Source organism: Paenibacillus sp. J22R160, assembly GCF_059692135.1.
The window spans coordinates 115,343-202,397 of sequence record NZ_JCAUAU010000009.1; the positions used below are offsets into that span (position 1 = coordinate 115,343).

71 protein-coding genes and 2 pseudogenes (1 of these 73 only partly in view) are annotated in these 87,055 nt (G+C 42.4%); 58 read left to right on the forward strand and 15 right to left on the reverse strand.

The genetic code is table 11. From position 1 onward, the window contains the following. The 11 genes from AC58UW_RS19445 to AC58UW_RS19495 form a co-directional block, all read left to right on the forward strand. A protein-coding gene (locus AC58UW_RS19445) for a helix-turn-helix domain-containing protein (protein ID WP_497422259.1) crosses the window boundary here: on the forward strand, positions 1-2,151 show its 3' portion. 111 nt of this gene lie to the left of the window's left edge; only the last 2,151 of its 2,262 coding nucleotides appear in the window; the start codon falls outside the window, past its left edge; the stop codon is at positions 2,149-2,151. Positions 2,152-2,375: 224 nt separating this feature from the next. After that, complete coding sequence (locus AC58UW_RS19450) at positions 2,376-3,893, forward strand: extracellular solute-binding protein (RefSeq protein WP_497422260.1); 1,518 nt, start codon at positions 2,376-2,378, stop codon at positions 3,891-3,893. Positions 3,894-4,046: 153 nt separating this feature from the next. Further along, entirely contained in the window at positions 4,047-5,003 is a 957-nt protein-coding gene (locus AC58UW_RS19455) for an ABC transporter permease (protein WP_497422261.1), read from the forward strand. A gap of 14 nt (positions 5,004-5,017) precedes the next feature. Next, entirely contained in the window at positions 5,018-5,893 is an 876-nt protein-coding gene (locus tag AC58UW_RS19460) for a carbohydrate ABC transporter permease (protein ID WP_497422262.1), read from the forward strand. A gap of 232 nt (positions 5,894-6,125) precedes the next feature. After that, positions 6,126-6,668, forward strand: coding sequence for a glycoside hydrolase family 130 protein (locus tag AC58UW_RS19465; protein WP_497422263.1), 543 nt, complete (start codon positions 6,126-6,128; stop codon positions 6,666-6,668). A gap of 219 nt (positions 6,669-6,887) precedes the next feature. Further along, the gene (locus AC58UW_RS19470; RefSeq protein ID WP_497422264.1) at positions 6,888-10,832 is read left to right on the forward strand and encodes a discoidin domain-containing protein; all 3,945 of its coding nucleotides are present in this window, start codon (positions 6,888-6,890) and stop codon (positions 10,830-10,832) included. Positions 10,833-10,943: 111 nt separating this feature from the next. After that, positions 10,944-11,315, forward strand: a complete 372-nt coding sequence (locus AC58UW_RS19475) for a GNAT family N-acetyltransferase (protein WP_497422265.1) — start codon at positions 10,944-10,946, stop codon at positions 11,313-11,315. 160 nt (positions 11,316-11,475) lie between these two features. Continuing rightward, on the forward strand, positions 11,476-11,781 hold the full coding sequence (locus tag AC58UW_RS19480; protein WP_497422266.1) for a class I SAM-dependent methyltransferase: 306 nt from the start codon (positions 11,476-11,478) through the stop codon (positions 11,779-11,781). Between the two features lie 150 nt (positions 11,782-11,931). After that, the gene (locus tag AC58UW_RS19485) at positions 11,932-12,435 is read left to right on the forward strand and encodes a GyrI-like domain-containing protein (RefSeq protein WP_497422267.1); all 504 of its coding nucleotides are present in this window, start codon (positions 11,932-11,934) and stop codon (positions 12,433-12,435) included. A 475-nt stretch (positions 12,436-12,910) separates the two neighbouring features. Beyond that, positions 12,911-13,834 (forward strand): helix-turn-helix transcriptional regulator, encoded by a 924-nt coding sequence (locus AC58UW_RS19490; RefSeq protein ID WP_497422268.1) that lies wholly within the window; start codon positions 12,911-12,913, stop codon positions 13,832-13,834. A gap of 193 nt (positions 13,835-14,027) precedes the next feature. Then, positions 14,028-14,780: an SDR family NAD(P)-dependent oxidoreductase gene (locus AC58UW_RS19495; protein WP_497422269.1), complete on the forward strand. Its 753-nt coding sequence runs from the start codon at positions 14,028-14,030 to the stop codon at positions 14,778-14,780. A gap of 429 nt (positions 14,781-15,209) precedes the next feature. Here the strand turns inward: AC58UW_RS19495 and AC58UW_RS19500 are convergent, their stop codons facing one another. The 3 genes from AC58UW_RS19500 to AC58UW_RS19510 are packed head-to-tail and all read right to left on the reverse strand — an operon-like array spanning position 15,210 to position 18,236. Continuing rightward, positions 15,210-16,778 (reverse strand): hypothetical protein, encoded by a 1,569-nt coding sequence (locus AC58UW_RS19500; RefSeq protein ID WP_497422270.1) that lies wholly within the window; start codon positions 16,776-16,778, stop codon positions 15,210-15,212. Between the two features lie 60 nt (positions 16,779-16,838). Beyond that, on the reverse strand, positions 16,839-17,540 hold the full coding sequence (locus tag AC58UW_RS19505) for a sulfite exporter TauE/SafE family protein (RefSeq protein ID WP_497422271.1): 702 nt from the start codon (positions 17,538-17,540) through the stop codon (positions 16,839-16,841). A gap of 18 nt (positions 17,541-17,558) precedes the next feature. After that, the gene (locus AC58UW_RS19510) at positions 17,559-18,236 is read right to left on the reverse strand and encodes a GntR family transcriptional regulator (RefSeq protein WP_497422272.1); all 678 of its coding nucleotides are present in this window, start codon (positions 18,234-18,236) and stop codon (positions 17,559-17,561) included. Positions 18,237-18,339: 103 nt separating this feature from the next. On the opposite strand from AC58UW_RS19510, the gene AC58UW_RS19515 reads away from it, so the two are divergent. The 5 genes from AC58UW_RS19515 (at position 18,340) to AC58UW_RS19535 (ending at position 23,932) form a co-directional block, all read left to right on the forward strand. Next, positions 18,340-19,557, forward strand: a complete 1,218-nt coding sequence (locus AC58UW_RS19515) for a mandelate racemase/muconate lactonizing enzyme family protein (protein ID WP_497422273.1) — start codon at positions 18,340-18,342, stop codon at positions 19,555-19,557. 22 nt (positions 19,558-19,579) lie between these two features. Continuing rightward, positions 19,580-20,344 (forward strand): SDR family NAD(P)-dependent oxidoreductase, encoded by a 765-nt coding sequence (locus tag AC58UW_RS19520; RefSeq protein WP_497422274.1) that lies wholly within the window; start codon positions 19,580-19,582, stop codon positions 20,342-20,344. Positions 20,345-20,443: 99 nt separating this feature from the next. After that, the gene (locus AC58UW_RS19525) at positions 20,444-21,382 is read left to right on the forward strand and encodes a dihydrodipicolinate synthase family protein (RefSeq protein ID WP_497422275.1); all 939 of its coding nucleotides are present in this window, start codon (positions 20,444-20,446) and stop codon (positions 21,380-21,382) included. Next, positions 21,375-22,409, forward strand: a complete 1,035-nt coding sequence (locus tag AC58UW_RS19530) for a zinc-dependent alcohol dehydrogenase (protein WP_497422276.1) — start codon at positions 21,375-21,377, stop codon at positions 22,407-22,409. The genes AC58UW_RS19525 and AC58UW_RS19530 overlap by 8 nt, the downstream gene beginning before the upstream one ends. A gap of 14 nt (positions 22,410-22,423) precedes the next feature. Beyond that, positions 22,424-23,932, forward strand: a complete 1,509-nt coding sequence (locus AC58UW_RS19535; RefSeq protein WP_497422277.1) for a sulfatase family protein — start codon at positions 22,424-22,426, stop codon at positions 23,930-23,932. Between the two features lie 70 nt (positions 23,933-24,002). Here the strand turns inward: AC58UW_RS19535 and AC58UW_RS19540 are convergent, their stop codons facing one another. Both AC58UW_RS19540 and AC58UW_RS19545 read right to left on the reverse strand, forming a co-directional pair. After that, positions 24,003-25,574 (reverse strand): response regulator, encoded by a 1,572-nt coding sequence (locus tag AC58UW_RS19540; protein ID WP_497422278.1) that lies wholly within the window; start codon positions 25,572-25,574, stop codon positions 24,003-24,005. Then, positions 25,552-27,390 carry a sensor histidine kinase gene (locus AC58UW_RS19545; RefSeq protein WP_497422279.1) on the reverse strand — a complete coding sequence of 613 codons (1,839 nt, stop codon included), beginning with the start codon at positions 27,388-27,390 and terminating at the stop codon, positions 25,552-25,554. The genes AC58UW_RS19540 and AC58UW_RS19545 overlap by 23 nt, the downstream gene beginning before the upstream one ends. A 244-nt stretch (positions 27,391-27,634) precedes the next feature. Between AC58UW_RS19545 and AC58UW_RS19550 the strand changes: the two genes are divergently transcribed. The 10 genes from AC58UW_RS19550 to AC58UW_RS19595 all read left to right on the forward strand — a co-directional run bounded on the left by AC58UW_RS19550 (position 27,635) and on the right by AC58UW_RS19595 (position 37,585). Then, on the forward strand, positions 27,635-28,936 hold the full coding sequence (locus AC58UW_RS19550; protein ID WP_497422280.1) for an ABC transporter substrate-binding protein: 1,302 nt from the start codon (positions 27,635-27,637) through the stop codon (positions 28,934-28,936). 61 nt (positions 28,937-28,997) lie between these two features. Further along, positions 28,998-29,870 carry a carbohydrate ABC transporter permease gene (locus AC58UW_RS19555; RefSeq protein ID WP_497422281.1) on the forward strand — a complete coding sequence of 291 codons (873 nt, stop codon included), beginning with the start codon at positions 28,998-29,000 and terminating at the stop codon, positions 29,868-29,870. Next, the gene (locus AC58UW_RS19560) at positions 29,870-30,694 is read left to right on the forward strand and encodes a carbohydrate ABC transporter permease (protein ID WP_497422282.1); all 825 of its coding nucleotides are present in this window, start codon (positions 29,870-29,872) and stop codon (positions 30,692-30,694) included. Before AC58UW_RS19555 ends, AC58UW_RS19560 begins: the two co-directional genes overlap by 1 nt. A gap of 22 nt (positions 30,695-30,716) precedes the next feature. Further along, positions 30,717-30,881: a sulfatase-like hydrolase/transferase gene (locus tag AC58UW_RS19565; protein ID WP_497422283.1), complete on the forward strand. Its 165-nt coding sequence runs from the start codon at positions 30,717-30,719 to the stop codon at positions 30,879-30,881. Between the two features lie 695 nt (positions 30,882-31,576). Next, the gene (locus AC58UW_RS19570) at positions 31,577-32,188 is read left to right on the forward strand and encodes a CAP domain-containing protein (protein WP_497422284.1); all 612 of its coding nucleotides are present in this window, start codon (positions 31,577-31,579) and stop codon (positions 32,186-32,188) included. Positions 32,189-32,344: 156 nt separating this feature from the next. Next, positions 32,345-32,476 (forward strand): response regulator, encoded by a 132-nt coding sequence (locus AC58UW_RS19575; protein ID WP_497422285.1) that lies wholly within the window; start codon positions 32,345-32,347, stop codon positions 32,474-32,476. 601 nt (positions 32,477-33,077) lie between these two features. Beyond that, positions 33,078-33,965 (forward strand): fructose bisphosphate aldolase, encoded by an 888-nt coding sequence (locus AC58UW_RS19580; RefSeq protein ID WP_497422286.1) that lies wholly within the window; start codon positions 33,078-33,080, stop codon positions 33,963-33,965. Positions 33,966-34,148: 183 nt separating this feature from the next. Beyond that, positions 34,149-36,080, forward strand: a complete 1,932-nt coding sequence (locus AC58UW_RS19585) for a fructose-1,6-bisphosphatase (RefSeq protein ID WP_497422287.1) — start codon at positions 34,149-34,151, stop codon at positions 36,078-36,080. Between the two features lie 345 nt (positions 36,081-36,425). Further along, the gene (locus AC58UW_RS19590) at positions 36,426-37,127 is read left to right on the forward strand and encodes a Crp/Fnr family transcriptional regulator (RefSeq protein ID WP_497422288.1); all 702 of its coding nucleotides are present in this window, start codon (positions 36,426-36,428) and stop codon (positions 37,125-37,127) included. A gap of 272 nt (positions 37,128-37,399) precedes the next feature. Continuing rightward, complete coding sequence (locus AC58UW_RS19595) at positions 37,400-37,585, forward strand: hypothetical protein (protein WP_497422289.1); 186 nt, start codon at positions 37,400-37,402, stop codon at positions 37,583-37,585. 130 nt (positions 37,586-37,715) lie between these two features. On the opposite strand, the pseudogene AC58UW_RS19600 reads toward AC58UW_RS19595, so the two are convergent. Together AC58UW_RS19600 and AC58UW_RS19605 are read right to left on the reverse strand one after the other, a co-directional pair. Then, a pseudogene (locus tag AC58UW_RS19600) lies at positions 37,716-37,881 on the reverse strand (transposase); the annotation flags it as partial. Positions 37,882-38,106: 225 nt separating this feature from the next. Next, positions 38,107-38,454 (reverse strand): winged helix-turn-helix transcriptional regulator, encoded by a 348-nt coding sequence (locus AC58UW_RS19605; RefSeq protein ID WP_497422290.1) that lies wholly within the window; start codon positions 38,452-38,454, stop codon positions 38,107-38,109. A gap of 907 nt (positions 38,455-39,361) precedes the next feature. Between AC58UW_RS19605 and AC58UW_RS19610 the strand changes: the two genes are divergently transcribed. The 3 genes from AC58UW_RS19610 to AC58UW_RS19620 all read left to right on the forward strand — a co-directional run bounded on the left by AC58UW_RS19610 (position 39,362) and on the right by AC58UW_RS19620 (position 42,577). Next, positions 39,362-39,559, forward strand: a complete 198-nt coding sequence (locus tag AC58UW_RS19610; RefSeq protein ID WP_497422291.1) for a hypothetical protein — start codon at positions 39,362-39,364, stop codon at positions 39,557-39,559. Between the two features lie 517 nt (positions 39,560-40,076). Then, positions 40,077-41,195 carry an oxidoreductase gene (locus AC58UW_RS19615; RefSeq protein WP_497422292.1) on the forward strand — a complete coding sequence of 373 codons (1,119 nt, stop codon included), beginning with the start codon at positions 40,077-40,079 and terminating at the stop codon, positions 41,193-41,195. Between the two features lie 518 nt (positions 41,196-41,713). Then, the gene (locus tag AC58UW_RS19620; protein ID WP_497422293.1) at positions 41,714-42,577 is read left to right on the forward strand and encodes an AraC family transcriptional regulator; all 864 of its coding nucleotides are present in this window, start codon (positions 41,714-41,716) and stop codon (positions 42,575-42,577) included. Between the two features lie 762 nt (positions 42,578-43,339). Here AC58UW_RS19620 and AC58UW_RS19625 read toward each other — a convergent pair. Then, entirely contained in the window at positions 43,340-44,293 is a 954-nt protein-coding gene (locus AC58UW_RS19625) for a LysR family transcriptional regulator (RefSeq protein WP_497422294.1), read from the reverse strand. 101 nt (positions 44,294-44,394) lie between these two features. On the opposite strand from AC58UW_RS19625, the gene AC58UW_RS19630 reads away from it, so the two are divergent. From AC58UW_RS19630 to AC58UW_RS19640, 3 genes are all read left to right on the forward strand, one after another. Beyond that, the gene (locus AC58UW_RS19630; protein ID WP_497422295.1) at positions 44,395-45,651 is read left to right on the forward strand and encodes an MFS transporter; all 1,257 of its coding nucleotides are present in this window, start codon (positions 44,395-44,397) and stop codon (positions 45,649-45,651) included. 139 nt (positions 45,652-45,790) lie between these two features. Further along, on the forward strand, positions 45,791-45,997 hold the full coding sequence (locus AC58UW_RS19635) for a hypothetical protein (protein ID WP_497422296.1): 207 nt from the start codon (positions 45,791-45,793) through the stop codon (positions 45,995-45,997). A gap of 24 nt (positions 45,998-46,021) precedes the next feature. Beyond that, the gene (locus tag AC58UW_RS19640) at positions 46,022-46,450 is read left to right on the forward strand and encodes a GerAB/ArcD/ProY family transporter (protein WP_497422297.1); all 429 of its coding nucleotides are present in this window, start codon (positions 46,022-46,024) and stop codon (positions 46,448-46,450) included. Here AC58UW_RS19640 and AC58UW_RS19645 read toward each other — a convergent pair. Next, positions 46,348-46,806 (reverse strand): chromate transporter, encoded by a 459-nt coding sequence (locus AC58UW_RS19645; protein WP_497422298.1) that lies wholly within the window; start codon positions 46,804-46,806, stop codon positions 46,348-46,350. The genes AC58UW_RS19640 and AC58UW_RS19645 overlap by 103 nt on opposite strands. A gap of 125 nt (positions 46,807-46,931) precedes the next feature. Here AC58UW_RS19645 and AC58UW_RS19650 point away from each other — a divergent pair, with 125 nt between their 5' ends. The 6 genes from AC58UW_RS19650 to AC58UW_RS19675 all read left to right on the forward strand — a co-directional run bounded on the left by AC58UW_RS19650 (position 46,932) and on the right by AC58UW_RS19675 (position 52,382). Further along, entirely contained in the window at positions 46,932-47,480 is a 549-nt protein-coding gene (locus AC58UW_RS19650; RefSeq protein ID WP_497422299.1) for a hypothetical protein, read from the forward strand. Positions 47,481-47,511: 31 nt separating this feature from the next. Beyond that, positions 47,512-48,198 (forward strand): response regulator transcription factor, encoded by a 687-nt coding sequence (locus tag AC58UW_RS19655; protein ID WP_497422300.1) that lies wholly within the window; start codon positions 47,512-47,514, stop codon positions 48,196-48,198. Next, positions 48,198-49,502, forward strand: a complete 1,305-nt coding sequence (locus AC58UW_RS19660) for a sensor histidine kinase (RefSeq protein ID WP_497422301.1) — start codon at positions 48,198-48,200, stop codon at positions 49,500-49,502. The genes AC58UW_RS19655 and AC58UW_RS19660 overlap by 1 nt, the downstream gene beginning before the upstream one ends. 481 nt (positions 49,503-49,983) lie before the next feature. Further along, a complete protein-coding gene (locus tag AC58UW_RS19665) occupies positions 49,984-50,235 on the forward strand; it encodes a hypothetical protein (protein WP_497422302.1) in 252 nt (83 codons plus the stop codon). Between the two features lie 460 nt (positions 50,236-50,695). Further along, positions 50,696-51,325: a GNAT family N-acetyltransferase gene (locus tag AC58UW_RS19670; protein WP_497422303.1), complete on the forward strand. Its 630-nt coding sequence runs from the start codon at positions 50,696-50,698 to the stop codon at positions 51,323-51,325. Positions 51,326-51,923: 598 nt separating this feature from the next. Continuing rightward, positions 51,924-52,382 (forward strand): hypothetical protein, encoded by a 459-nt coding sequence (locus AC58UW_RS19675; protein WP_497422304.1) that lies wholly within the window; start codon positions 51,924-51,926, stop codon positions 52,380-52,382. A 323-nt stretch (positions 52,383-52,705) separates the two neighbouring features. Here AC58UW_RS19675 and AC58UW_RS19680 read toward each other — a convergent pair whose 3' ends face one another. Continuing rightward, the gene (locus tag AC58UW_RS19680) at positions 52,706-54,772 is read right to left on the reverse strand and encodes a response regulator transcription factor (RefSeq protein WP_497422305.1); all 2,067 of its coding nucleotides are present in this window, start codon (positions 54,770-54,772) and stop codon (positions 52,706-52,708) included. Between the two features lie 198 nt (positions 54,773-54,970). Between AC58UW_RS19680 and AC58UW_RS19685 the strand changes: the two genes are divergently transcribed. The 15 genes from AC58UW_RS19685 to AC58UW_RS19755 all read left to right on the forward strand — a co-directional run bounded on the left by AC58UW_RS19685 (position 54,971) and on the right by AC58UW_RS19755 (position 75,537). Further along, complete coding sequence (locus AC58UW_RS19685) at positions 54,971-55,915, forward strand: GNAT family N-acetyltransferase (protein ID WP_497422306.1); 945 nt, start codon at positions 54,971-54,973, stop codon at positions 55,913-55,915. A 105-nt stretch (positions 55,916-56,020) separates the two neighbouring features. After that, positions 56,021-56,233 (forward strand): hypothetical protein, encoded by a 213-nt coding sequence (locus AC58UW_RS19690; protein ID WP_497422307.1) that lies wholly within the window; start codon positions 56,021-56,023, stop codon positions 56,231-56,233. 210 nt (positions 56,234-56,443) lie between these two features. Further along, on the forward strand, positions 56,444-56,818 hold the full coding sequence (locus tag AC58UW_RS19695; protein ID WP_497422308.1) for a VOC family protein: 375 nt from the start codon (positions 56,444-56,446) through the stop codon (positions 56,816-56,818). Positions 56,819-56,921: 103 nt separating this feature from the next. Continuing rightward, on the forward strand, positions 56,922-57,470 hold the full coding sequence (locus AC58UW_RS19700; protein WP_497422309.1) for a hypothetical protein: 549 nt from the start codon (positions 56,922-56,924) through the stop codon (positions 57,468-57,470). Positions 57,471-57,530: 60 nt separating this feature from the next. Further along, entirely contained in the window at positions 57,531-65,177 is a 7,647-nt protein-coding gene (locus tag AC58UW_RS19705; protein WP_497422310.1) for an S-layer homology domain-containing protein, read from the forward strand. 290 nt (positions 65,178-65,467) lie between these two features. Next, positions 65,468-65,734 carry a hypothetical protein gene (locus tag AC58UW_RS19710; RefSeq protein WP_497422311.1) on the forward strand — a complete coding sequence of 89 codons (267 nt, stop codon included), beginning with the start codon at positions 65,468-65,470 and terminating at the stop codon, positions 65,732-65,734. Positions 65,735-65,816: 82 nt separating this feature from the next. Continuing rightward, positions 65,817-66,557, forward strand: a complete 741-nt coding sequence (locus AC58UW_RS19715; RefSeq protein WP_497422312.1) for an alpha/beta hydrolase — start codon at positions 65,817-65,819, stop codon at positions 66,555-66,557. Positions 66,558-67,461: 904 nt separating this feature from the next. Continuing rightward, positions 67,462-68,259, forward strand: coding sequence for a class I SAM-dependent DNA methyltransferase (locus tag AC58UW_RS19720; protein ID WP_497422313.1), 798 nt, complete (start codon positions 67,462-67,464; stop codon positions 68,257-68,259). Positions 68,260-68,827: 568 nt separating this feature from the next. Continuing rightward, the gene (locus tag AC58UW_RS19725; RefSeq protein WP_497422314.1) at positions 68,828-69,661 is read left to right on the forward strand and encodes a class I SAM-dependent methyltransferase; all 834 of its coding nucleotides are present in this window, start codon (positions 68,828-68,830) and stop codon (positions 69,659-69,661) included. 295 nt (positions 69,662-69,956) lie between these two features. Further along, positions 69,957-70,430: an HIT family protein gene (locus AC58UW_RS19730; RefSeq protein WP_497422315.1), complete on the forward strand. Its 474-nt coding sequence runs from the start codon at positions 69,957-69,959 to the stop codon at positions 70,428-70,430. A 910-nt stretch (positions 70,431-71,340) separates the two neighbouring features. Further along, positions 71,341-72,309, forward strand: a complete 969-nt coding sequence (locus AC58UW_RS19735; protein ID WP_497422316.1) for an aldo/keto reductase — start codon at positions 71,341-71,343, stop codon at positions 72,307-72,309. A gap of 139 nt (positions 72,310-72,448) precedes the next feature. Next, positions 72,449-72,655 (forward strand): hypothetical protein, encoded by a 207-nt coding sequence (locus AC58UW_RS19740; RefSeq protein WP_497422317.1) that lies wholly within the window; start codon positions 72,449-72,451, stop codon positions 72,653-72,655. Between the two features lie 238 nt (positions 72,656-72,893). Further along, complete coding sequence (locus AC58UW_RS19745) at positions 72,894-73,904, forward strand: phosphotransferase enzyme family protein (protein WP_497422318.1); 1,011 nt, start codon at positions 72,894-72,896, stop codon at positions 73,902-73,904. Between the two features lie 251 nt (positions 73,905-74,155). Then, positions 74,156-74,344 carry a hypothetical protein gene (locus AC58UW_RS19750; protein ID WP_497422319.1) on the forward strand — a complete coding sequence of 63 codons (189 nt, stop codon included), beginning with the start codon at positions 74,156-74,158 and terminating at the stop codon, positions 74,342-74,344. Between the two features lie 71 nt (positions 74,345-74,415). Beyond that, positions 74,416-75,537 (forward strand): creatininase family protein, encoded by a 1,122-nt coding sequence (locus AC58UW_RS19755; protein ID WP_497422320.1) that lies wholly within the window; start codon positions 74,416-74,418, stop codon positions 75,535-75,537. Positions 75,538-75,708: 171 nt separating this feature from the next. On the opposite strand, the gene AC58UW_RS19760 is transcribed toward AC58UW_RS19755, so the two are convergent. Beyond that, positions 75,709-77,037, reverse strand: a complete 1,329-nt coding sequence (locus AC58UW_RS19760; RefSeq protein ID WP_497422321.1) for an FAD-binding oxidoreductase — start codon at positions 77,035-77,037, stop codon at positions 75,709-75,711. Positions 77,038-77,255: 218 nt separating this feature from the next. Between AC58UW_RS19760 and AC58UW_RS19765 the strand changes: the two genes are divergently transcribed. Beyond that, positions 77,256-77,543 carry a hypothetical protein gene (locus AC58UW_RS19765; protein WP_497422322.1) on the forward strand — a complete coding sequence of 96 codons (288 nt, stop codon included), beginning with the start codon at positions 77,256-77,258 and terminating at the stop codon, positions 77,541-77,543. Between the two features lie 103 nt (positions 77,544-77,646). Beyond that, positions 77,647-78,441 carry a hypothetical protein gene (locus AC58UW_RS19770; protein ID WP_497422323.1) on the forward strand — a complete coding sequence of 265 codons (795 nt, stop codon included), beginning with the start codon at positions 77,647-77,649 and terminating at the stop codon, positions 78,439-78,441. 103 nt (positions 78,442-78,544) lie between these two features. Here AC58UW_RS19770 and AC58UW_RS19775 read toward each other — a convergent pair whose 3' ends face one another. Together AC58UW_RS19775 and AC58UW_RS19780 are read right to left on the reverse strand one after the other, a co-directional pair. After that, entirely contained in the window at positions 78,545-78,955 is a 411-nt protein-coding gene (locus tag AC58UW_RS19775) for a hypothetical protein (RefSeq protein ID WP_497422324.1), read from the reverse strand. Between the two features lie 588 nt (positions 78,956-79,543). Beyond that, positions 79,544-80,011, reverse strand: a pseudogene (locus AC58UW_RS19780) (IS110 family transposase); the annotation flags it as partial. A gap of 157 nt (positions 80,012-80,168) precedes the next feature. Between AC58UW_RS19780 and AC58UW_RS19785 the strand changes: the two are divergent. Continuing rightward, complete coding sequence (locus AC58UW_RS19785) at positions 80,169-80,624, forward strand: GNAT family N-acetyltransferase (protein ID WP_497422325.1); 456 nt, start codon at positions 80,169-80,171, stop codon at positions 80,622-80,624. A gap of 211 nt (positions 80,625-80,835) precedes the next feature. On the opposite strand, the gene AC58UW_RS19790 is transcribed toward AC58UW_RS19785, so the two are convergent. Next, the gene (locus tag AC58UW_RS19790) at positions 80,836-81,171 is read right to left on the reverse strand and encodes a hypothetical protein (protein ID WP_497422326.1); all 336 of its coding nucleotides are present in this window, start codon (positions 81,169-81,171) and stop codon (positions 80,836-80,838) included. A gap of 428 nt (positions 81,172-81,599) precedes the next feature. Here AC58UW_RS19790 and AC58UW_RS19795 point away from each other — a divergent pair, with 428 nt between their 5' ends. After that, complete coding sequence (locus tag AC58UW_RS19795; protein WP_497422327.1) at positions 81,600-82,325, forward strand: metallophosphoesterase family protein; 726 nt, start codon at positions 81,600-81,602, stop codon at positions 82,323-82,325. Between the two features lie 1,284 nt (positions 82,326-83,609). Continuing rightward, positions 83,610-86,459, forward strand: a complete 2,850-nt coding sequence (locus AC58UW_RS19800; protein WP_497422328.1) for an Ig-like domain-containing protein — start codon at positions 83,610-83,612, stop codon at positions 86,457-86,459. A gap of 410 nt (positions 86,460-86,869) precedes the next feature. Here AC58UW_RS19800 and AC58UW_RS19805 read toward each other — a convergent pair. Beyond that, positions 86,870-87,055, reverse strand: a 186-nt coding sequence (locus AC58UW_RS19805; protein WP_497422329.1) for a hypothetical protein, incomplete at its 5' end; no start/stop codon positions are given.

An 87,055-nucleotide genomic window follows, 5' to 3' on the forward strand; every position in this document is an offset into this window, starting at 1 on the left:
GCTCGAAACGCAATTGATGAAATGGACAAATCTAATCAAGAGAAAATGAAGCAAGTTGTTAGAACCTCGGAATTTACCCTGCAGAAATTACGTCAGTTTGCTTTGAAAGTCTATTCAGATGAAAGTATCGCACTCTGGATGAATATGGAGAAAAACGATTATTCCCCATTGTTATTGAGTAAAGCCGCGACAAGTGTAAGGGAATTTATGAGCAGCGAACCCTTCATTCACGGTATTTATTTAATCAACTTCAATATTGACCAAATCTACACATCAGATTCAAGCATCTATACGACGCAGGACTTTTATGACCAAAGTATGTTGAACTACATTAAGGGTCAAAAAACACCGTATCTGCAGTATGTTAACCATGAGGTGGAAGGTGAAACGTATTTGGCTCTTGTTGTACCGGCAGCCGGGCCTAATCAGAACTATCAGGGATTTGTCGCGATTCTGTTCAGTAAACCATTGTTAAATGAGAACATGCTGCAGATCTCGCAGGAAGATCAGAACAAAATTTATATTGAAGGTAAGAATAAGGAGTTTATTCTAGGTAATTTGGAACCTGCGTTAACGCAAGAACTAATGGAAATGGATAAATCGGCAGCGGTACAAAACTGGAAATGGAAATCGGGTAATGAGACTTGGTCCATTCAGACAGAACGGCTGCCTATTGAAGGATGGAATGTTTATCACTTGTCGCCAATCTCTTTATGGCAAGCAAAGGTAACCAAGATCCGGATTGAAATCATCGGTTCTTCGATCTTACTGCTGTTAGCCTTGTTGTTATTCTTGTTCTGGCAATCGTATCGCAGCTTGAAGCCTCTTAGTGATTTGGCCCATCAAATAAAAAGCAAGCTAGGGATAGAGCATCCTATCATGCAGACAAAGAATGCCAATAATGAGATGGCTTGGATTCATTCCGGTTTCCATTCACTTGTTGAGAAAATCGAACAATTGGATATATCGATTAAAAGCAGCAAAGCTTTGGTGAAAGATGATTTCTTACGCCAATGGATTCTTAATTCGAAGTCTCTCAAACCGATTGAAGAGTTTATTAGAAGCCAAACCCGTATTCTCAGCACGGGATGGTTCCGCATGGTTATCATTCGTCTAGAATCGTATGGACGCTTCGAAGAGCAGTATGATTTCGCATCGCGAAAATTATTGCGCTTTGCCATGGGAAACATTATGGTTGAAGTCCTGGCGAACCACGGGTATGCATCGGAAACGGTCGATTTCGGATCCGATCACATCGTGGCGCTCATTTCCACACCTCTTTCAGAGGAAGAGTTGACACAAGCAGTCAGAGCTCTGGAGGACGTGCGGATTCAGATAAGGCAATGGCTTAAGCTAGAAGTGCAAACAGCTGTCAGCTCCGTACTCGATGTAGAGGAGAACCTGTCTATTATTTATACTCAGCTATACGAATTAACGTTAATGAGATTTATAAATAATGAGGACAGGGTGTTTACCTCCGAAGATCTAGAGCGGTATGAACGTGGTAAAGACAGTGATCTTGACGAAGCTTTGCTAAAGCAGGTTATTCACTCTATCCAACTCAAAAATGAAAAGGCGCTTGAAGGCTATTTCGACCAACTCACCTTTCATATGCAGGAGCTAAGCTATGAGGAATGCAAGCTCCAGCTTACCCATATCATTTATTCGATTATGAAGAGCTTCAAGAACCATACAACATTTCATGGGATGAAGAATATCCATCTCTTCCTGGAGCAATTTGGAACCCTCGAGGAAGTAAAATCGTGGATGTACAAGGAGATGCTGCAGATCATAGAGCGGCACAGAAAGAAAAGTGTCTCTCGTCGAAAGGAAGAGGTTGCTGCGGAGATGATTGAATATGTGCGTAACCATCTTCACAATCCGATGCTCTCCGTGGATGACATCGCTGACCATATATCCATGTCGGTGAACTATACCAGACAAATATTCAAGGACCATTTCGAGTGTTCATTGTCCGATTTTATTACAAACCAACGGATAGAGCATGCGGTTAAACTGCTAACAACAACCGATTGGACCGTAGCAGATATAACGGAACAGTCCGGATTTCAAACCAAAAGCACCTTCTTCCAGACGTTCAAACGAGCAACCGGCATGACGCCGAATCAATATCGTATGGAAAAAACATAGGCAAAGGCATAAAATTCGTACTCTGTTTGTTGGAAATTATGTACTCTCCTGATTTGTTACAATTCGTACTGATTGATAGATAACGGACTATACGGAGCATGAACAATCTGATTATGATACAAACACGAGGATGAGCGCGGAATACAGGATGCACAAAGCCGGAAAGCAAAAGCATTGGTAAGGCGCTATACTCGGTTTGTTATATAATGAGGAGGGTTACAACGATGAAATTAAGAAGTAAAGGTTCCATGTTATTGGCCGTGTCCCTTATACTAGCGGGAACATTGGCTGGTTGCAGTTCGAAACAGGCAGCGTCACCCGAAACTGGCAGCCCGTCAGCCTCCGTTGCTGCAAAATTGAGTCCAGTTACATTGAAAATCATGTTTCCTGGAGACCCGCCGGCTAACTGGAATGAAGTCAAGGGGGAGATGGAGCGCCGTCTGGCAGATTCACTCAATGTGAAGCTCAATGTGGTTTTTATTCCATGGGCAGATGTTCTTCAGAAACGACAAGTCGCATTATCCTCCGCGGAAGACTATGATCTGATCTGGGACAATAATCCGTATCAGAACATTGCAGCTGGACTCTACGAACCATTAGACGCACTGATTGACAAGTATGGACCTGAGATAAAGAGTAACCGCTCTGCTGATCTGCTTGAAGCCAACAAGGTAAACAGCAAACTTTACGCGGTTCCGCTTGAAGTGAACTTCATTCGTCCGTGGACGTTTGTTATACGTAAGGACATCCGGGAGAAACTGGGCATTGCTCCGATCAAAAGTTATGATGATTTGGTCAAGTTCATGTACACGGTCAAAGAAAAGACTCCGGATATTACTCCGTATATCCCTAACGGTTCTGAACATGTTGGCTTAAGGATGGCAGGTATGCTTGATCCGAAAGCTAATCTTGCAGCAGTATCGAATTATCCGGGTCTGTATACCAAAGGCAATGATGGAAAGGTCTATAATATCTTTGATAATATGGACCCTATGATCATGAAAAATTTTGAACAAAATTACAAGCTCTATCAGGATAGGATTCTTGCAAAAGATGCCCTTCTGCTCAAAAATGCGGAATTCGCAAAAGGAAAAGCGGCTGTAACAACCTTCTTTGATTTCGGTGTATCACTTAGTACCCGAACTTCTCTAGAAAAATCAGTTCCGGGAGCCACTGCAGAAGCATTCAGCTTGTTTGACCCCAGCATGAAGCTGTCCTCAACGTTCAAAGCAGGAAACTTCATTGCCGTCCCTGTGATCAGTAAAAACAAAGAACGCGCCATTCAATTCATCAATTGGTTGAACCAGAAGGATAATTACGACTTGCTTGCGTACGGAATAAAAGGTAAGAACTGGGAAGATTCGGGCGAAGGGCTTTATAAACCCATCAAAGAAAGCCCTTATGCGGGCATTCCTTTCGCTTGGGGGTGGAATTCCAAGTTAGATCGTATCGATGCCAGCTTGCCTGAAGATGATATCAAGTTGAATAAGTGGCAGAGGGATCCTCATAATTTTACAACGGATATTCTCGCGGGTTTCACCTTCGATCCAAGCCCGGTATCCAACGAAGTCGCACAATTGAGCAATGCGGGCAAAGAACTTTATGATCCGATTGTGTTGGGTCTGGTTGAACCAAACGAGGGGTTAGCGAAGCTTAAAGATAAAGCATATGCCAATGTCAAGAAAATCCAAGTGGAATATCAAAAGCAGCTAGATGCCTATCTGGCCGCCAAAAAGAAGTAAGCGGGCCTATATGCCGGAGACCTTGAATCAAGGTCTCCGGCTGTTTTTGTATTGGTAAACTCCATACTATGTGAGTGATAGAATTCAAACCTCTAAAGACTGTTACAGTTCAAACTCATTGTTAAAATCAAGACTATACGCGCAGCTTTAGGAATGCGTAATATTCAAGTAGATACGAAAGGAAAGGTGAGCAATATGTTTCTGGAACTCAGGAAGAACAAATGGCTGTATGCTATGGCGCTTCCGGTGATTGTGTACGTATTTATTTTTTCTTATTTACCAATGTCCGCGCATCTACTGGCCTTCAAGCAATTTATACCTGCTAAGGGAATATGGGGGAGCAGATGGGTGGGACTCGACAATCTTGTGTTTTTTTTTACAGGTCCTGATTGGTTGGCGGTTACGTTAAATACAGTATTTTTGAATCTTCTATTCATTACGGCAGGTACCGTATGTTCTTTATTAATCGCCTTGTTACTGAATGAAATTAGACATGTGTTCTTCAAGAAGGTAGCCCAATCACTTGTGATTTTGCCGCATTTTATTTCCATTATCGTCGTTAACCTGATGGTCATGAATTTCTTCAATGGACAGGATGGCATGATTAATCGGGTGTTGAAGGATGCCGGCTACCAGACGGTCGATTGGTTTCAGACGCCATCCGTCTGGCCCATGCTTTTGACATTCATATTCGTCTGGAAGGGAGCAGGGTGGGGTTCGATTATTTATTTGGCGACGATAACCGGGTTTTCTGAAGAATATTATGAAAGTGCAAGAATCGATGGTGCCAAGCGTTGGCAACAGATCTGGCATATCACACTGCCACTGCTCCGACCGACCATTATCGTGTTAACACTCTTAGCGCTGGGACGTATTTTCTATGGTGATTTTGGGTTGATTTACGGAATAATAGGAGACAATTCGTTGCTCTTCAAGGCTACGGATGTCATCGATACATACACATACCGTTCCTTGAGGGATGTCGGCAACATGAACAGCTACAGCAATGCGGCGGCAGTAGCCTTATTCCAGTCGGTAATGGGTTTCATGACTATTCTATTCTTCAATTGGGTTGTCCGCCGGGTTGACAATGACTCGAAATTATTCTAGAGAGGAGCTTTCGTATGTTAGTGAAACAACGGGATACATCCCAATGGGCCGTGTCTGTCGCAGCCTATGTATTCATCGGATTCTTTGCCCTGATGTGCCTTATTCCCTTCTGGCTTGTGTATATCGGGTCGTTCACAGCGGAGCACCTGATTGTCAAAGGTTTTCAAATGCTCCCTACCGAATTCACATTTGATTCCTATCGCTTCTTATTCAAGGGAAGCCAGGTGTACCGAAGCGGGTTTGTTTCCATCTTTGTTACGGTAATCGGTACCGCCGGTGCCTTGCTCTTGACTTCAATGTTCGCCTATGTTGCAGCTCATCCGAAGGTAAAATACAGGAATTTCCTTTCCTTTTATATTTATTTCACGATGCTGTTTGCACCTGGTCTGGTCGGCTATTATTTGCTCATCTCCAACTGGTTGAATTTGCGGGACTCCTTATTGGCTTTGATCTTGCCGCACTTGTTCTCCGCATTCAATGCATTCTTGATGGCCTCCTACTTTCGTACGCTTCCGTTTGAGTTAAATGAAGCGGCCACCGTGGATGGCGCGCATGAGCTTTACATCTTCTTCCGTGTCATCTGGCCGCTCTCCATGCCTGTCATTGCAACCATCACCTTGTTCTATGCGCTTACCTATTGGAATGACTGGTTCAATGCGCTAATGTTTATTGATAATCCAGACAATCATCCACTGCAGATGATGTTAAGAAGAATCATTTCTAATGCGCAAAATCTGGATTATTTAAATACGAGTGTGAATATTCCAGTTTCAGCCTCAGGCGTACAACTTTCAACGGTAGTTATCACGATTGGACCCATCATTTTCTTATATCCGTTCCTGCAGCGTTACTTCATTAAGGGGATGACAATTGGGGCGGTCAAGGGGTAGAGGTACGGGTTCACATTTCAAAAACAGGAGGAACAGCTTCATGAATCCATATTTTCGATATTCCCCGCAGCCGGTACTAGAACCGGTTCCCGGGTGTGAGTGGGCCAGCAAAATGGTACTAAACCAGCTATTGTAAAAGATCCTGTGTCCGATAAGCTGCAAATGCTGTTTCGGGCTACGGGGCCATGGTCTCGGACATACACGGTAACCGAGTGCGCGATTATTCCAACGGGTGCATCGAGGATCCGCGCTTCACCGACCGATGTCGCCAGCCTTATTCCTGCAAGAATCCCATATAACGAAACCGTCGATCTTCCTGGCTGCAGCCGAGAATTTGGAGGACTTCGCAACGGATCGGGCAACTCATCGGTTGCTGGCAACCAGTGAATTCCACTGGGAGGACAACCGGATTGGAGCAAGCTGGGCGCCGCTCAAAATTTCAGCTGATGAATGGCTTGTTGCTTATCATGGCAAGAAAGATAGCCATTATGGTTACACGCAATCTTTCTTGATTGTACGCGAGCAGGATAACGATTTTCCGGTTGTCACACATCGTTGCTCTGAGCGCTTAATGTACGCCCGGCAGGCTTGGGAGATGCCGAGTGACTACCCTACGCCTTGCCTGTTTACAACCGGCGGCATTCTTGCAGGAGATGATCTGATCATGTCTTATGGCGCAGCAGACCAGAAGGTGGGCATTTCTTGGGTGAATTTTGCCGAGCTGGTGAAGTATGTGAAACAATTTAACGCTTATGGACAGAAGATAGAGGAGTAATGTAAACGAACCAATATTAAATCGGTGCAAGGAATCGAGAACTTTCGATGAATAGCCGATTTAACCCCATGAATGAAAGCGCTTATATTTTGTGGAGGACTTGATGAAATTGAAAGTAGGTGGTTTATATGTAACAGTAAATCGAACGTTTCCATACATGCGGAAGAATAGCCCTATGCTTTTGAAGCCTTTTTAGAAGAAAAGAGGAGGGATATTTAAATGGTAAAAATATGCAAATGGTATCTAACTCGTATTTGGGCACTATTTATGGGACTTATTATGATAGCAACGTTCATCCCTACTGGAGAAGTTCAAGGGGCCGGGACTCTGCTTAAAACTGGCAATTACAATTACAGCGTCGCCCCAAATGGGGGCAACTCTCCGGACAAGGGAGTAACCGGTTTGATCTCCTCAGCGAGTGGCGTATTGCTTGACGGATCAACCACAACGTATGCCGGATTCATGGGGAGCGGTACGGGTACCCCAGGAAGCGTGCAGGTCGTTTTTGACCTGTTGAAGGATTATCCTTTAGACAGCATAAACGTCGTGCTGAACTCACCGAATTCGTTTTGGGGATTTAAAGAGTTTACGATCAAATATCGCCCGGAGGCTTCGGAGTATTACTATATTGCTGGCAAACACACCAGAACGCCAGTAATAACCTCAACGAGCCCAAGCTCAACTTGGAACTATTCGGTCAACATACCGATGTCGAACAAGACGGCCAGATTTATTATTATCGATATTAAGCGTCCTCATGACTTTCAGCATATCCCTCTCACCGAAGTTCAAATTTATAAAGGGAGCGGACAGGAAGGCGTGAATCCGGGGCCCGCGCTTACTGCGGAACAAATGGCTCTCGAACTGAACAAAGAAAGCTTAACGGCAGAAAATTTGCTGAAAACCGGCAATTATTTTTACAGCCACGCTCCGAATGGAGGCAGTCTCCCTGATAAAGGCATGACCGGGTTGGTATCCTCTAGCAATGGTGTGTTGCTTGACGGGTCAACTGCAACCTATGCCGGATTTATGGGGAGCGCGACTTCCCCAGGGACGATACAAGTGGTATTTGATCTGTTGAAGGACTATCCGTTGGACAGGATAAACCTCGTTCTGAATTCACCCAATTCTGCTTGGGGATTTAAAGAATTTACGGTAAAATACCGCCCTGAGGCTGTAGAGGATTATTACTATATTGCTGCCAAGCACATCAGAACACCAGGAATAACTTCAACGAGCCCAAGCTCAACCTGGAACTATTCGGTCAACATACCGATGTCAAACAAGACGGCCCGATTTATTGTCATCGATATTAAGCGTCCTCATGCCTTTCAACATATCCCTCTTACTGAAGTTCAAATTTATAAAGGGACCGGACAGGAAGGCGTGAATCCCGGACCAGCGCTTACTGCGGAGCAAATGGATATCGAACTGAATAAAGACGGGTTAATGGCAGACAAGTACGGGCAGTGGGTTTATGAAACCTGGCCGGGAAAAGTAACATCCGACGAGCAACTACAGCAGGAATATACGAGTGAGGCGGATGCGCTGTCCGATGTTTCACTGAATCTTACTAAATACGATCCTTACGGCGGGATTAAAAGTGGAGGCGGTTACACCGGCAGCGGTTATTTCAGACTTCAGCAAATAGATAACAAATGGTGGTTTATTACCCCGGATGGGCATAAATTTATTCTAAAGGGCGTGGATGCTACAAGTATTTGGGAGTGGGGATACGGGACACCGCTTAAAAAAGCTGACGGTACCCCAAGAGGGGTGTTCGAGGAACTTCCTGATTCTACGGCTTATGCTCCTGCCTATATAAATGATTCCAACGGAGAAAGAGTAAGCTTCGTCATTGCCAATATTATGCGAAAATATGGCAGCAACTTCGAGTCGAAATGGGAGGATATCACAAAGAAGCGTTTGATCGATTGGGGCTTTAATGCCTTTAGCAAATGGACCAAACCCACCAATATTACGTTTCCATATATTAATGTTCTGCAAGACCCCGGTAATTTAAAAAGGATTCAATGGACTTACGATGTTTTTGACCCGCAGAGTGAAGCGATCATCGAAACCGCATTGACTCCACAGCTAGATAAAGCAAAGAATGACCCGTGGCTAATCGGTTATACTTACGACAATGAGGCCGGATGGACAACCGATATTGTAAAAGAGGTACTGACATATAATTCGTCGTCTGCGGCTAAAAGCGCTTTCGTGAATTTTCTTGCACCAAGGTACAACAATGATCTTACTGCCGTTAACCAGCTCTTGGGTACGAGCGAGGCATCGTTTGACGAGTTAAAGAATACTCCGATCAATATGGCCAATGTGCCTGCTGCGGATGTATCGGAATTTATCAAACTGGCATCAAGGACGTATTTCTCAACCGTCAAAAATATCATCAAAAGACATGATACGAATCATCTGTTCCTCGGTTCGTCCGTAGTTCCTACCTGGCGTACCAGTCTGGAATGGGATTCGGCGGCAATAGAGTTTGTAGATGCATTTTCAGTGGACAATTACACGAACGATCCAAGTTGGATTTCCAGATATGAAGCTTTTGGAAAACCGTTATTGAATCTGGAATATACATTCAGTACTACCCAGCGTGGGTTGTCACCCGTGAATGGAGCTACAAGTGTGGCTAGTATAGCGGATAGAGGTATGGCCTACAAATCTTTTGTTGAAAGTGAAACTTTACATCCTTTGTTTGTTGGATCAGGCTGGTTTTCTTACTTCGATCAAGCGGTTACATGGCGTAAAGACGGCGAGAATTTCAATATAGGCTTAGTAAACCAACAGGATCAGCCCTACACGGATATGGTCAATATCATGAAGACTGTCAATGCCGGTTTGGAAAATGTACATGATTATGGGATAAACCTGGCATTGGATAGGCCTGTCACAGCCAGCTCCTCCATGTCTGCTTCTTTAGACGTCGAGAATGCATTCGATGGGAAGACAACTACGAGATGGGGATCGAACTATACCGACAATGAATGGATCTATACGGATCTTGGCTCAATGAAGACTGTAAGCAGGGTTAGACTTAACTGGGAGACAGCATACGGTAAAGCATATAAAATTCAGGTGTCGGACAATGCTGTAGACTGGACCGATGTATATAGCACCAATACAGGCAACGGAGGTATAGACGATATCTCTTTTTCCGCAACTAGCGCAAGGTTTGTCAGAATGCTGGGTATACAGAGAGGTACCGGCTACGGATATTCTCTGTGGGAGTTAGAGGTATATGAACAGCCTGGAGCAACACAGGATGATATTCCGCCGGTTACGACCGATGATGCACCTACTGACTGGAAGAATACGGATGTAACGGTAACGCTGGACGCTACTGACAATCAATCCGGTGTTGAAGACACGCAATACCGGAATAATGGCGGAGAGTGGCAGCCGTATTCGATCCCGATTACCGTCTCCTCTGAGGGTAATACCGTTCTGGAGTATATGAGCGTCGATAAAGCCGGAAACGCAGAAGCCTTGAAGAGCCTGTCTATTAACATAGATAAGGCGGCTCCGGTCACTACAGTTGAATTACCTCCGGCCAATGACAACGGATGGTATCTTTCGGATGTAAAGATGGCCTTAATTGCTTCTGATGCGTTATCCGGTATCCATCATGTTCAATATCGGATCAATGGCGGCCAATGGCAAAACTATGATAATGCTATCGACGTTACGGATGAAGGAACAAATACGATAGATTATCAAAGTAAGGACAAAGCAGGAAACACCGAAGACCTAAAGAGTGTAATCGTGAAACTGGATAAAACAGCACCGGAGATACAAATGAATCCGGATAAAATCGAGCTGTGGCCAGCCAATCACAAAATGGTAACCGTAACAGCAGGAACGTACAGAGAGGTAGACCCGATATCTGGCATTCAGTCTATTATTTTAGAATCCATAACCTCCAACGAACTGGATGATGGTGTCGGAGATGGAAACACTTCGCAGGATGTTCAAAATGCGGACTTTGGTAAACCGGATTTTACGTTTGATTTGAGGGCTGAGCGATCCGGGAACGGAGGAGGACGTATATACACTATTACTTACAAAGTTACGGATTATGCAGGTAACGTGAGAAATGTAATATTGAAGGTAAATGTCCCGAGGAACCGAGAGCAAGGATGATCGGATAAATAAAGTTCATAGAGAAACTATCTTTTTGATTCTTGTTTGACCGCCTTTCCTAAAGGGTAATAAGTACAAACAAGCATGATATCCTACAGGAGGTGTTCCATTATGGAAGCAAACAACACGTTTCACGAAGTTGACGAGGAAATTGTTCTCCAAAAGCAAGGCAACGCCTACATCCTCAGCACACTGTCAGGTAAGGTCGGCGAGATTACTTACAGGCTGGTCGATACCGGAACTTGGGTGATCGATCATACCTATGTGGACCCGCGCTACCGTGGTCGTCAACTGGGTAAACAGCTGCTGGATATGGTCGTCCGCGAAGCCCGCGACAACGGGCGCAAAATCATTCCTTCCTGCTCTTTCGCGTTGGAGGAATTCAAAAAAAACGCAAGTTATACCGATGTTTGGGAAAAAGGTGAATCATCGAGCGAGCTCTCCGACCCGTATAGCTCAGGCAGTGCCATGATCGGGCGATAGGAGTTCGATACAAACAGGCTCGCGTCCGACAGGATGCGGGCCTTGTCATTTATGGGATAAAGTTCATGTCAAAACCAAATTTTCTGGAACTGTATGGTAGAATAGAGGTGCAATATTTTGAAAATCGATTGCATTTAATGAAACCATGAGGAGGATTTGAATGCCTATTAACTTCCACGAAAACAGAAACAGAATGACCTACACAACAAGAGAAGCTGATGTATCCTGGATTTCTGCATCACAAGTTACGGGCGTAGACTTTTCTGAAGAAATGGTAAAAGGTGCTTCACAGAACTGTAAGGACTGCAAAAACGTAACGCTTTTGCAAGGAGATGCTTATGATACGAGGCTTCTTGGAAGTAAGTACGATATTATTTTAGAGAGAGCTTTCATTCACCATCTAGTTGACTTAAATAAGTGTTTTAAGGAAGCAAATCGCATTTTGAAGAAGCGAAAACCATCTTAGAGGTTATTTTTTTGAGAAGAACGTCGACATGAATCTACTAATGTACGAAATGCACTTGAATCTAATGGATTTAGACTGCTTAGCTACCGAAAGGAATATTTTGTATAAAAATCGAATACAGGGAGATAACAAAAAAGGAGAGTGACTTATATGGAGATTGAAATCATTCAAACTGACAATATCTCAGCATTTGTTGGGGTAAGGGCGAGTGCTAATATGTCTAATTTAGGAAACAACATCAAAAATGCATATGATGAATTGGTAAGAAGACAAAATGAAATAAAAAACATTAAGAATCCAAATGTGACATATGGAATATCACCTCCAAATTACAAAAGTAACAATGGAACAGTTGATTTTTATTTTTGTTTTGAAGTGGAACCTCTTGAAAACTTACCGCATGGAATGGTCCATATACATTTATTGCCTCGTACTTACTCATTAACACGTTACAAGGGATTGGCTAGCCAGACGGTAACAGCTTATGATTTCACTACTAAATGGCTGAATGAAAACGGTTACAAATATGATGATACAGCTTATTATTTGGAGAGATACGACGAGAAAACAATAAGAGATTTAAATGATGAACGGAATGAAATGAAAATATTCTGTCCTGTAAGAAGAAATGAGCATTACGCCCCCTCGAAATGATTTAATTTTCTCACGCAAGCTTCTGTATGCCTAGTTATTCGCGCTACATTACCGCACAGGAGTTGTGACTAACAAACGACTTTTTCTAAATTCATCAATTTGGGGGTCAGTAATAATAATTTTGCGTGGGTCCGAAACTCTAGGCACTGGTGCATGCATGGCCGATCTCATGTGCTAGTATCCAAGGATTTGATTTCTGTAAAGCCCCTGCAACAAGCCAGATATACATAGAATAATTTTTTTCAGAGTTCCAAAAGTAACTGTTGTTCCTAATAGAGAGGGATTATCAACAAACTTTGCATGAGGAACTATTATTAGATTTGCCAATGGTCTACCTTCGATGGTTTGTGGTGGGCGAAAGCGTTGACTTCTGAACTGTTGAGGCTAACCGAAAAAATGCACTAGGCCGCGAGGCTAGTGCAAGTAAGAGACTGATTATTTCCAGAAGTTAAACACTTGAATGGAGGTGACTTTTATGCAGATCAGCAGACTTTTCGGTATCGTTTATTATTTGCTTGATAAAAAAGAAAGCACTGGGAAAGAACTTGCAGACCGTTTTGAAGTGTCGGTCAGAACAATTTATCGCGATATCCAAACATTAAGCAGTTGCGGTATACCGATCTATACGAATCAAGGCAAAGGCGGAGGCATTGTTATCCTTGATAACTTTGTACTAAATAAGTCGGTGCTCTCCGAAAAGGAGCAGGAGGAAATATTGCTTGCTCTGCAAAGTCTCTCGGCGGCGCAATATCCAGATATTGATTTCGTTCTTTCACGATTAAGTAATTTTTTTCAGAAGAGCGATGTCAATTGGATTGAAGTGGATTTTTCCCCGTGGGGAAGCGATGAAAGAAATAAAGAAAAATTCAACGAGCTGAAAATGGCAATTATCAGAAAGCAGATCATTACGCTCGAATATTTTAATACTTCAGGTACGAAAAGCATGCGCAGGCTTGAGCCGATGAAGCTAATTTTTAAGGATAAGGCATGGTATTTGAAAGCGTATTGCTACGATAAAAAAGCCTTCAGAACGTTCAAAATATCTCGCATGGCTAATATCGAAATCACCGACGATGTATTCGAGCAAAGAACACTGGGTGAGTCCACAGCTGAACCGGAACATAATCACATTCTTGAATTCATTGATATTCGGCTAATAATATCACCAGCAGGGGCGTATAGAGTTTACGATGACTTCAATGAAAAAGAAATAACGAAACACGAAGATGGATCTTTTACGGTTCATACATCTATGCCTACAGGGGATTGGCTTTCAAATTATCTTCTCTCTTACGGCCCGGTTATTGAATCGATAGAACCTCAAAGTCTGCGAAATACTGTCATAGGCAAAATGGAGGTAATCATGCAAAATCTGAATCGGATAGACGAAATTCGATAGATCAAAGAGAACGAATTTACCGGACCGAATCAAACTGGGTGCTGATATAAACTCATTTTACAAAAGCGTTGAATAGATTTTCATCCAAATAGTAAAAGAATAAAGATAGAAAAAATGAAGTTAATATGACACGCTGTTGTCAAGTTATATATGATAATCTTAGAGCGTGTTATAACAAAAAGGAGGAGAACTTATGAAATACACCGTAATAACAGGAGCCAGTTCCGGCATTGGGTATGAAACTGCGCTCGCCTTCGCTGCGCGTGGCAAGAACTTGATACTTACTGCACGCAGGAAGGAGAATTTGGATGAGCTTCGCTCTCGCATTCAGCAGCTTCATACCGATGTTGACATCGTCATTCATGCCACAGACCTCTCTATCGCCGCAAATGCTTTCTCACTATACGAAAGTTTGAAAACGTATGAGATTGAAACGTTGATCAATAATGCGGGTTTAGGAAATGGCGCTTCCGTCGGAGAGCAAAATTTAGACAAAATCCAGCAAATGCTGCATCTAAACATAGAAGCACTCACGATACTAAGCTCCCTGTTTGTCCATGACTATGCCAGCGTGGAAGGAACACAGCTGATTAATATTTCCTCGGCTGGCGGGTATACCATCATTGGCGATACAGTCACATACTGCGCAAGCAAATTTTATGTCAGTGCATTTACCGAGGGGTTGGCACAAGAATTAGCGGGAAAGGGGGCTCGCATGAAGGTAAAGGTTCTCGCCCCATCTACAACCGAGACAGAATTTGCGAAGCGTTTTTACGACCTTGAACATTTCGAGTACTCGGGTGTCTTTCCGAAGTTTCATACCGCTGCACAGATGGCCGAGCTGCTCCTGAAGCTCTATGATGGCGACAAGGTAGTTGGAATTGTCGACGGTTACACGCATCAGTTTGAAATGAGAGACCCAATCTTCCCTTATTTCAGTTTGTAAATACAAGTCTCACAAGGGCGTTCGCGAGTCGCGGAGTAAATGCGTGCCCGTCTTTGAATAATAAGTGAAGATCTATAACAAAAGTGGTTGAACAGGAGTAGACTCCTGTTCAACCACTCTTACAGGAATATGCGAACCTAAATGTTCGAATTATTTGGAGCGGTTGTCGCAGCGGCCGCAGCTGTGATAAGACTGAACTAGACAATTGAACCGTACCGAATACTAGGTGAGTTTATGTTTTTGGATGTATGCTGTAAAAGAGCTACTTTCTATCAGAAAGTGGCTCTTTTACGTTGAGCCGTTAGTAAACTAAAGAGGCACGCAGCCGGCAAAATGATCGTTTGCCTTTCTAAACTACCGGGCAAGACTACCACAAAAAAGAGATTAACCTGAAAGATCTGGTGACCTCATAATACGGATAAGGGCAGGTTAAATGTCCAGTTTTCCTAATTCAAGAAGGAATAACGCATTGTACACACTATTGTTGGTCCAGATAATTTGTTTCGATGTCATCGGGAAGCTCGGTATTTCTCCTCCTCCGTGGTATTGTTGTGTGACTACCAGCGTATTTGCCAACGAACGAGCTTTTGCAAGGTAGACATGTTTACCTGTAATCTCATATGCCTTGGCGTATACACGCATGACAACTGCAGTAGCGCGGGCAACGAGAACAAAACCAAACTGTTCGATAACCGCCGGAGTGATCCAGGAATCGACAGCGTACTGCGAATACTTGGCCGGTCCTCCTGGGAACCCTAGTGTCTTCCAGCCATCGGTAGGTTTCTCCCAAACGATAAATTGATCTTCTACAAAACGCAGCAGCTCTTCGGCTGTTTGAATGCGTTCCATTTGTCCTTCATGATTGGATAATAAATATAGTGCTGTATCAGCCGCTTGCTCGTAAGCCATTTTACGGTAAGGGATTTTGATTTGAACGTCTTCAAATTGGGAGTCCCAATGGAAGCCCTTGACAGGATTATCAATCAGCCATTGAGCGAGCTGTTCCGCCAGTGTTTCAAATTCGTTTATGTTGTATTGCTTCTTCAACCGCTCAAAGAAAAATAATATCCATGTTGGAATCACTGCCTTTGATTTAATTTCCTCGCCGGTGTAGCGATTGACGACCAACGGCCATGTGCCATCTGCACGCTGGATTTTGGCGTAAGTACGTGCCATTTTTAACGCCGTATGAAAGTACCGCGTTTCTTGCGACACGTCATACAGATCCAGAAACCCGAACGCGGCTCTCACTGGCTCGCTTAACATCATGTAGTCGATGTTCTCTTGAGCAACCCTAAAGTGCCAATCGTCGACTTTATTTTCGGGATTCACCCAATAAACGGGAGTAAAATACTCAAACGGATTGCCCTCAGGTTCGGCATGTTCGATTAAAAAATCGGCCATTCTGCGGGCGATCGTAAGTGCGTCATCGGCTTCCTGCACAGTTTCCGCATGTTTCGAAAAGGCCACCATACCTCGGATCGAAGCACCGATCTCTTTAGATGCGAAGCAATTAAGAAACATCTCTGGATCAGGCTTTCCTTCTTTCAGCCAGTGCTGGAATCTGTCATGCATAAACAACCCGCGCAGTCCATCTAAGCCGGCTTCCGTATAGGAGAGAGGCGGCGGTTCGTTGTAGGGACCATTAAAAATAGGTGCCCGATAAAAAGCCAACTCGCCGGCAATACCAACAGCTTTCTCATTGGAAGCATCTATTCCTTCTACTTTCAGGTTCACCTGACCATGCGGTACATCGTTCCAAATAGGAGTTAATGGCGCCCAAGGCACCTCGGCATGAAAGGATCGGAGTATCCCCCCCTCCGAAATGACGGTGAACCTGTAAGTAGTAGCTTCAGGTACAAGTGGTAGGTCAAAAGCTGGTGCATAGACGAACCGTTTTGCAAATTTATTCCAGAATGGACTAACGCTTGGTTCACCGGGTCTTAGCGGTTTCCGCGTTTCTTGCATCTGCTCAGTTAAAAACGATCCCTTTTCCATGTAACTGCCTCCCTTTATGAAAGAAATTAGTATTCAAATGTGCATGAAGAATAAAAGCAATCAAATACTGGAGTACATTAGCTGAATCCCGGTAAATAAGAGAATGCCTAAGCAAATGCAGCGAAACAACACCTGGTTGATGTACTTGAACAACCATTGTCCAATAACCATGCCGACAGCTACGATAGGGACAGAGAATCCTACGGATTGCCAAACTTGTATTGAAGTAGGTGTAAAGATGAGTTGAAGGATAGCGCTAACAAAATATACAAAAATGTAAAAACCCAATGTTGTGCTCCGCAATGTTTTCTTGTCAACAGATGCCGCCGAAAAATAGACAAGCAGCGGAGGGCCTGGAATACCTATCGCGGTAGACAGGAAGCCCGAAAGGCCTCCGACCAATCGATCTTTCCTATTTGACGGTTTAAATTTAAAATGAAACATGAGCAGGATCGTAAAAAGAAGAATAAAAATACTGACAGTTATTTTTAATGTTTCTACCGGTATAAATAAAAAAATGAGTAGTCCAGCAGGCAGACAGACCAAACTGCCGAGTAGCAACCTCTTTAGCAAGCCTTTGTCAATCTCCTTATGAATTTTGTAAAACATCATCAAGGAAAGCAAGAGAGAGAGAAGGGTGTTGATTTCAACCGCTTCATGGACATCATAGATGAAAAGCAGGAAAGGTACGGTCATGATGGAGAAGCCGAAACCTGTGCTGGCTTGCAAAGCGGAAGATAGTAAGATAATGAGGAAGAGCAACCCATATTCCTCCATCTGTTAAACCAGCCTAGAATAGTGGTTCAGGATCATTTGCTTGCCAGTTTCAATATGGTCTTTAAGGTTCTGTAGGAGCAGCACACGGTCGCCTTGCCGAATTGCGCGAACAATTTTTAAATGCCGGCTTTCAACTTCGCCTTTCACCACCGGGTGGTTGTGGATTCTGCCGTAGGATTGGAATAATTGGATTCTCGATTGAATCATGTTCCATATTTCCATCAGCAACGTGTGCTCGCTTCGTTCATAGAAAAGTCCGTGAAAATGGACGTCAAGCTCCGCTACTTCTTCGAACTTGCCGGCTTGAGTCAAGAGATCCATATTTCTGGCGAGTGATTCCAGCTTATCGCAATCGGACGAAGTCATTCTAGGAAACGCCAGCTCAACAGCCATCAATTCAAGCGGGATTCTGATACTGTATACTTCTTCAATAAAAGCTTCCGTGATCTGTACGACATTGGTGCCTTTGTAAGGGATGACATGAATAAGTCCCTCGGTTGCAAGCTGATTGAAAGCATGCCTCACGGGGGTGATGCTCACATTCATCGCTTTGGCGAGATTAGCTTCAACGAGGCGTTCTCCCAGCTTCAGTTCCCCGCGAAAAATGGCTTTTCTCAAAGTTTCCGCTACCTTTTGGCTGGTGCTTCTTTCATTAGCGATCTGCAAATCCAACTTTTCCACAGAATGATCACTCCTAACGAATCGAAAAATAAAATTGACAAATTTAAGGAGGAGACTTACAGTGATAATATATCATGCATGATGCATTATTTCAATTAAAAACATGCTTTTACTTTTCTGTAAAGAGGGTGTTTTTCTGAAAATTATCGGCTTAGAAGCGAAAGTTGTGAAAGTCAGCCGGGAATTGGAATCTTTCAGCGGGACGGCCGGTACTCCGGGTACTTTTGTGCAGATGGCAGGCGGAACAGCCTCGGATTACGGTTGGACCAAAGAATATTCTTCGTTGTATTCCAAAAAAATAGAAAGCCTCCTTGTGAAAATTACGACCGATAAAGGCATAGTCGGCTGGGGGGAGGCGCAGGTGCCTGTCGGCCCCGAAGCGCCGCAAGCATTGGTTCGACAGGTGTTATCTCCTCTCCTCTTGGAACAGGATGCGCTCCAGATTGATGTCCTTTGGTATCAAATGTATAACTCCCTACGGGGGAGGGGACACCGTGACAGCTTTATGATGGATGCGATCGCTGCGGTTGATACTGCTTTGTGGGATATTGCAGGCAAATATTATAACCAGCCTGTTTACCGGCTACTGGGTGGAGCTTTCCGGGATTCTATTCCGCTCTACCAATCCGGGTTAGCAGGCAATTCGATTGAGGAGAAAGTAGCTTCCGCACAGGAGGCTGTGCGTCATGGCTATAAAGCAATTAAGGTTTACATCGGCAAAGGTATAAATGAAGACGTTTCCATTATGAGAGCGATCCGCAAGGGTGTGGGTGAAGACATCACGTTAATGGCAGACGCACTCTGGATGTACAATGTGCACGACGCAATCCGGTTAGGAGTCGAATTGGAGAAGCTTGACGTGGCATTACTGGAAGCGCCAACTATTATGGAAGACGTTCAGGGTCATATCGAAATGACAAGAGCATTGAAATTGGCCGTAGCCCAAGGAGAAACAGAACGAACCCGATATCAATTTTTGCCGTTTCTAAGAGAAAGAGCGCTTGATGTTATTCAGCCGGATATCGGCCGAACAGGGATTTCCGAAGGAAAGAGAATTCTGACGTTGGCCGAAACCTTCAATATCCCGGCCGCGATTCATATGGCTATCGGCCAATGCGTCTACGTTGCGGCTTCCGCACATGTCGCATCCGCAGTCCCGAACCTGCTGTGGTTGGAAATGAACCCTCTGGTGTTGGAGATGGCGAACAAATTTCAACGAACGCCGTGGACGGTCGTAAACGGAACGCTGAAGGTGCCTGACCTCCCGGGACTAGGTGTAGAGGTCGATGAAGAAGCGCTTCAACGTTATTGCGTAGAATAACTGTTCAAGAGGGTGTGATGATATGAATCTTAGGGGACAAACGGCGATCATTAGCGGAGGGCTTGGGGACATCGGACGTGCGATTGCGTTGGAACTGGCTAAGTATGGTGCAAACGTATCGCTTGGGGATGTAAACTCTTCAGATCAAGCGGAATCATTTCTTGAACAAATCAGGAGCCTGAACTGCAACGCCATGTACGTCAAGACGGACATTCGCAATCCCTCGGCTGTGTCGGACTGGATCGATAAGACCGCCACTGAACTAGGAGTACCTTCAATTATCATTTCAAATGCGGGAATTGTTACAAGAAAATCTTTTTTGGATATGGCGCCGGAACAATGGGATAACGAATTTGCAGTTAATGTTGGCGGGGCATTAAACATGTGCCAGTCTGCTGCCAAATTGCTGATTCGTCATGGCCGTCGGGGCAACATTGTTCTGGTAGGAAGTTGGGCAGCCCATCGCCCCAATACGGCCATTCCCGCCTATTGCGCATCCAAGGCTGCTCTTCGCATGCTAGGTCAAGTAATGGCCATGGAACTGGCCGGTCATGGGATTGTAGTCAATGAAGTGGCGCCAGGGGCGGTTAACGCAGGTTTGTCCGCTGCAAACTTACAAACTATGGCGCCAGAGCAGATTAAAGCGAAAATTCCGGTCGGCACATGGATCCAGCCGGAGGAAGTTGCCTGGCAGGTTGCCCATTTGTGCAACCCACGAAACGTTAATATGACAGGCAGTGTTGTTGCTTTGGATGGGGGACTTTCCATGACCAGCAAGTGGACATAGGCACTGGGAGCTAAGCATAGCTGCATTGCCCATACTTTCAATTATTCGAGAAAATCAGCTTGGACAACGTTGTCAAATTATTGAGGGAGTGATTCAATGATGGTTGATAAACAAGCAACTCTGAAAGGTGTATTCCCCATTTTAGCGACATGCTTCAAGACAAACGATGAGATCGATTATGAAAGTCAGCAACAACTGATCGAATTTTGCATCGCCGGCGGTGTGCATGGTCTCGTGCTTCTCGCCAACGCATCGGAAGGGCATCTGCTTTCCGATCAGGAGAAGCGCGATTTGACCGTGTTTTGCTTACAGCAAATAGGCGGAAGAGTCCCGGCGATTGTTACTGTTAACCATCCTTCGGCTAAGGTATCCGCGGAGCTCGCCCAATTCGCCGAGGCTCACGGTGCTGCTGCTGTGATGGCGATGCCTCCATTCTTTGGGAGATGGCGTGCTGGCCTCGATGAAATATCGCGTTATTTCGGGATGCTGAATGATGCCGTTCAAATTCCAATAGTGGTGCAGGACCATTTGCTGAGCGACATTCAAATGCCCGTTTCTTTTCTAGTTGATCTAGCAAGGAAGTATCCTCGTGTACGCTACATGAAATTGGAATCAGGCAATATCAACTACAAGGCGAAGCAAATGCTGCAGGTGGAGAATCACCCGTTTCTAGGTATTTTCGGAGGGAATAGCGGAATTTTTATGCCCGAGGAGATGGAGTCAGGGTGCACCGGCACGATGCCGGCATGCTATATGCCGGAGGTTTTCCGGAAAACGTGGGATATGGTCCAAGATGGCAGGTCCAGCGAAGCGGTAACCTATTTCACGCCATTCTCACGTCTTGCGGCGTACGAGAAAGATGTGGCGAACCGCTGCGTTTGGAAGGGAATTTTGGTGGCAAGAGGCATTATTGTATCTAATGCTGTAAGGCAGCCACAGCCTGGTTTCGCTAATGAGTGGCAGCTGGATCAGCTTTTAAAAGTAGCGGAGAGGGCAGGCCTCCTTCCAGTCAATAATCGGGAGGGTTCTAATGAGTAAGATGGAGAGCGCTACTGTCATGAAAGCCTTGGTTTATGAAGGGCCGCGTCTCATGAACATGCGGGAGCAACCGATTCCCGAGCCGGATGAAGATGAGGCTCTGATCGAGGTTTGGCGCGCAGGCATTTGCGGTTCAGAGCTTAGCGGTTATTTGGGACACAATTCGCTGCGTACGCCTCCATTGGTCATGGGGCACGAATTTTCGGGAATTGTTTGCAAGCGGGGTCACCGCGTAACATCAATTCAAGAAGGAGACCGGGTAACTGTGAACCCGCTCGTATCTTGCGGACGCTGTGTTGTTTGCCAATCGGGAAGTGCTCATCTCTGCCCGCAAAGACAATTAATCGGGGCGCATCGCCCGGGCGCTTTTGCCGGATATGTGACGGTCCCGGAAAGGAATATCCTGCCACTTCCGGATCATATTAGTTTGGATGAAGGCGCTATCACCGAGCCCTTTGCATGTGCTGTGCATATATGCCATTTGCTCAAGCTATCGGCTGTGGACAGACTGTTCATTACCGGTGCAGGTCCCATCGGGCTTTTTACTCTTCAGGCCGCACAAGCTATTGGTTTGCGGGATATTGTCATCTCGGATATTAACCGGGAGCGCCTGGACATTGCCGAGGAGTTAGGTGGAATTGCTATCATGGGCTCAGTTGATCATTGGAAAACGGACCATCTTCCGGAAGGCTTCGATGCAGCGGTTGATGCGGTGGGGATGGGGGGAACCCGTACCGCATGCGTCACGTCAGTGAAAGCGGGGGGGCGAGTTGTATTCACCGGCTTACACGAGTCTGAAAGCAGCCTCCCGATCAATCTTGCAATCCGCAATGAAGTGGACATGAAGGGGGCTTTTGCATATACCCCGTATGATTTTCATCTCGCCCTGCAGTGGATCGGGGAGGGAAAAAACCGTTTATTGCCCTGGACGGTTCATGCCCCCTTGGAAGAAGGCGGCGTCTGTTTTGAGAAGCTGATCACGGGACCGGGGAAGATAGGAAAAATTTTATTGGATGTTCGTCATTGACGAGGAGGATGTATATGCGAAATAGACCAAATGTTATTTTGATAACAACCGATCAGCAGCGGAAAGACAGTCTTGGTTGTTATGGTTCAGATTTTGTAAATACTCCTAACTTGGACAGTATGGCCCGGAATGGAGCCATCTTTGATAGAGCTTATTGCACTAGTCCTGTATGTACACCAAGTCGCGCATCCATTTACAGCGGCCGTTATGTTAGCCATCACGGTGCATGGAATGTCGGTACCAAACTATCGGAAGATGAAATGCTGCTACCGCATATATTTAGCAAAAACGGCTATCGTACGCATCATATAGGTAAAGCTCATTTTCAACCGTATACCAGCGCTCCCGATGCATCGATCGAGTCCAGTAAAGAAGGCTGGGATCAACCCTTTGCCTATTACGGTTTCGATGCTGTAGAACTGAGTCTTGGACATTCTTTATGGGGATTGAAAGGACACTACGGACATTGGGTTAAAGAACAGACTGGTAAAACAGATTTCGCAATTCATTGCAAATCGTCGTCAAAGTTTGGCGGCGAAGCCTATGATTGGGACATCCCTGTCGAAGCTCATAATTCAAAATGGACAGCGAATCGTGCTGTCCATTTTCTGCAAGATGCTTATAGTCAAGGGGAACCGTTTTTTCTAAGCCTCGGCTTCCAGGACCCGCACCATCCGCATGCTCTTCCAACGGAGCGAACGGGGAATATTCGGGCGGAAGATATGCCGCTTCCCAGATTTCAAGAAGGTGAGCTAGATGATAAACCCCAACATTTTGGAGCTATCCATCGTGGCGAGTGGAATGAACATCACGCGATGCACGGGAAATTTCCCATGGCCGGGCAAGCCAAAGACGGTGCAGACTACCGTAAAGTATCCCCGGAAGATACTGCTATGGCCAGAGCATACTATTACGGGATGGTAGAATTGATCGACGAAGCGATGGGGGAAATTTTATCTGAGGTGAGGAGATGGGGGCAAGAGGAGAATACTATAATCATTTTCACTTCAGATCATGGTGAACTATTGGGAGATCACGGTATTTGGATGAAAGGACCTTTCCATTATGAAGAGCTAATCAATATTCCCTTAATCATTCAATGGAAAGGTTTTTGTAAACCGAATCTCCAAGTGAGCTCAATTGTCAGTTTGGTGGATTTGGCGCCAACTGTTCTTGCTCTATGTGGGTTGGAACAACCTAGAGCTATGGATGGGGCGGATATTTCTTTATTCCTGCAGCAAAGTCAAACGAAAGTAAGAACTCATGCGTTAGTCGAGCATGTGGACGATCCGAACAAGATCAGACTGAAAACGATCGTAGGCGAACGTTATAAGTTGACTTGTTATTATGGAGATTACGGCAATGAATACGGTGAATTGTATGATTTGCAAGATGATCCCCAGGAAACTCGAAATCTATGGAAAGATGCCAAGTCAACAGAAATAAAACTGGAGTTACTGATGAAACTGATCCATGAATTAGAGAAAATAGAGACAAGACAGGACCGCGTAAGTTATGCTTAACCCAATTCAAGTAAAAAGAGCCGCATATTTGCGGCTCTTTTTATTATCTCTTGTTCCGTACTATAAGGATTCATCGGTTTCGGAATTCCGTAGGCGTCATACTAGTCATTTCTTTAAAGATAGAGCAGTAGTAATTCGCGTTGCTGAAGCCGACCGATTTGGCAATATCGTTTACTTTCCGATTCGTGTTTAGCAATTGAACCATCGATTTCTCAACGCGTACTCGATTGACATATTCGGAGAAAACTTCTCCTGTTTCGTTCCTGAAGAGCCTGCCCATGTAAACGGAGTTAAAATGTAGTTCCCTGGAAAGTGTTTTTAACGACAGATCTTCGTGATAACGTTTATCGATGAAGGAAATTAAGTCTTTGGTTACTTTACTCATATTTGCTTTGGTTTGATGTTCGATGGCAGATAGAGTGTTGTTTATTTTTATTTGTAACCATTGGTGCAATTGATCCATATCTTTAAACTCGGTAATCTTGTTCAATAGGCGGTTTTCATCATGAAATATTTCAAAAGGATCAATGCCTGCAGAGCGAATCATTCTGAGCATGGAGATCACGATTTCCATCACGACCGTGTAAACGGAACCCGAATCTGTTCCATTTTGTGACAAGCGTTCGAAGCAAGCATCGATATATGTGGTAAGTTCTTTATATTTGCCAGTTTTCATCGCGTCTTCTATGAAATGATAATCGATAATTACTGGATGTCTATCATCTGATCGATTAGCCATGATGTCTTCATAAAAAATAATATCTTTCTCCTGATGATAGATACGATAAGGTTGAATACTCAAAGCATTTTGATAAGAATCATGTAAGTTTCTATAACTGGTCACCATATTTCCGACTGTGATGATCCAATGAGTACCGGCAGTCCCAGGTGAACGGTCATAGACAGTTTGCAAATAGTTTCGAATTTGTTCTCTATCCAAAGAAACTTTCTGAAGCGTGAAAATGACAACAATTCGACCGGTGAAATCCATAAAATTAACGGCTTTATCTGAATCGATCGTCTTGGCACAGATGTTCCCGATCGTTTGAAGGACTTCCGGCGGAATGTTAGGTTTGACGGCCCCGTCCCCAAAAAAGTCAATGATCGCGATACGCAGGTCGCTGCCCATGAGGCTCATTTCCGGGTTAATGAGGCTAAGTTTACTTTTGAATTCGTTGGAGCTGATCTGACGATTGACGATCCGGTTGAGGATGTTATTTTTTATCATCTCTCTTCCTTCCGTTTCTCTGACCCTATGCAGAAGCTCCGACTCCAGCTTTTGCGTAACCTGATGCACAGTCTGTTTTAATTCCTCCACATTGACCGGCTTCAACAAATAATTCTCAACGTGATATTTGATCGCTTCTTTCACATATTGAAAGTCATCATGCCCGCTTAAAACGATAAATCGGGTAGATAACTCCCTCATATGAACGTTCCGGATCAATTCTAAACCGTCCATTACCGGCATCCTGATATCGGTTATCACAAGGTCAGGCTGATGTTCAACGATGAACCGCAGTGCTTCCAAACCGTTCGGCGCCTCACCGCATATCTCAATGCCATAATCTTCCCAGGGGATGATATGCTTCAAACCGGAGCGAATCTCGTGTTCGTCGTCAACGATGAAAATTTGGTACAAGGCCGTCCATCTCCTTTTTTGCCATGGCTGGTATCGTGACTTTGATTCGGGTCCAATAATCCTTTTTACTGGTGATGGTCAGACCGAAGGGCTCGCCAAACAAAATCCTTATCCTTTGCTGCACATTGCTAAGACCGATATGGTATGCGTTAGTTGTTTCATGCGACTGTTCCAGTTGAGCAATAAGATCTTTCAGTATAGATGCATCTATGCCGACACCGTTGTCAATGATCTCGAATATAACCTGGTGTCTCTCCCGGTATCCGCGAATAGACAGCCTAGATTGTTGAGCTTTATGGAATAAGCCGTGCTGGCTTGCATTTTCAATAATGGGTTGCAGCAGCAGCTTGGGAATTCCTAACTCGTATAAGGCTTCTTCGATATTGACTTTGACGTCCAAATCCTCAAAGCGGAACTGCAGCAGTACAAGGTAGGAGGAAATATACTCTATTTCTTCCTCGATGGTAATAATTAAATCAGTCGATCGAACCTTCCAGTGAAATAATTTTCCAAGTGTATAGAGCATATGAGAGAGTTCCTGTGAATTTTCCTTCACGGCTTTCATCCTGATCGATTCTAGGGTATTCAGTAAAAAATGGGGGTTGATTCTGGCTTGTAGTGATGAGAGTTCGGCGCTTTTCGTTTTAATTTCCGCTAGGTAGACCCTGTCCACATGGTCTTTCAGTCTTAAACACATGCGGTTAAAGGCTATAGTTAATTGCCCGAGCTCGTCTCTGCTATTGCTATTCACATGTACATCAAAGTTACCCTTTTCAAGTTGACGCATGGCCGTAAGCAGCTTTTTAATCTTGAATGCGATATTTGTAGAAAATAACAAGGTGAGAAGGAGTACGATAATAACACCAATGAAGAATATGCCTACGATCTGGCGGATCAATAAGTTCGTCTCTTTGGTGATGTTCTTCTTAGGTTTTTGAACGATAATGTATAAGCCGTATTCTTTCAACTCGGATTTATTCAGTATGTACGTTTCGCCATCCAGCTTAGCTTCATGCTTGTTGATGTTCTGTACCTGATCCAGAGAGGAATAGCTCTTACCAATGAACTCCGGTTTATTGCTGAATATAATCATACCGTCAGTTCTCATAAGATAAAGAGAAGCATCGAAGGTTCCTGCAAATTGACGATAGTTATTCATGATTTCTATGGACGATAAATTAATGACATATTGACCGGCTGTACGAATGTCGAGCAGATTGGTGGGGTCGAAAAGATTTCCTGTATGTGAAATGACAGGGACGTTATCGCTCAGAATATAATCGAGTTGGCTGCTGGGGTATTTATACATGTGTTGGTCCGATGCGTTTAGTTGCCTCATCAGATGATTATTTGTAAAATCATAACTTGCCGAAATGGAACGTTTGGATGTACTGAACACGTTCTTATTCGCACCGATCAAAATAATATCGAGTATTTCTTTGTCCCAAAGTACAATCTTGTTAAGTTCGTTAGTAATCCTGTTTCTAATAATATAGGAAGGGTAAACGCTGTCATTTTTACCGGATTCAACTAACATGTCCACCGTAGACTGAGTGTATTCTCCCGTGCTGTAGAACCAAAAAACGATGTTTTGGATTTTATGGTATTGTTCATCGATATAGCTACTCATTTTAATCGCCAAATCGTTTTGCTTCTCAATTTCCAACTCCACCATTTTTGCATTGACATGCTTGGTAATTGTGTAGATGGTGAGCACCAGAGGAACAATCATGATGGTGGAGTAAACCAGCACAAGCTTTATTAAAAGTGTATTCTTCACCAAGCGTCCTAGGAAGCCGAAAACGGTTATGTTCATTCAACGAGTCCTCCCAGTACGGCTGAATTGCCTAGTTTTTATTGAGAACATTGTACTTGAGAATAAAGAACTAATCAATCAAAAATACAAGGGATGCACATAATTACCCGGATCATAATTTAAGTATAGTTGTTGTAGTAAAAGTAAGATTATTTGTCTTGTTGGAGAACGGTGAAAGCGGTTAAATTAGATTTGTAAGGGCTATTGAAGGCAGATCTCATCACTTCTTAAGGGGGAAAGGCAAATGAAGAAATGGTTTGCAGGTCTTGTCAGTCTGATTTTGATCACTGGGGTTCTCGCGGGGTGCGGGGGAGGAAACGAGCCGGTGAACACGGCACCTAGCGGCGGAACAGGCGGATCAACCAACACGGCTAAGTCCGATAATCCAGTTGAAATTTCGTTCCTTTATCAAATGGATGATAAGCGTCCGCAAGCGTTTTGGGATGCGCTCATTAGCGAATTCCAAACGAAGAATCCAAACATTAAGATCAAAGGAATGTCTTATCCCGATGTGGCAAAGAAAGGGGACTACATCAAAACCTTATATGCGACAGGGCAAATGCCGGATGTGACGTTAGCGGGTCTTGAGGACATTAAATTGATCGATGGCGTATTTACGGAAATACCCGAACGGATATCTGCCATATTTGACCCGAATGCGCTTTCGAAACGTAATGGCAAAGTATACACACTTCCTACAGCGAAGTACATCATGCTTGATATGTTTTACAATACGGAGATTTTTAAGAAGTATAATTTAAGTCCTCCCAAAACATGGGACGAATTCTTGAAGCTTTGTGGAACCTTGAAGGCTAACGGCGTCAATCCTATGGTTGAAGCAGGGCAGGGAGTATCGGGTTATATCCTGCATAACCCGATGATGACGGTATTGTTAAATGAACTCGATAAGGATTATCCGCAAAAGCTGGTCTCCGGTCAAATGAAATTTAACAGTCCGGAGGTCGTAGAGGTTGCGAAAAAATTTCAGTCATTGTGGAAGAGTGGGTACTACCAAGAAGGCTCCCTCTCATTCACTGCACCGCAGAAGGAAGAAGCATTCATGAAAGGGTCGGCGGCCATGATTGTTGACGGACAATTCAATGCGGCTAAATTTGCGCAAGGCAGCAGCTTTAAAGTGGGGTGGTTCCCGCTTCCAGGTGTAAAATCGGCAGATATGTATCCTGTCATGTACGGTGATGATGTTGGGGTAAGCGCCAAATCCAAGCATCCTGAAGAAGATATGAAATTAGTTGAATTCCTATTCTCTGACGATGTATACCGAAAAATAATCGCTCCGATGAGTGCGACACACACAACAAAGAAAGCTATTACTTATGAACAAAATTATTTGTCAAACGACATGAATGAGATTTCCGCGAAATTAATTCCCGTAATGTCGTTTATGAAAGTGGAGTCATTCCCTTCGGGAACAACCGAGCTATTCAGAAGTACAGCTCAGGAAATAGCATATGGCGCAGACGCGCAAAAAGCACTTGATCAAATGGACAGCAAATTTAGAAAGCTGATTGAAACCCAGAAGAAATAAAGGAAACGTTCTTGGAGGAGGGACTGAACGCCCTCTTCCAGGAAATCATAAAGGCAGGTGAATGATCATCAAGAAAAAAGTATCTTTCTTTTTTATACTGCCGGCTTTGGCAGCATTTTGCTTTGTTCGCATCATCCCCATGCTGAAGGCATTTTATTACAGCTTTACGGATTGGGATGGGTACAGTTCGGATGTCAATTTCATCGGGTTGGAAAACTTCTTAGCGCTGTTTAGTGACCCTACTGTTGGAAATTCAATCGTTGTAACCTTCTTTTTCGTTGTTTCCTCCGTTCTTATGATTAATATTTTTGCCGTCATCTTTGCCGTATTATTAAGAAACGCCGGTACTTTAATCGGCATATACAGAAGCGTCTTCTTTATTCCGATCGTTATAAGTCCTGTTGCCGTCGCTTTTATTTGGAGATCGATGTATTCGTACGACGGACTGTTTAACTATCTTTTCAACGTCTTGAACATCACTTCGGCACATATCGGATGGCTGACCGACAGTAAACTGGCCTTAACTTCTGTCGTCATCGTAAATATCTGGCGCAATATGGGATTTCATATGGTAATCCTGCTGGCGGCTCTGACAACAATTCCGAAAGAATTGTATGAAGCCTCTGATATTGACGGCTGTAATGCATGGCAAAAATTCAAATCGGTCACCTTTCCTCTCCTGGCACCGGGATTAACGATAAGCGTGATTCTTGCTACGATCGGCAGTTTGAAGCAGTACGATTTGGTGGCGGTACTAACCGACGGCGGGCCGATCAACGCAACGCAGGTTTTGTCCATAAAAATCATTCAGGATGCCTTTCGATATAATCAGAGCGGATATGCATCGGCCATTTCTTTTATCTTGCTTTTCGCCATCATCGCGGTGGTTATCATCCAGCACACGATTCTAAAAAAGAGAGAAGTGGAGTATTGATGAGAACGGTGAACGCGGTTGCTAAGCATAGTTTTACGTTATTTTTCGTATTAGTTACGCTTATACCTTTATATAGTGTCATCATCAACTCATTCAAAGCATCGAGAGATATTATTCGAACACCTTTCCAAATCACAGCGCCTACACTGGAAAATTTCAAGCATGTTTTTGGTTCTCAGAACGATGTCTTCCAAATGTATTACAATTCCCTTACCATTACGGGAATTTCCTTATTATTTATCCTTCTCCTAGCTCCAATGGCAGGCTACTACATTGCCAGAAACAAGTCGAAATGGACATCTGTTCTTCTTATTTTCTTTATGACGGGTATCATGATTCCAGACGAGGTGACGATTATTCCTCTAGTTGATATGTTTGTCAAACTGGGATTGGTAGGTAAACTTTATGGTATGATTCTCTTCTATATCGGTGCCAAATTAGCGGTATCGATCTTTTTGTATATGAAGTTTATATCTACTATTCCTGTTGAACTGGAAGAATCGGCACTGATTGACGGTGCCAAATCCTTTCGCATATTCTGGCAGGTTTTATATCCTCTTTTGGCTCCTTGTACGGCCACATTGGTTGTGTTTGTAGGGATGCATATTTGGAATGACTTTTTAATGCCTTTGTATTTGCTGCAGGGCTCGGGGGCGGCTAGAACGATTACCGTCGGAATTTTTTCGGCCATCGGAGATTACAGTGAAAATTGGGGGCATATCTTTGCCTGGGTAATTGCTGCGTCAGCTCCGATCTTAATCCTGTTCCTGATGGCGCAGCGTTTCTTTATCGATGGACTAACTGCAGGGGCGATTAAAGGATGAACAAGCCTAACATTTTTTTAGTATGACGGATCAGCTTAGATGGGATGACATTGGGAAAACGGGACGCTTGGTGCAAACGCCGCATCTTGACATGCTGGCGGAGGAGGGGGTGTTGTTCAGACAATGTGTCACGAATTCCCCAGGAACAACTCATCCGGAGGTAAATAACTTAAATATTTTGGAATGAATTTGAACTAACACCAGCGCAAGCCATCGAACAGGCTCTTAGATATAAACCAATTCAACTATAAACATTTGTACAAATTGTTGAACTACCATGAAAATTCATCACGCGGTAACTCACTAAAATGACATAACAAGGTTGTATCATTATGTACAAGCAGTCAGCCCAACATCTCTAAGCTAGGCTACTGAAAGATTGCACTCACTAACATTGAAAAGTTAGTTTATAACAGGGAGCAAACTTGCCGCTATGATATAATAATGATAAATACCATTTTAATGTAAATCGCTTGACAGTTGACGGCTGACAAGAACAATATCTCATTAATGGCCGCGAAATTCGCGGCTTTTATGTTTTATGGGATAGCAGAGGAGGATTGCTTTTCCGTTTTCATACAAATACCTGACATTTAGTAACCAAAAAAAGACAGAGCGCTGGCCCATATGTGCAGCTGCTCTTATTGTGATGATGGAATAACAAACACATACCCGGAAGAAAAAGAAGCCGGCGGCAAAATCATATTTTATTTGGGTCTAATTTAATTGAGGTCTGAATAAAACAATGGGACTTTACAAAACCTTTATTTGATATCGTTACACTTTGACGGTTCAGGAGGGATTGTTATAAAACCATTGGTCATAATAGCAGCATTACTATTAGTTACAGGTTGTTCGAGTAATAATTCGACAAACAATCAAATGAATGCTAAACAAACGAAGCTTGAAACTCATGCTCCTAATGCTGCTTCAACGTCAACCCTAACTCAAGCATCATCCATTTCTACTGCGGGTGCAGGGAAATCACCGATTACGATTAAACAAGCACCTAATGAAGCTTCGAATTGGCTGGATTGGTTCCAAGGCAACTATGCACCGGCAGAAAGCCCAGCGAATCAAGCCGTAAATCCACAACAGTCCGCCAATCCGCAAGAGTCCGTAAATCCATCCCAATCTGCGCAGCAAGTCTTGGATCTGGTGAATCAAGAAAGAACGAAAGCAGGCTTGAATTCCCTTAGCTTGAACAGCAGTCTCTCGAAAGTAGCAATGGCTAAGGCTCAGGATATGTACAACAATAATTATTTTGATCATCAGTCTCCGACTTATGGATCCCCGTTTGATATGATGACTGCATTCGGGGTCACATATAACTCTGCAGGGGAAAACATCGCCAAAGGCCAGGGGAGCCCGACGGAAGTGATGAACCAATGGATGAACAGTCCTGGTCATCGTGCCAACATCCTGAATAACAGCTACACCCAAATCGGGATAGCTTACTATAACGGCGAGTGGGTTCAAGAATTTATTGGCTAGTAGATCAAGGACTTCAAAAAAGAGTGCAGAACGCGCCGCGGATTTAAGTTCTTGTCATCCGACACCAAAAAAACATACCGCAATAAAAACCCGCTGTCGGGTGACAAGAACATAGAAACACATTAAATGCCGCATACGTTGCGGTTTTTTTGTTTTATGTTACCAATCATAGATGATGAAGCTGACCTTCGAAAACTGCTAAAGGATTATTTTGAAGTAAACGGGTATTTGGTTATGACGGCAAAGGACGGCAATGAGGCGTTGCGGCAAGTTCGAGTTGATAAATAGTTGATATTTAAGGGTTAGCATTTCCTTATCTCAATATAAGGAGTGCTGATCAATAAAATGACTATCGTGTATAAAAGTATCTACGCTTGTTTAATTAGTATGCTTCTTGCGGCGTTTATTTCAATATAGCCTGCAGCCGCTGTTGAAACTCGAGGTAAAACAGAAATCGTGGCTGAAATTGTTAATTATGTAAAGAAAACCATGAAAGTTAACCATATATCCGGTGCATCACTTTCAATCGCGTATGGGGAAGATGTGTTCTACACACAAGGCTTGAATGACAGACTCATTCTTTAAAATAGGGCGTTATCCCTCTTGAATATAGGCTTTCCACTAACTTGAAAAATTCTTCTGACGATAAATCTTGTTGACGCTGGATCCAAAGACGAAATAAAGAAAGGGAAGTTGTCAGGTAAAACATAACATCGAACTTCGGGTCGTATAAGATTTTACGATCCGAGGTTTTTTTATTGGATGCGAAACGATTGGCTATCAAGACCTCGATCTATGTTTAAGAATTAGCCAAAATTCACTTTTTTATAATATTGACTGTTATGAGGTACAATACAAAAAAACAACATCTCAGGGAGGAACTTCGTACATGAACAGGAAACAGATGGAACGAATTCGCACGGGTCAAGGGTTCATAGCAGCGTTGGACCAAAGTGGAGGTAGCACGCCGAAGGCACTTCAGCAATATGGCATCGAGGCGACCCGTTATTCTGGCGAAGAGGAGATGTTTACGCTGGTGCATGAAATGAGGACACGCATTATCCAAAGTCCTTCGTTTGATGCGGAATTCATCATAGGAGCTATTCTGTTCGAGAACACCATGGACCGGAAGATCGATGGGCTGTTCACGGCCGACTATTTATGGGAGAAGAAGGGCATCGTGCCTTTTTTGAAGATCGATAAGGGGCTGGCAGATTCAGAGGACGGCGTGCAAGTACTAAAACCGATTCCCGATTTGGACGGATTGCTACGGCGAGCTGTCGAGCGCAACATTTTCGGAACTAAGATGCGTTCGGTCATACACGAGGCGAATCCGCAAGGGATTCGCAAGGTAGTGGAGCAGCAGTTCGAGCACGGTAAGCAAATCTGGTCCGCAGGACTTGTTCCCATCATCGAGCCCGAAGTCGATATTAACAGCTTGGACAAAGGGGAATCGGAACGGATGTTGAAGGACGAAATCTTCAAGCAGCTGTCCGCTCTTGCACCAGATGTGACTGTTATGCTGAAGCTCTCGATCCCAACCGAGGACGATTTCTACCGTGATTTGATGGACGAGCCACACGTCGCACGGATTGTAGCACTGTCTGGTGGATATGACCGGGAAGAAGCCAACGAACGGCTGGCCCGGAGTCGCGGCTTGATCGCTAGCTTCTCCCGTGCATTGGCTGAAGGTTTATCTGATCAACAGTCGGATGAGCAGTTTAACGAGATGTTGACTCGATCCATTCGCTCCATTTACAAAGCTTCGATCTCCTAATAAAGACGACAGCGGAGCCCGTGATTACAGACACGGGCTTTTTTTTGTGCTCTGAGGTGTGTACTTCTGAGGCAGATCTTACTTTGTTTATTGAAATAACGGGATAGCCTATGAAGTTTTAGTTATAATAGCTGTAAGTAACTCTTATGCATCACCTTATATCCTTGAAGGGAGACATCTGTTTTGGATGAGCAGTTTCTAGCTTTATTAGCCCAGAAATATGATACGGAAGAAAAAGTTGTAACAGCAATCATCAATCTTGAAGCGATCTCCAATCTCCCCAAAGGAACTGAGCATTTTGTCAGTGATTTGCATGGGGAGTTCCAGGCTTTTCAGCATGTACTAAGAAACGGCTCGGGTACCGTAAAAGAGAAGATCAAAGCCTTGTTCCGTGAGGTTTGGACGGATCACGAAATCACTGATTTTACGGTGTTAATTTATTATCCGGAAGAAAAAATACAGCTGGTTAAATGTGAGCTGTGCAATAAACAAGCTTTGAACCGATGGTACAGACAAACGATTGAACAAATGCTTAAGCTCATCTCTTTTGCCTCTTCCAAATATACGCGCTCGAAATTGCGTAAAGCTCTGCCTGAACAGTTTGTATACATTGTAGAAGAGCTTCTATACAAGACGGATTCCACTAACAATAAGGACCCTTATTATGAGGAAATATACCGGCAAATTATTTCCTTAGGCCAAGCGGACAAGCTCATTATCGGCCTTGCTTATACGACCCAGCGCTTGGTGGTTGACCATCTTCATGTGGTTGGAGATATCTATGACCGCGGGCCTGAGCCCGATAAAATTATGGACACGCTAATCAACTACCATTCTGTAGATATTCAGTGGGGAAACCATGATGTCCTGTGGATAGGCGCCTATGCGGGTTCTCTTGTCTGCCTTGCGAATATTATCCGGATTTGTGCCAGATACGACAATCTGGACATCATCGAAGACGTATATGGCATCAATCTTCGCCCACTGCTGAACTTGGCGGAGAAATACTATGATGACAATCCGGCCTTTAGACCGAAGCAGCAGAACGACCATAAAGGTTCGGAAGAGGAAATCCTGCAGATTACCAAAATTCATCAAGCCATTACAATGATCCAGTTTAAACTTGAAATCCCTATTATCAAGAGACGCCCATACTTTAATATGTCTGAGAGGCTTTTGCTTGAGCAAATCGATTACGACAAAACTGAAATCAAGATCGGCGAAAAAACGTATCCGATGGAAAACACCTGTTTCTCAACCGTAAACCCGCAGCAGCCTGAAAAATTGCTGGAGGAAGAACAGCAGGTGATGGAAAAGCTGCTGTTCTCCGTTCAGCATTCCGAAAAGCTGGCCCGACATATGAATTTTTTCATGAAAAAGGGCAGCCTTTATCTAAAATACAACGGGAATTTGTTATTTCACGGCTGTATTCCTTTGGATGAAGAAGGAAACATGGAAAAAATGCAAATTGAAGACAAGACGTATTCAGGCCGTAAGCTGCTTGATGTTTTTGAATATTATTTACGGTACGCCTTTGCGCATTCGGAAGAGACGGATGATCTGGCCACGGATATGGTATGGTACATCTGGACAGGGGAATGTTCCTCGCTCTTTGGAAAGAGAGAAATGACTACCTTTGAACGATATTTTATCCAAGATAAAGAAAGCTATAAAGAGAGAAAGAATCCTTATTACCATTTGCGAGAAAATGAGGAGATCTGCCGGAAAATCCTGCTGGAGTTTGATTTGAATCCCGATCATGGACATATCATTAACGGTCACACCCCAGTTAAAGAAATTCGTGGAGAGAACCCCGTTAAAGCAAACGGGAAACTGGTTGTTATTGACGGTGGGTTTTCTAAAGCCTATCAATCTACAACGGGCATCGCCGGATATACCTTGTTGTATAATTCCTTTGGGATGCAACTCGTTGCTCATCAGAAATTTAACTCCAAAGAAGATGTGTTATGTAACGGTACGGACGTATTGTCTGTAAAAAGGCTGGTGGACAAAGAACTGGAGCGGAAGTTGGTGAGGGAAACCAATGTCGGGGAGAAGATGCTGGAGAACATCTCAAATTTGAAGAATCTTCTGGCATATTGCTACATGAATTGAAAATCGCTAAATGAAACCATTTAACTAAGCACGTCAATTAGAGGATGCCCCAAGGTCATAAGTATGACTGAAGGGATCCTCTTTTTTGGGACTTCTTGTTCCAGTTCTAGTTGATTGAGCGTGTAGATCTAGCCGTATCATTTTTTCATCAACCTTTTGAATGTAAATTGGAATTTCATTATAGGTCACACTTAGCAAAAATGTTCTAATGCTATCATGAAAAACAGGGGATACTTTAGTTTAGTGGTCTTCTCCATTGGGATGAATGAAATCGCATTGTACGTATGAACTTCATTGTGCATAGTTCCATTAAACATGTTTTAGATTAGAATAAGGAGATGCTTAATGCTGGACACTAAAAAAACATGGAGTTTATCGGAGTTCAAATTATTTGAATCGCTTCCAAAGGAAGATTTAGAGCAAATTGATCAAATGGCACCCCGAACAAATTTTTCGTCTATCTCTAAAGGTACTCTAATTCAAACACCAGAAGTTAATAGTAAGGGTTTGTCTATTGTTGTTGAAGGAAGACTTCGATTGTTTAAAACAAATTCTGATGGAAAGCAATATACTGTAGGTATACTAGGGACAGGTGGTATGTATGGAGAAAGCAAATCATACTCATTTGGAACGAACGGTAATTATATGGAAGCCATGGTGGATACAATTATTTGCTCCATAAATCAAGATAAATTCGACCAATTTTTGAGTATGCGTCCTGAACTCGCTTTAAAACTGTTAGAGGAGCTCAGTAATCGATTACGTGACAGGGACGAAGTATTGGAGCGCCTGGCGTTAAGTGATCTTCGTGGTAAAGTTCTTTTTTTTCTAACTAAACTATCTAAAAAATTCGGCGTAGAAGAAAATGGGTATCAAAGAATAGTAATTCCCCTAACCCATCAGGAATTGGCAAACATGATTGGTGCTACTAGAGAATCAGTGTCGCTTGTTTTACAAGAGTTCTCTAATGAAGGTGTTATTATTACTGGTAGAAAATCAATCATGGTTCAGCTAGAGATGGCGGAAGAACGATTAAAAATTACATAATTTAAACATAGCTTAACAACTTGAATTAAATGGACTACATTTTAACTGCAATCGACTTTACTTGATCTATCCGAGTAGACCTTTTTGCAAGACTCGAGTAAGGCAGATCCGAGTTTCCTGTAAGATAGATTACAGAATAAAAGGAACGGTTAGCAGGGGAACTTGAAGCGTTCACGGAAGACAGTTGGAAAACGGTTAGGGCTGGTGAAACAGTTGATATTCCAGGACATGTAAAGCACGCTTGGAGAAATTCCTCTAGCGAGACAGTAACATTGCTAGTCGTATCGACAGTGAATATGGGAGAATTTTTCAATGAAATTGGTCGCCCAGCTGACACTGTTCCACCAGGCCCGCCTTCACCAGAAGCTTTACAGCATTTTGTTGAAGTAGCTATAGCATATGGCTATTGGCTTGGAACGCCTGAAGATAATGCGTCTATTGGTATAAAGTTAGGTTAATATTTTTTATCAGTGAACATTAATTAAGAGAAATCCGCTTTAAAAAGCGGCAGATTGTTGACAAACCCTATCTTAGTTACTAAATACGGTCATGAATGACCATTCCAAGTGTAACAAAAAAAGATGCCTACTATCCGGCCTTTCTGGCCAGGTGGTTGGCAATCTTTTTTATGTTCTGGGCAATGGCCGTCATCAACGCTTGTTCTTGGACTTTTTCGAGTCCCCGAAGCCGGCAATAGAGAAGTACGTGGAGCTCTTTTGGCATCCGCGAAACTTCGTTCAATGGTTTGGCAACGCAGCAGGTACAAATATCATGCATGAATTGGAATTAAATGAGTGAGGCTTAAGGCTGAGGTTAGTGATCTTATTATTAAGTTGTGGTAACCATACTTTAATAACTTAAAACCAGGTTTTTGAGGACCTAGGTTTAAAGTTAATTGAAGTTCAACTACTATGAATAACCATAGAATAAATCGGAATTTACATTCAAACGGTTATATTTTGAAACTTTGATTTTACATTTACTCTATATCTAGAATTTGATACTCATCTTTAGTGAGTGCTTTTTCTGCATATTCTCCACCCCAGGAACAAAGCGCTCTCAACACAGGCTCAAGCGACTGACCAAGTTCAGTAGTTGAATATTCAACTTTAGGAGGTACTTGTTTATACATGTTCCTACGAATGAGTCCGTCAATCTCTAATTCTCTAAGTGTTTGAATGAGCATTTTTTGAGAAATGTTTTGAATAAGTCTTTTTAACTCGCTAGTTCGCTTGGGACCTTTTATCAAATGGTATAAAACAAGTCCCTTCCATTTCCCCCCGATTACCTCCAAGGAAATCTCTAAGTCGCAATAATATGTTTTCATGTATGATTTAACATCTCCCGAGTTTAATTGTAACTATTTGGTTACTATGTAACAAAAAAGTGTCTAATTTTTATATTGTTTCTTTTGATTCATAATATAATACAAGCTTAAAATATTCAAACTAATAGTAGGTTAACAACGAGATGAAAACAACCTTGTAACTGTGCGAATAGAAGTGATGTCAGAATTAAGCATTAGTGCAGATGAATATAAAGTTCTGATGCTAATTACCTATTCTATGTGTAGCGAATTGTCAGCGTTTTTAATGAAGGTTTTAGAGTACAATGGTCTTTCACATAAGGGTGGTCAGTGGATTGTCAGTGATGCTCCGTTGGATGTTATACACCTGTTTATGAGAGATAATGCAGATTTGCCTATTAAGCTATAAAGTAAAAGATGCGCGCAGAGAAAAAAGCATCGCATCATTCTGCTACCGAGAAATGTTTGTTTAAAACACAGCATTTGGAGGCTGCTGGCACGATCGGCAGTCTTTCATTCACCTAACGAAGAACGAGAGCTTCATAAACAAAAAGTAGAGGCTGCCGCAAATAGGCAGCCTCGTTACGTTAACGGGCAGGCCTATTGGCAACAAACATCCATGACACGTGCAGTACAAACATATTCACTAGGGACTACATGGTAACCAGATAACGGAGGCTAAAAATTAGCTGTTTAAGATGTTCTTATGCAGTCATATTTTTTATCCCGAATACTTACTGCAATAGCTGAAGGTGTCTTGGTAGCATATGCACTAAATATTGGAACAAACGATACAATTCCAGATGGTAAAAAGGGATTCGCTCAATCAGTAATTTTCTCTGGATTCACATTCTCTAGTTATTGGCGTTCCTTTAGGCACCCAAATTGGACAAGTTTACGGATGGCATGTGACATTCTGGACTAGTCAATGTTAGGTTTAACAGCTTCTTCTGTTTTTGCCGCGATGATTAGTATATTGTTAATGTCTTTGGTTGTTATTGTCCAGGGATCGACTAGTCAAATTTATTTTGTTGAACTAGCAGAGAAGCATTTTCCAACAGCTGGAGATTTAGCAGCATCCCTAACCCCAGTATCAATAAATGTAGGCAGCATGTATTTAGGCTGATTTTATTGTCTTCTATTAAACCAATCCAAAGTAATCTATTTTACAGAACAAAAAAGCTTGTTCCTCTGGATCAAACCATAATTGCAGGTAATTTACATGTAGATTAGTAGGTTTCCCCCTTGAAAAACGTAATTATCACTTTATGGTTACTATATAACTTAAAAGTAAGTACTGTTCAATTTGGCACTTATGCTCCATAATGAGTTTTGTGAGAAGCGCAAATAAAAAGTAAGATGCTTCTAAAAATAAAGGGGGAGTTTCCTAACCATATCTATCGTATTGAATATGAGGAAAAGCTTACAAGTTTAATTGAGGACAGAATTGTTTGCTGGCTTGAACCTGTTGGTGAATGGGGCAGCAAATTAACAAATACAATAGTTTTAATGGTAAAGTAGTGGTCGTCAATTCATTTATTCTTGTAGAAATCCTTGAACATAGGAACAGATTATTCATAATCGAAAACATTGTCGAGCCATAGACCTAAGAGATTTATTGATTTTTTTGGAAAAATAACTTTTTGACATTAAAGGAGATACTTATCATGACTACACTTAAAAAACTTCTTTCCACATATAATCTAGGAAACCTTGCCTTGAAAAACCGAGCAGTAGTTGCCCCGATGACTCGCATTTCTGCCGAAATGAATGGAAATGCAACCGATAGAATGGCGCGATATTATGAAAGCTATGCTGCGGGTGGATTTGGTCTTGTGATTACTGAAGGAACATACACAGATGAAGAATACAGTCAAGGATTTAGTTTTCAACCAGGAATCGCAAATGTTGGGCATATGGAAGCATGGAAACAAGTAACTGAAGCTGTTCATGCTAAGGGTGGTAAAATTATTATGCAAATTGCCCATACTGGTGCTCTCTCTCATTATCCAAAAGGGACAGTGGCTCCTTCGGCTGTGAAGCCAATAGGTGAGCTATCACCAGCATTTGGAGGTGAAGGCGAGTATGCAACGCCGAAGGAACTTACACTAGAAGAAATTAAAGCTATCATAGCCAGTATTGCGGAAGCAGCTTTAAGAGCCGAACAAGCAGGGTTCGACGGGGTAGAGATTCACGCGGCAAGCGGTTATTTATTGGACGAATTTTTGACGGATTTCATAAATCTACGTCAAGATGAATATGGCGGATCAACTGAGAACCGTGTGCGTTTTATAACCGAAGTTATTAGAGCCGTCAAGGAGAAAGTTAGTCAACGTTTTGTAGTAGGCGTTCGAATATCGCAGGCTAAATCCAATCACTATACCCACAAGTGGGCGAATGGTGAAGAAGACGCCCGAATCATTTTCGGAGCCATAAGCGCAGAAAAGCCCGATTATATCCACACCGTTGAATATAATGCCCATGCACCTGCCTTCGGGGATAGCGGTTCAACACTAGCAGAATTAGCAAAAAAATATGGAAATACGACTGTTATTGCTAATGGGCAACTGGATCAGCCAGAGGATGCCGAAAGGGCGCTGGAGACAGGTTCGGATTTGATTTCACTAGGAAAAGCCGCACTAGCTAATCATGACTGGGTGTTCAAAGCAGAGAAAGGTCTTCCGATGGAATCAGCTTTAGAAAATATTTTGGGTCCTACACCTAATCTAAAGGACCAAGAATTGTATGGGTATGCGAAGTAAAGAATATCCTTATTGAAGAACAATAACGAGACTAATATGAGGATTTCTACAAAATAGATTTCGTGAAAATTAAATAAGGATAAAGGCAGTGACGCAAAGCCACGGATCTACTCACTGTTCAAACAAGTAGTTTGGAATATGAACTGAGCGATAAAATGGCACAAGAGTTCTGTAAAAGTTTTTTGAATGAATATTCTGACACAGTCGTAGAGGATTGCCATGGGAATTTATATACTCCTCAAACTATATTTAGTTTAGAAGTGACAACGAAGGAATTTAGTAAGTTCTCAACTCTAAGGGGACACGATAGCTTAATAAATATCAGGAGAAGGCAGCCGACATTAAAAGGCTGTCTTCTCCCCGCTTACGGAGGTTAATATTAAACGAGAAGGATAGTTTAAGATTATTCATATTGAAGCGTATCATAAATTTAAGTTATACCGATAAATTCCGTATATAAAATATCGAGCGGAAAATACATTTTACCGATAAAATGTGTTTGTAAAGGAGGGAAATGAATGTTACAACAACTCAATAATTTAATGGACTACATTGAAACACATTTGACGGAAGAAATCTCTGGAAAAGATATATCAAAAATTGTAGGACTATCTGATTTTCATTTTAAAAGAATGTTTTCTTATATGGCTGGAATGTCATTGAATGAGTATATCAAGCATAGGAGACTATCAGTTGCAAATGTTGAATTAATTAACGGAGCAAAAGTAACAGATACTGCCTATAAATATGGTTATCAATCTGTAGATGGCTTTTCGAGAGCCTTTCGTGAATGGAGTGGTTTTTTACCTACAGAAGTAATTAAAAACAAAATTCAAAAATCATTTCCCAAATTATCATTCTTTATAGATATAAGAGGAGGAATATCAATGGAATTTAAAATTGAAAAGAAAGAGAAGTTTAATATCGTAGGTATATCGAAAAGAGTACCCATTCAATTCGAAGGTGTTAATAATGCTATCGTTGAGCTAGCCCAGTCAATTACCGAACAACAACGAAATGAAATGCATCAATTAGCTGATTTATATCCTCATCAAGTCTTGAATGTATCTTATAATTTTGATGATGGTTTTTTGGAAGAAAAAGGGCATCTCACTCATATGCTTGGTTTTGCAACTACAAAAGAAAATCCCTACTATGATTTAGAGCAACTTTCTATTGAAGAAAGTTTATGGGCTATTTTCCCTAATCAAGGACCGTTTCCTGTTACACTTCAAGAAACTACTGCTAAAATTTATTCGGAATGGCTGCCTTCTTCTGGTTATGAAATAGCAGATATACCTGGGATCTCTTTTACAAAACACACGGGTACTTATGAAAATGTATATAGCGAAATATGGATGCCTATAAGTAAAAAAAGATAGAGATAAATGTAGCTGACTAATTACAACCTATTGTAATTATCCCCTCCCAAGGGTAACAACAACAACTGGAGGGGATTTGAAGAATAACAGGGACTACTACAAGCCTAATTATGGAGATTCAAATGGAAACTGACCGCAAGATCATTAAAAGAATCGTTTTCTGGTTACGGAAGACGATTCTTTACAGAAATTACTTTATCAGTTAGTGACACGTGGTGAACAGTATCCAATATTAAATGCTAGATCATTGCGCTAACGGATAACGAGAGTTCAATAACAACAAGAGAAGGCAGCCGATCCTATTGGATCGGTTGCCTTTTCTCAACTAACGGGCAGAAGAACGGAGTAACGTTACGTACAAAAATTTGCTATAATGTGTAAAACATGATGGGGGAGTGAGATCAATTCAACCAACATTAGAAAGCCTAAATCATTGGATCACTGAATTACCAGCAAAAATACTACAGAGCTCATGTGAGATAGGCGAAGAGCAGACCGTCACATTAGAATGGATTATTAAAGACTACATTGAACATTTGGAGCACCATCTAAATCAAATATTTCCCACTCATTAGAATTTTTTACGATATTAGATGGGACTCAACTAAGGAAACAATAGGTGAATAAGTATAGCAACTAAAAGGGAGCTGCCGAGGTAGCTCCTTCGCCTTTTTCACCGTTATGACCGTTAAGGTTAACCCAATCATAAAAAATTTGTTGAGGAAAGAGAGGGAGTGTTGATGAGAGTGTGAGTCTATCCCCTCATGGAATACCTCGACCTAGATACTTTTCTGCATAACGCAAAAAAATATCGGCTGCCGGCGTGAGATAACGTCCCTCGAAGGAAAAGATGGCCACCGAACGAGATAGAGGAGGATCCAGTGGGATAATCGAAATAGATGGGCCTGGTGTCTCTGCCATGAGCCTAGGGAGTATCGAAATACCGAGGCCTTCTGCCACCAATATCCGCGGAGAAGCGCATTCGTAGGTAATGATTGGTTCAAAACCCTCTCTGATGCACGCCGCATATATAAGTGAACGTAACCTAGATCCCTCTTTAAAAGATACAAACGATTCTTCCCTTAATTCGCGGATAGAAACCGCTTTATGCTTCTCCAATGGATGACCCTTAGCAACGGTAAGAACTAACTCGTCATTATACAGTGATTTCGCACAAATTCCAGACGGAGGATTTGAATCTTCCAACTGTGAAAAATATTTATCATCCCTTTCATGTGCAAGAGCGAGATCCAATTCGCCCTTTTTAAGTGCCTCAAGAAGCGATCTGGTTGTATTCTCCCTAATAAATACTTTAATCCCCGGAAACTCAATCCCGAAGGTTGCCAGCATTCGCGGTAGTCTGGTTTGCACTACGGATTCTAGCGCACCTACAGTTACCTTCCCTGTTAGCTGGTTGTTGAATCCTTTGGCGGAATCTTTGGCCCGTTCCGCCTCCGCTAATGTTTTTTCTGCACCAATAAAAAATATCTTTCCTGCCTCAGTAAGCGTTACACCGCGGGCAGAGCGGTTAAACAGCCTTACACCAAGTTCTCGTTCCAGGTTTTTGATTTGCTGCGAGAGCGCCGGTTGGGCGACTTTCAGCCGTTCAGCCGCTCGTGTTAAATTGTTCAATCTCGCGACTTCAACGAAGTAAGCTAATTGTCTAAACTCCATATTTCCGAGATCACCTAATTTTCCAAGATATAAGTAAATCATATTGCTACAATAACATATATGTCTTTTTCTTATCAATTTATCTGTAGTAAAGTAATCATCAACAAAAGTACAGTTTGATTCTTGGGAATGGAGGTTAAAAGATGAAACTGGCAATCATGAGAAAATGGTATTATGGATGGAATATTGTCATTGTCACATCATTGATCACCATGCTGACGGTGGGCACACGTCTTGGAGCAGGGCCCTTTTTTAATCCGATGTTAATCAGTTTAGGGATAAGTCGTACACTTCTGTCTTCTATTTTTGCCATAAGTATGATCGTGTACGGGATTGGTATGCCTATAGCCGGTTATCTGGTCGATAAACTCGGAACTCGATTTGTTTTGTTATCAGGAGCAGTCATGATAGTGATTTCAACGGTTTGGGCGGTCTGTTCGAATGAACCAGTAAGCTTTACGTTTGCTTATAGTATTCTATTGTCCTTAGGCCTTTCGTTTACAAGTCCGATTGCTGTAACTCCTATTGTAAGCAAGTGGTTTACAAGGCAAAGGGGAAAGGCGCTCTTTTATTTGTCTACTGGTTCGATGGGAGGGATCGCAATAATGACTCCAATTTTTACATTCGCAATTGAATGGGTTGGATGGAAGACAACGATGTTGTTGCTTGCAGGTTTATTTCTCGTTTTGATTGCGGCCTCTACATTGATTCTAAGTGACGATGCTCCAGTTAACACAGACCTGCTTCCCGGACAAATCATGATGAATCGAACCGATCTTACGGCACCAATGATATCACTGGATAAATGGACCGATGCCCTCGCAACACGCCCTTTTTGGTATATTACTTTTGGTCTTTTCGGATGCGGCTTCAGTATGAATTTATTAGGTTCTCACGGTGTTCCGATGTTGATGGATCATGGTTTTCATGAGCATACGTCTTCTTTAAGCATTGGGTTACTCGGGTTGGTTGCGATGATTAGCAGTGTTTTCTTAGGAAATTTTTCCGACAATATTTCGAAACGGTTTATGCTTTCGAGCATATATATCTTTCGCGGAGCAGAATTTCTTCTAATTGTACTGATCATGTCAGAATGGCAATTGTACATGGTGTCGGCTTTCGGCGGGCTTGTATGGGCAGGAAGTACGGCGCTTTCATCCGCTATTCTAGGAACTATGTACGGGCTCCGATGGTTGGGTATTTTATACGGTTGGAGTTATTTCATTCATCAAATAGGAGGGGCAGTTGGTGTCTATACTGCCGGTTGGGGATATGAGTTTTTTGGAACACATCTCATTGCCTTTGGGACAGCGGCCGGCTTATCAGCGCTTGCAGGATTAGTATGTCTCCGGTTGCCCGTGTATAACAGAATTTCAGTTAGTAAAGGAGAGGAAGTCTAATATGATGTACCAGGAACAATACGATTAGTAGTTATGAATATAACAATATTAATATGGTCTATTGAATGTGCACGTGAAAAGAACTGGGGTTGAAAGAAATTCAATCATACGTCAGCACAACAGGTAGGGTAGGGTGACCATGATTATCATCACAATCGTATTTCTAGGGATTTTTATGTTTGAATGGAACTTTTTAAAGCATCTTGGGCGAAAAAAAAGAACCTTCTGGATCACAGGCTGCAGCATATTTGTGGCTTATGTGTATGTCATGGCCGTCTACTCTTTTCAGAATTTGCCAAGTCCTAACCAGCTGATTGAATATGTTTTCAGCCTTGATAAATTATAGCCTGTTAGTAAGGAGATGGCTGTTATGCAGCGTATTACCCAGCTTCAAATTAGATTGATGTTCATTCTCTATCATTTCTCTACGACAACAGGATTTCTGATAGGCCCCATCTCCTCATCAGCCGGTTATCAAGGTTGGTTAGCCCTCCTACTTGCTGCCATTGGAGGTATGCTTATCACTTTCATTTCTTTTACCCTTGCGAAGCGGAAGGAAAGCGAGTTTATCGTTCATTACGGGAAGGAACTAATTGGACGGGTCCCCAATATCATCATAATGATTGTAATTAGCTTTTTCTTTATTCATCTGGCGAGCCTGGTACTGCGGGAACTTGCTGATTTCATGGTACAGATCTACTTGCCTACGACGCCAGAGTGGGTGATCGCCAGTTTGTTTGGTTTTGTCGTTTCAATCGCTGGTACCATCTCTCGTTTTAATAAAGGTAAAACTACGTGACCTCCGCCAAATACTAGGGATCCGGATCTATAGAAACTATCAAATAACGCCAGCGAGTGCTGAGCAGTAATTCCCCTCAGAATAGGTAGACCAATTAGGAAAGCAAGGAACAAAACTAAACAGATCAGACCTATGGTGCGGCTAACTGGAATTTGAAGGGCTGTGCGTCCCACCTCAGTTTTTTCTTGGCAAAGGAGTACTCCAATTAATGCTGCTAAAGCAATAAGTACTATTTGAGCTATCGTAGTCTGCCAAATCAGTGTGATTGTTGCACTGACTATGGCTATTGTCACTCGTTTCCTATCTGGGGTAAGTTTTTGACCCATCCCTAAATTGCTTGCATGGGACACAACCATAACTCAAGCAAATTAAAAAAAACCGAAACAATCGAATCCGGGTGGCTTCGGTTGTTTCGGTTTTCATTTCATTTTCAGAAAGATGGGGTATATTACAACTATCAATAGGAGTTGGAGGAATTAAGATGAGCACTCATCAAAATCTAGAAGTAAAACCATCATGGATTCCTAAGAAAGAATGCATATGGGTATTTGGTGCGATGGCAGTGTCCACATTCTATATCATATGGCAGCTTTGGAGTCTTCTTCATTTACCATCAACAACATTGCACGACCGTCGTTTTGAGCATACATTCAAAGATTATGGCTCCAATGCCAGAATAGCCTTATTCGTGGTATTAGCGAATTACGTGTTAGCATTTATTATTAAACAACGCATTTGGGGAAAATTAGCTCTTATGAAAAAAGGTTTGGTTATGCTGCTTCGTATTGTCAAAAAATATCATTCATCCATTGCTATTCTCGTGATCGCACTCATTACACTTCATGTGGTTGCCGTTTTTATGTATGGTTTTAAATGGGATTTCAACAACATTAGCGGGCTTCTTGCACTAATCGTCCTGTTACCGGTACCGATATCGGGTTTATTCCGTTACAGAAGACTCGATAAGAAATGGCATCTAAGATGTGGACTAGCCTTTGCTGTGTTATTTTTGATTCATGCATTTTTATAGCGGTTATACTGAGAAAGTTGGTGGTAGGGCTATGCATATCTTACTGGTTGAGGATGATGTGAAGCTTGGCGAGCTGATTCAATATAAGCTTAAAAAGCAACTGTACCAAGTGGAATGGGCATTAGATGCGGAGTACGCATTGGATTTAATGGAAAGAGTCACCTTCGATATTTATATATTGGACTGGATGATTCCACACAAAACCGGTATTGAACTATGCAAAGAAATCCGAATGAAGAAGAATCGGACGCCTATCCTTATGCTAACGGCACGAGATTCCGTTACTGACCGCGTTCAAGGATTAAATGCCGGTGCAGATGATTACTTGGTGAAGCCATTTGATTTTGAGGAATTGATTGCTCGTCTTCATGCCTTATATCGTAGAAAAGAAACGAACTGGGAAGCGGATACTAAAATATTTGGCGATACACTTGTCATTGACCATAGTACATTTGAAGTGAGTAGAAACGGGGTTTCGATTCCTCTTTCGCGCCGCGAATTTCAATTGTTGTCTTTTATGTCACAGCATCCAAAACAAATATTAAGTAGAGAGCAGTTAAGTGACCGCGTATGGGGCATAGATGCGGAAATTACACTGAATACAGTTGATGCAACCATTAAATTACTGCGTAAGAAGCTGGACGACCCATTTTCAGATAAAATTATACAAAATGTACGTGGACTTGGTTACCGCTTGGTTGTAGAAGGAGGAGAATGATGTTCGAGCGAACAAGAAAGCAACTGACGATATTCTTCGGCAGTATTCTTGGCGTTGTTATCATCCTAATCACTGCTTTTTTTTATCTGCTTCTACAGGAAACCCTTCAACACAATGAAATTCAGAAATTAGATGATCTCAAAAATAAAATGTCCCAGCAATGGGAGCATCGCATAGAGGAGCAAACAAAAGGAATTCGACAAATGGACCATAAGAATGTTGAGTGGATATTCCTACTTTCAGAAGAATTAATTGTTTGGGTGAGTCCGGATCAGAAAACCCAGATTTCACCTAGTCGTCACACAGCAATGTCCAATCAACTCTTAAATTGGTCACAGCGAAATGAAATGAAACGTGAGAAGGGTGAACGGTTTTATGTGGATGAAAGTGGGAAAAGGGAAACCTTTCTAGTCAGTTCTCAAATTTTAAATGACGATGGCGGCGAATATTGGATGGCCATAGACATATCCTCAAATGAAGCGCTCCTACGTACAATCAGGCTAATCCTAATGCTTTCTACCGTTGTTTTATTATCCATTGCGATCTGGTTAGCTTATTTCTTTGCTGGCAAAGCAATGGTCCCTATTAAAAAATCCTATGCTCGCCAGGTTGAGTTCACAACGAATGCATCTCATGAGCTAAGGACACCACTGAGTGTTATTCATTCATCGGTAGAATTATTAGAGGAATGCAAGGATAACTTGCCCGAGTTTGAACAGCATATCCTGGATAGTTTACAGGATGAGGTGAAAAGGATGATCCGGCTTGTAGAGTCATTACTAACTTTAGCCCGCAGTGATTCGAAATCTCTACTGATAAAGATGGATAAGGTTGATTTAGTTCAAGTTTCTCATCAAATGTATCAGGCGATACAACCGCTGGCACATGTGAAAGGAATTATTTTAAAGTTGGATGCCCCCATAATTGAACATGAACTTACATTCATTCATGGGAACATAGATCAAATAAAGCAGTTAGTTTATATCTTACTTGATAATGCGATTAAGTATACACCACCTGGCGGACAAGTAACGATCTCATATCGCACTTCACAAGACGGTAGACCAACGTTACAAATAGCTGATACGGGAATTGGTATTCCCAGGGAAGAACTCGCACGCATATTCGAGCGTTTCTATAGAGTAGATAAAGCACGTTCACGAGAATTAGGTGGCGCAGGATTAGGTCTTTCTATTGCCGCGGACATCTTAAGCAGTCACAGAGCTTACATTCATGTTACGAGTGAAGAAGGGAAAGGAAGTATATTCGAAATTGAATTCCAGTCAGAGCGGATTTCAGTTTAATTTCATTTACTTGATGTATCATGAATGAAGTAGATGAAAGGTGAAGCAGGATATCACAAGTACTTCTTACGTAAGTTGGAGGAATGAATATGGCCAAAATGGATAAAAAATGGGTTGTGCTTTGTACTACAGCCATTGGCGTCATGTATAGTTACTCATACAGTTAACAGCCAGATCAAAAGCCAATATAAGAGTGGCACCTTCGAGGGAAGTGGAAGTAATCGGCGTGGTTCCATTGGAGGAAAAGTGACCATTACAAATGATAAAATAACCGACATCTATTTACCCGAACAGCAAGCAATCGCCTCATGAGTTGCTTAGCTGCAGTATTGTGGCTCCATACGCCATGTTGGCAGATGTCTTCTCAACGGTCATATGTCTATATGGGTTGGATCAAGGCAAAAAATTGATGATTGAAATGGAATTGAAGGGAATTTTGATTACATCCAAGTTACATGTGGAAAGAGTTGGAGGGATATAAATGTCTGCTCATCCATTCGGAGAAGCTGCCGATGCATTTCGACCGCCTTTTATAAACGCTTCACTGTTCATTGCTCTAATTATGCTGACAGACCCACCAACCTCTCCAGTCTCCAATAAGGATCAAGTGATTTTTGGTGTGCTAAGCGCAATAGTAGGTGTTGTTATTTATGGTTTTTTGGGTGGCCTAATGTACTTATTTATCGGACTGCTTATTAGTAATGCCTATCACATGGTTAGATCGAGGAAATAATAACGCTATTGAAAACTGCCTTTTTAGAAGAAGGAGGTTTTCTTGTAGTCGAACCAAAAAGAGCACATCATCGGCACAAATTTCTGTATAGTTAATATAAAAAAGCCAATATCGTCGGCCTTTAGGCAAACAAATTGGTTTTTTATGGGTGGGTGACTGTCCAATGACACCAATGTCCTACATAACTTTGAATGCAAATGCCTGGGGAATCAGGCTTTTTTATTTTTATGTAGGAGATCGATTTTTGGGATCGGATCACTCAAGAGATTCTCCACTTGCCAACAAAATAAACCTAACCGCTCCGCTAAAGGGCAGTAATGTTGAGAGGTTGTGGTAAATGAAGGGTATTACTGCGTGGAGATGGTCCGAGATCGCCAGCTCGATAGACTAAGACTTGCTCAGTAATAATATACATCCAGTATACTGTGCGGTTTAACCGGGCGAGGAGCGTTGGATCATTATGAATATGGCTGAGTTTAAGCGATTTATCATTTCAATCGAGATTAAAGCATTAGAGAAAACATTAGTTGATGGAGAAGGTGAGAGTCAGTTCTCCGAATTGATCAGAGATAGAATCGCAAACCTCAAGCGAGAAGGAGAGTGGATTCATCAGTTTGACGATGGGGTGCCAACCTCACGATTCATATCGTCTGACCTCGTCATTCGGAGCGCGGTCATCGGCGACGTCGACACGATACGTGACGTCTATCGCCGAGCTTCGCTGACAAACGAAGCCGACCACGATCTAATCGCCGATCATCCCGAGTGGCTTGTGTGGGACGTTGCGATGCTGCCGTTCGCACATGTTGCTGTTGTTGACGGGCGGGTCGTCGGCTTCGCATCGGCGCGTCCGGTTGACGACTTCCTCGAACTCGAGGATCTGTTCACTGATCCTGACTGGATACGACAAGGCGTTGCCAGTGCGCTGATCGCTGACATTGCGCGTCGTGGTTTGCGTATAGAAGTGTCCGCCAATCACGCGGCGAAGGCGTTTTACGAATCGGTGGGGTTCGTCGTCACCGGCGTCGCCAACTCACAGGGCGGACCGGTGCTTCGGATGCACCTCGATGTCACGCGTAATCTGCCATGACGGGCTTTTAATGCGGTTATTTAAAAGGTGCGGATTTATTTTGGTTCAATGGCTAATGGTGCTGAAATAATTAAACTAACACTACAAATAAACCTGCGTTTTAATTGTTGAAGTTCCTTTTATAGATTTGGACCTAGACGAAATAACAAAATGCTCTGACACATTTACTGGTTTTCTAGAATACTTAGCTTCCTCTATCGACTAACTAACGGGTGATATAGGGGATTGAACAAAGCAGAAAAGAGGTGGGATTAGTTAAAACGTTTGGCATTTTTGTGGTGTTGTTATTATACTTATTTCTAATTATTTCACCTAATAAAAGCTTCGCATTGGTATGTTCTGAAAGTGATGAACCAAGAAAATTATTTAAAAGACACGATTCGGTCTATATAGGCAAAGCCAAAGAGACAACGTATGAGAACGTAGGTTCATTAAATCCAAAAAGCAGGGTAACATTTCAAAAAGGCAACCGACTAAAAGCGGTTGCCTTTTCCCCGCTAACGAGCAGGATAGTTCAATGGTGAAAAGTGATTGATTCTTGGAATTCGCAATTAATTCAATAAAGTGTTCGTTATAGTTTGATGAGGTGATATTAACGATGAAAATGAATAGCTACATCATAATGTTAGCATTATTCGTGTGCATGATTTTTACTGGCTGTACTAAGAAAAATACTGAATCCGTATCAATACAGACTGATTCATCAGCCACGAATACCTCTTCAAGTAAACCATCAGATTCAGACAGTAAAATAACTCAATCTGATTTAATCGGTTCCGTTAAGGTAGAAAACTTAGGGATTGATACAAAAATTACTTATACTTTCAAAAATCAAAGTGAAAAAAAAGTTCATGTTATTGGAGGAGCAAGATATAAGTTGTTAAAAGACAACCAAGTAGTAGAAGAAGGTGGGGTTCCAATAAAAGACTACATTGATTTGGAGCATGGTGAAGACTATACAGATAAAAAGACTTTTTCGAATTTGAAGCCTGGTTCATACAGTATTCATGTGAATTGGAGCAAAACTACGGTATCTGCTGAATTTGTTCGAAACTAAAATTGGTTAAACTATTCAACTCCGATACTGAATATGACGGTAGCCCCTAGTCCTTCTTGCAGTGTCATAGCTTCGCTTGTTATTCGAGATCGTTGTCTCAACCAGCCTCAAACATGTTTCTGCAAATAGGGGGTAAACAAATTAGCTTACGGGATCATAGTCCCACGGGCAGTGACGTTCGGCCCCGGCTACCGTTACTCAACCTCTAAAATGCAAAAGAGGTCAACCAGTAAAAACTGGTTAACCTCATAATACGAAAGGGCAGTAATACATGGTGGGCAGTTTGTGTTTAGCTGCCTTTTATGGGCATTGGGCTGTGAATCTTAGTTCAGTAATTTTTTCAGTAATTGGGTGCGATTTGTTGCTTCCAGTTTGGCAAACATTGACTTCAAATGCTTTTTGACGGTAACCTCACTAATATACAGGGTTGTCGCAATTTCTGCGTTTTTGTAACCTTGCTCCAGCAGTTTTGCAATATCTTTCTCACGTGGCGTAATATCCGTTCTAGCCATAATCCGATCTGAGGAGTCCGCTTGATGATCCTGAGAGACGATCACCGCCTGAACCCGTGGTGCCCTGTCTTGTTCCACGAGCCTCTGTTGACCAGTAATGGTGAGCATCCGATGGATGTAGCTTACCCCCTGCTCGTTCTGCAAGTCCAAAACAAATGTATCTGTCGGTGTTTCGCCATCATAGTTAACATGTCTGCCGTTCGAGGCAATATCGAAGCCCAGACTCTTATGCGACTCAATAAAGTAGGAGATAGGCGCTGGAGATTCGATAATTATTTCTCCTGTAAAAATCAAAGCATGTATTAAATGACCCATAGCTGCCTGTTGGGAAGCGTCCGTATAATCGGCCGTATCAATAGTCTCGATAAACCAACCAGCTCGAGTGTGTGATGGAACAGACAGACGCGCGTTCATTTGAGGTGACAAACTGTTAAAATAGGTGGAAGATCGGGGCGCCCGCTTTAAATAGGGCAACGTATCGCGGTTTATCGGGATAATAACCGCAAATCCAATGATCGCATTCGTTTCATCCCTCATGACTCGAACAACATCGTACCCAAGCTGGAAGAGCGAATTAAAATCCAGATGCTGAACGGTCAAACACGCTTCTTTTGAAGTGAGTTGAAAGTTGAAGTGACCGTTCGAGTGGGGGTCATACACTTCAATTCGCATGTCCTTGGTACTTGCCTTTCGTTTGGCAACGTAAGCTTCTAACTCACCTTGATGATGACTGCCGACCACTTCATAGTGCCGAGGTGTGAGTTCAAACCAATTCATAAGAGCGCGAATCAAAGCGTCTCCGATATAATACATGAGCTCAATGGCTTCGCGCGGATCGACTCGATGCTGACTCGTATCTGTTAATCGCTCATAGTAGTGCTGTAACGATTTTGTCCTGATTTTCTCATAGTGTGCGGGAGTACGGAATAGAAGCTCACGGCACACAGCATCTCGCATTAAACTATGTACAGTCCATCCGCGATCCACTCTTCGAATGAAGGAGAACCGAACGAGTTGATAAAATTCAGATGCTGCAATGTCACGACCTATAGCGAAGGATAAACTTTCCTGATTAAAGTGGCGCAGCACACAGGCTGCTTCAATTAACGGACGCAGATGATCTCCCGGCACTTCTTTAAGCCATTGACTGACAAGGTAAGGTAGCGAATCATCTCCGCCTGGATGATCGGACGTGTCCTTATACTCAGGTTGGCTAAATAGGAATGCGATTAAGGTCAACGTCAAGGGGTGCCCTTTGGAATAACGCCAGATGCGGCCAATCGTCTCTTCGTCTGAAACATAGGTATGTTCAGCATAGCGGGCAACCGCGGCATAATCGAGTTCTGTTAAGGGCATGCGCACGATAAGTGGTCTCCAAAGAGGGGATAGGTGCCATGTTTCACTAAGAGGGTACCTGCCAGCCAGAACGGTAAGCACATTGCCTTTCAATTTTTTGAGGAAGTATTCCCGCAACCATTGGTCCATGCTCTCCATTTGCTCATACACATCGATAAGCAGTACTACCAATTGATTGGATGAAATGTGATGAAGTGCTTCCAGACAGACCACTGGGAGGTCTGAAGCTTGGTGGTCTTGGCTGTTTTGATGAGGGAGTAGGTTAAGAATGTATTCGCTAAATGCTTGCGGCGTCTTAACAAAGCCCTCGCTGTCGACGGATAGTGTGAAGGCTCCTTTCGCAATTGCTTGTTGCTGAAACTCATCCAGTAGGGAACTCTTGCCGATGCCTGCGGTTCCGTAGACATTCACAATTCGTTGGGATCTAGTTGTATCTCCAAGCAGCTGAACAAAATGGAGAATTTCACGCTTCCGTCCCACCAACCATCTTTCTTCTAATTCATCAAGCTGATCATCTATCAATTTACAGTCACCACCTTAATATTGGCCAGAATTAGTATTTATTTTCCATTTTACACGCATCTGATTGAACGGTACAACAAAATAATGAGGGAATGTTATCCGAAAGAATACCCTATTCAACCTCATTGGATAATGTTATACATTGGTTCCTTTTTGATATAGTTGTTATATCCCTTAGGAAAGAGGTAATTGGTAAAAATGACAAGCAAATCGAAATCATTTTACAGTTATTGTAGACACGCATTGTTGAAAGACGCCACTGACATAACGAATCTTATGATTGCCTGTGATATTGCAGAATATGGTGTACCAGATATAGTTCTAGAGGATACGTTGGAAATATTAAGTGGTCTTGATCTTGAAACAAATACGTGGGTTATGATACGGGATGAGCACCTTATTGGTTTTGGGTTCATTGAAGAGGATCAGCCCGGTAAACTTTCATCATATGGCTATGTACATCCTATGTTTATAGGTGCTGGCATTGGCAGCGCTCTCATAGAGCGGATGGAACAGCGAGCTACCCAGTATACAACCGAGCGTAATGAAATCAACTGGAAACTTTCCAATGTGATACCTGCCCTTAATAAGAATGCGATATTGCTACTGGAAGATAAAGGTTTCCGTTTTCAAAGACTTTACAGTCGAATGAGCATTGAACTAAAAGAACTTCCATCCGTGGCAGCGACGACAGATGCGATACGGATTACTCCGTTTCAATCCGGCACCGAATCCCTTCTGTATGAGGCTTACTGTGAAACGTTTCAGGATACGAATCGTTATCGAGAAATAACCTATCAAGCGTGGACTGTTGCAAAAAGTGAAGAGTACTACGACCGCTCAATCTGGTTTCAAGCCTATGAAGGTGAGGAACTAGTTGGTTTCATCGTTACCAAAAACTTTAAGGATCACGCGTTTGTCGATCTGCTAGGTGTTAGACGTGCATGGCGTAAAAGCGGGATAGCGCTTGCTTTACTGCAGACGGTATTCCGTGCATGCTTCGAGCAAGGAATCCATCATGTGCAACTAAGTGTGGATGCGTCAAGCTTAACCGGTGCTAATCGATTATACGAGAGAGCTGGTATGACAGCATCTTTCCAGATGGGATTTTATGAGAAAGAGTATACCAAAAAGTATACTTAAGGATCCTACAGGAATTTCTCACAGGGCATTATAGTTGGTTTAGTGGCATTACAAGGAGCCCGAAGGCTTCAGAGCCGCAAACTAAGATCACTGGAGGAAAAGAAAATGACAAATGAAAAATCGAATCGTATTCAATTAAAATGGGTGATGCAAACAGCATTGGTAGCAGCGCTATTCGTATCGCTGGGAACGGCGCAACCAACAGCATCCTTCGCCAAGGCCGAAGCGAAGCCAGAGGCTCTTTTTAGCGCCAAAGTAGAATTGAAGCCAGAGGCGTTGTTCGCTGCCAAGGCGGAAGCGAAGCCAGAAGTCTGTTAACAGTGGCATAAAAGAAACAAATAACCCTATCTGGTGAAGTTTACAGCCAGGTAGGGTTATTTGTTTTCGCAACTCGTAAATATGCGCCGTTAGAAACTTCCAGTTTATGGGGTATCCTTATGGATACCCCTTTTGTATCTTTTTGAATAATTAAACGAAATCGTTTGCAGTGTTATCTTAGATTTATCAAAGCGAAAGGATGTGAGTGAAATGACAAGTCGGGTAAGGTTGGGTGGGTCTGGACTGTACGCCCGCGATCGGGACAGATTGGCTGCATTCTACCAAACAATCTTTGATTTAAAACTGGTGACGTCGGATATGGTACAGGAATTGTCGGAATTAACGTTGGAATGGGATGGATGCGTCAGTCAGTTAAGTATTGTAGGAAACCCAATTGCCGTTAAGACCGTGTTTCATACAGGCTCGTTGCAAGAAACCGAAGAACTTTGGGAGCGGATCAAAGCCAGAAAAATTCCAGTTCGAGGGCTGTATGTTGAGAAGGATGGTATTTCCTTTGAATTTCCGGATCCCGAAGGCAATCAAATTAAGGTGCTTTGGCCACAGGGCTTACACAATGGCAATTGAATTTAATAGCATTGCTTTGCAATTAGATTCGATTTCCGCCTCCGCTGACGATCAACGACAATGGAGAAATATGGATTACAAAGAACAAGGAGGCTGCAGTTAAATGACAATCGAAAAGGTAATTAAGTGGCTAGGTTTTCTGTGTATACTTGCTGGAGTTGTACGAATTGGAATGACCCCTTCGTCATTCATCTGGGGAGATGACAGCACCCCTGAAGTGATTTGCGGTTTTGCAGCATGTATTCTAATGGCAGTCTGTTCCATAGCGCTGTATTTAAAACAATCCAAGGAAACGGGTGTACTTGGCTTCATCACTGTTCTGCTGCTCATGATCGGGAACTTATTAATTGCTTCCAATTTCTACGGTTTGTTTGCCTATGGCTTCTATGCCAAAGAAAGTACGTTTGCTGAAATTATCGGTGCTGTTTCAGGCATGGAATTACTTGTAGGTACCATTCTTCTAGCGATTCTAACGTTTCGCGCCAAGGTATTTCCTCGCTGGACGGTCATGTTACTCGTCATCATGTTGCTCTCATTTGGACTGCCAGGACTAGAAAGATGGTTCGCTCTATTCTGGGGCCTTACGTATGTAACCATGGGGTATCTCATTTGGACTGGAAAATCGAATCAAGCGGAGGCTGCATCCCTTTAACTCCTACTCCGAAAGCACTCCCTTACGATGTGTCGTAGTTAGATAAAGGAGTTGTATCCATTGAAAATTAATCAATTAAATAATTGGTGTAGAAAGGCGTTAATTAGCTCCATCCTTCTTTCCCTTGTCACAGGGAGCCTTTCTCCTGCTATCTATGCCAGTGAGCAAGAGAACATTAATGAGAGTCTAACTTCAGTGCTATCACCCGCAATTATAAACAATTCCGTTACGGATTCGGTGTATGCGATGGATGTAGATCCGAGCTTGACGCCAATCCTTACTCCAATTCCGGACGTTGTAAATACCGAGACTGTAGATGTCTCAGGTACAGCTCCACAGGGCGCAGAAGTAATACTGTATGTCTCAAAAGATCAGGGTCCTAAAGCTGAGAGGGGCAAGGTTGTAGCTGGTGCTAATGGCGATTTTGTCATAAAGATTGCATTGCAAGGGGAAGGGACCCATCGTTTGACAGCAACAGCCTCCCTAGATGGTAAAATTAGCCCAGAATCGTCTGCCGTTCAAGTGAGTTTGGATGAAACACCTCCTGCGACACCGTCGGATTTTCGCTGGGAGACCGTAGGACGTGATGAAGTAAAAGTGATGTGGATGTCGTTGGACCCAGATGCGGCATCCATGAAGTATCGGATTGAACGAAACGGTGTATTTGTGTTAGAGACGTCAGACTTGTTCTATTCCGAAATGAATGTGTCGGAGCTTAGCGCGCTGTCGTATCGCATCTATGCGAAGGATAGGGCAGGCAATCTTTCGGATCCTCTAGACATTACTACAGGCACAGCGCATCACACCCAACAGAATGTTAATACGTCTTCGAGTGGAGCATTCGGCAATAACAATTCGGGCGAGATGAAATTGAGCAGGGATGGAACCAAATCTGTTTTCATTTCTAGAGCAACCAATTTAGTTGAAGGTGAAGGGAATGAAGAGATAGGCGCACTGTATGTCAAAGACTTGAGGGACGGGAGTATCAAGCTGCTGCCGCTTCCCGCTGGTACGGAGAGCATAGACTCACCTGATACGGATGAAGATGGCCGTACGGTTGCCATTCATGCAAGTGTAAACGGCGTCTATGAAATTCTGATTATGGACGCAGGTGCTTCTGACGTGAAGCAGTTGCCTACCATAGATGGAGCGAGACCCAATGATTTCGTTGGCCCACCTTCGATGAGTGACGATGGAGAGCGTCTCGTTTTCAATTCAGACGCTAGCAATCTGGTTGCAGGGGATACCAATCAACAGGCAGATTTATTCGTCTATCATCGCAGTTCCAACACCATAACTCGAATTGAGCTGGCTGAGGAGGTTTACAATCAGAACCTTCAAAATCCAATCCTATCAGGTGATGGCAAGTTCGTGCTTTTTTACACAGGCTGTGAAGAGTGTATCACCCAGAAGCTTTATCTCCATAATTTATCTATGACAGGTGGTACGGTTTATCTTACGGATGGAAGCTTCGAAAAAAGTATAAGCACCAATGGTCGATTCATCGCTTACAGCAAGGATGACGGCATATACATTTACGATCGTGAAGCTCCCGGGGAAGCAAAGAATAAACTCATTGTGCAGGGAGCTAGCGGTGAGACCGAATTCAGCGAGATCCAGCTAAGCGGTGACGGTAAGCATCTTATTTTTACAGCGTTCGAGTTTCAGCCTGAACAGGGTTATGCTTTTCAAGGCTATCATATGTATAAGATTGATGTCGACGATCCGAATTTAGCGTTAAGGCTGCTTAGCAATCCAGCAGCCGATGCTAGTTCGGGGTCTGTGAGTAGGGATGGCAACAGAGTTGGATTCATAGGTACAGCCACGAATAGCTTTGATGAAGGGGGCTATTTCCGCACAGGCAGCTTCGTCGTTTGTCCCCGAGAGTGCCAAGAGATTCCTGACGATAAACCGATTCGCAAAGTGAGTTGGCAAGCACCCATGGCGTCTAAGGATCAAATTAAATTGGGTAGTTCACTCCATATTACTGTGCAAGGTGAAAGAAACAGAACGGCCGCAGCAACGATGAATTATTCGCAAGGTGGTGCGACTCAAACCCGGGAAATTCCTCTCACCGAGTTATCGCCAGGTCAATACGTGGGATCCTTTGACATCCAATCAGGGATGACACGCGTGAACTCGATTGAAGGTAAAGTAGCAGACAAGGATGGGAACATGATTTCATTACCTGTGGAAGGACTGCCCGTTTCGGTATCTGCAGGCATTCGAGTAGAGGTTTCAAACTTGCAAAATCCGGACCAGTCCATGAATCAGGATGTAAGCGCAGCGCTCATCGGCAGTCGGCTGGTTGCCTGGAGTCCTAAGAAGAAGACAGGTGCGCAGGCTGTCTATCAGTCCCATGGGACATTTACCGTCATCGTTCCTGAGGCCGAAGACTATAAACTGTCCATATTATCAAAGGATGGATCGCTTCTGGCCGAGCAACTCAGCGTCATTACAGCCAAAGGGGAGTTCGCAAACCTGGCTATGCACGTATTTGTACCTTCGAGCGTGACGATTAAAGTTTCTAGAGAAGAGGGGAATGCCCCCTTCCCTTACATCCCTGTATTGATTGAGCAAGCCGAGTCCAAAAAAGTGATTGTGTCGGGAATAACTAAGGAAAATGGAGAAATCTCTCTTCCTGTTGGTTTCATTGGTGATCAGATTCGTATCAAAGTTCAGATGCCTTCTCCCTATGCAGCGATTGAGCCCGTTATGTTGAGGGTAGATCGCACTCAAACGGACATTTCCCTGCACACAATGATACATTATGGATTGGTTCGTGGTTATGCCAAAGATGTACATGGACGGCCGCTCAGGAATGCGATTGTTTCCGTGAAGCAAGAATCTCGTTCTATCGAAGCGATTACCGATGAGAGTGGTGCCTGGAGTGTGAGAATACCTGAAGGACCTGCCACCATTAGTGGATATATGGGCGGAGAGACGACTCGGCGTACAATGAAGGAAGAGGTTATACAGGTAGAAGCGGCCCGAGAGAAATCCCTTGATGTGATCCTGCACCAAGAGTGGACGGCAACCGTTCATCTGAAATTATTCACGAAGCTTATAGGCAGTGACTGGAAATACCATTCCTTGGGGATTTCGGAACTTAACACTTTCACTCCTACTGTTTCAAAAGAAGGGGGGAAAGGCATAACGCCAACCAATTTTGAGAATGGTCTTACATTCAAGGCTGTAGTTGGCGAAAAATTTCAAGTATGCCTGCACGACCGACTGGGGCAATTGGGGTCAAGCTGCGCGCTTGTAACGATTGATGAAGAGATGCAGGCAACGGCTGAAATGCGATTACAGGAGAAATTGGCGGTAACGGGCAGAACGGTGCTTGAGGAACAGGGGATTTGGACCCTTCATGCTGGTTTTTTTGAAATGGATAAGCAAGGCAAGATCGGTCATGCGGTTACGTATTACACGCTACAGCCAGGCAAATTTCATGTCTCCCTCCCCAAAGCAGGAAATTACTTCGTCTCCGTCACAGCAGTTGGGGATTACAGGCAGGATCGAAAAGTGACGAAAACAATTACGGTCCGTGAAGGGGAAATAACGGAATTAGGCGATCTTGTACTTACGCCGAAAGGTTTTTTTAATCAAGCAGGCGGAAACGGACTTGAGGCGTTGGATAGCACGGTTGCTGAGGGAAGTCATGTCACGATGAGAGGCATGTTCCGCAATGGCAGTGGCGAATCTATCAAGGAGCCAACCTTGCTCATACGGATTCCGCAAGGCACTTCTTTCGTTGAGAATAGTGTCGTGTTAAATGGCCGTCCCGTAGATGGGGTGGTTGTCGGTACGCAATCTATCGCAGAGGTACTCTTACCCGCTGATCTCGCTTCAGGGGAAGAAGGTACGATTCTTTATCAATTGCAAGTGGATAACGTGAACTCGGATCGTATAACCGCTGAGATCGGAATGAGATTTAGGCAAAGCACAACTAAGGATTGGGGAGAAGAGGACATCGCTAGTGCCTTAATTAGGACCACTCAAATCAGCCTAGAAGCACCGCCGAAAGTGGATAAATCCTCTTTTATCGTCAGTGGTCGTGCTGTTTCAGGCAGCAGAGTTCTCCTCTATGACGGTGTAAGGCTTGCCGCTGAAACGAAAACAGCTCCTGGTGGTTATTGGAGCCAGCGCGTGACTCTCATCGAGGAACAAGCGCAAGGAAGAACGCATGCTTTATCCGCCGTAGCGATGCTTGGCGCCTATGAATGGCGTTCGAAGCAAGTGTTTGTTGATGTGATGGAAGTCGATGAACCCATGCCGATCCACTTGACGATGCATGTGAGTGGTCATCGATCGGATGTGGATTTGACCAACGGAATTTCACGGTTTCCGATCGTTGTTGATCCTAAGAAGCCGATTGCTTTCTCGCTGCAATTTCGGGAACCGAAGCGGGTGGACCATGTCAATATTCGATTGGCAGGAGAAGTAATTCCTCTCACGTTCAATGCGTTGACGGAGCGTTATGAGGGAATGAAGTCGACACGCCAGAGACATCTCGGACCCATCGCGGTAAACTATGATATACTTCCTAAACCATATCAAGTTATAGATAACCACGAGGACATACTTCAATCCATGCCTCCCACATTTCGCAATCTGAAGCAAGAGGTACTGCCGTTGGAAGAAGTGATCGCTGATCCTCATGTAATCAGTGAATCGACAAGAACGTATGTCAATAAGGTAGTGTTGACGAGTGCGGATTCGCCAGAAGAGAGAATCGAGACACAGTTCTTCTATGCCCCAATGCCAATTGACTACCATCCAGGATCTAGTCCTGTCAATGGCCCAGCTCTGCATAACGTCAAGTTTCACTTCAATGGTCAGCTTGGGACAATGATGGTTAGTGCGGTTGTCCCTGTGGAGCAAGCGAAGCAAATACTGTCAAGTTTATCTGGAGCTGGTGCTTCCCCGAGCCTGTCAGGTGTTCCTTACATTGAAATAGGCGCAAATTTCAAGTTTGAGCTGAAGACACCGGGTACGGCGAGTCCGCTAGGTCTTGCTTCAGCCATCTACGCAGGATATGACTATCAACAAAAAATGAATGAATTGAATGCGTTCATGGATCAAGTCGGAGGAGGCAATTGTACTTCTGCAAATTCGATCAAGCATTATAATGATGAGTTGCAGAATTTGGCTGAAAGGCTTTTTCAACAATTGCTGTTAAAATACACCTTACAAATGGCTGCAATGGGATTAGCAGGTGCAGGAATCAGCTTCTTAGCCGGTGTCGCGGTTGTAGCGACTTCCGCTGCGATTAATTATGGCTTTAATGCCGCTTGGGAAAGTGATTTGGTTGATCTTCAACAACAATTCTCAGCAGATCAAAGCTCTGATGAGTGTGAGGATGAAGAGGAGGACGAAGAGCAGAGACCGAAACGCGAGGATGATCCGGATGATCAGGATATCTTGGATCCCTATTGGATCTATGATCCTAGCGGTTATGTGTTTGAGGCCGTTGCAACGAATCGTGTAGAAGGCGTTAAAGCGACAGCGTTATTCCTTGATTCGCAGGATCAGGCATGGAAAGTATGGGATGCAAGTCTGTACGGCCAGCAAAATCCGATTCGTACGAATCGGGAAGGGAGATATGCTTGGGATGTGCCAGAGGGTAAATGGCAGGTGTTATTTGATAAAGAAGGTTACGAGACAGCACGAAGCGAGGTGCTTGACGTTTTGCCGCCACATTATGATGTGAATGTCGGCATTGTATCCAAAACTGCGCCATACGTTGATTTCTTGATTCCTCAGGGAGAAGGTATTCTACTGCGCTTCAGCACCTACATGATTCCTGGAACCGTTACATCAGATTTTGTTGCACTCACGCCTGTAAGTACTGACGGTGTTGATGGCGAGCGGATTTCAATCCGTGTAGAGCCTGTTCAGCCACAGACTAGCCCGAGCGGGGAAGTGTTGGCTAAAGAATTCCGAATTGTTTCTGATACACCCTTACGTGCTGGTCAGAGCTATAAGGTTGATGTGGATGCGATGGTGCAAAGCTATGCGGGGACGTCAATGACGCAAGTTTATACAGGTCTCATAGAAATAACAGCACCTGGTCCTGTGAAGGAAGCTGTGAAGTCTGGCAGCATAGGCCTGATTCGCAGTCAGAATGCGCTTGGGGTAAGTTGGGAAGAGAATGATTTCGTGCGATTTGATCACCTTAAAGTGACGTGGAAACAATCAGAATCTGGAACCGTACTCGGCGTAGAAACGGTTGAGCCAGGTAGGGGGCAATTATTCATTGAAGGCCTCCTGCCAGGCAAGACCTATGAAGTTAAGCTCCTAACCATTGACTTGGATGGTAGAGAATCGGATGGTGAAGTTTTGACTGGCAGCACCCTGCCTATACCCCAGGCCATGTTTAATTCAGCGCCTGGCAGCGTGAAAGAAGTGTCGTTTCAGGATGAAAACGAAGGATTAAACCTTCATTGGACCGATCCAAGCGATGCAGATTTAAGAGGCATTAGGGTAGCCTTGAAGAAGCCTAGCGAATCCCGTTTCGGGCCTGCAATTGAGGTTGATAAGGCTGTTCAATTGTTCCGATATGAAGGATTAACTTCAACAGGTATTTACACTGCGAAACTAGAATCCGTTGACACATCAGGGAAACGATCAGAAGCGGTAGAAATAACCGTAACCATAAGCAAAAATGGTGGCGGCACTGGCGACGAAGGTGTGAGCGACGGATGCGGATGCGTGGGTACGCCGGTTCCAACAAAGGATGCTCAGTTGGCAACAATCCCTATTGTACATGGTCAAGAACACTATGAGGCGTTTGAAGGCAAGTTGAAAATGCATGTATCGAAGGGAACGCTGAAAGATGGAGCGAACATCCAGATCAGACGTACCCAGCAGCCTCCTCATCCATTGCCAGCGGGGTATGAAGCGCATGCTGAATATGTGACGATAACCTCAGAAGATGCCTTATTGCAGGAATTGGAGCTGTCTTGGACGTACTCGGAGGCAGTGAAGCAAGGCATGGATGTCCGTAAACTTGGCGTATATAAACTGGATCCTGCCGTACAAGGTGGTTGGCGCTATGTTGGAGGATTTGCCCGCCAAGAACAAAGCGACATCTCAGTAAAGCTTGAGAGTTGGGGGATGTATGCCCTCATGACGTATACGAAGCAATTTGTGGATCTATCTGGGCACTGGAGTCGCAAAGATGCCGATGTCTTAATTAGCCGGCATCTCATGGAGGGGATGGATGATCTTCATTTCTCGCCGGATTCACCCGTTACCCGGGCACAAGTTGTGAAAATGCTCGTCAACTTCTTACAGAAAGAGGGGCGAGTGTCCCAAAAAACTAGCCCGCAAGCGTTTCGTGATGTCCCCGAAACCGCTTGGTATGCGGAAGTTGTTCGAACAGCTTCAACAATGGGGCTGGTGGAAGGTGATCAAGAAATGTTTCATCCCGAAGAGCCAATCTCGCGGGAAGAGCTTGCAGTCATCGTGCAGAGGATGCTGAAAGATGAGACGGCTCCTGTGCCGAGCACTTCACTCAGCCAGTTTCAAGATCGAGAGGACATTGCAAACTGGAGTTCAGATGCAATGAGCTTCATGGTTCATAAAGGTATGTTGACGGGCGTGACGGATAACATGCTAGTGCCGAAAGGAACTGCGACTAGAGCGCAAGCAGCTGTTATTCTAAATAGACTGCTGGCTTTGCGGGGAGATAGCAAGGGCTAAGCAAGCTACAGTCAAGTGAAAAGGATCTGGGGCTAGGCAATGCCTCAGGTCTTCTTTTGCTGTATAGGTACGCATTATCTAGTGGCAAAAGTCCAACCAAGGGAGGGACCAAGCCACCCTTGTAGCTAGTATGCATGCGTACGGCGAAATCTGTGCGTAAAAGCGCGTCCACAAAAGTACTTGTAAGAGACAGGGCGAGCAACATACCAGGCCGTAAAAACTCGTAAGGAGACACTCTATAATCCCGAAAAGTGAAATGAGTCGTCTGCAGGAAAGCGACTTTCGAATGGATGGAAGAACCAGGCGGATCAGTTTGGACCTTTGAAAGAGTTGACAGTAAACACCTTAATGTGAAAATTATTTCTTTTGAAGATATGCATTCAAAAAAAGAATTAGGAACGGATTTAAATGAAACATGTCTATTCATTGAGTTCATTCAAGCTGTTATAATCGCATTGGATTTAATCTTACATAAACATGGAGTAGACGGGTATAAAGAAAAATGGATAAATCATGATTTCCCAATGAATCAGTATCTGTTGTTAACGTCAAATTGAACGGTATATAAACCAATGAAAAATATGTACTTCTATATGGTAAAATAAAGGGGATTTATAGCTTAGCAAAGGAGACAAGCAAATGGGTGACTTTGAATATCGCGAAATTTGTGGGGTGCCGACCATCATAATACAGCCTTCATCCGATCCTATTGGCCAAGTTGTATTGTATCACGGATGGGGGTCTACGATAGAAGGTTACAAGTTTTTTGCATCATTGATATCAAGTTGGCGATATAGAGTGATTGTGCCTGAACTTCCCTACCATGGGGTACGTGGAAGCCTTAATTATTTTGATGAAAATACATTGCAATCTCGTTTTTGGCCAATCGTTTTTCAAGGCGTACAAGAGGCAGTAGATATAGTTTCAGAACTGCTGCAAATTAGCAATACTCCAATTACTTTGGTTGGTCATTCAACAGGTGGATTTATTACTGCGGGAACGTATGCGAAACATCAACAGCTTCGATCCGCAGTTGTTATTAATGGGTCTTGTGCTTGGGTTCAATTTGAAGAACTGTATCGCGAAAAACGCGGTTTAGATCAAATGAATGCTAGCGACAAAGTTACGTTACAACAAAATGATCCGCTCTCCTACTTTCACAAAAATCTTCAAAAACCATTATTACTTCTTCATTGCCAAGATGATACTTCAATTCCTATAGATAGTCAGAGATATTTCTTCAATGCTATATCGACTGAGGGTAAATCAGTAAATCATATCCAATTGATTGAGTACCCTAGAGTTAATCATCAGATCACACTAGGTATGCTGCAAAAGGTGAAGGAGTTCCTTGATAACACCTTGTTACCAATACGCTAATGCAGATTTCAGCGTTAACTGCAGCTATAAGAACGAGCATGATTTTTGTAGGTAATTTTGATTATAACTATAATCGCTCTTTTATCAGATAAGGTCACGTGTTACCGTTGATAGAAGAAATCGGTGATAATGGCACTAACAAAGACAGAAGGTATTCTGGGCTAAACACGACCATCGAAATCAATCCTGATGCCTTAGTGAATAGCGGAGCGGCGTATTAATCCGGCTGAACATCTCCCTCTGGCTGATTACCTTGAAGCTAACAAAAAAAGACGCTTCTTACAGCGCCTTTTTTTGTTCAATATTTCTGTAGGAATTTATAATTTCGACAAGAGTATTGAAACAAGTATTCCTAAAATTGATATCCACACGAAAACTGATTTAAATATACTCTTGATAATCGAGTCCTGACTTTTCAAATCATTCCCATGGTTTTCATGCATGGCTAAATCGATGTTTCCCATAGAATTAGAAGAGCCTTTAGAGCCTACTCCTTTAAAAAGCAAGGATAATATTAGCAGAATTATAGATCCCATAAAAAGATAATCAGAGATTTGTTGCATTTTATTAACCACCGCCTTATTAACAATATTAGCACATTTTAATAATGGCGTTAAGCAATTTGTAACTTTATCGTATTTCAAACGTAAAAGTCCCGATTGTTAAGGAGTTGCATTGAACCAGCCCCTTTTTAGCTTCATTTAAGTAACGGGTAGTATAGTACAATTTATAGTGATTTTCACCCCCCCACAAATGTAATTTTTTTAGTAAACTGAAATAGTTATAAACTTTCCTGTTTTACTAAGCGAGATAATTTAAGGTGCGACTCACGAGAGCAACTTCCCAAAGGGATGGCAATTATTTCCGGTCTAGTCTCAACAATATTGAAGGAGGTCATCAAAATATGCAACGACCCCAAATATGGCACTATGGCCTTGTCGCGAAGGCGCATGCCGAATTGTGGACGGAGGCTGGTCCGGAAGCGGCGTACTACAAGAAGCTGATCGAGACGTCCGGACAACCGGCGCTTGATCTGGGCTGCGGCAGTGGACGCTTGTTGCTCCCCTTTTTGCGGGATGGTCTGGATGTGGATGGCTGCGACTACTCGGAGGATATGCTTGCAGTCTGCCAGGAGCGAGCAGCAAAGCAAGGCCTTTCACCCCGGCTCTATGTGCAGGCAATGCACGAGCTGGATCTGCCCCGGCGCTACAGGACGATATTTGCCTGCGGGGTGGTTGGTCTCGGTGGAGAGCATCGTCTGACTATGCAAGCAATGCAGCGCTGCCATGAGCATCTACGTCCAGGCGGCACGTTCGCATTCAACTATACGGTGCGATGGAACGATCCGCCCGCTTGGCTGGCGAGGTTGCCTGAGTACAGGCTGGCTGAACCCGAGGGATGGCCCGCATCCAGTGAGCGCCAGCGCCTGGCCGACGGAACGGAGCTGGAAGTAGCTGCCCGGACACTTGAGACAGATCCCTTGGAGAACGTCGCCACCCGTCAGATGCGAGTCCGGCTGTGGCACGAAGGAGACCTTATCAAGGAGGAAGTTCACACGCAAAGGGCGGAAGACTTTACGAAGAACGAGTTGGTGTTGATGCTTGAGCGCGCAGGCTTCAGCGACATACAGATCTTTGGAGATTTCAGCGACGAACCAGCTAACGCAGACCACAAAGACCTGATCTTTATCTGTCGAAAGTAAATTCGCGTCCCAATGTCCTGAACCAGGAGTTGTGCGAGTCGAAAACGCCGTTCAGAGAACTGCCGGTTGGTGCGAGGCAGTGGAAATCCGATTCGAAAATCGCCTCAGACGACAGAACTAACGGGAGAACATTAGTTCAATCAAACAGCGACAGTCTAGGACTTTATTTCCTCGTCCTTTACAAAGGGTTGCTCGATTCTGAAAAACAAATGAGAGGCTTTTACAAAAATAAAGTTAGAGTATGGCCAGATATTACTAAAAGGAGATAGATGAATAAGAGGTAATATTATTTTCACAGTAACGACAGACAGTCTCTGAGTTATTTACTAATTCGTTGTTTTTATTTTCCTAAAAGTTCACACTTAAATCTCTTTCAGGCTGTCGGCATAAACCGGCAGCATTTAGTATGTTCCTAAAGATTGATATCTCCGAATTCACAAATAAGTTCACATCAAAATATGAAAAATAGAAAGATTAACTTTCTATTTATTCAGTAGCAAATTGAAATTATTATTACACATATATATTGTCATTTTCTTTCGTTAAGTCAATTAATTCGGAGGCGCACATGTACGAACGTAATTCTACTTACAATATTCAAAATGCAGTGTTGGGGTATACCAGTGAAATGGAGAGATTGAAAGCTCAAGCCAAAATAGGATGGGAAAAAGAATTTCGAAATTTAAAATGGTATGGTTTACAGAACAAGATGCGCATCTTGGAACTAGGAAGCGGACCTGGTTTCTTTACTGAGCAACTCATTCAAAATTTGCCTAGTTGCCAATTAACAGCTTTGGAGATCGATCTAAAACTCATGGACGAAGCTAAACATCGGATAAACTACGTTTCAGCAACTCAATTGCAGTTTGTACATGCATCCGTATACGATACAAGACTACCTGACAATTCACATGATTTTGCAATTGCTAGGTTGTTATTTCTTCATTTAAAAGATCCAGTTAAGGCTGCCAGTGAGATATATCGTGTACTAAAGCCGGGAGGAAAGTTGGTCATCATAGATATAGATGATGGGATATTTGGTGTGGTGAATCCAAACATGCCTCTGCTGCCCTCAATATTACAGAAAGTTGCAGATTATGTCTTTTCAAAAGGTGGCAATCGGTTGATCGGTAGGAGTCTACCGAGGCTGTTAAAACAGACTGGTTTTACTGAAGTGGACATGGATTCGGTTCTTCAGCATAGCGATGTTCTTGGGATTGAGGGTTTTAAACACCAGTTTGATGTAAAACGATTTATTCATTTTTATAATAATGGGGTTATCAATCAGGAAGAATTTGCTCAAGTCGAACAAGCTTCTGAGACGATTAATAATTCCCCTAATGCCTATGCGATGATGAACTTTGTCATGGCTTGTGGTACAAAACAAGAATTAATAAGTTGAATGTATTGCAGATCTCATTACGCTAATGGAGAGCAGGATAATACGAAACCAAGATTGGTACCAATTGACTGGCTGACTTTATCTTCTCAGGCCTTGGCGAAGCTTTCGGGTGGAGCTGACAACCGACCGTATGCCAGCTGCTGTTATGTCGCGATTGAACTATAGATCGTACGAAGTTCGGTGTTATCGCTAATCTGATAAATGCCGCCGAATTCAAAGGCAGCAAAACTGCGCGTCAGAAGTTGCCTGAGTCTAATAGCTTGTTGAAGGAATATGAAAGGAGTTGAATGTAAAGGTGACAGCCTTATTTTCACATAAGCCCGTTGGATACGAATGTCCATTTTGTCGTGTCTCGGGTATCGAGCAATCTAATCAGGGAACAAAACAAAGGGACATCATCTATCAGAATGAAATGATAACGGCATTTATAGCGAGCAAATGGTGGCCAAACAATAAAGGACATGTTCTTGTTGTACCTAATCAACATTTTGAGAACATCTTTGAACTTCCTGGGGATTACGCTGTTGAAATTCACCGAGCGGCTCAGCTTACAGCGTTTGCAATGAAAAGTACATATGGATGTGATGGGATTTCTACGCGGCAACATAATGAGCCTGCTGGCAATCAAGATGTTTGGCATTATCATCTCCATGTTTACCCTAGATATGTGAATGATCAACTTTATCTGACATATGGTTCTCAGTCCGATCCAGATGAACGCTCTTTATATGCTGATAAATTGCGTTCTTGGATAAAGGAAAACATTTAAGGTCTAGGAGGAGCGAATGATGATCTTAGTAGGGGTTACGTGGATCTTACTAGAGAAAAATATAAAGTTCTCTCATAACTACGGAAAACTATATTTCAGCCATCACATGACAGCAGCCGGCACTGATCGGGCAGATTACCTCAACAGTCTTACTACCTGAGACTTAGCTATAACCAATTAAGTAGGGAGTCGCGAAGTTATTGAGGAAACAGGATTATCTGTTAATGAGCGTGAATTTTACGCAGTATATAGCGGAACTAGGATGGAATATATATATCCTGATGGAAACAAGGTTGTTTTCGTCATGTTTCTCTTCAATGCTTGGACTGATTACAATGAGCATTTATCTGAAGACGGGGATACATTAAAATTTCAAGACGATCTATGCGAAACGCTGAAATTACAGTTTTGGAATATTGACGATATTTTACTAGATCAAATAAACAAAGTTCAACGATCAGTCTTTGAGGATTTGCTTAGTGGGAAAACCAATATACTTAGATCTTAAAACACACGTTTGTTGAGCTAACGGAGAACATTAGTTTAATTTGAACACCGCGGCAGCAGGCTCTAAGGAGCGGCTGCTTTTTCGTTAAATTAAAGATAATTGAAAAAATAGCAGCGGCCACGACTATTCATTTCAATCAAGGCTGCTGCTATTTTTTAGTAACCTACTCCGCCTTACTTCCGCGGGGGCAAAGGCAAATTTTTTATTATGGAATAAAGTTCTTGTCAATACCAAATGACAAGAACTTTATTCCATTCCCGATTTATAATAAGCTGTAACCCTTCACTGCATGACGGGCAAATTAGTTAAGTTAAAGTAACTAAGTAACAATAATATCACTACTGTTTGGAACACCGGGTATGGTGTATTCTAAAATCGATGATAAATGAAGGAGGCTATCCTATGCAGTATAATAACTTGTCAAAAACAAGTCTTAAAGTTTCCAAGTTAAGTCTTGGAACCATGATGTTCGGAGGGCAAACAAGCGAAGCTGATAGTCTTAAAATCATGGATTACTCATTTGAGCATGGCATTAATTTTTTTGATACTGCAAACTCGTATAATCAGGGAGAAAGCGAAAAGATCGTCGGTAAAGGTCTCAAAGGGAGGCGTGATGAGATTATTCTTGCGACAAAGGTACGCGGTCCTATGGGGAAAAACCCTAATAACGCGGGATTAAGTCGCCGAAATATTCTATCTGCTGTTGATGCTAGCTTAATGAGATTGGATACTGATTATATCGACATTTACTACATGCATGCGCCTGACAACGATACAACCATCGAAGAATCACTTGAAACGATGTCTACTTTGGTAAAAGCGGGGAAAATTCGTTATATTGGCGTCAGCAACTATGCCGCTTGGCAAGTCGCTGATATGTTGTCTATCTGCGACAAACGCAATTATATCGCACCCATAATCACTCAGAATGTCTATAACCCTATTACCCGCGGCATAGAAACAGAACTCGTTCCTTTTTTAAAGGCGCATGACGTGGGCATGGTCATTTATAACCCTATTGCCGGGGGGTTACTGGCCGGTAAACATAAGCCGGGTCAGCCTGCGGAAAATACTCGATTTGCCAATAATGAAACATATTTTAACAGGTACTGGTCAGATGAGAATTTTGCCGCAGTAGACAAGCTTACTCAAATTGCTGCGGAATGTGGATTGAGTATCCTGCAACTTGCGATGAAGTGGTGCGCCGCGCAAGAATCCGTGACGAGTATCATTTCTGGAGTAAGTCGATTAGCCCAAATCGAGCAAAATATTGCGTCGATTGAGGGGCAACCGCTGGATGTCGAGACTCTGTTGAAGTGCGAAGACGTATGGCGTTCATTAGCAGGAACACGTTTCGGATACAACCGATAAGTAACCCGAATAGTAATATTACTGAAAGAATAAGGCGGGATCCGATGATCACGCCTTATTTGAGAGTAAAATAAACACACAAGGGAATCACATTAGGTCTCGTTACGTGGTCAGAAGTGCGCAATTAAGGAGAGTTAACATGGATGACCATAAAGATATGTATGATTGCCCTCTGTTAAATCGTTCACTTTGGATGGGAGATTGCTACGATATCAACGCTGTGGTTGAAAGAATGGTAAAACCGTCAATTGTTCAGTCTTTAGAATCTGAACTTGGTTTTCAAGTTGAAATGTCCAAAGCAGCAAAGGTATGTCCTAACTGCTGTCATTATAACTTCAAGAGCTGAGTTTTTCCGTCGATAATAGTTGTTGTGTTGAGCTAACGGGACACTATAGCTTCATATCAGAAGGGGCTGCCGCATGGCAGCCCTTTGTTCACGAAAGGGATAATTTAACAATAATCATTTATTATCTACCACTTCATTATTAATTAGTTATTATTTTTGATAGGGGTATTACAATAAGAGGTTTGTAATCGCTACTGATAAAGGTACGGTACTTAATAAGAAATAAAACATTATTTATTTGGAGGAGATTCTTATCGAAAGTTCTATTAAAGACAAATTTACTAAAGAAATTTTTATAGAGGCTGCAGATCGGTTTGGAATTAACTTTGCAGATACTATTAAACTTGACGGTTTTCAAAATTTTGTGTTTTTAGGGAAACGTGATTCAATAAGTGTGATATTAAGGATTACTCATAGTACACATAGGAGTAAGGATATGACGCTTGCTGAGATCGAGTTTATTTCTTATCTAGCCAATTCCGGAATGACTGTATCTAAAGCTTTACTTTCTAATCAAGGTGAATATGTTGAAGCTATTGAACAAGCTGATAACTGTTTTATTGCAACAGCTTTTGAGTTCGCTCCCGGCAGAAAGGCTGAAATTTGCGTCGAAAGCGATATCTTTTATGAACGAATTGGCAGGTTTACTGGGAAAATGCATAAACTATCAAAACAGTTTTCTCCTATTCAAAAAAGATACGATTGGATTAACAATGCAGCTGTTACAAAATTTCAAAATTATGTGCCTAATGAGATGCTTCAACACAAACTTGAGTTAATAATAAGTCAAATTCAATCATTATCAAGAGACAGAGATTCGTTTGGGCTTATTCATGGAGATATGAGTCCGGGGAATTACCTAAATCATGAAGATCACCCGAGCATCATTGACTTTGATCAATGCGAGTACAGTTGGTTTGCTTCTGAAATTGCAACATCGATATTTCATGAAACTCCAATTCCATTTATTATTACAGATGTGAATAAACGAAAGACAATAACAAAACGATTTTTCTCGAATTTTTTTCAAGGATACTCTGAAGAAAATACACTAAGCCGTAGTTCACTAGATGCCATTCCATTATTTATAAATTTAAGACAAGCTATCGTTATTGGTCTTATACACCGTAGTGCTGATATGGGTAACTTTGATAATTGGAGTGATTGGAATAAGGAAGCATTAACTTTTTATATGAATAATATAAAAAATGATATTCCGTATATTGACTTGGATTTCACATGTCTATGATATAAATATGAAAAAGTTTGTAATATTAAGGGGAATGTTAACAATGCAAAAGGAATTCTAGTCCGATAATAAGTAATGTGCCGCATTCCAAAAGGTTATATCAATTTTGGGGTCAATTATCTACTAGGAGGAAAACAGGAGTAGTATACAAATCAAAATATCCTTATCTTGTTGAAAAATGCTCTGAGTAGGATGTTTGTACTTAATCGTAAACGAAAGAGAAACGTTTACCAAATGAGAGGAATATATGAATGACAATACAACGTAGCAGCCTGAGCGTGGAAATTACAAAAAATGTAAATATTGATTATCTCATTTCTCATCCAGAAGGATATGCAGACTTAATTCGTGAGTGGGGACTTATTATTTTTTTGCATGGAATGGATATGAGGGGCGAAGGGACGTATCCCAAATATCGAATTATGGACTACTTGGAATAATTAACGAGGGTGAATTATCACTACCATTCATAGTTGCAGTTCCCCAATGTCCATATGAGTCTTATTGGAATATGGAGCGTGATGCGGTTACTGCTCTGATAGACGAGGTTGTAGCTAATCATCACGTAGATCGAAAACGTATTTATTTGATTGGATATCGTATGGGAGGATATGGAGTTTGGGATTTAGCTATCCATCATCCAAAAAAGTTTGCTGCAATTGTGCCCCTTGATTCAGGCGGCCAAATTTCAAAAGCAGAGCAACTCAAATACACATTAATTTGGGCATTTCATGGGGCGAAAGATAATATAGTCCCATTAGAACAAATGATAAACATGATAAACGCTAAACAATTAGATTTGGTCTTTTTTCAAAACCATGTGAGTGAAATAGTTTGTTACATTATGAAAAAATGTGCGTATTTAGGGAGTGTTATTATGCTAAGTTTTAAGAACACAACAACTGAAATTTTAAACAGTGGCATTGATACAGTTGTTCTATCGGTAGGAGCAACGGAACAGTTCGGACCGTACTTACCAATGCATTTAGATACGCTTATCGCAGAGCTATTCGCTGATACTTATGGAAGAGAATTAAATGCTTATATATTACCTACAATTCCGTTTAATACCTCTGAAGAACATGCCAATTTTAAGGGAACTGTTACACTAAGCCCCAATATACTAACATCCTTGTTGGAAGAAGTGATTACTAACCTGACAAAACAAGGGTTCAAGAAGTTCTTGGTCTGCAGTGGACATGGTGGCTCCTATTGGGAGGGGGCTTTCGTCAAACATATTAATTACAAGTACCCTCAAATTATCTTAATCACAGCAAATCATAACAATCATATTGCTTGGGAAGAAGCACTTAATACGGCAGGTTTACAAGGCTTAAACGAAATACACGGTGGGTTATTGTCTGTTTGTACGGCGATGTGGCTTTGTCCTGAACTAGTTAAATCAAGCTCAATGGGCTCAGACATACCATTGGAAAACCGTCTTTATGCAGATTACATAGGATGGGATAAACTAACTCAGGACGGTTGTTGGGGGAAATTCGAAGAAGGAAAATACTCACAGGAAGAACTTGCTGAAAAGGGAAAGCTATTTTGGAACACATTTATTAATAAAAGAGCTGAAGGTTTGAAACAAATCCTAGATGAGGGTTACCGTCGAAAAACTCAGCTATGAATGCACGAACTCCACGGTGAACAAGGTGTCGCCTGGTCAGAGGCACTCCCTATTTTAGCGAGATCGCCTACGAGATATATTACTTAAACAAACTACAAGTTGAGGCTACCGCTGTGAAAACGAGTGGTAGCCTCATTAAGCTATCGGGCAGGATTGTTGAATAAACATATTTTAGTTGGGCAAAGAAATACTTTGCTCGAAACGGAACAGATTTTCGGAATCGTAGGCTTTCTTCACCTGTCTAAGCCTATCTAGGTTCCCGGCAAAGTACGCTTTTTGCCAATCCTCAATTTGACTGTCGCAATAGTCGCGGTAGGCGCCCCGGGTATATGGCAGCATAGCTCTGCGGAACTGCTCGATCCAGTGCAGATTGCCGGCCTCCTCGGCATCACTTTCCCAATACGATTGATATTGCATCACAAACAGCGCTTTGCGGTGAGGGAAAGCCGTTTCATTGGAAGCAAACCTGTTGATGGCGCCTCCGTAAGCGTCAAATACAACCATATTGCTTGGGCCAGGAGAGGTACTCAATTGTTGGCGAAGTACAGAGGCTGCATCATCGGAGAGCGGTTCGTAGACATAAGCTGATGAATTCTTAAATGTGGATTGCTGTGTCGGTGTTCCCGCCAACCGGCGGGCTGCTTCAATCCACCGAGCGGAGCGGAACGTGGCTGTTGTAGGTGTCATGGCTTCCTGCATGGGGCGCGTGATGCGCCGCAAATCTTTTTCGAGCCCGGTAAATACGCCGATCGAGCCTATATTTCCTAAGCCTTTTGCCGGTAATCTGAGCACTGAAGTTAGGCGGGCATCGGTATGAGGAGCCCATGATTGCCATTGATGTACCACTTTTTCTAGATTGTCATAATCCCAGGACCAAATGAAATATGAGACATCTCCGATCGGATGTACGCGGAATGTAAAGGACGTGATTACACCGAAGCTCCCGTCTCCGCCACCCCGGCAAGCCCAGAACAACTCAGAGTTTTCCTTGCTGCTGACATGGTGGACATTTCCTCGCGCGTCGATCATGTCGAGTCCGATCAAGCTGTCGCAAGTCATACCGTGAAGCCGAGACAGGAAACCGTAGCCACCACCGAGGGTTAGACCCGATATGCCGACTGTCGGACACGATCCTCCAGGGATCGTTACGCCGTATTTCCATAACGCTTCGTATAAAGGCAGTAGCCGAAATCCAGCCCCGATACGGGCGATACCTTTTGCTTTATCAATTTGGAGTGTCAGCAGTCCGCTTACGTCGATAATGAGACCGCCGTCGACCAGTGAATATGCCTCATAACTATGACCACCTCCGCGAATGCGAAAAGGCATGTGTTGCCTGCGCACCCATCGGATGGCGTTGGCAACGTCGTCAATCGTCCTGCAGTACACAATGACTGCGGGGAACTTAGAAAAGCGGGCATTAAACCCTCGTCTCGCTTGATCATAGTCTGGAGAGTCTTGAACAACTACGTGTCCGGTCAAACCGTTTGTCCAAGCCATGGCGTTGGCGCCTCCCTTATAAGTGCATGTAATAGTAAGGCTATCCTGTGATATGTATTTAATTACACTTGTTTTTTATGCAGACATCAAGAAAAAATGGCTGGAAGTTTTGATGATAATGTTGATGTAACGGGCAGATTTGATCAAAAAAATGTATTCCCTCTAGTAACGGATTCTAATAAAATTATTACGATTCAACCTTGAGATGGAGGGATTTGGTGAGTAAAATTAAATTACTTCCTAACATAATGCTCGGGCTTTTATTTTCAGTTGTATGGATTTCAATTGGAAGTATTATTTACATTAATTCACTTTCAACAATGCCAAGAATTTTACACTCCAACAGTGGAATGAAGTTCTTGCCTTATTTCTTATGGGGCATTCCCTTTTTAGTAGTTGTATTTGGTGTAATTTATATAAAAAAACTTGGCTATAGAGTTTCATTAATCTCATTCTTGGTTGGAACCATATTTTTTTCTTTAATGATTCCTGTCCTGTTAGAGTAAAGCTGTACTAGTTATCCCATTACGCGATGATAGTTAAATAGGGATCGCCGGCTGTTGTGCAGTCAACGATCCCTTAAAATTGGTATTTAAGGCAGGTGAACAAATGGGGCTATCAGAAGAAATACTAAATTCTTTTCATCTTAGCGGGGATATTGTGCCATTGAGCGGTGGGCAGAATACATCAGTTAGAGTTAAAAATACTGTATTAAAACCTGTGGATGATATACAACATAATGAATGGTTACTGAATATTATTTACAATATTAACCCTCGAGGTTATAGGGTATCAAAGCCTATTAGAAGTGAACATGGTACTTTTGTAAGTAAAGGATGGGCTTGCACTCAGTATGAGGTAGGTACGGATGTAAAAGGGCGAATAAAAGAAAAACTTCTGGTATCGAAGTTATTTCACCGTGACCTATCTTCCATTGATTTTCGGAACTTCGCTCATACTGATAATCCTTGGTCCAAGGGTCATCGTATAGCATGGCAAATAGATGAATTGCCAGGGGAATTATCGTGGGAAGCACAAGAAATTATTAATAAATTACTAAGTAGGGTAAGCCTAAAAGAGCAATATAAGGTGCAGATTGTTCATAGTGATTTGTCTGGAAATATTCTTTTTGACCATGTTTTGAGTCCTTTAGTAATTGATTTTTCTCCAACAATTGCTCCAGTAGAATATGCAGAAGCCATTTTAGTTTGTGATTGTATAGCATGGCAAGGAAGCAATATTTCTGAGATAGATCTGCTTCCAGGTAATGAACTATATAAAGAAATGATTATTCGAGCAATCATTTTCCGGTTATCTGTTTCTGCTATATTTTCAAAAGGTGATTATCTTAAATTTTGCCGAGAGTATCAGGCATTTAAATCCATAATAGAGTATATAAAGTAGCATTCAACTAATGAACTAATGGATAACGCAGTAATAGATAAGAAGCCCCTTATCGACCTTGCGGCTGAAAAGGGGTTTTGGTAACGAGCTGAAACGGGTCAGACTACGGCGTCGTTGGGTAGTCCCAAACATCGGGAGGTAGCTTATCCTTGAGTGATTCATACATGGAGTCGCGGAACAGTTTCACCGCAGGATACGGCCGGAGGGCAATAGTGCGCTCCTCTATCAGCCCCTGCTCGTTGTCCACGATGATCTCCAGGCTCTCAATCTTGTGGCCATCCATGGTTCCCACCCAGCGCAAGAATGTGGTGCGCTCATCGAGCTTAAACTCGGCTGTATAGGTACCGGAACCACGAGTAGAGCTCGACTGAGCGAAAATCGCCGCGATGACGTCACGCCCCTCGATCGGCCGTACCAGGATCGGGCTATTGAATACGACGTTTTCGGCAAGTAACTCTCTCACCTGGGCGGGTGTAGCGTTACCGGATTCCCGTAGCTTGCGTAAAGGATGCATTGTGATTCCTCCTATGCTGTGTCATTTGTTGCTGATATCGAGCAAAGGCTTACCCTCGGGGCCTATCTACTCGGCATCTTTAGGAACCAGCCCTCAACCGCAGTCGCTATATAGAGTTAGAGTAGCCGCGGGACAGGTAGCGTCATTTTGAAGGTAAATGAGTGTCCGCCTTAAGTATTTGCAGGATTATAGCCTATTATACCGTGCCAGCACTGGGGTTCAATCCAACGACGTTTGGAAGTAATTATAATTCGGGATACAAAGAAGTCTACCTTGGAAGAAAATTAACTGAGGTCATTCAACTCCCTCGGTATGATTTGAATATCTCACGCAAGCTCGTCTATTCGCAGGATTTCAACCTTTAGATTTCGATGATGAATGAAAGATAGCGAGAGATAATAGGACGTGTCGTTGCGAATACACCAACTTGCGATTAAAAATGGTTTAGTTTTAAGCTGCCAGTGCAAAGATTTTCTTCGGGTTGTAGGTTCCACATAACTTCATGATAGATTTCATTTTTTGAGCTTTTTCACTTGAACATTATGGTGATGTATAGCCTTAAATTCTTGGTTACTCATCACCATATACATTAGCCATGAGCACTCGCAGCTCCTCGTATTCGGAAGAATGGAAGTGGGCAGGGGAATAGTAGCCGTTTTTCACCATGTCGGCAATAACTAAAGCATCTTTTTTGTTGCTTTTAGAGCGTGTATTGTCGCGGTTTTCTTTATTCTTTTTAACAAGGTGAGGATTAACAAGTACGGCTTCAATGTCTTTGTTTTTGAGCCATCCGGCAAGGCTTAACCAGTAATGGCCAGTCGGTTCCATACCAACGATAACTTGAGATAATTTAAATGAAGCTAACAAGTCGCGAATCCAACGGTCGAGGGACTTGAAACCATCCTCGTCATTACTAAACACTAAAGGATTACCGAGAGCGACACCTCGAAAATTAACGGCTCTAGCAACATGGGCCTCCTGAGCAATGTCTACACCTACAACAATATGATTAAAGGTAATGTTTTCAATGAGTTGATTTTGCTTTTCTTCTGCGATCCATCGCCTGTATTCGTACCTGGCGATCCACTCAACTATCGGGCAGAATACTTACAATATATGCTAGTATAGATTGTAGAGTTTGAGCTCATATTGGATATTTTCAAAAGGAAATATGAAATAATTTATTTCATTTTATTTTAAGAGAGGGAGAATAATGATTACATTAGATTTAATGAATTCGACTGAATTTCAGGAATACCTTAATTCTGCAATTAAGAGCTATGCAAAAAGCAACGTGCAATCTGGTAATTGGAATGAACAGGAATCTATTAGTAAGGCAACAGAACAATATGCAAACCTTTTGCCTGATGGCGAGAAAACCACTGATAACAAACTATTTACAATTCGTTCTGATGGCCAAGAGGTTGGAATGATTTGGTTTGCAGTGAAACCAAACAACAAAGGGTTTATTTACGATATAAAAATTAAGGAAGATTACCGAGGGCAAGGATTTGGCAAGCAAGCGATGGAAGATATAGAAAAGTTGGGAAGAGAAATTGGCATCAAGAGTATAGGACTTCATGTCTTTGCTCATAACCAAATTGCTCGTGGTTTATATGAAAAGTTAGGCTATGAAGAAACGAGCATCGTAATGGCAAAAGAATTATAAACTCTATTTCTTGTTGAACTCTAACGGCGAACTATAGATTAATCACAAGGGCTGCCGCTTGGCGGCCCTAATTGCTCTAGCTTTTAAATAACCTAGCCATAGGGAAAAGGTGACGCATCGAAAGACATAAAAACATAATAAAGAGGTTTACGAGATCGTCTAAGAATCAAGGTATAAAAAAAGAGCCAACGGTTTTTCAGTCTGAGAACTCCTACCAGTTAAATTTTCCGGAAAATATTAATTCACCGGTTCCCATAGGTAGGTCATAAACTCCATATATAGCAACCATAGGCGGAGATTCGATATAAATTTTTGATAAGGTAGAATAAACTTTGACCTCAATTGCATCACCGGCTGCTAATGCATCCTCTTTCGTTTCCCAATAACTTATGGCACCGAACTCATTAGTTATATCTTCTCCAAAAAAAGTAATACCTTTAAATCCCTTTAATGATCGATGGACCATGTGAGTTTTCTCAGCCCACTGCTCTGCGAATGAAATGGGGGCATCAGGTTTTAATCTAAACATACTTAATCTAGCGTACATTAGGAATCTCCACCTTCTACAGTCAATATTAAAATTTTATGTTAGATCAGTTCAAAACGTGTATGTTTGATTTAAATTTTGCATTTTTGAGTGAGTAACATAAAAGTCAACTAATAATCTCAAGGCAGAATGGAGAGGTGCATTAGTCACATTATTGTTAAGTTAGAAAGTAAGTTAAAAACGAATTTACCGAATTGGTTTTATGAGCTATATACAACCATTCCAATAATTGATGCTGAATTCGGAGTCCAAGAAGACGAACAAGATGATGATTATGATGGAATTTCATTTATGATGTGGGGCGATGTAGAAAGCATAATTTAAGAATGTACTCAGTTTAAGCCTGGGATTTCGGTATTGCAAAACGGTTATATCTATATCGCGAGTTGCTCAAATGGAACGGCGACCCTAGAATGGGGAGTATGTTAATGAAAAAAATAGCAGTAATAACCGATATTCACGGAAATAGCCCTGCATTAATGTCGGTGCTTCAGGATATCACTTCCAAGAGTGTTGATCACATTTATTGTTTGGGGGATGTAGTTGGCATTGGACCCGATTCCAACGAAGTTCTTGAATTACTATTGTCACGAACTGATGTTTCATTCGTTGTGGGTAATCATGATGTAGCGGTATTAACTGCTTTTTATGGAGATGACGCTCCGAAAGGACATCAAAATGAACGGCACCATCACCAATGGTTGGCAGATAGAATTAACCCCGAATACATCGAATCGATGAGTAAATGGCCAAAACAATTAATCATCAATCATTTCAATAAAGAACTGCTATTCACTCATTATCATCTCAATCAAGATGGCTGGTTTTTGTCTATTGAAAAGAACCCGTCAACGGAGAATTTAGATCAACTCTACAAAGAAACCAAGTATAAGATGGTATGTTTTGGTCATCATCATATGATTCACCATTTTGTTTCTAGCAAAAGAACTTATTTTAATCCTGGTGCCTTAGGTTGTCACGATAAACCGCGCGCAAGATACGGCATTGTATCGTTAACGGAGAATGCGATCAGCGAAGAGCTAATTGAAGTGCCTTACGACAATAAGGAGTTTCTGCAATCTTATATTCAGTTGCAGGTTCCTGAAAGGGAATTTATTATGAAAATTTTTCACGGTGGGCAATTAACTTATTAGGAACGAATTGTTGACGGAGAACGATAGTTAAACATAAAGGGTTCCACATATTAGTCATACATAATATGTAGAACCCTTTTTTTTTATTTGATTCTCTTAAGTTTAGGTCTTGATAATTTCAGTCTAATACTTTATTTTCCTTGAACATAATGATGATATCCGTTCGCATTCTACGAGTTCAAATTACCAAATTGAAGTGTCTACGGCAAACGCTGGCGCTCGAAGTTTTATTCCGGGTCGCTAAGCAGGAACTCGGCTTTGAGTCTTGCCATTCCAAATCCGAGGCACACCAGCATGCACATATGGAATTACTTTTTGCAACCGAAACCCTTCTTACCTATGCGTTATGGCAATTAAACAACAAAAAAACGAGTGATGATGAAGGCTACACCCACGGCGAAATGGTTCGTGGCCTCTTCCACACTCGTTGTCAGGTCCGTCGCAGAAACTGCAAAGGGTCTGAACGAATCTTCATCGATTTTGACATAGAAGCACGCCGTTTTGCAAGTCTTATTTCGGATTACTGGTCTCCCCAACTTTTCATGACGTGGTGGCCGGTTTATTCAAACATAGATTCTCACAAATACCAATTAATCTCGCGAACTGCGTAAGTCCTGTGAGTTTTTCAAGTCTCTCAATTATATGTGATATTAACACCTATGTTACAAGAAGTTAATATTTAGACAACAAAATTAGTTTGTTCTATAAAAGTAGTTTAATAGATAACTTCGAGAGAAGGAACAAGCATCTTTTTAGGAGACTTAAATGCTACACCTGAAAGTTCAGAAATTCTAAAGATGACTGCACAATATAAAGACGTATTTGCTGAACTCGGTCAAAATGAGGACTATACCTCTTATTATTAAACCCAATCGTCGCATCGACTATATTTTTACTTCTGAAGATGTAAAAAATTCTACCGGGAAAGTTATAGACACTATTGCATCTGACCATTTACCAGCTTGTATGGCAATACGATTAGGGATAAAAACTTGATATAATTGACCAGTGGTTAAAAAAGCCTTGATCCCCAAGGACTATTTAATTTGTAAGGATTAGCATGCCAGTAAGAAAACTAACGGCGTTTATGTTGATACGGATCGATTACAGTAGAATTTAATTTTATGAATGTCGAAATCAATGTCAAAAGTCACAAAACAGATGAATGGAAATCAATGCTATATTTCTGAAAAATCAAAACTATCGCTCTATATGATATACATTTTTTATAGTCTAGTATTAGGTTGAAAGGCTGATTGCTATAAAAAATACGGAGGTTGGCAAATGAGAACAAAGGTAACAAAGCGAATTACAGTATTAACTCTCATCTTTATCGTAATCCTGTCTCTATTTAGTAGTTTGGCTTCTGCCTCGCCTGAAAAGTCAGTAAAGGCAGAAGGGAGAACAATTGTATCGCTCGTTTTAGCTGCACCTAGAATAACATTCATAGATGAAGGGGAAGAGCGTCCAATAGCTTTGAAAGCGCTTTATAGCGATGGTTCAATGGAAGACGTAACTAAATTAGCTAAATGGGAATCAAGAGATCAGTCGATTGCATTGGTTGAAAATGGCGTATTAAAAGCGATCTCACCAGGTGATGTTTCAATGAGAGTAACTTACTCAACTTTTCCACAGATAAACTTCTTTGCTTCTATAAGAGATGTTCCAGAAAATGTAACGGCGCTTCTACTTTCGGCTAGCAAGTTTAGGTTAGAAACCTCTGATAAGCCGGTTCAAGTATATGCCATTACAAGGGACCCCGAGAGTAGAGAGGTTACTTCTTTAGGAAGTTGGACAACTACAGATCGTAATGTTGCTACCGTTAGTAAAGATGGTAAGATTACCCCAGTTGGAATAGGCCAAGCATATATATATTTTAAATACGATAAATTGGTTGATGCTGTACTTGTTAATGTTGTTAAGCCGGAGAAGCTTGTAACTGATGAACCTGCTGTTGAAATTTTGCCAGGTGCAAATTGGCCGGTTCAATTAACCGAAGTATTCAATAACGGAGAGTCAGAGAATGTAAATCCAAGTGAAGTGAAGTGGACTGTCGAAGATAGCAGCATTGCAACGGTAACGGATTCAGGATTAATCATTGGAGGTAAGACAGGTAAAACAATTGTGACAGCTTCCTATAGATCAGATGTTCTTCCTCCAGTTAAAATTGAGGTTACTGTCACCAATAAGCTTACTACTCCAAGAGTTATTGGTGTGAAAGCTTCTCCATCAAATCTCTCCATAGGTGTAGGTGAGGAAGCGCAAGTTGCAATAACAGCGATTTACAGTGATGGGAGCACGGAGGATGTCACAGCTTCCGTTCAATTGTTCTCCGACAATCACTATGTAGCTTCAGTTCAGCAAAATTATGGTGGTACATCAAAGGTTATTGGTCAATTGAGTGGCGCAACCGTTTTGCATGCTATCTATAATAATGGTCGTCACACTGTAGATATCCCGGTGGCAGTCACGGATAAAGACGTTCAGAAGAAGGCTCCAACCCCTGAATCGATTTCTGTTACACCAAATATGAAAAATATGGTGGTACATCAACAGCAGCAATTGGAGGTAAAAGCGAGCTATACGGACAAATCTATTGTAAATTCGTCTCCATCTGCGGTTTATAAATCATCTAATCCTGATGTTGTTAAAGTTAATAAGGATGGCCTACTTACTGCTGTAGGTACTGGTACAGCAATAGTTACCGTAGATAGCTCTGGTTACTCAAAGCAGATTCCTATTGCCGTTTCAGAAAAACCTTCTAAAGATTTCGCGAATAAAATTGTTGATCTGATTCCTAGTGAAACTAACATCTCCTTTCGGTTAGCCGAGCGCGCGCATTCGTTTTCTGTAAAAGCAAAATATCAAGATGGTTCAACAGCTGACGTCACTTCAGACTCAAGATTCACATCACTAGACCCAAGCATTGTTACAGTTAAGAATGGTGTTCTTACAGCGGTTGCATCAGGTACAACTCAAGTCCTTATCAATCACGGGACAAGCACCGAAATCTTGAAGGTTTCAATCCTTTCTGAAAATAATGCATCTACGGGGGATTTAAAAATAGAATCATTGCTTGTATCCTCATTGGATGTTATTGTTCAAAAAGATAAGCTTTATCCCGTACATGTTTTAGCCCAATACAATGATGGGACTCAAAAAGAGATTACGAAGTCAATCCAGTGGATTTCAGAGGATCCTAATGTTGCTGGTGTTACAGACGGGAAATTTACTGGAATGAAAATTAGAAAAACGACAGTTAGTGCAACAATTGCAGGTTTCCCTCCTATTAAAATTCCAGTAAAAGTAATAGAAAAAGAGGGACCAGTTAATTTAGTCGGAATCACTAAAAACATACTGGGAATGCTAATACAGCCTGAGGCAGGAGCTCCTGTAGATGTGGACGCCTTTGCGGAATATACAGATCATAATATAGTTCAGGTTGATACTGATGGGAAGTGGGAATCTTCCGATGAGAAAGTAGCAACTGTTGATCAGAACGGGATCATTACATGGGTCGGCCCTGGTGAAGCATACATCTATTTCAATTATGGTGGTTTGAGAGATTCTGTTTGGGTAAGAAACACAAAGCCTGTAGCTTTAACTTCATTTCCCCGCAATGTGATGTTAGAACCTAATAAGTCGACGGACGTGTCTATAATTGCTTTCTTTGGTCATCCAGGCAGAGATGGTAATTGTGATTGTTTTGATGTTACTAGCCTAGTAAAATGGACGGTGGCGGACGAATCGGTTGCAACGATTTCTGCTGATGGACATATCATCGCTCACGCTGTTGGAAAAACGACGATAACTGCTACTGTTTTTGGTATGTCAACGACAATTAATGTTGATGTCGTGGCAAAGTATCCTACATTTACATTGGGGATAAGCTCTTCGCCGGGTTATATCGTAAATTCAGCAGGCTCAACAAGTGAGGTAGTCATTAATGCAATGTTTAGCGATGGAACGGTAAAAGACGTTACGGCTGATGTCACATGGAGTACGTCTAATCCGGAAGTAGCTGAAGTGACCGCTGATCATAAGATCGTAGCGAAATCAGAAGGAGCAGCTGTGATCTTTGCGGAATATGACGGATTTAAAACAATTATTCCTGTTGTTGTAAAACCTAAATAAATAATGTCAATTTTAAATTATTGATGATGAGATGAATTCTCCAGCCATATTCAATTTGAAAAGCCAGCGATTTATTACGCTGGCTTTTTATTATAGTAAGTTTGGAGGCGATACAAATAGAACATTACATGAACCGTATCACAAATAGAAGCATCAGTTTCATCTCAATGAAGAAATAAAGGATTTGTAGCAGCATCAAATATTTTTGACACATCTTCCATAGGAACATGCTTGTACGATAAAGGTAAGAGTCAGAATTTTATCCTTTAAACGTAATGGTTGGAATTGATTTTGTTTCGTTTAGGAGTTATATTTTAATTCAAACAATGTGCTAAGTAATGGTGAGCAGTAGTCCGCGTAAACCGCGGGCTTTTTTATTTATCGGCTCAAGTTCTTGTAAATTGACAATGTCAAGAACTTGAGTCGATTGCCGATTTGTGACAAGAACATTGTCCGAATGCCGACACATAAAATTTAACCGCTAAACTACCATGAAAATTAAAATGCAGGCAGTCGAAGAAAAAGACATCACTAAAGAAGACGCGGCTCAGACGCTTTTTAAAATCTGAAATGCATAGGAGGGATTGGTAAACCTT

Excerpts from the sequence above, each read along its gene's own strand:
- AC58UW_RS19450 (WP_497422260.1), top strand. The coding sequence starts at position 2,376 with ATGAAATTAAGAAGTAAAGGTTCCATGTTATTGGCCGTGTCCCTTATA.
- AC58UW_RS19455 (WP_497422261.1), top strand. The coding sequence starts at position 4,047 with ATGCGTAATATTCAAGTAGATACGAAAGGAAAGGTGAGCAATATGTTT.
- AC58UW_RS19460 (WP_497422262.1), top strand. The coding sequence starts at position 5,018 with ATGTTAGTGAAACAACGGGATACATCCCAATGGGCCGTGTCTGTCGCA.
- AC58UW_RS19470 (WP_497422264.1), top strand. The coding sequence starts at position 6,888 with ATGGTAAAAATATGCAAATGGTATCTAACTCGTATTTGGGCACTATTT.
- AC58UW_RS19475 (WP_497422265.1), top strand. The coding sequence starts at position 10,944 with ATGGAAGCAAACAACACGTTTCACGAAGTTGACGAGGAAATTGTTCTC.
- AC58UW_RS19480 (WP_497422266.1), top strand. The coding sequence starts at position 11,476 with ATGCCTATTAACTTCCACGAAAACAGAAACAGAATGACCTACACAACA.
- AC58UW_RS19485 (WP_497422267.1), top strand. The coding sequence starts at position 11,932 with ATGGAGATTGAAATCATTCAAACTGACAATATCTCAGCATTTGTTGGG.
- AC58UW_RS19490 (WP_497422268.1), top strand. The coding sequence starts at position 12,911 with ATGCAGATCAGCAGACTTTTCGGTATCGTTTATTATTTGCTTGATAAA.
- AC58UW_RS19495 (WP_497422269.1), top strand. The coding sequence starts at position 14,028 with ATGAAATACACCGTAATAACAGGAGCCAGTTCCGGCATTGGGTATGAA.
- AC58UW_RS19500 (WP_497422270.1), bottom strand. The coding sequence starts at position 16,778 with ATGGAAAAGGGATCGTTTTTAACTGAGCAGATGCAAGAAACGCGGAAA.
- AC58UW_RS19515 (WP_497422273.1), top strand. The coding sequence starts at position 18,340 with ATGCTTTTACTTTTCTGTAAAGAGGGTGTTTTTCTGAAAATTATCGGC.
- AC58UW_RS19520 (WP_497422274.1), top strand. The coding sequence starts at position 19,580 with ATGAATCTTAGGGGACAAACGGCGATCATTAGCGGAGGGCTTGGGGAC.
- AC58UW_RS19525 (WP_497422275.1), top strand. The coding sequence starts at position 20,444 with ATGGTTGATAAACAAGCAACTCTGAAAGGTGTATTCCCCATTTTAGCG.
- AC58UW_RS19530 (WP_497422276.1), top strand. The coding sequence starts at position 21,375 with ATGAGTAAGATGGAGAGCGCTACTGTCATGAAAGCCTTGGTTTATGAA.
- AC58UW_RS19535 (WP_497422277.1), top strand. The coding sequence starts at position 22,424 with ATGCGAAATAGACCAAATGTTATTTTGATAACAACCGATCAGCAGCGG.
- AC58UW_RS19545 (WP_497422279.1), bottom strand. The coding sequence starts at position 27,390 with ATGAACATAACCGTTTTCGGCTTCCTAGGACGCTTGGTGAAGAATACA.
- AC58UW_RS19550 (WP_497422280.1), top strand. The coding sequence starts at position 27,635 with ATGAAGAAATGGTTTGCAGGTCTTGTCAGTCTGATTTTGATCACTGGG.
- AC58UW_RS19555 (WP_497422281.1), top strand. The coding sequence starts at position 28,998 with ATGATCATCAAGAAAAAAGTATCTTTCTTTTTTATACTGCCGGCTTTG.
- AC58UW_RS19560 (WP_497422282.1), top strand. The coding sequence starts at position 29,870 with ATGAGAACGGTGAACGCGGTTGCTAAGCATAGTTTTACGTTATTTTTC.
- AC58UW_RS19565 (WP_497422283.1), top strand. The coding sequence starts at position 30,717 with ATGACGGATCAGCTTAGATGGGATGACATTGGGAAAACGGGACGCTTG.
- AC58UW_RS19570 (WP_497422284.1), top strand. The coding sequence starts at position 31,577 with ATGAATGCTAAACAAACGAAGCTTGAAACTCATGCTCCTAATGCTGCT.
- AC58UW_RS19575 (WP_497422285.1), top strand. The coding sequence starts at position 32,345 with ATGTTACCAATCATAGATGATGAAGCTGACCTTCGAAAACTGCTAAAG.
- AC58UW_RS19580 (WP_497422286.1), top strand. The coding sequence starts at position 33,078 with ATGAACAGGAAACAGATGGAACGAATTCGCACGGGTCAAGGGTTCATA.
- AC58UW_RS19590 (WP_497422288.1), top strand. The coding sequence starts at position 36,426 with ATGCTGGACACTAAAAAAACATGGAGTTTATCGGAGTTCAAATTATTT.
- AC58UW_RS19605 (WP_497422290.1), bottom strand. The coding sequence starts at position 38,454 with ATGAAAACATATTATTGCGACTTAGAGATTTCCTTGGAGGTAATCGGG.
- AC58UW_RS19610 (WP_497422291.1), top strand. The coding sequence starts at position 39,362 with ATGTTAGGTTTAACAGCTTCTTCTGTTTTTGCCGCGATGATTAGTATA.
- AC58UW_RS19620 (WP_497422293.1), top strand. The coding sequence starts at position 41,714 with ATGTTACAACAACTCAATAATTTAATGGACTACATTGAAACACATTTG.
- AC58UW_RS19625 (WP_497422294.1), bottom strand. The coding sequence starts at position 44,293 with ATGATTTACTTATATCTTGGAAAATTAGGTGATCTCGGAAATATGGAG.
- AC58UW_RS19630 (WP_497422295.1), top strand. The coding sequence starts at position 44,395 with ATGAAACTGGCAATCATGAGAAAATGGTATTATGGATGGAATATTGTC.
- AC58UW_RS19635 (WP_497422296.1), top strand. The coding sequence starts at position 45,791 with ATGATTATCATCACAATCGTATTTCTAGGGATTTTTATGTTTGAATGG.
- AC58UW_RS19640 (WP_497422297.1), top strand. The coding sequence starts at position 46,022 with ATGCAGCGTATTACCCAGCTTCAAATTAGATTGATGTTCATTCTCTAT.
- AC58UW_RS19645 (WP_497422298.1), bottom strand. The coding sequence starts at position 46,806 with ATGGTTGTGTCCCATGCAAGCAATTTAGGGATGGGTCAAAAACTTACC.
- AC58UW_RS19650 (WP_497422299.1), top strand. The coding sequence starts at position 46,932 with ATGAGCACTCATCAAAATCTAGAAGTAAAACCATCATGGATTCCTAAG.
- AC58UW_RS19655 (WP_497422300.1), top strand. The coding sequence starts at position 47,512 with ATGCATATCTTACTGGTTGAGGATGATGTGAAGCTTGGCGAGCTGATT.
- AC58UW_RS19660 (WP_497422301.1), top strand. The coding sequence starts at position 48,198 with ATGTTCGAGCGAACAAGAAAGCAACTGACGATATTCTTCGGCAGTATT.
- AC58UW_RS19665 (WP_497422302.1), top strand. The coding sequence starts at position 49,984 with ATGTCTGCTCATCCATTCGGAGAAGCTGCCGATGCATTTCGACCGCCT.
- AC58UW_RS19670 (WP_497422303.1), top strand. The coding sequence starts at position 50,696 with ATGAATATGGCTGAGTTTAAGCGATTTATCATTTCAATCGAGATTAAA.
- AC58UW_RS19675 (WP_497422304.1), top strand. The coding sequence starts at position 51,924 with ATGAAAATGAATAGCTACATCATAATGTTAGCATTATTCGTGTGCATG.
- AC58UW_RS19685 (WP_497422306.1), top strand. The coding sequence starts at position 54,971 with ATGACAAGCAAATCGAAATCATTTTACAGTTATTGTAGACACGCATTG.
- AC58UW_RS19690 (WP_497422307.1), top strand. The coding sequence starts at position 56,021 with ATGACAAATGAAAAATCGAATCGTATTCAATTAAAATGGGTGATGCAA.
- AC58UW_RS19695 (WP_497422308.1), top strand. The coding sequence starts at position 56,444 with ATGACAAGTCGGGTAAGGTTGGGTGGGTCTGGACTGTACGCCCGCGAT.
- AC58UW_RS19700 (WP_497422309.1), top strand. The coding sequence starts at position 56,922 with ATGACAATCGAAAAGGTAATTAAGTGGCTAGGTTTTCTGTGTATACTT.
- AC58UW_RS19710 (WP_497422311.1), top strand. The coding sequence starts at position 65,468 with ATGGAAGAACCAGGCGGATCAGTTTGGACCTTTGAAAGAGTTGACAGT.
- AC58UW_RS19715 (WP_497422312.1), top strand. The coding sequence starts at position 65,817 with ATGGGTGACTTTGAATATCGCGAAATTTGTGGGGTGCCGACCATCATA.
- AC58UW_RS19720 (WP_497422313.1), top strand. The coding sequence starts at position 67,462 with ATGCAACGACCCCAAATATGGCACTATGGCCTTGTCGCGAAGGCGCAT.
- AC58UW_RS19725 (WP_497422314.1), top strand. The coding sequence starts at position 68,828 with ATGTACGAACGTAATTCTACTTACAATATTCAAAATGCAGTGTTGGGG.
- AC58UW_RS19735 (WP_497422316.1), top strand. The coding sequence starts at position 71,341 with ATGCAGTATAATAACTTGTCAAAAACAAGTCTTAAAGTTTCCAAGTTA.
- AC58UW_RS19740 (WP_497422317.1), top strand. The coding sequence starts at position 72,449 with ATGGATGACCATAAAGATATGTATGATTGCCCTCTGTTAAATCGTTCA.
- AC58UW_RS19750 (WP_497422319.1), top strand. The coding sequence starts at position 74,156 with ATGACAATACAACGTAGCAGCCTGAGCGTGGAAATTACAAAAAATGTA.
- AC58UW_RS19755 (WP_497422320.1), top strand. The coding sequence starts at position 74,416 with ATGGAGCGTGATGCGGTTACTGCTCTGATAGACGAGGTTGTAGCTAAT.
- AC58UW_RS19760 (WP_497422321.1), bottom strand. The coding sequence starts at position 77,037 with ATGGCTTGGACAAACGGTTTGACCGGACACGTAGTTGTTCAAGACTCT.
- AC58UW_RS19770 (WP_497422323.1), top strand. The coding sequence starts at position 77,647 with ATGGGGCTATCAGAAGAAATACTAAATTCTTTTCATCTTAGCGGGGAT.
- AC58UW_RS19775 (WP_497422324.1), bottom strand. The coding sequence starts at position 78,955 with ATGCATCCTTTACGCAAGCTACGGGAATCCGGTAACGCTACACCCGCC.
- AC58UW_RS19785 (WP_497422325.1), top strand. The coding sequence starts at position 80,169 with ATGATTACATTAGATTTAATGAATTCGACTGAATTTCAGGAATACCTT.
- AC58UW_RS19790 (WP_497422326.1), bottom strand. The coding sequence starts at position 81,171 with ATGTACGCTAGATTAAGTATGTTTAGATTAAAACCTGATGCCCCCATT.
- AC58UW_RS19795 (WP_497422327.1), top strand. The coding sequence starts at position 81,600 with ATGAAAAAAATAGCAGTAATAACCGATATTCACGGAAATAGCCCTGCA.
- AC58UW_RS19800 (WP_497422328.1), top strand. The coding sequence starts at position 83,610 with ATGAGAACAAAGGTAACAAAGCGAATTACAGTATTAACTCTCATCTTT.